Origin of the sequence: Clostridium sardiniense, from assembly GCF_050584765.1 — a bacterium.
GTDB classification, from domain to species: domain Bacteria; phylum Bacillota; class Clostridia; order Clostridiales; family Clostridiaceae; genus Clostridium; species Clostridium sardiniense_A.
On record NZ_JBNOOR010000004.1, the window covers coordinates 57,672 to 173,014 of the forward strand.

Sequence of the window (115,343 nt, forward strand, 5' to 3'; positions counted from 1 at the left end):
AATTTCTCATCAATTCATATAAACGCTCATCTTTAATAGTACCTATACCACTTAACTTATCTTCTATAACTTTACCAACGAATGCTGAAGGTCTACCTACCGCAAGTCCATCCGCATCAGTTTTTCCGCTTATTCCAAAATCTTGTACACATACTTCATCATGCTTTCCAGTTGCCATTCCAAGAAGCATACAACAAGCTTCTGTTGGCTCTGTAAAGAAGCAATGAACATTATCTCCGTATACTTCCTTTAATCCATAAGTTACTCCTCCTGGAGCTCCCCCAATTCCACATGGAATATATACAAATAATGGATGTTTATCATCTACTATTATATTTTTTTCTTCTAATTGTTTTTGTAGTCTTTCTCCTGCAACTGCATATCCTAAAAATAAACTTACTGAATTTTCATCATCAACAAAATAACTCATTGGGTCTAAATCAGAATTTTTTCTTCCATTTTCTACTGCTGCACAATAATCTGTAGGATATTCAATTACAGTTACTCCTTTGCTACGAAGTAAATCTTTTTTCCATTGCTTAGCATCTGAAGACATATGAACAATTACTTTAAAGCCTAATTTTGCACTCATAATTCCTATACTAAGTCCAAGATTTCCTGTTGATCCAACTTGAATAGTATATTGATTGAAAAATTCTTGGAATTTTTCTGTTGCTAAAATACTATAGTCATCTGACTCCTTAAGTATCCCCTCTTTAATTGCTAAATCCTCTGCATATTTTAAAACTTCATAAATTCCACCTCTTGCCTTAACTGATCCTGCAATAGGAAGATGACTATCCATCTTTAAAAATAATTTACCTTCAATATCTGATGAATATTTATCATTTAAATACTTTTTCATATTTTCTATTTCTTTTATTGGTGATTCAATAATTCCATTATTTGCTTTTGTCTCTGGAAAAACTGTCTCAATATATGAAGCAAATCTTTCTAACCTTCTTTTTGCATCTTCAATTTGTTCCTTAGTTACAACGCCTTTTTTTTGCTCTTCTTCAGGCTTTTTCTTATCATTTATCCATAATGTTTCTCTTAAATTTACAGCTTCTAAAATTGCTGGAGTTTTTTCTACATAATCTTTTATCTTCTTATCCATATTATAATCCCCTTTATATAATTATTTTTCTATAAATCCATTTTTAGGATCAAAGAATTCTTTTGTGAGCTTTCTTACTTTAGGTGAAAGTATAATCATAGCTATAACATTAGGAATAATCAATAATCCCAATGCACAATCTTGAATAGACCAAACTAAATTAACAGTAACCAAGCTTCCGTATATTATTAACATTGGAAATATTATTTTATATATATATGTTGATTTTTTTAATTTTAAATATTTTAAACTAACATGTCCAAAATACCACTGACTCATAAGTGATGTAGATGCAAATAAAATAAGACTAATTGAAACAACATATCCTAACTGTGGTATAACTGTTCCAAATGCAGAAGCTGCTAATGTTGCTGCACTGGCAGTATGTGTTTGATTAACTCCACTAATTAATACAACAAATCCAGTTGTACTACAAATTATCATAGTATCAACAAATACTTGAATAATACCATACAAACCTTGCCTAACTGGGTGATCAACATCTGCTGTTGAGTGTATTACTGCTGCTGATCCTTCTCCAGCTTCATTTGAATATAATCCACGAGCAACACCATATCTCATTGCTTCTTTAATAGTAATTCCATACACTCCACCTAAGCCTGCCTTTAATGTAAATGCACTTGAAAAAATTGATTTAATCATATCTGGAATCATACTCCAATAGCTTAATATAACAAACAGCCCTCCAACTACATATATTGTAGCCATTATAGGAACTACTGTTTCTGATACTTTAACTAACCTCTTTAATCCTCCACTAATTACACAAAACATTAAAATTGCTAAGATAATACCTGTTATGGCCTTAGGAATCATAAATGTTTCCTCCATAACTGATGAGACAGTATTTGCTTGAATCAAAGTACCACCTGCATTTTGAATAAATAGTAATATAGCTACCAGTGAACCAAGCCACGGCTTCTTAAGTCCTTTTTCTATATAGTACATAGGGCCACTTATATACATTCCATTTTCATCTTTTTCTCTATAGTATATCCCTAAAACAATTTCTCCAAATTTAGTAGCCATTCCAAAAAAAGCTGCAAACCACATCCAAAATAAAGCTCCAGGTCCTCCAGCTAAAATCGCAGTACTAACACCAACAATATTTCCACTTCCCACGCAACTTGCTAATGATGCCCATAATGCTTGAAAAGAAGATATTGAATTACCATTATCTTTACTTTCTTTTCTACTTTTAAATATAATACTTTTAAATATAAATGGTATTTTAGTAATTTGAACTCCATTAGTAATAATTGTGTAAAATACTCCTAAGCCAATTAATAAAATAAGAAGCCAGTTTCCCCATAATAAATCTGATAACCTAGAAAAAAATCCTTCAAGTATATTCATATTCTGCTCCTATTTATCTACAAAATATTTTTTCCTTCTGCTTGTGATAAAACAAATCCCATAATATTAGCAAGTGTTGGTGCGATATCTATTAAATTCATCTCACCTATATCTTGTTTTGATTTAATTCCTTTTCCTTCAATTAAGAATGAAGATTTCATTTCTTCAAAGTTTTCACTATATCCATGCTGTGCCTTTTGAGCAAGTTTTGTTGTACAATAATCTCCTAAAACGTTTTCTCGAATTTCATACCCTTTTTTTGCTACAAGTACAAACTCAGCAAGTGGGAAGCCACCTCTTTTTTTAGCTTCTTCTCTATCTAAAACTTCTAATATACCGCTTTCTTCATCAGAAGTCATTTTTTCAATAACTTTTTTAAGCTTGTCTATAGTTTCTGCATCTTCTGAATCTTTAACTCTTATTTCAGCTGTTCCCCCAGCCCTTTGAGCCCAAGCTTTCCATGAAATAATGTTTCCACATTCATCTACATCAATTAATCCAGCTTCTTTTAATAACATATTTGGATTAATATTGTATTCATTATCTAATGTTCCATGATCAGATACAACACAAACAACTACATTATCATTTGTTATTTCATGAACCTCTTTTATTAATATACCAAGCATTTTATCTATCTTTTCAAGTGCATGTGCTGCTTCTTTACTGTAGACACCGTTTACATGAGCCATCTCATCAAATGATGCAAAGTAAGAAGTCATAAAAAATGGTTTATCTTTAACTAACTCTTGAATTTTATTCTTAAGTACCCACATAGTTGCCTTGAATCTTTGCTCGTCCCCTTCTTCGGTAAGGTCTAATCCACCTGCATATCTTCCAATTTCTTTTTCCATTTTTGAAATAATTCCTTGTGGTTTTGAAAGAGCATTGATGAAATAACTATCAAATTCAGTTCCATCCCACCAAAATTCCGGTACTATAAAATCTCCTTCTGCACAAACTGATGTAGGAAATGCAACACTTGCAGAAACGTAACCGTTTTCTTTAGATGCCTTCCAAAGATTATCAACTTTTTCACTTGCAAACCAATGCCATGCTCCATTGTGAATTCCTTTTGGATCAAAAATGCCATTATTAAAAATACCATGCTTTGCTGGGTTTGTACCTGTTATAATACTTTGATGACATGGGTAAGTGAACGTAGGAAAAACGCTCCTTACACCACATCTTGAATAAGTTCCATTTTCAATAAAATATTTCTTTATGTTAGGAAGACTAATGCCAAGCCTTTCTTGTTCAAAAATAAACTCTGGTTTTAATGCGTCAATTGATACTAATAATACACTAGGTTTCTTGTCATTACTTATCATTTTCTTCTCTTCCCCTTTATACTAAATTTATTTTGTTGGTTTTACAATTTTAATTCCTTTATCTTTAAAAGGTTTTATTTGCTCATCTGTTGCATATGAATCAGTTATTATCATGCTAACCCTATTTACATCACACATTTTAACTAATGAATTAACACCAAGTTTACTATTGTCTGCAATAACAAAAATTTTATCTGATGCTTCCATCATTTTTTCTTGAATACTAATTTCATCCATACGCTGATAAGTTACACCTTTCTCAACAGATATTCCACATGTTGTAAGGAAAAAAGTTTGTATACTTAATTTTGAAAAGAAGCTCGCTGAAATATCAGATATAAATGCTGCTTCATCATCCTTATATACACCGCCTGTCAGTACAAGAGTTATTCCATTAACACCTGCAAGTTCATTTGCAATAATTAGTGAATTTGTAATAACAGTTAATAATTTAAATTTCCTTTTAATTGCACGAGCAAGTTCTAATGATGTAGTTCCTGAATCTAAGGCAACTAATTGTCCTTCTTCAATAAATTGTGTTGCTAATTCTGCAACCTCAATCTTACTTTCTATATTTTTACTTTCTCGTTGATTAAATGATGTATATAATAAATTATCTAAATTATCTTCTTTTATAAGAAGAGCTCCTCCATATGTCCTTTTTAATAGTCCTCGTGACTCCATATTTTCTAAGTCTCTTCTAATAGTCTCGGAAGATACATTTAAAACTTTTTTTAATGTTGATACCTTAACAGTTCCATCCCCTTGCATTAGGTTAAGTATTTTTAGGTATCGTTGTTCAACTAAAATCTTAATCACCTCTTCCAATTATTCTATATGTGTATTATAGCACTAACTTCCTCACAATTCAATATGTTATCGTCTACATAATCGTTTACTCACACATAAAAACAACTTTTTTGCACATAAAAACACATAAACACTTGAAATAACTTTTATTTGCATATATAATTATGGTGTAAACGGATTCATAAAATATTTAATAGGAGTTGACATTAATGGATACAAAGACAAAAATTTCAAAGAAATGGTTATCTTTCGGCACATTAATTTTAGGTGCTGGAACAATTTATAAACTTGGATTTCTTAAAGATGCATTTTATGTACCTATGCAGGAATTCATGGGATTATCTCATACAGAAATAGGTACTGCTATGAGCGTTGCTGGTATTATATCTACTTTTGGATTTTTAGCTTCCATGTACTTAACAGAGCGTGTTTCCAAAAAAATAATGATTCCTGCTGCATTAATAGGAACTGGGTTATTAGGATTTTGTTTGTATACGTTCCCATCATATCCTGTTTTTCTAATTATATATGCTTTATTAGCCGTATGTGCGGACATGCTATTCTGGCCTACAATGCTTAAGACAGTGCGTTTACTTGGAGATGAATCAGATCAAGGACGTATGTTTGGTATTTTAGAAGCTGGTAGAGGATTAATTGATACATTAGTTGCATTTGGTGCATTAGGAATATTTGCTGCATTTGGAAGTAATGCAGCTGGATTAAAAGCTGCTATACTTTTCTACTCTATTGTTCCTATTATTATAGGTTTAGTTTCATACTTCTTATTAGAACCAGATACAGTTGAAGTTAAGACTCATGATGGTAAAGAAGTTAATAAAGGTAAAGCTGCATTAGATGGTGTAATTGCAGCATTAAAGAATAAAAACATATGGTTAGTTTCATTTAACGTTTTTACAGTATATAGTATTTATTGTGGTTTAACATACTTTATTCCATTCTTAAAAGACGTTTATGCATTACCTGCTGTATTAGTTGGCGCATATGGAATTATAAATCAATATGCACTTAAAATGCTTGGCGGACCAATTGGTGGATATATTAGTGATAAAGTTCTTCATTCAGCTACTAAATATTTAAAATATGTCTTTGCTATAGTTGGTATTGCTCTTGCTATATTTGCATTCATGCCTCATGGTAATATGCATGTATACTTTGGAATGGCTATGACTTTAAGTATAGGTGCTTGCGTATTTAGTATGCGTGCTATCTTCTTTGCCCCAATGGCTGAAGTTAAGGTACCTAGAGAAATAACAGGTTCAGCAATGTCACTTGGTGCATTTATAGGATATTTACCTGGAGCATTCTTATATACAGTATACGGAAATGTATTAGATCGTAATCCTGGAATAGAGGGCTACAAAATTGTATTCCTAATCATGGCTGGTTTTGCTGTTGTTGGATTCTTCTTAAGTACTTACATTTTATCTACTATAAAAAAAGAAAAAGCCAATTCATAATATTTTATAAAATACTTATAAAAAAAGACCGATGGATACTCTCCACGGTCTTTTTGTAATTCTTTACTTTTCATATTTATAAACTAATGAACTTAGCTAAATTATTTTATAAATGAATAAAATTATATTACTTCATTATAGGATAACTAATTAATATCATCTTTATGAATACAGCTAATCCCTTATATCTTTTCTCTTTAATAAAATACATATATTTTATCTTATATGAAATGCATCTACCATACTACACCTACGCTTCCTACAAAAAGATTTAGCAGAAGTTAAACCTTCCCCAGTAGGACCAGCTATAGTAAATGTTGTATAGCCTTCTCCACCTACCCCTATTCCAGCATAAGATGGTGCATTTTTAACAAAAATTGTTGTTTCAAGAAGTCTAGCCATTTTTGTAAGTTTTTCAACATTCTTTGAATGCATTATAGCTGTATGTCTATTACCCTGTTCAGCAACATAAGCACATTCAATAGCTTCATCTACGTTACTAACTCTTACAACTGGTAGTATTGGCATCATCATTTCCTCTGAAACAAAATGGTGATTTCTATCAACTTCCATAATTATTACTTTTATATCCTCATTAACGCTTATTCCAAGTTTATTTAAAATATATTGAGCACTTTTACCTACAAATTCAACTTTGGGACCACCTTGTTCATTAGTAACTAATTGCAAAAGTTCTTCTATTAATTTTCTATCTTTTATTTCATAAGCACCATTTAATTTCATGTTATGAACTAAATAATCAAATACTTCATCAACTGCAAAAACTTCTTTTTCTGCAATACATGGAACATTATTATCAAAGCTACAGCCGTCTACTATATCCTTTGCTGCTTTTTCAATATCTGCAGTTTCATCAACAACTACTGGTGGATTACCAGCCCCTGCTCCAATTGCTTTCTTTCCAGTGGACATAACTTTTTTTACTATAGTAGGCCCTCCGGTAGCAACTAATACACGAACCTTAGGGTGCTCCATCATAATATTTGTATTCTCAATTGATGGCTCCTTAACGGTAGTAATAAGATTTTCTGGTGCTCCTGCTTCCTCTAAAGCTTTATTTATCATTGTAATTAATTTTATAGTAACATTTTTTGCTCTCGGATGAGGACTAAATACTACTGTGTTACCTCCAGCGATCATTGACATTGAATTACAAATAACTGTTTCTGTTGGATTTGTAGTAGGTGTAATAGCTCCAATCACTCCAAATGGACAATACTCAACTAAGGTAATTCCATTATCTCCTGTTATTGCTTCTGTTGTTAAATCCTCTATTCCTAAAGTTTTTTCTGCTGCAACTCTATTTTTAATTAGCTTATGTTCATACTTACCAATCTCAGTTTCTTCAACTGACATTCTAGAGATTAATTCTAGGTTTTCTCTTTTCAAAATAACAGCCTTTATTGTATCAACATATTTCTGTCTTTGGGCCATTGAAGACCTTAGTAACTGCTTTTGTGCAATATCAGAGGCTTCAACTGCGGAATCCATTGTATCAAAAATACCATAACTTTTTTCATTACTTAAATTATTAAACTCTACAATCCGCTCCTTTTTCACTTCTTCAATTGCTTGTCTAACTATTTTTTCTACTAGCATAGCATCTATACTCATTTTAACTTTCACCTCATCTCATTTTTTGCTCTCTATTACAATTCATTGCAATACCTAATGGTGTTACAAGTAAAGATTCATTAGTTTTTATTGTTTTTATACCAATTTCTTTTTCAAAGATATCATTAAACTCCTCAAAGCAGCATGCCCCACCAACAACATAAATTTGTGGTATATCGTGGCCTTCCAAGTGTTTTTTTACTATTGAAGCCATTTTTTCCACTACAGGCTTAATAATTGGAAAAATTTCTTTATCTTTTTTAGGATCTTTCTTTAAGTTTTCTGCCTCTTCAATAGAAATTCTATAATAACCTGCAATTACTAATGTCATATGACTTCCACCAGTCGCTTCATCAGCAGTTAATATAACCTTTCCATCCTTTAAAATACTAATTCCTGTTGTTCCTCCACCAACATCAACAACTGCTCCATCTTTAATTCCAAGTAAAGTAGCTGCTGCTGTAGGCTCATCCACAACATTTATCACATCAAATCCTGCTGCTTCTACGACATTTGATATACATTTAATATTTCCTTGAATTATTCCAGGTGGAACAGCTGTAGCCGCATACCGTAGTTCTCTTCCAATAGCTTCTTCAATGCTAGATTTCATTTTTTTTAAGATGTTTATTGCACCAATAAAATCTACAACAACCCCATCTTTAACAACTGTTGATGGAAATGTAGCACCTGCAATAGGAACATTATCTTCGTCAGTAACAGAGATAACTATATTCGCTGTACCTAAATCTACTCCTATTCTTAGTTCTCCATCGCATTTATTATACTGATTATTAGCAATTAATTCAGAAAACTTCCCTAAACTTTCATTGTATATTACCATTTTTGTATCTCCTTAAATTTTACGTAAGATTACAAAATCATTATTTTTTAAAGCACATGCATTAGCTTCGTCAATATCAATATGCATTTCAAGAGAAAACTTATCAGATATACGAACTAAGACATTCCCTAAAATACCTTCTCTTTCGCCTAAAGTTTCAACTTCAACTATTTCCTTATCTTTAACCCCTATTTTTTCAGCATATTCTGGCGGCATATGGATATGTCTTAAAGCCACAATTGTTCCCTGTTCAATTTTTACACTTCCATTAGGTCCTATTAATTCAACTCCTGGTGTATTTTCTAAATGTCCAGACTCTTTTATTGGAGCCTTAATACCTAAACGAAAGCTGTCTGTTAAAGAAATTTCAACCTGACTTCTTTCTCTAATAGGCCCAAGTATACGCACCTTTTTAAATTCACCTTTTTGACCCCTTATAGTTACAGTTTCATTAGCAGCGAATTGTCCTGGTTGCTTTAAATCACTTTTTTTAGTTAAGACATATCCTTTTCCAAATAACACTTCTAAATCAGCTTGACTAACATGAACGTGCCTATTAGATACACCTATTGGTATCTTATATTTTTCTAAATCACTTAATTTATCCATAACTAATTTAGTAACTAATTTTATTGTTTCTTCCGTCTGCATTACTCTCACTCACCTTCTAGCTATATTAAAGAAAAATATTATTTAAAACTTTCACAAATATATTGCATAGCCTCATCTTTCAAAACCTTAACCTTATCTAATTCTTCCCATCTAAAGTTCTCATCTTCTCTTCCAAAGTGTCCATAGGATGCACTCTTTAAAAATTGAGGCTTTCTTAAATCAAGTTCTTCTAAAATATCAGCAACAGAAAATGAAAATATCTTCTTTACTATTTCAGATATATATTCCTCTTTAATATTTGCCGTTCCAAATGTATTAATATTTATAGCTTCTGGTTCTTCAGATCCAATAACATAACATAAAGCAACCTCAGCTCTCTTAGCCAATTTAGCAGCTATAATATTTTTGGCAACATATCTTGCCATATAAGCTCCAGAACGATCTACCTTGGTTGGGTCCTTACCTGAAAATGCTCCTCCCCCATGCTTAGCTACTCCCCCATAGGTATCAACCATTATTTTTCTTCCTGTTAGACCTGTATCTCCAGCTGGTCCCCCTATTACAAATCTTCCAGTTGGATTTATATGAATTTTTGTATCATAATTTATCCACTTATCATCAATAACAGTCTTAATAACATCATAGTCAATAACACTTTTGATATAGTCACACTCAATATTGGCCTCATGTTGTGCTGAAATAACTATGCTACTAATACTAATGGGGCTCCCATTCCTATCATATTTCATAGTAACCTGTGCTTTTCCATCAGGAAGCAACCAAAAAGCACCTCTTTTTTTTCTAATTTCTGATAACTTCATCGTTAATTTATTTGCTAAATCACATGTTAATGGCATATAATTCTCACTCTCATCACAGGCATATCCATACATTATACCTTGGTCTCCAGCACCAATTATCTCTTTAGATCTTTTCTCATTTTCTGCTAATTTATCAACACCTAATGCAATATCTGCAGATTGTTCATTTATATTAGTAAGGATTAAACATGTCTTATAATCAAACCCAATAGATTCCTTTGTATATCCAATGTTTTTTACAATTTTTCTTGCTATATCTACAATATTCACCTTTGCTTTTGACCTAACTTCTCCAGCAATCATAATTGTATTTTTGGATACCATTGTTTCAATTGCTACCCTTGAATATTTGTCATATGCTAAATATGCATCTAAAATTCCATCTGATATTTGATCGCAAATCTTATCTGGATGTCCCTCCGTAACAGATTCTGATGTAATAAAATATTCATTCATATTTTTAATCACCTACTTCTAATTAAAAACCTTATAACATTTTTTTATATTGATGAATTGTTATATTTTCATACCTTTTAAATACTTTACTAAAATATCCACTTTCGTTATATCCAAGCTTAAATGCAATATCTGTAACATTTAAATCTGTAAAGGAAAAATAGTATTTTGCCATATATATTTTTCTCATATGTATATATTCCATAATACTTACATTAAATTGTCTCTTAAATATACGGCTTAAATATCCTTGACTTATTGTGCAATTTTTTATTACATCATTTAATCCTATTTCTTCCTCTATATTTTCTTCAATATAATCAAAAACGGTTTCTAGCAAACTATATTTTTTTATACTTTGCTCTTTAAAGATATAGTTCACAACATTAAATAACCACAATTCAAAAGCCTTTTTATTTGAAGTAAATAAATTATTAATTGGAAATAACTCATTAATATCGATAGTTTTATTTTTTAATATTTCTATTGGAGCAACTAATTTATTACCTAACTCATTAAAGTACTTTTGAAAGTATACTTCACCTACATCTTCTTTCTCATAAATTTTATTGATAAATTTAGGTATCTTGTAATATGCTCTTTTGAAGTCTTTTTCATTTATTATTTTAAAAAGTTCTTCAAGTTCATCCTCTTCATTAATAAAACTACTTTTATCTTCTTCCTTATTTTCAATTAAATAATCATCTAATAAATCTTTTATTTTTGAGAAAGAAATAGGTTTTGTAATATAAGCTTTAACTTTAATTTTCAAAGCTTCTATTGCAAAATCAAAGCTACTATATGACGACATTATATAAATTGTAGTTTTAGGATTATATAAATAAATTTTTTTACTAGATTCAATTCCTGACTCACCAGACAACATAATGTCTATAAACACTATATCAATTTTGTTATTTTTGCATAACTCTACTGCTTCTTCTCCTGATCCAACTGAAAAGGCAACTTCAAATCCTTCTACTTTTGATATTATTAAGTTAAGAGCTTGTCTCATAAGCGGATCATCATCTACAATCAATATACGATACATCTATCTAAACATTCCTTTCATCAAAATTTCTTGGATATCTAATTATGCTTGTTGTACCTTTTTCATGAATGTTTTCAATAAGAACATCGTATTCTTTCCCAAATAGCATTATAAGTTTTTCTCTTGCATTCCTAATGCCAACCTTTATAGAATACCCCTCATAATTATCTTTAAATATTTTAAATTTCTTTGATATCTCTTTATCAGTAAGCCCTAGCCCATTATCACGGATAGAAATAACAACATCATCCTTTTCATAATGTGCATCTATTTCTATTTTCCAATCTATAGTATTTGTTGTTATACCATAAAAAATAGCATTCTCAACAAATGGTATAATAATATCACAAGGAACCTTTTGTATACTAATTATTTCTGAAATATCAATTGTATAATTTAATAATTCACCATATTTAATTTTTTGCATCTTTAAATAAGTATTTATTCTATCAAATTCCTCATTTAAGCTTTTACAACTTTTTTCACTGCTGAAATTCTGTTTTAGGTACTCAGCGAAAAGTATAATCATATCATTAGTCCTTGGTGAATCTTCAATTATAGCTAAACTTGAAATTGAATTTAGTATATTAAGCAAAGAATATGGGTTGACTTTTGCCTTTAAATTAGAAATCTCAATATTTTTTAAATCATTCTCTAATTTTAGTTTCTTGTTATCATTATTAATTTCTTCTAATTCTTTTTTTAATGTATCATTTTTTATTATTTCATAAGCCCCTTTTTCACCCATTTGATTTATAATAAGTGAAATTAATTCAGCTACACTTACAAACTTTTCATATTTATATATAGGTATATCATCAAATAATTCTTTCATATAATTTTCTTTTTTATAATCATTTGAATCAGTAATTAGATTCTCTAGTCTACTTATATCCTTTGGTGTATCTATACACCTTACTTGTCCACCAATAAATGCTCCTAAATAATGCCCCCTCACTATAATTGGTATAGCTATCTCTAATAATCCACAAGGACAAAGATATACACAATTTTTTTGTGTTACTGCTGCTTGAATACCACCAAAAGCATCTGAAGCCTTACAATGACATGCAGTATCCATTCTATTTCTTCTTTCTAGACAAAATTTAGTAAACGATGTCATTTCAGTTATTGGCTCACCTTTAAAATCAACTGTAACAAAAGCAAGTCCTGTAGCCTTTGCTATTTTTTCTTGAATGCCTTCTAATGTCTTCTTACCAAATAAACTAGTGATATTAAATTTATTTATCAAGTTATCATCAATTATTTTAATACCATTATTTCCATGGAACTCACTCATTTATTCCACTCCTTTATATACTATAGAATACATTTCTTAATGTATTTTACCATATAAAGCACTTTATTGGTATATTTTCCCTATTAAATCCTCTAGTTCAAGTGTATTAACCTTTCTTGGATTTGATTTAGTGCACCCATCTTTCAATGCATTTTGTGCCATTAATGATTTTACTTTATGAAACTCATCCTTACCTATATTTAATTCTTTTAAGCTCATTGGCATTTTCATAATTTTCATTATTGAATTAATGTATTCTTTTAATACTTTTACTGCAAATTCATCGCCTTTTATTTTATCAACCATTCCAGTTTTATATAAAAGCTTTGCATATTTTTTAAGAGTACTAACATCCTGGCTATTATAATCAATTACATTAGTTAAAAGTAATCCATTGGCTAAACCATGTGGAATCTTAAATCTGCCACCTAACTGATGCGCAAGGCTATGATTTATGCCTAATCCAGAAATATTAAATGCTATACCAGCTAAGTTAGAAGCTTCATGCATCTTACTTCTTGCTTCAATATCTTTCCCGTTGTGATAGCACTTAACTAATGATTCTATAACAAGTTCAACTGCTTTTTCTGCTAAAGCATCTGAATAAGAGTTAGCTTTATTAGAAACATAAGCTTCCAATGCATGAGTTAAAACATCTATTCCTGTATTAGCAGTTATATCTGCTGGCACAGATAGAGTTAAATTAGAATCTAAAATTGCTTCATCTGGTAAAAGACTATCATCAAATATAGCATGTTTAATTTTAGTTTCTATATCGGTTATGATAGTTGCATTTGTAACCTCTGAACCTGTTCCACTTGTTGTTGGAATTGCAATAAAATTAACTTTATCAATTATATTTTTTTCTCTCGCAAAGTAAAGAATACCTTTTGCAGTATCAATTGCCGATCCCCCACCATATGCTATAACAACACTTGGGTTAATTTTTTTAATAATAGCAACACCACTTCCTATGACTGTTAACGGTGGATCAGGAATAACTTTATCAAAAATAGAAACATTATTGCTACTATCTATAAACTTTAATATCCCTTTAACTATTCCACTTCTAACAAGAAACCCATCACATATTATCCATATGTTTTCGTTTTTAAATTTCTCTAACCTACTTAATGAGTTTTCTCCAGAATAAATCTTTGTTTTTATATAAATTTCATGTAACAACTTTAACCTCCTTGTCGCACTAGCGAATTGAAAAACCACTTGTAAGTGAACAACGTCTTCTTCTAGTAAAGTGTCTTGCAGTAGTTGTTCCTTCTCCAGTTGCAGTAGCAATGGTAAAGCTAGTGTCTCCTTCCCCATTTACACCAATTCCAACTAATGAAGCACCATTTTTAACAAATACTGATGTCTGCATCTCTTTTGCTGCAATATTTAGTCTTTCAATTGATTGAGAGTGAATTATTGCTGTATGCTTAAATCCTTGTTCTATTTCTAAAGCTGTCTCTAAGGATTTTTCAAAATTCTCTACTCTTATTAAAGGTATTAAAGGCATAAGCATCTCCAGTGTTGCAAAAGGATGTTGCTTTATTGTATCAACTACAATAAGCTTAATCTTCCTATCACATTGGATTCCAGCTGCTGATAAAATCTCATTTGCACTTTTTCCTTCAAGTGCTTTATTTATTGTCATATCATTTGTTACCGTTGCAACTGTAAGTCTTAACATTTCTTCATCACTACTTACATAATAAACATCATTTTTAATAAGCTCCTCTATTAGCCTATCTGCTATTGATGATACTGCAACTATACTTTTCTCTGATATACACATAACATTATTATCAAAGGAAGCACCATTAACTATATCTCTTGCAGCTTTTTCAAGATTAGCTGTCTCATCAACGATTACTGTTGGATTTGCAGGTCCTGCGCCAATAACTTTCTTTCCTGAAATCATTGCACGTCTTAAAACGTTGATTCCTCCTGTTGTTACAATCATAGAAATATCAGGATGGCTCATAATTTCACTAGTAGAAGCCATTGAACTTTCATTTAGTGTTACAACTAAATTATCAATACCACATATTTCTACTATTGACCTACTAATTATTTCAGTGACATATTTTGATACCTCTATCGCTCTTGGATGTGGACAATGAACAATTGCATTTCCTGCTGCTAACATACCAATTGTATTGCTAATTAATGTTGCACATGGATTAGTACATGGATGAATAGCACAAATAACACCATAAGAAGATAATTCATATAATGTCATTCCATTATCACCTGTTTTTACTTCAGTAATTAAATCCTCAATTCCTGGAGTTTTATTTATAGCTAAAACAAGTTTTGTTATTTTATCATGTACATTTCCCATCCCAGTTTCTTCAACAACCATATTTGCAATTTCCTCAACATTTGCTAAAAGTCGTCTCTTTATAACTTCAATAACTTCTCTACGCTCATTTAAATTAAGTTTAGCATATTGATTATATGCACCTAATGCAGATAAAACTGCATCATTTACTGAAGGAAAAATACCGCTTTTTAACCTATAACCTTTGTTCATTCTCTCCTCCTTTCTTTATCTAGAAAAATACTAAGATATCCTTAAACATCAATAGTATCTATAATTCCGATAATAGCCATATCTATAGCAACATTCTTCTTTCTCTCTTCAACCCTAACAGCTGATCCTTTACATAATAAAACGTAGTCACCTATACCTGCTCCAGTATAGTCTGCTGCAACCTCTTCGTGTCCAATAAATTCATAGTTAGCATCTATTCGCCTTACAACCATTAATTTATATCCCACTAATGATTCATCTTTTCTTGTTGCTACAACATTCCCAATAACCTTAGCCATATACATCTTAATCACAGTCCTTTCTTAACTCTAATGGTTTCTTTAGATGTATTTATTCCTTTTTAGTTTCAACTTTTTTGCTATTTTTCCTTGCTTTCTTCTCCTTCGGCTTAGAATTATCTATCTCCAAATTTTTATCAATAACTTTATCATCTATATTATTTTTAATAACTTTTTTTATATTTTTTTCTTGTTTATGATTAGTTTCCTTTAAGTTTTCTAAAGGAGTATTTTCAATATTTTTTTCCTTTTCGCTTTTCTTAGTTAAACCATCTTTTTTCTCTTCACGAGGATAAAACGTTGACTCTACATCCTTGGAACATCTTGGAATAACCTTAACAGAAACAAGTGCATTATTTTCTATAGCAATTTGCTTTCCTGATTCAACTGCAGAATTTACTGCACCAACATCTCCACATACTTTTATTGTCATATATCCAAGTCCTTTTGTATTTTCAATATCTAATATTTTAATATTGGCTGTTTTAGCCATTGTATCTGCCACTAAAATAGCAGTCGTCAATCCACTCACTTCTATTAATCCTAATGATTCTCCCATCCTGTCACCTCACTTTGACTTTATAAAGTAAAATTTCAAAAAATCATAATAATTAATTGATATTAAAAGTAGTATATAAATTACATTTTTAATATAGAAATATTTAAACTACGTGCTCTATCTTTAGCTAATTCTGTTATAATATCTCCTTTATTTAAAATTATTTTTCTATCCTGTACATATTTTTCTATATCAATCTCCGTTATGACTTTTTTAGAAGTATGTTCTTTTTTTTCATTTACTTTATCTAATGGTTCATCAACACCTATAGATAAACTCTCTTTATTTATATCAACAATTTCATCAGATATTTCTATATTAAATTCTAACAATGTTCTGTAGTAACCTAATATCTTATTTACATAACTTGATGGCTCTTTCCCAGTCATTTTGACAAGACCTGATTTTAATAAAATAGTTCTTTCTCCTTTTTCCATATTTTTAAATATCCAGTTTGTCTCAAAAGTATCATCTATACATAATGCTACTTTAGCTACAAGGCTTCTTGATATTGTAGGCAATACAGTTATATAATTTTCTAAATCATCAAAATCTACATCTTTCTCCTCAATTATGCCTTTGCATACCTTAAATTTTTTTAGATTGTTAATATGAAGATTATTGGTTATACGAGATGGTATAACAGCATAAACATCATATTTATTTATTTTATTTAAGTTTTCAAAAAAGTCCCAATACTTACTGTTCCATTCTTCAGTAAAAATTACATAAAGCTTCTTCTTAGGAATAGATAAACTTTTCGTAGAGTTTTCTGACTGTATCAATTTTATAGCTTTAATTACTAATTCTCTAATTACCTTCTCATCTATCTCCACATTATCCCTCCTATTAAATTTTCAATGGGCTAGCACTCCATTAATTAACAAACCTCAAACTAACAAAAATAGCTTATTAATTATTATTTAAATTAACGGTGTACATCACCCATTGACTGCTTTTAATATCTTTTATACAAATTTAGGAAGAATCTTCTCTGTGTCTGTATGTGGACGTGGAATAACATGTATAGAAACAACATCTCCAACTTGTTTTGCTGAAGCGGCCCCTGCATCAGTTGCTGCCTTAACCGCACCAACATCACCTCTTACCATAACTGTAACAAGCCCTGAACCAATCTTCTCATATCCTATCAAATTAACATTTGCTGCCTTAACCATAGCATCTGCTGCCTCTATTGCAGCAACTAACCCTTTAGTTTCAATCATTCCTAACGCTTCTGAATTCATATTAAAAACCTCCTAATTTCTTATAATATTTTCATTTATACTTAAAATTCTAAATATAAGGTGTAGTCGTTGACTTAGGCTCATCACCTAATGCCCCTAATAATTTTGTACCAACTTCAATAGCTGATTTTACCGCTTGCCTAACAGCACCTGAATCTCCGCTAAATGTTAAAATCACTTCATTTGAGTGACTAGTCCCACTTCCTGGAGAAGCATAACTAACCACATTAACATTTGCTGCTTTTACAGCACTATCTGCTAATACTGTTCCAATTGCAGCAGGCCCTGCACAAACCATTCCAAAAGCTTTACCAAGTGGTGTTCCAAAAGCTTTTTCTAAGCAATAACTTGCTCTAGCTGTATATTGGAATTCTAAATGTCCTGCATCATTCCCATAAACATCTCCAAAATATTTTTCAACACTTGAAAGTGCAATTTCAACTGCACGCCTAGCATCAGATACATCATCAGCACCTATATAAATTAAACTTCCATGACCAGCTCCACCTTTAGTATCTCTAGGTAATTCAACTGAGATAATTTCTGTATTTGTAGCTTTAACAGCATCATCAACAGCCATTATTTGTGGACCTGCACCAGTTCTAGCACCAATAATACCAATTGAACGATATTTGCCTAGTTTCATAATTTCTGTAAGCATTGGATCTACACTTGCAATAACTAGTCCTATTGTATCTCCTATTGCAGTACCTACAAATTCAGTAACTCCTATAGTTTGTGTACAACTATCTTTACATTCACTTTTTTTATTTTGGCTTGAAATTCCTAATTCATTAGAAACTTGTCTCATTACTTTTTCAATTAATTCTTGATCCATTCTAAAACCTCCATTCTAATATCTAATTTTTTATCCACCAATAACACATTTAAGCCCTTGTCCTTGAACTATATCCTTTAAAGTATCAATTTCATCTTCACTTAATGATTGAGACTCTTTCATAGAATAATTTCTTCCAAGGAGTTCATATTTATTTTCACCGTAAGTATGGTATGGTAATAAATGAATTGTATCTATTCCATTTAAAGTTTTGGCAAACTTACTTATCTCTAAAATACTTTCTAGGCCAGAATTAAATCTAGGGATTACTGGTACCCTAACAACCATTTTGGTTATTTCAGAAATTCTTTTTGCATTTTTAAGAATAATTTCATTTGATACTCCTGTCCCTTCCTTATGACTATCTGAATTTATATTCTTTATATCCATAAGCACTAAATCAACATAAGGAAATACCTTCTCAATAACTTCTGGTCTTGCATAACCTGTAGTTTCAATTGCTGTATGCCAGCCTTGTGCTTTGCAAGCCTTAAAAATTTCCTGTGCAAATACAGACTGCACTAAGGGCTCTCCTCCTGATAAAGTTATCCCGCCTCCAGATCTTCTGTAATTAATTGCATCTTTTTTAAGCTCTTTTATAACTTGCTCGACAGTCATTTTCTTGCCTTTTAAAGTTAATGCACTAGCTAGACATACATTTACACATTCCCCACAGGCTGTACAAAGTTCTCTATTAATAAATCCCTTATTATTAGGATTGATAGCTCCCCTTTTACATGCAGAAATACATTTTCCGCAATGAATACAATTACTTTCTTGATACATTATAGATGGCTTTAGTTCTTGAGATTCAGGATTACTACACCATCTGCATGATAGAGGACATCCTTTTAAAAAAACTATTGTACGAATTCCTGGTCCATCATGTATAGAATATCTTTGTATATCAAATACAAGTCCCTCCATACCATAATTAATAGTATCCATCATCCATAACTCCCTACCTTCATTTATAATTATTAATGTAGTATGATTCTCATCAGAATATTAAAAACTACATTGAATGTTCAGTACGATCTATAATATTATCTTGTACTTCTTTTGCAAGAACAACGAATTGAGCACTATAACCAGCAACACGAACAACAAGATCTTTATACTCTTGTGGGTTTTTTTGCGCATTTATTAAGGTTTGCTTATCTATTACATTGAATTGGACATGCATACCTTTATGGTCAAAGTAACTTCTTACTACAGAAGCAAAATTTTGAAGTCCATTATCTCCTGCTACAGCAGATGGTAAGAATTTTTGATTATAAAGAGTTCCATTTGATGCTATAAAATGATCTAATTTAGCCACAGAATTTGCTGCAGCAGTCGGTCCATTAACATCTTTACCAGCTCTTGGCGAAACACCATCTGCAAGTGGTGTCTTAGCTAGTCTACCATCTGGTAGTGCTGAAACATCCTTACCAAATAAAACGTTTGCAGAAACTGGGTAAACACCGGCTTGGAATTGCCCTCCACGTGGATTAGTATACTTTTCTACTTCAAAACAATAAATTTGTGCACATTTACGAGCAACCATATCTACTTCATCAATATCATTACCAAAGGCTGGTGTGTTATCTAAAATCCTTCTTATGTTTTCAAAATCACCTGAAACTACTGTGCTATTAGATGGTTTTAATTCAGATACAATCTTATTTTGAATATCTGCAAGATCAATAGATCCTGAATTAATTAATATTTTCTTCACAGCTTCATAAATTTGCATTTCACTAATTTCTGAACTACTTGTGTTATCACAAGATATATTATTACCTTCTATAGAATGTCCAAAATTCGCATCTAATGCTTCTTTTAATTGTTTCATAGAAATTGTATTATCTTCGAATACATGTTTTTGTATTGCATATACTGAATCTCCTGTATCAGCAACACCAAAGGCTTGAGGTCCTGTAAAGTTATAAATTGCTCCACCCTCTTGAACTGATTTGCCTCTTCCAATACAATCATCAACTAAAGCTGATAAGAATGGAAGTGGTGCTCTCTCTGCATGAGCATAATCAACACAGTTATCTGCCTCAACAAGATATTGTACAAAATACTCCATCTGCTTCTTGAATGCATCATATAATTCATCTATAGATTTAAAAGTTGTTACATCTCCTGTAACAGGTCCTAATTGAATTCCATTCACTTTACCATTATTTAATGTAATTTCTAACACCTTTGCTACATTAAAGAATGCTGCATCATGCCACCCTTCTGTTTTATGAGGACATTGAGGTTCAACACAACCAATAATGCAATAATTACGAGCATCTCTAAGTGTAAGACCTCTGTTAATTAATGCTGGAATTATAACTTCATCATTATACATAGCTGGAACACCTAGCCCTAATCTTGCAAGCTCACATGCCCTTAATAAAAACTCATCTGGAGTTCCTTGCCATACACGAATTGAGAAAGAAGGTGCTGGTAGCTTAACATGTGCTGTTGCCTCCATACACATATATGAAACATCATTCGTAGCATCAATTCCCTCTTCATTTTGTCCTCCAACACAAAGATTTTGGAAAACAGCATATCCTGCAAAGGCTTGAGCTGATACCTCATCACGTGTTTTATTTATATCATTAAGTTTAATCCAAATACAATCTACTAACTCCTGAGCAAATTCTTTTGAAATTTTCTTATCATCTTTTAAGTAAGGATACATGTATTGGTCAAAACGTCCTGGAGATATTGAGTGTCCACTTGATTCAATTTGGACCATTATTTGAACAAACCAGAAAGCTTGACAAGCTTCATAAAAATTAGTAGCTCCACTTTCTGGAACTCTATCACAATTATCCGCAATTTGTAATAACTCTTCTTTTCTTATATTATTAGTTTCAACCTCCGCCATAGCTCTTGCCTTATTTGCATATCTATGTGCAAAGTTAATTGCAGCTGTATATGAAATAATTACAGAATTATAAAATTGTTGTTTCTTTATATAGTCTGGATCTTTCTTGTCCATTTTGCTCATAGCTTCAACAACTTCTGCAATAACTCCCTTAAATCCTTTTTTTAATATCTTTCCATAATCTACGCAAACATGTCCCACTCCACCGTAGAAATAATTTCCTACTGTAAAGACTCCATTTGCTATGCAATCCTTCGCTTCTTTGGACATATAAGAATCAGCAAGTGAACTTGTAGTTTTGCCTTCCCAATATTTAAAAGCTTCTTCTAATTCTTTTGCTGTTTCCTTTGGAATTTGAAATGGATCTGCTATTCTTGTTCCCATAGTCTCAAATTCTTTAGCAACCCAATCATAAGAGAATTCAGGACAAATTTCAGTAGAGCGAGGATTTTTAGTTATAGCTCCTACTATCAACTCATCTTCACGAATAGTTATAGGTAAATTATTAAATATTTTTTCTACAGCTTTAGCACGTCTTAGTATTGGAGATAAACCTTCTGTCTCTTTATATGATTCTGTTACAAGAACAGCTCTTTCTGATTCAACATATGGAGTTGCATCAACAATCATTCTTTTTAATCTTTTAACTCTTTCAGTTGGTTCTGAAAAACCTTTGGCTATCATTTTTATTCCCCCTTAAGAAATCGTTTAAATTTATTTGCTGTAGCTTTATTATAAATTAGCTATATAAATTTCTTATAATACTTTTCAAACTTAATTAAAGTAATATTAAAACCATACTGTGTTCCACAGTAAATGGATTTAAATAAAAAAGATATAAAAGTAATATTAAAACTGTAATTACTTTTATATCTAAAAAACTACGACCTTAATAATCCTTTGGAAAATTCTATTTCTACACAAATATTTTTTATATTAGACTGTATCTTTTACAAAAGGTAAAATTAAGACCTTTAAGCTGCCATTTTAATATTTTCTTGTAAAATCCAAACTTTATATAAAATACATTATATAAATTAATTTTACTCACACTTCTACTCTCCCAATACTATATATACTTAGAATCCATCCTCATCACTCACATATTGCAATGTTTAACATTTAATTAATATCAACTTTAAAGAAATTAATATCCATCTCACTATAGTCTTAAATTTACATAATAGCTAATTATAATTTACAAGTATTAAATAATATAAACTAATACACTATTTCTATATTATAAATTAATTTTTATTATCATAAGTTTAATGAGGTGATTAAAAATGATAGATGATGATATGGCTCATAAAATTACAGAAAATATAATAGAATCTTTGAAACATGACACTATTACTTTAAATAAAGCTAAGGAAATTCTTAAGAAAGCTGAAGATAAAGCTAAAGAAATGAGTATCTCTGTTACTATTGCAATAGTTGATGAAGGTGGAAATCTTATTGCTCAACACAGAATGGACAACGCTTTACTGATAAGTATCCCCGCCGCCCTAAATAAAGCCTATACTGCTATTGCCCTAAAAATGGATACAGAAAAAGTTCATGAGCTAGTACTTCCTGGGGGGCCATTTTATGGTTTAGATAATGTACATCCTGGCAAACTTTGTACTTTTGGTGGTGGAATACCAATAATGAATAATGATAAACTTATTGGCGCTATTGGTGTTAGTGGAGGTAACACAGATGAAGATATACTTATAGCTAAAACAGCTTTAAAATAATAAAAATATTTTAATTTAAAATATAGTCTGTGCTATCTTAATTGTGATAATTTATCATTTAATGAAGTTTGTGTAGGCTATTTTTATACGTTTATCTTCTGAATTAATCTTATATTAAAATATTTAATTAATTTCTTCATATCTATAATCAAACAAATCATCTAAATTTAAAACCACATATATTAATACAAAATTTTGTAAATATACCATTATGTTTATAAATTCTATGTAAGATTTATGTTCACTCTATGTTAAATCTTAATATATTATATTATTATCTATTGACTTTCTAACTTCGTCGATATATCCTTGTATTAACAACTAAATAGCTTAAGAGGGAGTAGTTTTAAATATAACGTCAACATTCTCGGCATGATTTCATGTCTGGTGTTATATACCCTAGTGGTTACGAGACTTTTAATATAGATTATGATTTTTTTTAATTCGTAGTTTATATTAAGAGTCTTTTTTATTAAAAAAATTAAGATATTAAAGTATGAAAGGGGTCCTATTTAAATGAAAAATTTCTTTAACAAAAATACTAACGATGTACTTCATAACTTTGGTACAACAAAAGAAGGTCTTAAAGATGCTGAAGTAGATTTATACAGAGAAAAGTATGGTGAAAATGTACTAAGTGAAAAGAAAAAACAAAGTACCATGCAAGTATTCTTTGAGCAATTTAAGGATTTATTAGTTATTATCCTTATTATCGCAGGTATTGTATCTATCGCTACTGGAAATGTTGAAAGTACAATAGTAATATTTGCAGTTATAATCTTAAATGCAATACTAGGTACTGTTCAACACGTTAAAGCTGAACAATCACTAAACAGCTTAAAGGCACTCTCTGCACCTAATGCTAAGGTTCTTAGAAACGGTGTCAAAATTGAAGTTCCTTCAAAGGATATTGTTCCTGGAGATATATTAGTTCTTGAAGCTGGTGACTTAGTTGTTGCTGATGGTAGAATTATCGAAAATTACTCTCTTCAAGTTAATGAAAGTGCATTAACTGGAGAATCTGAAAGTGTTACTAAAACTTCTGATGTTATATCTAAAGATGAAATAGCATTAGGCGATCAAAAGAATATGGTATTCTCTAGCTCTCTCGTTACTTATGGACGTGCTTTAGTTGTTGTCACTGCTACTGGTATGGATACTGAACTTGGTAAAATCGCTACACTTATGGAACAAACACAAGAAAAGAAAACTCCACTACAAATAAGTTTAGATGATTTTTCTAAAAAACTTGCTATAGTAATTCTAGTAATTTGTGCTATTGTATTTGGTTTAAGTGTTTATAGAAATACCCCAATACTTGATTCATTAATGTTTGCTGTTGCCCTTGCTGTTGCTGCTATTCCTGAAGCTTTAAGTTCTATTGTTACAATTGTTCTTGCTATTGGAACTCAAAAAATGGCAAAAGAACATGCCATAATAAAATCCCTTAAAGCTGTTGAAGGTTTAGGTTCTGTATCAATAATCTGTTCAGATAAAACTGGTACACTTACTCAAAACAAAATGACAACTAAGCAAATATACGTTGATGGAAAACTTATTGCTTCTGAAAAGTTAGATTTAACTAATGAAGCTGAACAGTACTTATTAAATAGTGCAGTTTTATGTAATGATTCAACTTCAATTGATGGACAAGAAATCGGTGATCCAACTGAAGTTGCTTTAGTAAATCTTGCTCATATTTATAATTTAAAAGAAAATGCCGTAAGAAAAGAATTTGAAAGATTAAAAGAAATTCCTTTTGATTCAGATAGAAAGCTTATGAGTACAGTTCATCAGCTTGATGGCAAAAACATAATGTTCACAAAAGGTGCTTTTGATGTACTTTTAAACAGAATTACTTCTATTAAAACTTCAAATGGTGTAAGACCGATAACTGAAGATGATAAACAAAAAATCATAGATACTAATATGGAACTTTCACAAAATGGTTTAAGAGTTTTAGCTTTTGCTTATAAAGAACTTCCAGAAATCCGTGATTTAACTTTAGAAGATGAAAGTGAATATACTTTCCTTGGATTAGTTTCAATGATTGACCCTCCAAGAGTTGAATCAGCTGAAGCTGTTAGAGATTGTATAACTGCTGGAATTAAACCAATAATGATTACTGGTGACCATAAAATCACTGCTTCTGCTATTGCTAAACAAATAGGTATTCTTCAAGATGGAGATATGGCTGTTACTGGCTTAGAGCTTGATAAAATGAGTGAAGAAGAACTTATGAGAAAACTTGATCATATATCAGTTTACGCTAGAGTTTCACCAGAACATAAAATTAGAATAGTAAGTGCATGGCAAAATAAAGGTAAGATTGTCGCTATGACTGGTGATGGTGTTAATGATGCTCCTGCACTTAAGCAAGCTGATATAGGTATAGCTATGGGTATCACTGGTACAGAGGTTTCAAAAGATGCTGCATCAATGATACTTACAGATGATAACTTTGCAACAATTGTTAAAGCTGTTACTAATGGAAGAAATGTTTATGCAAACATAAAGAACTCAATTAAATTCTTACTTTCAGGTAATACTTCTGGTATACTTGCTGTACTTTATGCTTCAATAATGGCACTACCTGTACCATTCATGCCTGTACACTTATTATTCATTAACCTTTTAACTGATAGTTTACCTGCTATAGCAATTGGTGTTGAAAATCCAACTAAAGACCTTTTAAAAGATAAGCCAAGAGATAGTAAGGAATCTATATTGACTAAAGACTTTATTTTCGATATTGCTCTTGAAGGTTTAATAATTGCAGTATTTACTTTAGTTGCTTTCCATATTGGACTTGAAACTAGTGCTGCTGTTGGTAGTACAATGGCATTCTCAACACTTTGTCTTGGAAGACTATTCCACGGATTTAACTGTCGTGGTAAAGCTTCAATATTTAAACTTGGTTTAGGATCTAACAAATATTCAATATATGCATTTTTAACTGGTACTATACTTCTAAATTTAGTTTTATTTGTACCACCATTACAAAAATTATTTGAAGTTGCTAAACTTTCAGGAATTCAAGTTGGCTTAATTTATCTACTAGCTTTCTTACCAACAGTTATAATACAAGGTATTAAAGTATTTAAAGAAGCATTCGTAAAAGATTCACAAGAAGAAGATAAAAAAGCTGCAATCTAATAAACTTTATTAAAAAGCCTCCCTATTTAGGGAGGCTTTTATAATTCTATTTCATAAATTTTTTTATTAATTTAATCTTATCTCCAAAAGGTGCAAACCTAAATGGGAATTCTACATATGTGCCTCTTTTAACAACAGGCTTTCTATGAGTAAATGTATCAAAGCTTGCTTTCCCATGATACTCTCCAATACCACTATTTCCAACTCCACCAAAAGGAAGATTTTTATATCCAGCTTGAAGCACAGTATCATTTATTGTAACTCCACCTGAGCTAGTATTTTCTAATACATATTCTATATTCTTCTTACTTTCTGAAAAATAATATAATGCTAGTGGTTTTGGTCTACTATTAACAAAATTTATTGCTTTATCTTTATCATCAAATTCCAATATAGGTAATATTGGCCCAAATATTTCATTTATCATAACTTCACTATTTACATCAACCTCTGTAAGTATAGTTGGCATCATGTATTTATCTTTAATATCATAGTCTCCACCAAAATATATATTACCATCATTTAAATAGGTACTTAATCTTTCTACATCACGTTCTCTAATTATTCTTGGGTATTCATCATTCTTTCTTATATCTTTTCCATATTGATCTTCAATCTCTTGAACTAATAATCTTAAAAACTCCTCTTTAACTTTCTTGTGCACCATTAAATAGTCTGGTGCCACGCAAGTTTGACCTGCATTTAAAAGTTTACCCCATACTATTCTTTTTGCACTTAATTTTAAGTTAGCATCTTCATCAATAATACAAGGACTCTTTCCACCGAGTTCTAAAGTCACAGGAATAAGTTTCTTAGATGCAGCTTCCATAACTATTTTTCCAACCATCACACTTCCTGTAAAGAAAATATAATCAAAATCTAATGTTAGTAACTCTGTTACAGACTCTCTGCCGCCCTCTGGTTCAACAACCTTAATATATCCCTCATCAAAATTGCTATTTATAATATCTTCTAATGTCTTTGAAGTATTTATTGAATACTCTGATGGTTTCATTACAGCACAATTTCCTGCCGCTATTGCTCCTATTAATGGTGCTACTACTAATTGAAATGGATAATTAAATGGTCCAATAATTAATGATACTCCATATGGTTCTTTATAAACATAACTTCTACTTGGAAAAAATATTATAGAACTAGATACACTTTCTTTTTTAGCCCATTTTCTTAAATGTTTTATTTGCATATTTATTTCTTCATATACAATCCCGACTTCCGTTGAATATCCTTCGAAATATGATTTATTTAAATCATCTTTAAGTGCCTCAAGTATTCTATCCTCATTCTTTTTTAATATATCCTTTAATTTCTTTAGATTGCTTATTCTAAAATCAATATCTTTAGTTTTTCTAGTAGCAAAGAACTCCTTTTGTTTCTTTAATACCTCTTCTAACTTCCCCATCCTCTATCACCTCTAAGTACTTTAATTCTCTACTTAGATTTTATCATATACAAGATTCCCATTAAACTTACTTAAAGGTATGTTAAACTCAGGTATTCCTGAGGCATATGGAGCTATTTCGTACTGGTCGTAATATATGACTAAATTTTCTCCCTTTATATAGAATTTAACATCATCTGTTATTCCTTTATATGTAGTTCCCTCATCAAAATACCTTTCTTTATCTGCACTTATTTGTTCTTTTATCTCTTTATCTATAACGGTTTTATAATTATATCCTTTTTTAAATAACTCCTTAACAGCTAACTTCTTACCAAGCTTTCTATCTATAACATAAGCTTTTCTTGTAGTACTTCCATGTGCACCACCAGTAAATTGATAATAGTCTATATAAAAGCTCAATATATCATTACTTTCCTTTGTTATATAGTAATTTGAGAATAACTGATATGGGGTATTACATATATATCCGCTCTTTTTATAATCCTCAAGTACATCTTCAACATCTTTAATCCAAGCATTTGTCCATGTAACTATTTCTTTATTTATATTTTCACTTTCCTTATCAGTTATTTTTGGATAATTAACGTTAATCTCAAGGCAATTATCCTTATGCTTTATCTCTACCGCTTCAGTAAGTCCACTTTTTTCCTGATACTCTTTTGTACTTATCCACACCCCATGTGCAAAACTTATGATTATAAAAGTTATCCCCAGCAGGCCTAAACCCTTTAAAATACTACTTCTTGCCATATTGTTTCCTACCTTTTCCAACATTTTTTCAAAAAATATATCATTTTTTAATAGTATTCTTCAAAATACAAGAAATTATCTACAGCTATATCAACAAGTTTATAACAAGTTATCCACAGGGACATGTGGATTATGTTAGTAATATTTCACATATTAGAAAAATATTTAATTTTATTTCTAATATGTATACATAAAAAAATGAGTATTCACAAATATAATCCATTTGCAAATACTCATTTTCTATTCATCAACTTCTTTTGTCTTCTTAGAACTTTGAATTAAATCATTTATCCCTACAAGTTCTTTTCTAGTTAAGTCTCTCCACTTACCTATCTTTAAATCTCCTAAATTAATATTCATTATTCTGATTCTTTTAAGTTTCTTAACCTCATATCCTAAAGCTTCGCTCATTCTTCTTATCTGTCTATTCATCCCCTGAGTTAAAATGATTCTAAATGTATAATCATCTTCCTTTTTAACAAAGCACTCTTTAGTAATAGTTCCAAGTATTCTAACTCCACTACTCATGCCCTTTATAAATTCATTAGTTATCTTTTTATCTACAGTTACAATATATTCTTTTTCATGATTATTTCCAGCTCTTAAAATCTTATTTACTATATCTCCATCATTAGTTAGTAATATTAATCCTTGAGAATCTTTATCTAATCTTCCTATTGGAAAGATTCTCTTGCTATGTCCTACAAAATCAACTATGTTTCCTCTTATCTTCTTTTCAGTAGTACATGTAATACCAACAGGCTTATTTAAAACTATATAAACTAACTCTTCCTCTTTAGATATATTTTTCCCATCTACTTTTACTACCTGCCCTTTAGATACTTTAGTTCCCATTGTAGCCTTCACTCCATTAATAGTAACCCTTCCAGACTCTATAAGTTTATCAGCCTCTCTTCTAGAACATATTCCTGTTTCACTAATATATTTATTTAGACGTATTTCATCGCCTCTATCTTCGTGATTAATTATGTTTCTATTATTATTTAATACTTCTTTCTTCTTTTTTCCCTTATCTAAATTAGGCTTTTTATAATCTTTATTACTTTTCTTTTTCTTGATATTTTTAAATCTATCATTTTCTCTATTTGAGTTTTTTTTCATTCTTATCTTCCTTTTAATTTCATCTTTTACTTATATAATTTTTGCTCATTTCCAGCATTATTTATTGTTAGCTTTATCTTATGACTTGCTGCAAATTCACCTGTTTTTTCTAAAGTTCCATACTCTAGAGGATCTCCAGTTACAGTAATTAATATATTGCCAGATGGTATCATTTCATTATTATTTGCATAATTTAATATCGCTTCTATACCTTTATCTAATTTCACATTATTTAAATTTAAACTCTTAACCATCTCTTCTCCCTTACTTGTTGGAGAATACGCATTTATTATATTATTAAATGAATTAACATCTACCTTTACTTGCGATGTTGTGTTAATTAATATAGTTCTATCTATGTCTGAATACTTATATAAAAATGCACCACAGGCCACTACAATTGCAATCACCGCAATTCCTATTTGAAGTTTATAATCTTTTATCCCTTTTTTCGCTATAGCTGTTACCTCTTCACCTACACTCATATCACCTTCTAGCTTTACTTTCTTAAATTCACCCCTGCTAGTTAGTATACATGCACTACGTTTAAAGGATTTTATTATCACTCCTCTTAACTCCGGTTTTGAATTCTTATTTATTGAAACCACATTTGATTCTTCTTCTTTATCATTTTCATCTACACTAATTTCTTCATTAGTTTTCTCTATTATTACTTTCTTAATCACAGTTTTATTAGATTGCTTCTTCTTTGGTACTTCCACCTCATCTTTTGACTCTTCAATCCTCATATAATCTTGTATAAGTTTATAATTAGGATTTGAAAATATAATAGTGTATGTAATTATATAATCATTCCATTCCTCTATAAACTTTCTTGGTTGCATAGTCTTCTTAGATAATATATTAGGTGGTAATTTTTTCTTATCTTGTATAAACTCTAATAATTCTACTTCTCCTATTATGTAAAAAGCTATATTTAATATTATATTTCTATCCCTATCACTTGGAGAGTAAGCAAATAAATCTTGTATTAGAATTTTATAAGAATAAAGTTCTTTCTCCATCAAAGATATCTGCTCTGCTCTAGCTTTATTTACCTCATCACTTATCTCTACTAAACTTGGTATATCTGAAAATTTATATTTATTTCTATCGAATATCTCCAAATCTATACGCTCCCCCCTACGTAGACATTATTTTTGTCAAATAATATCTATTCTTATATTTAATTATACCTAAATACCTGTTTTTTTTAAATGAAATTAGAAATTAATAATCATTTATTAACTACTTTTGTAATATATTATAAAAAGCACTAATTGTATCGGTGATTTTTTTATGAAATCGAATGTTATTTATGTTGATTTTAAGTATAGGCGTCGTGAGGTTAATACCGTTTACTTCTTTATACTATATTTTTATGTTAAACTTATAGAAGAAATATTAGAGAGGTGAAAGATATGCGTATTGGCTTAGGTTATGATGTACATCGTTTAGTTCAAGGTAGAGATTTGATTTTAGGTGGCGTTACAATCCCTTATGAACTTGGATTATTAGGTCACTCTGATGCCGATGTTCTTATTCATGCAATTATGGACTCACTACTTGGTGCTACAGCATTAGGTGATATAGGTACACATTTCCCTGATACTGACCCAAAGTATAAAGGAATATCAAGCATAGCTCTTCTTAAAGAAGTTGGAAATCTTTTAGAGATTCATGGCTATAAAATAGGTAATATAGATGCAACAATAATTGCACAAAAGCCAAAGATGGCTCCTTATATAGAGATAATGAGACGTAATATAGCAGCGGCATTAAACATAGAGTTTAATCAAATAAACGTTAAAGCTACGACAGAAGAAGGACTTGGATTTACTGGTGAAGGTCTTGGAATCTCATCACAATGCATATGCCTAGTAAACTAGATGTACTAAAATAAAAAAGCCCAAACTTGGGCTTTTTTATTTTACTCTATTTTCTTCTTTTCTTCTACTCCAGTAAAATATTATAGCAACTACCGCTGATATACCCATTAGATATGGATAGAAAAGATATTGCATTATTTCAATTGGTGATATTGCTGCAAGTCCTGCTGCCGATATAAGCTGAGCACCATAAGGTATTATCCCTTGGAATGCACATGCGAACATGTCCATAATACCTGCAACTCTCTTTGGTTCTAAATCAAATTCATTTGATATATCTTTAGCAATTGGTCCTACTGTAACTATTGCTATTGTATTATTTGCAGTACATATATCAACTAAGCTTGCTAACGCTCCAATTCCAAGTTCTGCACCCCTTCTAGTTTTAAAGTTTTTTAATCCCTTATGAAGTATAAAATCAATTCCTCCATTATATTTTATAATTGCAACCATACCGGCTATTAATAATGATATTATTATTAATTCACTCATACCATTAATACCTTCTGCCATGCTTTTAAAAAGTCCTATAACATCAAAACTTCCAGTTCCAATTCCGATAATCCCCGCTAAAATTATTCCAGATGCTAAAACAAATATAACATTTACTCCTGCAAGTGCTGCAACTAAAACACCTATGTATGGAACAATCTTTATTAAGCTATAATCATAACTACCTAAGCTAATGGCTTCCGTTCCACTAGTTATAACCATAAAAATAATTGCTGTAATTATTGCAGCTGGTAATACTATTTTAAAGTTCATTCTAAACTTATCTCTCATATCACAGCCCTGTGTTCTTGTTGCCGCTATTGTTGTATCAGATATAATTGATAAGTTGTCCCCAAACATTGCTCCACTTACAACAGCTCCAACTACTAAAGCTACAGCTATTCCAGTCTTTTCAGATACTCCAAGTGCTATTGGTACAAGAGCAACTATTGTTCCCATTGATGTTCCAACTGATAATGCTATAAAGCATGCAACTATAAATATTCCTGTTACCAAAAGATTTGGTGGCAATACTGAAAGCCCTAAGTTTACAGTTGAATCAACTGCCCCCATAGATTTAGCAACAGCTGCAAATGCTCCTGCTAATATAAATATTAAAATCATTAAAATTATATTAGTATCTCCTGCACCTTTGCAGAAAATCTGTAATTTTTCTTCAAATCCAACTTTAGTATTCATAACTAAAGCCACAACTGATGCAATTAAAAATGGTATTATCACAGAAACTGCATAAAAATCCTTTGCAATTATTGCAATTCCAACATATACAACTACAAACACTATTAATGGTAAAAGCGCCCACCAATTCCCTTTATTTTCTTTGTTCATTTTTTGCCCTCCCTAAAGTTCCTATACACAAAATAAAAAAGCTTCTGATAGAAATCAGAAGCTTTATATACACTCTATAAATACTACTTATCTATCAGTTTTCACTGCTGGATTTAGCACCACACTCTATAATTAGAAACGACAAACACTCAATGCATGTTATACATTGATTTTCTTACAGTCATTCCCACTTTAATTATTAGTAGGTTGCCGGGTTTCATAGGGCCAGTCCCTCCACCACTCTTGATAAGACTTTTTTAAATTTTGATTATGATTTATTGTAACAGTGTTAATAGACTATGTCAACATTTATAAGTTACTAATATTGCTAAATAATTTAAATTAATACTAATTTGAATATTAATTTAATAACAATAAGCAATTCATATACATAAATGAATTGCTTATTTACATTACCCTTATTAAAGTGTTTCTGATAATTTATTTAAAAGAATTTTTCTAAATATATTTGAGTATTCCTTATCTTCTCCAACCTTTAAGTATACTTCTCTCCATTCATCTAATGATAATCCTATTCCTTCTTTAAACTCTTCTTCCTTGTTTGTCATCCTTACTGAATCATCAATGAATTCTCCTAAGTCCTTTGCTGTTTTAAATACTTTTATATATAAGAATTGTTTGTTATCTCCAACCCAAACCTTATTAAACTCTTTTGCAAATTTCACTAGCTCCGTTATAATTTCACTATCATCTTTATCCCATAGATTACCTAAAAATGTATATTGTTCTTTCATTATTTTTGCTTCTTCTTTGGAGATTTTATTCTTTTTTAAAAGATTATTTATTAGGTCACAAGTTGGAATGGCTGGAATTTTCATTACTAGTCTTTCTGTTCCATATGCCCATTTATAGAATGCTTTTTGAAAAAATGAGTGTTGTATATAACCTAATAACACTCTTGGATTTGAAAAGTATGAATAAATATTTTCTATTCCATTTTTGTTAGAAAATATAAGTGCATGTATATATACTGATTTGCTTGTTGGCAATTCATTTGTAAAAGCATGCCCTCTTATTGCTTTGTGTTCGTTAACATTATTAGTCCAGAAATTAAATGAATTGTAGTTATCTCTCATAAATATCACCCTTTTTCATAAATCTCAATATAATATATTACATAGTATATTATACCATTTTTTATTGTTTTTACCCTTGATTTATACAATTTAATTTTTTATTTTATATGAATATTCTGTTAATTGATTTAGCTAATTTTTTTATCTATAATTATTAAATATAGATTAAGGAGGTTTATCATTGTATTTTTGTGAAATATGTAATAAAGAAGCTGATATTCATCACATTATTCATAAAAATGAAGGTGGATTTGATATAGAGTTAAATTATATGTATCTATGCGAAGATCACCATCGCGGAAGATCAGGACCCCATCACTCCCTTGAAACAGATATTTCTTATAAAATTAAATTACAAAAAAAGCTATATAAACTTCTCCCTAAAAGGTATTACTCTTTTAAGGAACTTTGTAATATATTAAACGCCTCTACCAATATAGTTAAGCGTTTGACAAAAGATATAAAATTATACAAAGAAGGCTATAAAAAAGAAGATATTATATTTATTTTAATGGGCAAATCTTACTATTCTGAAGAATTGCTCGAAAATATTAAACTCGAGAAACTTTATGAAAGCATTTATTGACATCTGAAATTTGTATGATTATAATATAAATTAACTTAAGAAGATAAACACATTGATGAGAAGAGTATGTTAAATCCTCATTTACAGAGAGAGAGTACATTAGCTGTAAGTACTTTTATATGAGCTTAACAGAAAACTAACTCGGAGTGACTCTAATCCAGTCCGTCATTGTCACGTTACGACATATTAAAGTGATTCTTAAGATTAACTCTTAAGGATAACTAGAGTGGAACCACGGATATACACTTCGTCTCTAAAATTTTTAGAGATGGAGTTTTTTTATTTTAGTAAATAATTTTTAGTTTTAATATAAAGAAAGAAAGGAGTTTTTTAAGATGATTAAAGTTACTTTAAAAGATGGATCAGTTAAAGAATTTGAAAAAGGTGTATCAGTTTTAGATATAGCAAAAGGTGTTAGCGAAGGATTAGCTAGAAATGCTTTTTGTGGATTAGTAAATGGAGAGGTTGTTGATTTACGTCACACAATAAACGAAGATTGCGAGGTTGGTATCTGTACTTTTGATTCAAAAGAAGGAAAAGATGCTTTAAGACACAGTGCTTCACACGTATTAGCTTATGCTGTTAAAAGATTATTCCCAGAAGTTAAGATTGCTATAGGACCTGCAATTGAAGATGGATTCTACTATGATTTTGATAAAGAAGGTGCATTTAGTACACAAGATTTAGAAAAAATCGAAGCTGAAATGAAAAAAATAGTTAAGGAAAATCCTCAAATTGAAAGATTTGAATTACCAAGAAATGAAGCTTTAGAGCTTATGAAAGATGAGCCTTACAAAGTTGAACTTATAAATGATTTAGGAGAAGATGAAGTTATTTCATTCTACAAAATGGGTGATTTTGTTGACCTATGCGCTGGACCTCACGTAATGTCACTTAAGCCAATGAAGGGTATCAAACTTTTAAGAACTGCCGGTGCTTACTGGAGAGGCGATGAAAAGAACAAGATGCTTGCTAGAATATACGGTACTGCATTCTTAAAGAATAAAGATTTAGAAGAACATTTAGAAGCTTTAGAAGAAGCTAAAAAGAGAGACCATAACAAATTAGGTAGAGAATTAAAATTATTCACTACTGATGAAAATGTAGGTCAAGGTCTTCCTTTAATAATGCCAAAAGGATCTAGAATAATCCAAACTCTTCAAAGATGGATTGAAGATGAAGAAGAAAGAAGAGGTTATGTTTTAACAAAAACTCCTTTAATGGCAAAGAGCGACCTTTACAAAATTTCAGGTCACTGGGATCACTATAAAGATGGAATGTTCGTTTTAGGTGATGAAGAAAAGGATGACGAAGTATTTGCCTTAAGACCTATGACTTGCCCATTCCAATATGCAATATACAACTCAGAACAACATAGCTACAGAGATCTTCCTGTAAGATTTGCTGAAACTTCTACTCTATTTAGAAATGAATCATCAGGAGAAATGCACGGACTTATAAGAGTTAGACAATTTACTCTAGCTGATGGTCACATAGTATGTACTCCAGAACAATTAGAGGAAGAATTTAAAGGTGTTGTTGATTTAATAAAATATGTAATGGCTACTTTAGGAATTGATGGAGATATCTCATACAGATTCTCAAAATGGGATCCAAACAATACTAAGAAGTACATTAATAATCCAGAAGCTTGGGAAAAGACTCAAGAAATAATGAAAACTATATTAGATCATTTAGAAATAGATTATGTAGAAGCTGATGATGAAGCTGCATTCTACGGACCAAAACTTGATATTCAATTTAAGAATGTTCATGGAAAAGAAGATACTATTATAACTGTTCAAATAGACTTTGCTCTAGCTGAAAGATTTAATATGACTTATATTGATAAAGATGGAGAAAAGAAACGTCCATACATTATCCATAGATCATCAATCGGATGTTATGAAAGAACACTTGCTATGCTTATTGAAAAGTATGCAGGAGCATTCCCAACTTGGCTTGCACCAGTTCAAGCAAAGGTTCTTCCATTATCAGATAAGTACAATGACTACACTGAAAAAATCGTTAGAGATTTAAGAAATAGTGGTGTAAGAGTTGAAGCTGATTACAGAACTGAAAAACTTGGATACAAGATAAGAGAAGCAAGACTTGAAAGAGTTCCTTACATCTTAGTTGTTGGTGAAAAAGAAATGAATGATAATGCTGTTTCAGTTAGAAGCAGAAAGAATGATGATGAAGGTTCAATGAACTTTGAAGAATTCAAAGCTAGATTACTTTCAGAAATAGCTAACAGAGAATTATAATATATTTATAAAGAGAAGCTTAAATTTTTAAGCTTCTCTTCTTTTATCTCATATTATTTATAATTAATTTTAATATCCATTGACCTAATTATTTAATTGTTTAACTATTTATCTATTTTATTCATTGCATTAATTATCTCTCTACTTTAAATGTATACTTTGTTGATTTAGAATAAATTTTTCCTGCACTTAGATAAGATTTTTCTTTAAAAGCTTCATTATACCCAATTGGTGGTGCTTGTGTTTCAAAGCATATACCAAGTCTTCTTTTTGGAGTCATACCACCATAAATAGTACAATCATTTATAAAGTTCATAGAATAAACAACAACGCTTTCTTGATCAGTTTGAATCTCTAATATCCTTCCACTTTCTTCATCTTTAAGCACGACTCTTCTATCTTCTTTATTTAGCATAAATGGATGGTCATAACCAAATCCAAGCTTTACTTGTGGATCATCACTATCTATTCTCTCTCCTATTTTATGAGGTTTCCTAAAATCAAATGGAGTATCTAAAACTTCATACTCTTCTCCTGTAACTCCTCCATTTTCATCTATATTTAATATCTTATCTGAATTAATATATAATTCTTCATTAAGTATATCTCTCTTATAATCTCCACTTAAATTAAAATAACTATGATTAGTCATGTTAACTAAAGTATCCTTATCTGAAATGGCCTTAATCTTAAATAAGAATTCATTATAATCATTTAATTCATATATAACTTTTACAGTAAGATTCCCTGGATAATTTTCTTCAAGATCATAAGATTCTGTTGAAAGTTCAAGTCTTGTAGTTTCATCGTCACTTATATCTTTAACGTCCCAGAATTTTTTATCAAATCCAACTTGTCCACCATGACCAGAGTTAACTCCATAATTTTTTGAAAGCTCATATACTTTATCATTTATAGTTATTTGGCCTTTATCAATTCTTCCTGCTGTTCTACCTATAATAGCTCCATAATAAGATGGATTAGTATAATAATCTTCTATATTCTCATAAGCTAGCACTATATTTTCAAGTTTTCCTTCTTTATTAGGTGTCATAATCTTTGTAATTATTCCACCTAAATTTAATATAGATACACTTACTCCATTACTATTTGTTAAAGTATATTCTATAACATCTTTTTCATTGTAAAATCCTCTTTTAACCTCTTTTATCATTTAATTCCCATCCCTCTCTATACACGTTTTATTAAAACCTTTACATAGATAATACAATTTATTTCTTATATTAAATTATATTATGTTCTACTATTTTACATTACATAAATATTAACATCAATACTATAATACTTATAAATTCATTTAACTTATATATTTAAATGAATTTATAAGTTATAGTTAAAAGTATTCTATATAAATTTATTACGAAGATAAATAGCCTCTCTCTTAATTATCCTCTCATGAAATTGCCCACTTTTTCTTTCTTTATTTATCACTTTTATTTTTTATATTTATTATCTGCTTTTCTGTTATTATTAAGTCTACCTTTATATCATGATCTTCAACTTCTAAATTTTCTAAAACTTGAAAGTCATATGCTAAGGCTATTTTTTTGCATTCAATTTGATTATATTCTAAGAACTTATCATAATAACCTCCTCCATATCCTAATCTGTTTCCTGCTTTATCAAAAGCAACCCCAGGCATAATTATAAGGTCTAACTTATTCACATCAAAATCACTTTTATCCCCAATTGGTTCTAATATTCCATAGCTACTTGTGACTAAATTTTCTAATGAATCTATTTTTATAAGAATCATATCCTTTTTAATTACCTTTGGTACATATACCTCTTTACCACTATTTAATGCTTCTTTAATTATTATTTTTGTGTTTATCTCTGACCCAAAACCAATATATATAAATATTCCTCTTGCACTTTTATAAGTTTCATTCATCATAAGTTTTTCTATTATATTATTATCCACAGCTTCCTTAACTGTTATATCTAATTCATCTCTTTTTTTAATAATATTTTTTCTAGTCTCTTTTTTAATAATTTTTTTATGCAATAACTTCTTCATTCCTTTCATTCCAAATCCTTATATAATAAAAAGCACTAGGGAATAAATCTCTAGTGCTTAAATTCACTATAATATACTCTCTTATCTATCAGTTTACCAAACTGCAGGATTTAGCACCACACTATTTATTTGCTTACGATATAGAGAATAAATATATAAAACATATTCTTTACAATTATCCTAAATCTAATCTTCATAGGTCGCTGGGCTTCATAGGGCCGATCCCCTCCACCGTTATAAATAAGATATAAATATTAAATTATCTTCCTATAATAAACTCAAGTTTTCTATTCTATAAAAGCCATCTTAATCTTAAACTTTTATTTTATAGCAAATAACTTACATTCAATTTATTATTATGAGGATTTACATATATATATGTATCTACTTCAAAAACCTCTTTAAACATTTTCTTAGTAAAGACCTCTTCTACAGTACCCTCTTTAACTATTTTACCACCTTTGACTACATATATATAATCACAAAAAGTAGCTGCTATATTCATATCATGAATAGTAGTGAAAATAGTAATATTTGAATCCTTTAACATATTCATTATTTGAATTTGATTTTTTATATCCAAGTGATTAGTTGGTTCATCTAATACTATAAAATCTGTATTTTGACAAAGAGCTAGTGCAATCATAACTCTTTGCTTCTCTCCTCCAGATAGGCTAAAAAAACTACTATCTTTATATTTTATTAATTCTACCTTTTCTAAAGATTCATCTATAATCTTTTCATCTTCACAGTTTATATCTGAAGAAAATTTACTTGTAGAAGAAAGCCTCCCCATAGATACAATTTCTTTTACAGTAAAATCAAATTCTAAATGATTTTCTTGCATAACAATAGCTATTAATTTAGAGAATTCCTTATTCTTAAGTCCATTTATATTTTTACCATCTATAAGTATACTTCCACTCTCAGACTCTAATGTTCTATAAATATTTTTTAATAATGTAGTTTTTCCACAACCATTTGGCCCTATTAGACCAACAAATTGTCCCTTTTTTACATTTAAATTTATATTAGACAGAAAGGGTAACTTTTTAATATTATAATTTAAATTTTTTATTTCTAGTTTCAATTATTTATTACCCCCAAAATCATAATTATTTAATCTTATTAAATATAAGAAAAATGGTGCTCCTAAAAGAGCTGTTACAATTCCAATAGGTATCTCTTCTGGAGATAATGCAGTTCTAGCAATAGTATCTGTAATAACCATCAGTATTGCTCCAATAACCATACTAAAAGGAATTAATCTCTTATGTTTAGAGCCTATACACTGCCTTGCTATATGTGGAACTATAAGTCCAACAAATCCAATAACCCCTGTAAATGCAACAATAATTCCAGTCAATAACGTTGATATAAATAATATATATCTAATTAAAATTTTTGTATTAACTCCTAGATTTCTTGCCATAACCTCTCCAAGAAGCAATGCATCTAAATCCTTATAAAAGATAGTAGTTACTAAGAAAGATAGTATAAGTGCTGCTGCTGAAAATTTCACTTGATTATAGTTTGCTCCTGCTAAGCTTCCCATGGACCAAAATACTGCATTTTTTACTAAGCTATCATTTTTAGCATATACTATCACTAAATTTGTAATAGCTGCAAATATAAACGAAACTGCAACACCAGTTAATATAAGTCTATTTTTTAAATATTTTTTTGTTACTCCTGATATTTTAAACACCATAATTGCTGAAAGCATTGCTCCTAAAAATGCTCCAGCTGTTATTCCAAAGCTTCCTAAGAAGGAAAACGCACCTAATACTATTGATATTGTTGCGCCGGTGCTTGCCCCAGAAGATATTCCGAGAATATATGGATCTGATAAAGAATTCCTTGTTAAGGTTTGCATTAAAGCTCCAATAAAAGATAATGCACTTCCAGCTATTATAGCTAGAAATATTCTTGGAAGTCTTAGTTTGAAAATGATAGACTCTATATTATTCTCCCAAGTCTTTGGATAAATCTCATCGTTAAATAGTTTATTTATAAATGCCTTAAAAATTATATCTACGTCTATTTTTACTGAACCAAAGGTTATACAAATCAAGCTTACTATTATTAACACCAATATTAGTACTATTAAGCATGTCTTAAAATTTTTTCTAATCATATCATTCATTGAATTTATCAGGATAGAAACCTTCAGCTAATTTTTTAACTGTTCCTGGAATTCTTTCTCCAGGATATAATTCAGCTAAATCTACTTTTATAAATCTATTATTTTTTACAGCATTTACATCCTTTAATGCAGGGTTTGATTTTAGTTCCTTCACCTTCTCTTCAAATGTTTTTCCTCCATTATCAGTAGAATATTCTAAAACCATTATTACATCTGGATTTCTCTTAACTATCTCTTCAATTGATACTTGAGGATAAGTTTTATCCATATCTCCAAATATATTTTCACCTTGAGCTAACTTAATAATATCATTACTTAATCCTGATCCTACAACAACAGCTTTATCAGTTCCTGAATCATATCCCAATACTTTTACTTTTTTATCAATATTACTTATCTTGCTAGTAGTTTCTTTTAGCTCTGATTTAATTTTATTTATTACTTCATCTGCCTTATCTTGTGTTTTGAAAATCACCCCAAGATTCCTAAAATCTTCGTATACTGAATCAATATTTGCATTAGAATCTGTAGATCTTGGTATGTAAGCTTTTATATTATTCTCTTTTAACCACTCAATACTTCCTACACCTTTATCAGTAAAGTCTCCACCCCATCCAATTATAAAATCAACATTGTTTGATAATATTTGTTCTTTTGATGGATACGTTTTACTCATTACTGGCACTTCATCATAGGCTTTCTTTAAAGGTGGCCATATATTATTTTCAGCATATGCTGTTCCTGCCATATCCTTTTGCAAATCAAGAGATAGCATCATCTCAATCATAGCATTTGTTATGGCTAATGCTTTTGTTGGTTTTGTATCATATGTCATTGAAAATTTATTTACGCTATCATCATGTCTATTAGTCTGAACAAAATCTAATGTGAGGGATTTAGAACTTTCATCCTTCTTACCGGTGTCCTTTGAACATCCTACTAAAAATATTAATGCACAACACATTAATGAAACATATACTAGGGATTTTTTTATATTATTCATAAATTTCTCCTTTAGGTTTAATTATATTTCCATATTCTAGCGCTGAATATCTAAAATTTTGTAATTTAATTAAATGATACCATGAATTTAGTCAAATTTCCCATATATATAAATTAACTTTTTATTAACTCATTCTATAGAATATTAATAAAAAAAGCTTATACACTCTCATATAAGAATGTATAAGCTTAATACTTTTTATTATTTAACTATATTCTCTAAGTCCTCAACAATCATGTTAATTACTTCTATCTTTGATTTTGCTGATTCATTATCAGGCATCCACTCTAATCCTGAGTTTAGGCTATTCCCAGTTTCCTTATACTCTCTGATTAATTTCAATAACTCTTCTCTCATAAAAAATCTCTCCTAACTCGTACAGGTAATATTTTACTTTATAGTCTATTATACCTCTAAATAGGAATTTTATTCAACTGTTACTGATTTTGCTAGATTTCTTGGCTTATCTATATCAAATCCTTTAAGACTTGCAACATAGTAAGCTAGTAATTGTAATTCAACAGCTGCAATAATTGGTGCAAACATATCTATAGTTTCAGGTATGAATAATACATTATCTAAAACACCTTGAGCTTTCTCGCTTTGTCTAAATGTTATTCCAAAATTAATTGCTCCTCTTGATTTTATTTCAACAACATTACTAATCATTTTATCTATTAAATTCTTTTGAGTAAGAACTGAAACAACCTTTGTACCTTTTTCTATTAAGGCAATTGGTCCATGTTTTAATTCTCCTCCAGCATAAGCTTCTGAATGGATATATGATATTTCTTTTAATTTTAATGATCCTTCTAAAGCAAGTGCAAAATCCATTCCTCTTCCTAAGAAGAATATATCATCTTCATCTTTAATTTCTTCTGCAACTTTCTTTACATTTTCTGTATCTTTTAATACTTCTTCTATCTTTTCAGGAATTAATAATAATTCCTTCTTTAAATTACTTAATTCTTCTTCACTTACAGTTTTTAAAAGTTCTCCAAAGTACATTGCAATTGTATGCATTATTACTACTTGAGTAGTATATGCCTTTGTTGATGCTACTGAAATTTCTGGTCCTGCCATAGTGTATATAACATGATCAGCTTCTCTTGAAATTGTACTTCCAACAACATTAGTAACAGCTAAAGTTTTAGCTCCAGCTTTATTGCAATCTCTTAATACTGCTAAAGTATCTGCTGTTTCACCTGATTGGCTTAATACAACAACTAATGATCTATCAGTAACTAATGGATCTCTATATCTAAATTCTGATGCAATATCAACTTCTACTGGTATTCTTGCAAGTTTTTCTATTGAGTATTTACCCATTAATCCTGCATGATATGCAGTTCCACAAGCTACCATATAAATTCTATCAATGTTTTCTAGTTCTTCTTTTGAGATGTTAAAATCATCAAAACAAACACTGTGCTCCATTGATATTCTAGAAGTCATAGTATCTCTAATTGCTTTTGGTTGTTCGTGAATTTCTTTTAACATGAATGAATCAAATCCGCCTTTTTCTGCTGCATCTGCATTCCATGTTACTTTAAATACTTCTTTATCTATCTTATTGCCGTTTTCATCAAGAAGTTTTACTCCTTCTTCTGTGATAACAACAAACTCATTATCTTCTAAAAGATATACATCTCTAGTGTAATTTAAAACTGCTGGTATATCTGAGGCAATAAAGTTTTCATCCCCTTCTAATCCTACGATTAATGGACTATCCTTTCTTACAGCTACAAGCTTATCAGGTTCTGCATTACAAACTGCTCCTATTGCAAAGCTTCCTTGTAGATCCTTTGATGCTCTAACTACTGCCTTAAATAAGTCTCCTTCGTAGTAGTATTCTATAAGGTTTGGTATAACCTCAGTATCTGTTTCTGAAACAAAGTTACATCCCTTGCTCTTTAAAAATTCTCTAAGTTCAATATAGTTTTCTATAATACCATTGTGAACAACAGCTACATCTCCTTTTGAACTTAAATGAGGATGTGAATTAACATCTGATGGCTCTCCGTGAGTTGCCCATCTAGTGTGTCCAATTCCGATACTTCCTTTCATAGGATTTTCCTTTAGGCTTTCTTCTAAATTAGCAAGACGTCCTTTTTGCTTTCTAACATCAATCTTGCCATCCTCTATAACAGCTACTCCAGCTGAGTCATATCCTCTATACTCAAGCTTTGATAATCCCTCTACTAAAAAATTAGTTGCTTGGCCTTTACCAACATATCCTACTATTCCGCACATAAAAATCTTCCTTCCTTTGTATCTAATATTATATTTAATTGTCATCTTCTTTATAGTCTTCTCCTAGCGTAAATAAAAATGGGTATAATAATCCTAGGACTACAAAAACCATAAAATTGAAGGTTTTAACACCAGATTGGATTTGTGCTATAGATTGCTCCATAGTTTTGCCAATCGTTAACGGTAGTGCGATACCGTGGGGCACCCGCCGAAAAGTTTCGATAACTCCCAACCTCGTCAACTTAAGTTGCTATTAAAATTTATATAATAAGCTTACCTAAGTTCTGGCGCTTTTTATCTATTTAAAAGTTTATTCCTATAACATTCACTTCCTTTTTACAAAATTTTATACCTTACCAAATCATTTTATCATATTTTTTTAGTTTGTCTATATGATTAACATATTTTATTATTCTCACATTTGCTACAAATTTCAATAATTTTATTTAAATTTTTTTGAAATTTTTTATCATTTTTAGTTTCTCTTCTCTACTCATTTTTTTGACCTCATATTCTCTTTTCATCGCTTTAATCTTTTCTTCAAATTCTTCAAAATATACAAGTTCTAGCGGCCCTCTCCCCTTTGTATATTTTGCTCCTTTTCCTTCTTGGTGCGCTCTAAATCTACGTTCTAGATTATTCGTCCATCCAGTATAAAGAGATTTATCTTTACATCTTATTATATAAACATAATTCATTTTATCACCTTATTTTTATTTATTTTTGTATATTAAATTATTAAATCACAAAGTATATATTTTATCGATAACGTTTTACTAAATCATTGTAATATTTTCTTAATTCTTTTACCATAATTTTTTAGAACTTATAGCTTGTTTTTTTTATAAAATGGTATTAAAATAAAAAACAGTTAGTCATCTAACTATTAGCCGACTAACTATTTCTAATGAAAGGAGTTCTATTATGAATTCAGAAGATAATTTTTCTTTTCATAAATTATTAGGTCAAGTAGTAAGATTACATTTTTGTTTGACTCATAAAACTTTAGAAAAAGAAGGTCTATATCCTGGGCAGCCCCCTCTTTTATATGCTTTATATGACGAAGATGGATTAAGCCAAAAGGAAATAGCTGAAAAATTACATTTAAAGCCTGCAACAATTACTGTAATGATTAAAAGATTAGAAAAAGCAGGATTTATAAAAAAAGTTGCGGATGAAAATGACCAAAGAATCTCTAGAATTCATTTAACTGAGAAAGGTATTTCATCTTGTGTTGACCTAAAAAGTATGGTTAAGCAGATTGATGATGTTTGCTTGCATAATTTTACTGATGATGATATAGATTCTTTAAAAATCTTATTAGAAAAAATAAAAACAAATTTAAAAGACCATAAAGAAAATACAGACAATAAAGAAAATATTACTTAAGGAGTGATAAAGAAATGTTAAAGCTGTTTAAGCATTTAAAGCCATATAGTAAGCAATTAATCTTTGTATTAATTTTACTATTCATTCAAACTATGACGCAGTTATACCTACCTACTCTATTATCTGAAATAGTAGATACAGGAATAATTAACGGTGATGTTAATTATATACTTAAAATTGGTGGGATTATGATTGGTGTAGCATTAATAGGTAGTATTTGTACTATTTTTGCTAGTTTCATTTCTTCTAAAGTTTCAATGGGCCTTGGTAGAGACTTAAGAAGAAAAATATTTACTAAAGCAGAAACTTTTTCTTTAAATGAAATTGATAAAGTTGGTACTGCATCACTTATTACTAGAACAACAAATGACGTTAACCAAGTACAACAAGTTGTTATTATGATATTAAGAATGATGGTTACTGCACCTCTTATGTGTATAGGTGGTATCATAATGGCAGTTTCTGTTAATAAAGATTTATCCTTAATACTTTTAGTTTCAATGCCAATTGTAATTATAGCAATCTTACTTATTGGTAAAACTGGTATGCCAATGTTTAAGGCAATGCAAGTAAAACTTGATAAAATAAATAGAGTTTTAAGAGAAAATCTTACTGGTATAAGAGTTATTAGAGCATTTAATAAGCAAAGCTTTGAAAAGAAAAGATTTGATGAAGCTAATGATGACTTTACTGATAACGCAATAAAAGTAAATAAAATAATTGCTTTATTAATGCCTATATTAATGCTTATATTAAACCTAACTTCTGTTGCAATACTTTGGTTTGGTGCAAATAGAATAGATGCCGGTACTATGGAAGTTGGTAACCTTATGGCATTCTTACAATATGTAATGCAAATAATGTTCTCACTTATAATGGTAAGTATGCTATTTATAATGATTCCTAGAGCTTCAGCTTCAGCTAGTAGAATAAATGAGGTGCTAGCTATAGAACCTGATATAGTAAATCCTAAAAATCCTATAAATGAAAGTGCTAAGAAAGGATTTGTTGAATTTAAAAATGTATCATACTTCTATCCTGGTGCAGAAAGTGCTGCATTAAATAATATTTCTTTTGAAACTAACCCTGGAGAAACTACTGCTATTATAGGTGGTACAGGCTCTGGTAAATCTACAATATTAAATCTTTTAACAAGATTCTATGATGCTTCAAAAGGAGAAATCCTAGTTGATGGAATTAATATAAAAGATATGTCTCAAGAAACTCTTAGAAGTAAAATTGGATTTGTTCCTCAAAAGGCTGTACTTTTCTCAGGAACAATTGCAGAAAACTTAAGATATGGTAAAGAAGATGCTACTATGGATGAATTAGTTCATGCCGCAAAGATAGCTCAATCATATAATTTTATTGAAGAAAAAGAAAATGGTTTTGACTCTATCGTTGAACAAGGTGGTAAAAACTTCTCAGGTGGTCAAAAGCAACGTCTTGCTATAGCTCGTGCTTTAGTTAGAAAACCTGAAGTTTACTTATTTGATGATAGCTTCTCAGCTCTTGACTTTAAAACTGATGCAAAACTTAGAGCTGCTCTTAAGAGTGAAACTAAAGAATCAGCTGTTATTATAGTCGCTCAAAGAGTAAGCACAATAATGGATGCTGATAGAATCTTAGTTTTAGAAGATGGTAACATCGTTGGAATGGGCACTCATAAAGAGTTACTAAAAAACTGTGCAATTTATCAAGAAATTGCCTCATCACAACTTTCAGAGGAGGAACTTTCAAATGAGCATAGATAAGAATAAACAAAAATCAGCTGCTCCTATGGGTGGAAATAAAGGTGCCCATGGCGTAGTCATGGGTGGTGAAAAGGCTAAAGACTTCAAAGGAACAGCAAAAAGACTTTTAAAATATTTAAATCCACATAAAACTAAACTTATCTCTGTAATTTTTATGGCTATAATAAGTACAGCATTTACTGTATTTAGCCCTAAATTACTTGGAGAAACTATTAACGTAATACTTGATGGTATGATGGCTAAATTTAAAGGAATACCTGGTGCTTCAATTGATTTCTCAAAATTAACTCATTACATTTTATTACTTTTATTCTTCTATATATTAAGTGCAGTCTTTATGTATCTTCAACAATATATAATGGCAGGAGTTGCTCAAAACACTGTTCGTGATATGAGAAAAGATGTTAATGAGAAGTTAAATAGACTTCCTATCAAGTACTTTGACGCTAACTCAAAAGGTGATATATTAAGTAGAGTTACAAATGACGTAGATAATATAAGTAGTACACTTCAACAAAGTTTAACTCAACTTATTACTGCTGTAATATCAATGATTGGTATTACTATAATGATGTTAACAATAAGCCCACTTTTAACTTTAATATGTGTGTTAACTCTTCCAATTTGTATTATTGCAACTAGACCTATAATAGGTAAATCACAAAAATTCTTTGCTACTCAACAAAAAGAGCTTGGTCAATTAAATGGTCATGTTGAAGAAGTTTATACAGGTCATACTGTTATAAAAGCTTTTGGTCATGAAAAGAAGGCTATTAAAGAATTTGATGATATAAATGATAAACTTTATGATTCAGCTTGGAAAGCACAATTCATGTCAGGTTTAATAATGCCTTTAATGAATTTTATAAATAATGTAGGTTATGTTATTATTGCTGTAGTTGGTGGTATATTAGTTACTAAGGATAAGCTAAGTGTCGGATATATCCAATCATTTATTCAATACTCAAGACAATTTACTCAAATGATTAATCAAACTGCTAATATAGCAAATATACTTCAATCAACAATGGCTTCTGCTGAAAGAGTATTTGAAATTTTAGATGAAGAAGAAGAAGTTAAAGACCCAGAACATCCAAAAACTTTAAAAGCCCCTAAAGGAAATGTTAATTTCAAAAATGTTAAATTTGGTTATACTCCAAATGAACTATTAATGAAGGATATGAATGTAACTGCAAAACAAGGTCAAACTATTGCAATAGTTGGTCCTACTGGTGCAGGTAAAACAACATTAATTAATCTTATGATGAGATTCTATGAGTTAAACGGTGGAGAAATTACATTCGATGGTGTAGATATAACAGACTTCAGCCGCGGATATTTAAGAAGCATGTTTGGTATGGTTCTTCAAGATACTTGGTTATTTAATGGTAGCATAAAAGATAATATAGCATACGGAAAAGAAGGTGCTACTTTTGAAGAAGTTGTAACTGCAGCAAAAGCAGCTCATGCTGATCACTTTATAAGAACATTACCTGATGGATATGATACTGTATTAAATGAAGAAGCTTCAAATATATCACAAGGACAAAAGCAACTATTAACAATTGCTAGAGCAATACTTGCTAATCCTAGGGTATTAATACTAGATGAAGCAACAAGCTCAGTAGATACAAGAACTGAAACTTATATCCAAAATGCTATGACAAGACTTATGGAAGGTAGAACAAACTTCGTAATTGCTCATAGACTATCAACAATAAAAGATGCAGATTTAATTTTAGTAATGAATCATGGTGACGTTATAGAACAAGGAAATCATGAAGAATTAATTGAAAAGAATGGCTTCTACGCAGATCTTTATAATAGCCAATTTGCTCATGAAGAAGAAGCTACTGCTTAAGATCTTTTAATTATAAATAAAAAAACTGCTGATAAATTATCAGTAGTTTTTTTAATTTAAATTCTATTTTATGCTATTCTAGTTATTGTGAAGTTAGATATATTTTTTCCATCTCCTATCGCTAATGTTAATTCACTATTTAAAGTAACTGATATTACTGCTGATTCAGGTAGAGTTACTATTCTATCAAATACAGAGTTCTGTCCTAATGTAATAGGTACACTAAGCCCATTTGCTACCCCTGTTATATTAACTCTCATATCTGAAAGACATACTCCTACTGGTACAAATATAAAGAAAGTTATCCTATAAACTCCTGCCTCTGCTACTATCAACTGATCTGCAGTGTGCGTAATCCCAACCTCTTCACTTACTATATCATCAAATAAATTCAAACGATTATTACTTAATACTGTTGCTGAAACATCAGTACGTCTAATATATGACCCATAAGCTACTGATGGAGTTATTCCAGTTGGGCCCGTTGGCCCTGTTGGCCCAATTTTCCCTTGCGCTCCGGTTACTCCATTTGCCCCTGTTGGTCCCATTAATCCTTGTATTCCAATTGGCCCTTGTGGCCCTATTGGCCCTTGTGGTCCAGCTGGTCCCATTGCTCCTGTTGGACCAGTCGCTCCTGTAGGCCCAGTTGCTCCTATTATTCCTATAGCTCCTGCTTGCCTAGTTGGTTCTGTTGCTCCTGTTGGCTTTGTTGACCCAGTTGGTTCTGCTTCTTCTATTGACTTTGTTGGAACATTACCTTCTTCTAAATATACAGAAGGTCTTTTCTTATTGCCATTTGAATTAAGTATGGCAATACCATTACTTTCAGCTGATATATTTATTGTTATCTCATCTATTCGCGATATATTTTCATCTTTAATAATATTAAATAAGTCTATATGAACGTATCTTCTTTCATCCATCATATTCATTACATCTGTTACTGTCTTATCTAAAACTATACCTGTAGTTTCATTATTAATAACTATATTAAATTTAATTAGAATACTTCTAGTAAATCTTAATTCACTTAAATAAAGTCTTAGCATAGCGTCTTTTATAGAATTCAAATCTTTATTTATATTAAATTTCAAAGAAATCCAACAAACATTTGAATCACTATTATAGCTTTTAGGTTCATTACAAATTAATAATCTATTATGAACCTCTGTAACTTCTCCATTTAAATACTGAATTTCTTCTGTAGGAGTTATTTTAACTTTCATTGTAACCCTCCTTTTCATACTAAATTATCTCCTATAAACAATATATTAGAAATCAGCTAGAAGGTTGACAAAAACAAAGTCAAGCTTAGCTTAAAATACTGCTAAACTTGACTTTATAAATTAAAATACTACGACTTCCATATCATTAATTGCTTTTTCTACTAATGAATCTACATCTAAAGGAGCCTCTGACTTTCTTATATTCTCTAATCTTGGCTTTGTTTTTGGATGTTTTGGAACAAATATAGTACAACAATCTTCATAAGGAAGTATTGATGTTTCATATGTTCCTATCTCTCTTGCAATATCCATTATATCTCCCTTATCCATAGCTATAAGAGGTCTAAATACTGGTCTATCAGCACAGTCTGTACTTACAACAAGTCCTTCCATTGTCTGACTTGCAACCTGCCCAATACTTTCTCCACTTGAAACTGATTGTATTCCTTCTCTTTCAGAAACTGCACATGCAACTCTCATCATAAATCTTCTCATTATTATTGTAAGTTCGTCTTGAGGACATTTATCTATAATATCCATTTGTATTTCCGTAAAAGGTACTATAAATAATCTAACCTTCTCAGTATAGTTACTTAATATTTTTGCTAAATCTTTTACCTTATCTTTTGCTCTTTCAGATGTATAAGGATGACTATGATAATATATACAGTTAAGTTCTACACCTCTTCTTGCCATAAGATACCCTGCAACTGGTGAATCAATTCCACCTGAAAGCATAAGCATTGTGCTTCCGTTCATTCCATATGGAAGACCACCTGCACCTTTTATTTTATCTGCACTAGTGTAAACATAAGCTCTTTCTCTTATCTCAACATTAACTAAGCATTCTGGATTTTTTACATCAACTGAAAGATCTCCTTGATAATTTTTTAATACATATGATCCTATTTCCATTGATGTTTCTATTGAAGTTTTAGGGAATTGTTTATTTGCTCTATTAGTTGCAATCTTAAAAGTAGAAGGTTTAATTTCTTGTACCTTCTTAAGAGCTTCTGCCTTTATAGCATCCATATCTCTATCCACTTCTGTTACAATACATACTTCTGCTACTCCAAATACTCTCTTTACTCTTTCTACACCTTGCTCTAAATCTTCAATTTTTATGAAGTATCTATTTTGGTCATTTATTATCTCAAAATCTAACCCTTTAAGTTTCTTCTTTATATTATCTCTTAATCTTTTTTCGAATTTATTTTTATTTAATCCTTTTAAAAATATCTCTGCTGCATATTTAACTAATATTAATTTTCTCATCTTTTTATCCTCCTTAAGAAAGTTAATGACTTCTTTAACTTATCTATTGTTTTATCTATCTCTTCTTTTGAGTTATCTTCACTAAAAGAAAATCTAATTGCACTTTCAGCGTCTTTATCACATAATCCTAAAGCCTTTATTACATAACTTCCACTCGCTATACTAGTTTTTGATGTACATGCTGATCCAGTTGATACATATATATCTGCATCCTCTAACATATGAAGTAATACTTCAGCCCTAACACCTATAAATGAAACATTTAAAATATAAGGTGAATGATTAATATCATCAATACTATTAATTCTTATATTATCAATTTCTTTTAATCCATCAATCATATATTTTTTAAGTTCTAATACTTTTGTATAGTTTTCACTTCTCTTTGTATTTGAAATTTCAGCGGCCTTTGTAAGTGCTATTATTCCTGAAACATTTTGAGTACCAGCTCTTAATCCACCTTCTTGGCTTCCTCCATGTATAAGTGATTTTGGTAATATACCTTTCTTTAAATATAAAAATCCTATTCCTTTAGGTCCATGAAATTTATGACCTGTAGTTGTAAGTATATCTATATTCATCTTCTCAACATCTATAGGAAGCTTTCCATAAGCTTGAACTGCATCAACATGGAACTTAGCCCTATTACTTTTTTCTTTTATAAGCTTTCCAATATTAGCTATATCTTGTATTGCACCCATCTCATTATTAACAAACATTATAGAAACTAAAACAGTATCTTTACATATAGCATTACTTAATTCATCTAGTGAAATCATTCCATTTTCATCTACATCTAAGTATGTTACTCGAGCTCCATTCTTTTCTATATCTTCAAAGGCTTTTAGAACTGAATGGTGTTCGAACTTTGTAGTAATTACATGATGTCCACTCTTTGGAATTCCTTTTATAATTAAATTATTTCCTTCACTTGCGCCTGATGTAAAATAAATTTCATCTTTTGATGCATTTATAGTACTAGCTATAAATTCTCTACTTTCATTTATCTTTTTTTCTGCTTTCATTCCTAACTTATGTAGAGAAGATGGATTCCCATAATATTCTCTCATTCCCTCTGCCATAACTTCTATTACCTCATCATAAGGTTTTGTAGTTGCAGCATTATCAAAATAAATATCCAAATTCTATCCCTCCTCTTTTTTAGTATTAACTTCATTAAAGGAGTTAATTCTAAAAAGAAATTTATCAAATTCCTAGTATTCTTATAGTCTTACTAAGGATTATTTGTATATTTATATATAATATCAATTTTTTTATTATTTTAAAAGTTTTATTTATAAATAATTTAAACTTATTTAATTATTTAGTTGACAAAGATACTTATTAGGAGTATAGTTAACCTACAAGCAAGAGAGATACAAACACAAAAAATAATATCGCGGGATGGAGCAGTTGGTAGCTCGTCGGGCTCATAACCCGAAGGTCGTAGGTTCAAGTCCTGCTCCCGCAACCATAAAAAGCTAGTCAATTTATTGACTAGCTTTTGTTATTCTATAAGTGCATATATTCTAGATGGTGCACCATCTGCATCCTTTAATTTTAAAGGGGATACTATAATTTTAAATCTTTTTTCTACATCACTAAGATTACATATATTCTCTATTATTATCTTACCTTTTGATAATAGATTTTTATGATTGTATAAATCTCCTTCTTCATTATCTACTGATATGCAATCTATTCCGATTCCATTTAAGTTTTCTAATTCACTTAAAAATTTAGACGCTTCATAAGATAATGTAGGATAATCCTTAAAGTACGTTTCTTTATTCCATTTACTTTCCCATCCAGTTCTTAATATTAAATACTCTGCGCTTCTTATTTCACCTTCATGCTTTAAGATTGTATCTAAATCTATTTCTTCCATATCACTGCAATCAATTAGATATGCATTACCTATGAATTTATTTATATCAAATTCATCCACAGTAATACCATCTTTAAATATATGATTCGGTGAATCAATATGAGTTCCAGTATGAGTTGATAGCTGAATTTTAAGTACATTATACCCATCATTATCTATTGTAGATAATTGCTTTATGCTTGCACTCTCTTCATCGCAATATGCAGTCATCCCCTCTTCTATGACATGAGCTAAATCAATGACTCTCATTTTCTTTTTCCTCCTTTTTAAATTTATATTTAAAAGTATACTACTATAAATTTATTTCTTCATTACGTAGCAAATAAAAGTCTGTAATAAACCTACTTATTTATTACAGACCTTTATACTTATATTAATACTTTAGCTTCAATATATTTTTCTCATTTAACATATCATATGGATCAATATTTCTAACCCTAACATATAAATTTCCTTTCTTTTTATCAATCCCTTCTATCTCTATCTTAATTTCTGTATCATAAATGCTTTCAACATCTACCTCAGCATCCTTTTTCTTAGTAGATATGAAACTAAATTTAGTATTCTCTTTTATACTAAGAGGATATTTTATTTTATCAATTGGTATTTTTTCATCACCTATTAGCAATGAAAAATCATAGTATTTCTTTAGTTCTTCTAAGTATTTACTTTCTATTTTATTTATATAAATATCTTTTTCTGCAATCCATATCATAGAGTCTTCATTACCATCGCCTGAATATCCGCTCTCTTTAACAGGTCTGTTTGCATTAGTATTAAATGGATTTAAAATTATTTCACCAAGATCTACATCATAGGTCTTTCCATCATAAGTATTTAATATAGCCCTTGTTAATTTAACTGGTCCATTTTTATCTATATAATCATATAATCCATCCTCTTTATCATGTTCATTTACACCTAATCTATATGTTAAATACTCATATTTATTTTTATATAAATTATATGAATATGAGGCCATATCATAGGATTTATTTATTTCCGGAAATTCTATATTCATAATATTACTTGTGATATTGCTTTCAAAAAAATCTTCTTCCTTTTCTTTTATGCTAGTATTATCTCTTATAAATTCTAAATTTATATTAGTATCATAAAATAGCTCCGAATACCTTTTTATAAATATAGGCTCATCTATCTTACTTATTTGAAAATAAATAAAATTAGCAATAACTATTACACCCGTAATAATTAACATTATTATTTGACCTTTACTTAATTTCATAAAACTCATCCCCCACTACATACAATAATCTTAATAACATAATTGCTATACATATTGTAAATGCAATTAAAAGTATTGAAGCTGTACCTAAAAGAATTCCTTGATTAAAATTAAATGTAATGGATGAGACTGACATTAAAATCATAGTCCTTATAAATTCTAATTCCCATATTATTTTTGCCCTGTCACTTATATGTTCTTTATTATATTTAATACCTTCATTCTCAATTCCTCTGCATATTGAATATATAACAAATAGCCATAAAGTAGATTCTATAATCATAAGTATGAATGCAGACATCGTTCCTACATTTATAACTACAAAAATCTTTAATATCTCCAATGCTGCTAAAATATAACTTGCATTAACTCCTTTCTTAAAAATCCCCTCAAGTCTAGAAAGATCGTATAATCCTTTACCAATCATAATATAACCTATAAAATCAGGCAAAATATCTATATTTATACCGGTCATCGAAAGATTAAAATCAAGTATTACTAATAAATACCCCCAAAATATTCTTTTATAATATTTCTCCATAACTCCCCCTAAATAGTACTGTTACTTATAATTATATACTATTTATTTCATTTATTACTTATTTTGTATTTTAAATAAAAAAGGATTTATTAGTTCTTATTTAAAACTAATAAATCCTTTATCTTAATTTCTTGTATTTAATTTATAATTTAATATTAAAATATTATTTAATAACTTATTTTCTTCCTTTTAATTTGACTAATACAATTTCTGGCCTATTAAGTATTCTAAATGGAAATCCACTATTACCAAGACCTCTACTAACTATCATTGTTGTATCATCTACTTTATGAGCACCCTCTGTATACTTTGGGAATAATCCTTGCCCAGGTGCTATGACCCCTCCAACTAATGGTATCCTAATCTGACCTCCATGTGCATGACCTGCAAATACCATATCTATTTTGTTTTCAGAATAGAATTTGATTGCCTCAGGTCTATGAACTATAAGCATTTTATAATTATTAGAGTTCTCCTTTTTTAATATATACTTAAGCTTATCGTTAAGCTCATCTATTTGTAAATCTTTAAGTCCAATTAAATCTATATACTCATCCTTTAGTTTTAAAGTGGTCAGCCTATCTTCTACAACATCAATACCTATTTTAGTAAATCTTTCTTTTAAATCCTCATAAACTCCAGCTCTAATTTCATGATTGCCAGCAACATAATATACCTTAGCAATTCTTATAAGTTTCTCTATAAGAATAATTGCAGGTTTTTCATTATATCTACGACTATCAATAATATCACCTGTTATTACTATGATATCTGGATTTAATTTTTTAATTTTATCCACTAATATTTCTTGGTTATCCCCAAACATCTTATTATGTAAATCACTTAAGTGGATAACTTTTAAATCTTCATCTAAATCTAAATTTGCATCATTAATATTTATCTTATTTATATGTAGCCAATTATTTTGTACATACAAGAACATACCTATTCCTACTATGACTATAATTATTAAAGCTATATGCATGTTACTCACCTTCAATCTATTATTATGTGTAGTATTTTATATTTAGTGTTTTATATATCATACTAGTATAATACCAATATTTCAATATAGCATTTTGTAATACAATATAGCATTTTGTAATACAATTTGTATTTTATTGACATTACATCAAATTAATATTAAAATAAACTTATTAATAAAATATATTTTTAACTGTGCTAGGGGTGCCAAATATTTGGCTGAGAGATGCATATGCATTAACCCTTAAACCTGATCTGGCTAATACCAGCGTAGGAAAGCAATTACGTTTTCATACGTCCTTCTAGCACAAGTATAGGAGGTTTTTTTTATGGAATTTTTTAAGGACTGGGGAGATAGATTTAGTGGTTTATACTCAGATCTTCCAGAAAAATTTAGGACAATCATAGAGAGTCCTATGACAATACTTACAATTGTAGCTTGCTTAGCTTTATTCTTCGCTTTATTTAAGTTTAGAAAAATTAAGTTTAATGCAAGGATAATTACTCATGTTGCAATAGCACTAGCGCTTTCAACAATACTTAATGTTTTTAGAATATATAGATTTCCTCAAGGTGGTAGTCTTACATTAGGTTGTATGGTTCCAATACTTATTATAGCTTTTGCTTATGGTAAAGAAATAGGATTTTTAACTGGATTCCTATATGGATTAATTAATTTACTTACTGACCCTTATATAATACATCCAATACAAATGTTATTTGATTATCCATTACCAGCAATGGCTATGGGATTTGCAGGATATTTTAGAGATAGAAGAATGCTCGGAGTATTTGTTGCATTCTTTATAAAATTCTTATGTCACTTTATATCAGGTGTTGTATTCTTTGGTGAATATGCTCCAGTAGGGATGGGAGCTGCTTTTTACTCAGCTGCAGTAAATCTACCTTTAGTTGGTGGTGAAATGATTATTTGTATGGTTATACTAAAACTTATGCCAGTAGAAAGAATCATTAAAATAATAAACCCAGATTATAGTCTTAGGCCAGTAAATGCTTAGATTATAATATATTATTAAGTAAAAAGAGAGAGTGCTAAAATATTTTAGCACTCTCTTTTTTGTATATATATTTTAGGGATGTCTAAAAAGACATTATCTGAATAGCTATTTATATATCAATTTTAATACTTTATTAAGCAATATAATATTTAATTGCCTTTATCTTATACTAAAATTTATTATTCCAGTATACCCTTAATTTTTTAATACTACCAATTTTAATTCTATGCTTTATAAAATAAAAAAGACCAAGAATAAATAATTAAATTATTTATTCTTGGTCTTTTACTTATTCTAAATATTAGCACTTAGCTAATATCATATCTGCTAAGTTATGAGCTAATTTATCAATTTCTTCTTGATTTTCACCCTCTAGCATAACTCTAACTAATGGTTCTGTACCTGAAGGTCTTATTAATACTCTTCCTTTACCATCCATTAATTTTTCCATTCTTTCTATTTCTGCTATTATTTCAGCATCTTTTAAGTAAATATCTTTTTTATCATTAGGAACCGTTGCATTTACAAGAACTTGTGGAAGTTCTCTCATTATTGAACATAATGAACTTAAAGATTCTTTGCTTCTCTTAATTATTGATGAAACTTGAAGAGCTGTAACTAATCCATCTCCTGTTGTATTACATTCTAAGAAGATTATGTGACCTGATTGCTCTCCACCTAAAACATAGCCATCACTTACCATTTCTTCTAATACATATCTGTCTCCAACTTTAGTTTTTAAAGTTTTTATTCCTAAGTTTTTACATGCAATATCTAATCCTAGATTACTCATTACAGTAACTACTAAAGTATCATCCTTTAATCTTCCAAGATCCTTAAGATGCTTTGCACATAATGCTAATATGAAGTCACCATTTATTAGATTTCCTTTTTCATCTACAGCTAGACATCTATCTGCATCTCCATCAAAAGCAAATCCAGCATCACAACCTTTTTTAACTACATATTCCATTAGTTCTTCTGGATGAGTTGAACCACAATTTTCATTAATATTAGTTCCATCTGGATTATCATTTATAACATAAACTTCAGCACCTAAATCTCTAAATGCTTCAACTGCTGCTTTATAAGATGCTCCATTTGCACAATCTAAAGCAATTTTCATTCCTTCAAGATTTGATGATATTGTATTTTTTGCAAATTCAATATAATCATCTAAAGCTGCAACTTCAACTTTTTCTCTTCCAAGTGAAACTCCTGTTGGACTTGGTACTCCTTCAAAGTTTGATTCGATTACTCTTTGTATTTCGTCTTCTAACTCATCTGAAAGTTTATATCCATTATTATTAAAGAATTTTATTCCATTATATTCTACTGGATTGTGTGATGCTGAAATCATTACTCCTGCATCTGCTCCATATTCTCTAGTTAAATGTGCTACAGCTGGTGTTGGTATTACTCCAAGCACTACAGCCTCTGCTCCAACTGATAATATCCCTGCAACTAATGCTGCTTCTAGCATATCCCCTGAAATTCTTGTATCCTTAGCAACTAATATCTTTGGTTTATGTGCCGCTTCTGTTAATACGTAAGCTCCTGCTCTTCCAAGATTATATGCAAGTTCTGCTGTAAGTTCAGTATTTGCAACTCCTCTTACTCCATCAGTTCCAAACATTCTACCCATAAAATTTTACCTCTTTCTTTTGATTTAAATTTACATTAACTTATTAACTTTTTTTACCTAATATATAGTATAGTATTTTATTTACTTATTGACAACTTTTTCATCATCTATTCTATCTAAGACCATGTTATATCCACCACTTCCATAGTTTAGACATCTATTAACTCTACTTATTGTTGCAGTACTTGCACCAGTAACCTCTGCAATTTCAGTATAAGTTCTTTTGGACTTTAAAAGTTTAGCAACATGTATTCTTTGAGCTAGTGCTTTAACTTCAGTTATCGTAGCAACATCCTCGAAAAAATTATAGCATTCTTCTATATTCTCTAGCTTTAAAATAGCTTCAAAAAAAAGGTCCATATCTTTACTCTGTATCTTTGAGTTCATTAAGCTCATAATATATTCCTCCATAGTTTTCTATTAATTATTATATCATTTTGCTTTATTAATTCATAACTTTATCATATGGAAGTAATATTTTTTTAATTATCATCAAATTCCTCTTCTTTAAAGTTACTTTTTAAATTTAGTTCTCTCATCTTATCATATACAACTTTAGTTGGTACAAGCCAAACATCCCCAGTTCCTCTATAAACATTAAGTAATCCTTCACCACTTGTTGCACTACCAATTAGAGATGTTGCTGACTTTTCTACCGAAAACTCTATATCACCACTTCTTAATATTGCAAAACTACCATCTATCTTTAAAGTATCATTATTTAGCTTGCATCTAAAAATTTCTTCTTCTGGAACCGGAAGTTCTAAAACAACAATTCCGTCTCCATGTATTCTTGTTTGAAAAATTCCTTCATTACCAAAAACCATTGATGAAATAGTCTTCTGACTAGTTGGTGATACATCTACTCCATCTTCACAAGCTAAAAAAAGTCCATCATCTACTATTATGTGATCATCCTCAAGTTCTATTAAAGCATAATGTTTGAAAGATGGCTCTAGAAATATTTCTCCTGTTCCGGAATAAACTGGTTTAAACATTTCTTCACCAGTTAGTTTACTTGAGATAAACTTCTTAGAAAGTCCTATAACACCTCCGGTTTTATTTATGATATCAATATCACCTTTCATATAACTTAAAGCACCAGATTCTATCCTAACTCTGCTCTCATCTAGCATTATTCTAATTTGCTTTAATTTAATACCTGATCTATTCATAATATTTAAATCAAATGCTGTGTCCACTTCTGTAGCACCCTTTAATTCATCATACTCTAATATTTGAAATCTTGAATCATTTGTCATTTGACTAATCATTGTTAATTTATTTTCAAATGCTAAGCTAGTCCTCATAAAAACCTCCGTATGTAATTGAATATTTTCTCTTCAATCTACAATTGTTATTATGTACCTAAAAAGAGATACATCTAAATTATAGACATATCTCTTTTACTTATTCAATGATTGTACTAATATTCTTTAGCTTCTTCTTCTCCGCTTAATACTCTGATTGCACCTTGTGCTAATGCAAGTAATTCATCCTCTCCTGGATAAGCTTTTATTTCTGAAATCCATCCTACTCTTTTCTTTATATCATTAACAACTTTCTCTGAGTAAGCTAATCCACCAGTTAATATTATTTTATCTACCTTTCCTTCTAAAACAGCTGACATAGCACCTATTTCTTTTGAAACTTGGTATATGAATGCATCATATATTAATTGAGCCTCTTCATTTCCTTCTTCAGACATTTTTATAACATCTCTAAAATCATTTGTATTAAGGTATGCCACGCATCCACCTTTACCTACAAGCTTACTAAAAATTTCAGATTCTGAATACTTTCCACTAAAGCACATCTTTATAAGGTCTCCAGCTGGAACTCCTCCTGCTCTTTCAGGTGAGAATGGACCATCTCCATCTAGTGCATTATTTACATCAATAACCTTACCTTTTTTGTGCGCTCCTACTGAAACACCACCACCCATATGAGTAACGATAAGATTTAAGTTTTCATATCCTAGTCCACTCTCTTTTCCATATCTTTTAGCTACTGCTTTTTGATTAAGTGCATGGAATTTACTCTTTCTTGGTAATTCTGGTATACCTGATATTCTAGCTACCGCTTCTAATTCATCTACAACAACTGGATCTACTATAAATGCTGGTATATTTAATTCATTTCCTATTTCATTTGATAATATTCCACCTAAGTTTGAAGCATGTTGTCCTTGTACACCATTTTTTAAATCTTCAATTAATTCTTCTGTAACTTTATAAGTTCCACCAGGAATTGGCTTAAGCATTCCACCTCTACCTACAACTGCATCTAATGTTCTTACATCAAAATTCTTTTCTTTTAATACATCTAAAATAACATCTTTTCTGAAGTTTAATTGATCAAATATTGTAGCATATTTTGCTATTTCATCAGATGAATGTCTTAACGTTTCTTCTAATATTTCTTTTTCGCCTTCATAAACTCCAATTTTAGTTGAAGTTGAACCTGGATTTATAATTAATAATTTATATGACATAGCTTTAACTTCCTCCTAATAATATATTATTTTAATGATTCAGCAACTAAAGCTGCTAATGCAATTGAATTTACTTTTGTTTCAAATGAGTCTGCTCTTGAAGTTAATATTACTGGTGCTGATGTTCCAACTAATAATCCACCATTTTTTGATCTTGATGTATAAGTCAAACATTTGTACATAACATTTGCTGTTTCTATATTTGGAAGCATTATTATATCTGCTTTTCCTGCAACTGGTCCTGTTATTCCCTTATGGTGTGCTGCTTCTTCTGATAATGCATTATCAAGTGCTAAAGGTCCATCAACGATACATCCTTTTATTTGTCCTCTGTCATTCATCTTTGATAATAATGAAGCATCTAAAGTAGCTGGCATGTCTGGATTTACAACTTCAACAGCGCAAACTGGAGCTACTTTGGGCATTTTAAGTCCACAAGCATGTGCTACTGCTACTGAATTTTCTATTATTTGTTTTTTAGCCTTTAAATCTGGATATGTGTTAAATGCTGCATCTGTTAAGTATATTAATCTATCTATTCCTTCTATTTCAAAAACAGCAACGTGTGACATAAGTTTTCCTGTTCTTAATCCAACTTCTTTGTTTAGTACACTTCTTAAGAAAGTTGCAGTATCAACTAATCCCTTCATAACCATATCTGCTTTTCCGCTTGAAACAAGTTGAACTGCAAAAAGTGCTGCCTTTTTAATATCTTTTTCGTGCATTACTTCGTATTCTGATAAATCCATTCCTATTTTATCAGCTATCTTTTTAATTTCATGTTTATCTCCAACTAGTATAGCATCTGCAATCCCTTTTTCTTTTGCTGATTTAACAGCTTCTAGTACAGGCTCATCTTGAGCTACTGCTACAGCTACTTTTTTTGATTCAATCTCTTTAACCTTTGATAATAAATCATCAAAATTTCTACTCATTTTCAACGCACCTCTTACTTTTATATTTTAAATTAATATCTTTTTGTATACTTTAATCATAAATGTAATTTTTTATCGTTAATTTTATAACAATATTAACATTTATATTGTATCAGATAATTTATATAAAATACGAATTGTCAGAAAATTTAGCACAAAAAAAAAGTGGCATAAAACCACTTTTTTAAATTAATCTATTTTATATTTTTTCATTATTATTTCTGCTACCTTTATTCCATCTACAGCTGCTGATATTATACCACCAGCAAAACCTGCACCTTCTCCTGTTGGATAGAATCCTTCTAAGTTTACACTTTCAAAACTCTCGCTTCTTGGCATTCTAACTGGTGCTGATGTTCTAGTTTCTATACCAGTTAAAACCCCATCCTCCATATCATACCCTTTTATTCTCTTACCAAACACCTGTATACCCTCTTTTATAGTATCTACTACAACTTCTGGTAAACATTCTTTTAGTTCTTTAAAAGCATATCCAGGCTCATATGTAGGCTTAACTCTGCCAAGCTTAGTTGATTGTCTATCATTTAAGAAATCACCTATAAGTTGAATTGGTGCTTTATAGTTTCCACCGCCTAATTTAAATGCAAGACTTTCATAATATCTTTGGAATTCCATACCTGCAAGCGGATGGTCTCCTTCAAAGTCTTCAGGACCAACTGTTACTACTAAAGCTGAATTTGCATTATCTAGATCTCTTGCATGATAACTCATTCCATTAGAAACAAGTCTTCCCTCTTCTGAGGCAGCACCAACTACAACACCTCCTGGGCACATACAGAATGAATATACTCCTCTATTATACTTTTCACTTTGATAAACTAATCTATAATCAGCAGCTTTAAGCTTTGGATGGTTTGCATACTTTCCATACTGACTTTCATTTATAATCTCTTGCGGGTGTTCTATTCTAACTCCTATAGCAAAGGCTTTTTGCTCCATTAAGACTCCTGAATCATATATCATTTCATAAGTATCTCTTGAGCTATGGCCAATGGCAAGTATTAAAGACTCGCAAGGTATTTCTTTGCCATTTACTACTATACTTTTTAGTTTTCCATTTTCTTTGTTTATTCCTTCAAGCTTTGAGTTAAAATTTACTTCTCCACCTAAACTTTTTATTTCTTCTCTTATATTTTTAACAACACCTTTTAATATATCCGTACCTACATGAGGTTTACCAACATACATTATTTCTTCTGGTGCTCCATTTTTAACGAGTTCCTCTAACACGAATGAGCATCTTTTATCTTTTATTCTAGTTGTAAGCTTTCCATCCGAGAACGCTCCAGCTCCACCTTCACCAAACTGAACATTAGAGTTTAAATTAAGTTTTCCACTTTTCCAAAACTCCTCTACAGTTTTTGTTCTGTTGTCTACATCTTCTCCTCTTTCAAAAACTATTGGTTTATATCCATGTTTTGCTAGAGTTAAACTTGCAAATATTCCAGCCGGCCCAAATCCAATTACAACTGGTCTAGAATTTAATTTTTTATCTCCGTAAATAAACTCTTCTGCAATTTCATCTTCTTCAAGTTTTATATTATTATCTTTAAGTCTATTTACTATATTCTTTTCATTTTTACATTTTATATCAACACAATAATTAAACTTAATTGCATCCTTCTTTCGTGCATCTATACTTTCTTTTATAATCTTAAATGACTCTATATCCTGCTCTTTTATCTTTAATTTTTTTGCTACCTTCTTCTTAAGAAGTGCATTATCTTCTTCTATACTTAGAATAATATTATTTATTCTTATCGCCATACCGTATTTCTCCTATACTGTTTTCTTACCATTCTCTTTATCTTTGTTTTCATCTGTTGTAGTTGAAGCTGATTTCTTCTTTAATGTAAATTTAACTTTATCAGCATTTGATATAGTTACATTTGGATTACTATTTGCCATAGTAACATTTGCATCTTCTTCAAATGATCCCTCATCTTTAAATTTACTTAAATCAAAATTGCACACAAAATCTGATGCTTTCATATTATTTATGTCTGCTTCATCTCCTTGTACAGTTACCTTAATTGTCTTAGTTTCATTAGACATCTCAAAATCACTATTAATTCCAGTATAATTTACTGGCACATCAAATACCTTAGTTATTTTATTGGAAGGTGTCTTATTATTACTATTTTCACTTTCAACAACAATATTTACAGTTATATAATTATCCCCACTAGCTAGACTAACCCCTTGAGGTAATATTATTTTAACTTTCTTCTCTGTATTGCTTGTTATATCTGATAAATCTACTTTTTCAGTTTGCACAGAATTTATAGATGATATAACATTTTCGTTTCCTACAATTTGAACTGAAGTTTTTGAAGGTGTTGTACTAACTAACTTATATCCCTTTGGCACTTGACCTGTATATTCAGTTTTTAAATCAACACTCTTACCATTATTAACGTCAATAGCAATCGTTCCTGTTTCTTTGCTTAAAGTAACTCCTTCAACTATATCTCCATCTGCATCTAATGCTTTAAGAGGAAATTCTTTAGTTAAACTTCCACTGACGTTATTAAGGTCACCAACTAAAGCTACACTTGCAACTTTGTCTACAGAACTTTGTGGGCCTGATACCTCAACTTTTTCTGAAGTAAATTGCTCTTTTTGCTTATATACACCTTGTGCATAACTTACTTTAACTTTCGATGTCGTGTTAAAATCTTTAGTTATTAATTTTTCCAATTTAACCTTAATTACTAAATTACCATTATTTTTTATATTTAATTCCTCTGGATAATTTACTACTTGAACTGGTATATTATTTATTCCAGTTTTTAAAGCATATTCTCCAAGGTCAGCTGTCAAAGAGAACTGATCTTTAGTTACCGAATAAATATCCTTTGCATCACCTTCAAGGCTTAAATCTACGGTAAAAGTTTGCTTTGGAGATATTGCCAATCCAAACTGCTTTAATGATTGAGTATTTAATAACTTAACTGGAACATCTTTTAAAGTATAAGTTCTAGTTGGGCTTTGAATATTCGTTATATAAAGCCATAGACCAAAGGATAGAAGTACGCATACTAATTTTATAACTAATGTTTGTTTTGTATTCCTTTTATCCATGATTTCACCCTCTCACCAGCTGATTTTACTTTTTTATTTTCTTTATCATGCATAATGCTTAATAAAGTTCTTTTTAATTTTTCTTTATCATAATTTCTAGTTAGTCTTCCACCTATAGCAAGGGAAATTACTCCTGTTTCCTCTGAAACAATTATAACTAATGCATCTGAGTTCTCTGAAAGACCAATACCAGCTCTATGTCTAGTACCTAGCTTTTTATTTATTCCAGTATTATTTGTTAATGGTAATACACAACCTGAAGCATAAATCCTATCCTGTTTTATTATTGTTGCCCCATCGTGAAGAGGTGTATTTACAACAAAAATATTTTCTAAAAGTGCTGAACTAACCTCAGCATCTATTATAGTTCCTGATCCAGTAACTTCTCCGAGTCCTGTTCCTTGTTCTATTGCAATTAATGCTCCTGTTTTTGTTTCTGCTAAATCTTCTACTGCTGTTACTATTTGATCTACTACTGCTTCTCTCTCTTTCACATCTCCGATATTATGCGTTTCATCAAAAGCACTTCTACCTAAATGTTCAAGTGCACGTCTAATTTCTGGTTGGAATATAATTACAAAAGAAAGAACTCCTATTGTCAATGTCTTACTTAATATGAAATATAACATATTTAATCTTAAAACATAACTTATTGGAATTAATGCAAGAATAAACAAAATTCCTTTTAAAAGCTGTTCTGCTCTTGTTTCCTTTATAAGCATATATCCTTTATAAAAAATATATGAAACAACTAAAATATCTACTATTGAAAAAATAGATATATGTTTAATTGAATTTATTGCTCCAATAAAAAAATCCTGCATCAGTTTCACCCCTTATTATTGTATCTTTTCTAAATTATACACCAAATACTCTAACCTTAGTATAACAGAGTCTTACTTTTTATTATTTTTAATAATATTTTAAAACCTTAAATAATATAATTTATAAGATTACTTTATTTATCTTATGAAAAGGAGGAATATTATGGAGATATGTAAAGAAAAGTTAAATAAATTTATTGATTATATTAAAACAAAAAAGACATTATTCTCTATTGCTTTGATAATTATTTTAATTCCATTAATACTACTTATTATAACCAAGATGACTCCATCTAGTAGAAATATTAGAGAAATTAATAAATTAGCTAAGGAGGTCTCATCTATAAATGCAACTTTAGAAAATTCAAATGACTCTGATAATGCAAATTCTGAAACTGCAAAAAATGATCTCTCAATTGCTATTGTTAATTTAAATAAAGTAAAAGGCTCACTAGATGCTCTTGAAGTATCAGAAACAGTTACTGAAACAAAGGCAAAATTTAATGAAACCCTAGACTATAACATAGCATTTTGTGAGCAAGCTCTATCTATGTATATGAGTCAATCAAGCCCTAGCCTTGATAATAAACTCAAAGATTATAAGGGCGCTTTAGATAGTTTTAAAGAAAGTAATAATTCTTTAACTAAACTTAGAATAGAAGGTCTTATGTCAGAAGATAGCTTAGAATTTTTTGATAAAACTTATAAGTATTTTGATACCTTAATTCAAATTAATATCATGAAAGATATAACTAAAGAAAAAAATTCATCTTACATGTTATCAGCTGATAAATTAATATCTAAATTTAAAGAAATTGATGATGATTTAAAGCCAGCTTTAGAAGATATTAAGGAAAATAAGAGAGATTTAAACGTTATTCTTACAGATATTACGAATAAAAAATCTATTTTTGAGAATATTAAAAATGATTTTTATACGCTAAGTGTACCTGAAGAAGCTATAGAACTTCATTCAAGTTTACTACAATCTATAAATACTTATGAATCTTATATAAATTTAATTGACGATACATTAGATTCTGATATCGCTTCTAAAGATAATCCAAAAGATTTAGATGAATATGAAGATTCTTTTTCAAAATATACAGAATTTATAGATTCATTAAATAAATCATGTAAGGATTTTGAATCTTTTAAAGAAAAATAGTATATAATTTCTCCTTTTGGCAATAATATTCTTTGACTGGGTTGTAAAAAGGAGGTTTTTTATGAAAAAGTTTGTAAGTCTTTTTTTACTTTCTATTATGTTAATGTCATCTATAGAAGCAAATGCTTCTATGCTTAGTTTATTTGATTATGTTTCTTTAAGTGAAGACAAATTAGATACTAATGACAAGAAGGAAGAAAATAAAGTTGCTCTTAAAAAGGAGACAGCTGTGAAAGCAACATCAGCCACTAAAAATGAAGTTTCTAAAAATGATATAGAAGTTTTTAATCAAAATGGCTCTCAGCTTAAAATAACAAAGGCTGATATTGATCTTATGGCTAAACTTGTTTATTGTGAAAGCAGAGGTGAACCTTTTGAAGGTAAGGTCGCTGTTGCATCTGTAGTTTTAAACAGAGTTATGAGCCCTAAGTTCCCAAATACTATATCTGATGTAATCTTCCAGAAGAATGCATTCTCATGTGTATTTGATGGAAAGATAGTTGCCCAGCCAAATGAATCTTGCTATGACGCAGTATATGAAGCAATTAGAGGAAAAGATCCAACTAATGAAGCTTTATTCTTCTATAATCCTACAATAGCAACTTGCTCTTGGATGAAGGAAACAGCAAAAAAAGATTCTAAAAAAATAGGAAATCACACATTTTTTAAGCAATAAAAAGGCTCCAATTTTTGGAGCCTCTTTTTTATTATTTTAAATTTATAACTGTAGCCTTTGGTCTTGACATTGCTTCTATTGAGTAAGCAACACCTTGTGTTCCCATACCTGATGATTTTACTCCTAAGAATGGGAAGTGATCTGGTCCTCTTTCAGTCTTATTATTTACTTGAACTGTTCCAACTTCTAATTTATTAGCTACATAGAATGCTTCATTTATGTCTCTAGTAAATACTGATGATTGAAGTCCATATTCTGATTCATTAGCAATTTTTATTGCTTCATCAATTGTTTTAACTCTTATTATTGGAAGAACTGGTCCGAAAGGTTCTTCCCAAGCTATTCTCATATCAACTGTTACATTATCAAATAATGTTGGCATTATTATATTTCCTTCTCTTGTTCCACCTAATAAAAGTTTAGCACCCTTTTTCTCTGCATCATTTATGATACCTTGAACAAAGTCACATGCCTTACTACTTATTAAAGGTCCAACTGTAAAGTCTCCATCTAATGGATTACCAACTGTTACTTTATCCATTTCTTTTAGTACTTTACTACTTAATTCATCTGCAACAGATTCCATAACAAGAACTCTCTTAACAGCTGTACATCTTTGTCCTGAATATGAGAATGCACCAGCCACTATATTTTTAGCTGCTAAATCTAAATCAGCATCTTCTAAAACTATAGCTGCATCTTTACCACCTAGTTCCATTAAAAGTGGTTTCATTTCAGTAATCTTAGATATTCTTCTTCCAACTTCACTACTTCCAGTAAAGTTAACAAAATCTATATCTTTATGTGTTACAACATAATCTCCAATTTCGCTTCCTTTACCAGTGATTGTATTTAAAACACCACTTGGTATTCCAGCTTCGTTAAATGCTTTTGCTAGGTATAATCCACATATACTACCTTGAGTTGCAGGTTTAAATACAACAGTATTACCAGCCATTAATGCAGGTGCTATTTTAGATCCCGCTAAATTCACTGGATAATTAAATGGTGAAATTGCAAGGACAACTCCAAGTGGTTCTCTTGTAACTATTGATATTTTATCATTTTTAAATCCAGGGAAAGAATCTCCCGGTATTGATTCACCTTTTATATTTTCTGCAGTATCTGCTGTAAATCTTATTAAATCAGCAGTTCTTTTTATTTCTGACATACAACTCTTTCTATCCTTAGATATTTCAAGAACCATAACATCAGCCATCTCTTCTATTCTTTCTTCTAATAAATCAGCTACATTGTGTAGTAATCTTGATTTCTGATTAGTTGGCACTTCTCTCCATTTCTTTTGAGCTTCTTTAGCTGCACTAATAGCTTCATCTACAGCTTCTTTGCTCATAGCTTCTACAAATCCTACTACTTGTTCATTTGCAGGTGATTTTATTTCTATTAATTTAGTACTATCTTTTACTATCCAATTACCATTTAATAAGTTTCCATATATAGAAACCCCATTTTTTTCTTCTTTAAACATATAATATGAATCCTCCTTATCTTGCTTCATTTCATTAAATTATTTATCCATTCTTCCACTATTTTATTCATCATATCTTTATCTTGGCATTCAAATCCTGAAATAGATTGAATTAATTTTTCTCTTAGTTTTTCTCTATTTAAATAATCAACACATTCATTACAAAATCCATTTGAGAATTCTTTATAAGCACGCTGTAAATTCATCTCTATATTCTCTTCTTTACAGTCATTAACTAAACTTTTTAATATATCCTCTAAGTCATCTAATTTATCATGTAGAGGATTATCCACGTTAGCTTCTTCAACCTCGTTTATAAGTTCATTCTCATAATCTTCTTTTTCAGCATCTATTAATGTATTGGTATAATCTTTATACTGCATTTTTGCCTTTTGTAATAGCGCTTTCATTCTTCTAACTGTATATTCTTTTGTTGTTTTGCATAATATTTTATTTAAGTTATCTTCCATAAACGTCATCTCCTAATAATTCTCTTTATGGATTCTTCTTTTGTAAGTAATTATTAAATAATCTAATTGAATTCACTTATCATTTATTTAATAATATCACTAAATAAACCTTTTATAAATAACTTTTATTAAATTTAATTCTTTGTTAACAAATAATTATTATCCGTTAACATATAAAAAAATTAGAAATTAATAAAATATTTTATTAATCTCTATAGTTAATTACTTTATCTTATTTCTTATCCCATCTCTAAGATATTCTAAGTATTCTGTATTTGCTCCATTTTCTTTTAATATTTTTATTCTTTCCGAAACTCTATTTATGCTCTCTCTAGCCTCTCTGAAATCTTTTTGTTTTATGCAAGTACTAGTATATTCTAAAAGATAGTCTACCTTCATTACATCTTTTGCAATATTTTCTTTATCTTTATTAACTAAGTCTAGTATTATATCGTAAACCTTTGGTGAGGTATTTTCTCTTGCTGTATATAATAGATCATTATTCTTACTTGTTTTCTTTGCCATCTTTATTCTCCTTATATTTTTATATTATCTGTATTTTAAAACAAAACTTTATAAAAAAAAAGTGGCTAAGCCACTTTTTTTATTATATTAAACTAAATATTTGTTTACTATATTTCTAAATTCTTCTTTATTTTCTACATACCAATCATTGAATTTAGCATTATCTTTTTCAAGTGCAGTATATAAATCATATACAAAATTCGGAATTTCTTCATCTAGTATATCACCATATACTTCTCCAAGCTTTGCTTCTCCAATTGCAAACTTTCCACCTACATGAAGTTCAAAGCATTTTCTTGGTGTATCATTTACTCTCTTTGATTTCCCTGTAAATCCAAGTTCACCAATCTCATGTACACCACATGAATTTGTACATCCTGATATATGCATTACAGGTAATAGGTCCTTCTCTACATTTTCATTTGAAAGTTTATCTAAAATACTCTTTAATAATCCTTGGCTGTTAGCTAGCCCCATTTGGCATATTGGTACCCCAATACATGATACAGATTGCATTACCTTTATTTCTCCACCACGACCTTGAGTTAACTCTAGCATCTTTTCAGCTTCTTTACCATTAAGGTTTCTTATATACATGCCTTCTTCCATAGTAAATCTGAAATCTACTGCTTCCATATCTTTTGTCGCATCAATAATACCTTTAAGATCTGACATATTTAATTTTCCACCAAATGGATGGAAGTAAACACTATAAAGTCCATCTTGTTTTTGCTCTACTAGTCTTGAATGTTTTACATCAGCTTTACATCCTTTTTTAGTAATTTCATATTCTTTAACATCTATTTTTAAATCTTTATTTTCAAATTGTTCTGCTAAATGTTTCTTATAACATTTTACAAACTCTTCTTCTCCCATTCTTTCAACAATATATCTTATACGAGCTTTATTTTTATTTGAATAATCTCCTTCTGCCATAAATAAATCTATCATAGCTTGAACATGATAGATTACATCTTCTGGTTTTATAAGCTCATCATATTCAACTGATAATCTTGGATTTCTTCCAAGTCCACCACCTAGATAAACTTTAAACATATTTTCTCCATTTTCTTTTACTGCTAAGAATCCTAAATCTGTTGCTGTACAGTGTGGTGCATCGGATGAATTATTAGCCATTGCTATCTTTATTTTTCTAGGTAGATTATAAGTATATACTCTTTGCATAATATACTCATTTACAGCTTCTGCATATGGAGTTACATCAAAAGCTTCTCCTTTTTCTACACCTGAAAGAGGTGATATTGCAACATTTCTTGGGAAGTTTCCACCTGATCCTCTTGTATATATTCCATAATCCATTGCTTCTTCCATTAAATCACATACATCATCTATTCCTAATCCATGTAATTGTATGGCTTCTCTTGTTGTTGGATGAATCCATTCTAAATTATATCTACTTGCCCACTCATATATCTTAGCAAGATCTTCTTTAGTTGCTCTTCCTGAAGGAGTTTTTAATCTTATCATGAACTCTTGTCCACCTCTATGTGCGTAAACACCCATTCCCCCAGACATTCCTTTAAATTGTCCTACATTGATCTCTTTGTTTAAAAACTTATGTCCATTTTCCCTAAACGTAATAATTTCTTCCTTTAATATTTTATTTAGTTCCTTATTTAAGTTATTCATTAACAATCACCTCTTCTATTTATTTTATCCTTTGCAATGTACATCGTAAACGAAGATTTTATTATGATAATCATAGGTAAATACCTATAATCTAAAAACTTTCTTAAATATTTTTTCTATCACCCATCTCTTTATATGCAAGAATTGTTAGTAATATAAAACATATTGATGTAATTATAATACTAAATACAACCACTCCATAATATCCATAATTTATTATATCTATAGGTTTAATATTTTCAAAAGGAGAAAATATCTTTAAAATTTCTAATTTATATGAAAGCCTTGAGACTACTCCTAAAATATATGTATAAACGACTACTACGAAAGAAATTACTATACTCATAACTTTATTCTTAGATACTAATGAGATGATAAATCCTATACTCATAAAGAATATACCTATTATAAATAGTCCTATTAGTAGGTTCACTTCCTCTAATAAGACATACTCTATTTTTCCATCTATAGGAGTAACAAGCACAATCATTATAAAGGTCGCCATTCCTATCATCAGCGTATATGCTAAAAATTTTTCTATATTTCCTAATATCTTAGAAAGTAAATAATCATTAGTACTTATATTATCTTCTTTTTTATCTAAAAATGCACAGGCTCCAAGAGCTCCTCCATAAATACCTGCAATTATATAGATGTAATCAAACATATATGCCATATAATTAACTATACTAGCATAGTTAACTACTGGTCTCATTTCACTAAACTTATTTATATTAATAATATCTGAATCTATAATTTTTTTTATATTGATTTCAATTAGTGGATATATTGATAAAAATAATATAATAATAATTGAAGTAAAGATACTAAACATAACTACAAACTTTATATCTTTGTTTATTTCTTCTCTTATAGCCTTCATACCCATCATCTCCTATCCATCTAATCATATTCTCCATTTTTCTTTGTATTATACTATTAATTAATAGATAATATTTTAAATCTACATAAATAATAAGTGAATTAAAATTAATTATTTCTATAAATAGCTTTACATATATAAAAGTACAGACTCCCTAATATTAGAGAGTCTGTACTTTTATATTTTAAATTCTAAAATCTTTTCTTTTATATATAATGATACTGCATGTGATACATATTATCATAATACAAATACTTCCTATAATATATGTTATATCAAGCCCATCTTTCACTATTTCACCGGGAATAAAATTTTCATAAGGAGAAACTACCTTTAACCAGTTTACATTCTCTTTTATCTTAGATATTATACCAATGAAATATGTTGCGAAAAACACTCCAAGAGATAGTGCTATAGCGCTCTTTGAACTTTTTATTATAGTTGAAATTAAAAATCCTATACTTAAAAATACTAATCCAACTACAGTAAATCCTATACATATATTTCTAGTATCTACTAATACATTTAATAAGTCTATTCCATCAGGTGCTAGAATCATAATAAGTATTATAGATACTATACTTATAATTATAGAAAATATTAAAAATATTAATAAATTTGATATTATCTTCATTCCTACTATCTTTGCTCTTGATACTGGCTTTGAATAAAGAAATTCTATAGTTCCATCACTTTCTTCACTTATTAATGAATTAACACCAAGTATGCCACCATATATTCCTGATACCATCAATATATATTGAAATGAATAAGCAAAGTATTCTATTATATTAGAAAAATTAGGTGTATCTTTCATATTGAACATTTCAAGCATTGCCTTTGGAAGAGCATCTATTTCTGCATTTATTATATCCACCATCCCACTATCTTTAAAAGATGGATAAAGAGACATAAATAAAATTAATATAAGAGAGGTCACAATGCTCCATGTTAATAGCGATCTAATACTTCTTTTTAATTCTACTTTTATAATATTCACTATTTATTCCTCCCCTTTATAGTAATTCATGAAAGTATCTACTAATTCTTCTTCGCCAATACTTATATCATCAATTTCATATGAAGCTACTAATTTTATCAATGTATTTATATCCCCATTATAAGAAAAATTAATTGAATTTTTTATCCTTTTTACTTTTTCTCCTCCAAGTATCCTAATATCTCTTTCTATATTTTCGTTAGTTAATATCGTTACTTTTTTCTTGCTAAAAGCCTTTATTGTAGACATATCTTTTATATCTACAATGTTTCCATCTCTAATTATTACCGCTCTATTACAATAGTTTTGAACCTCAGTAAGATTATGACTTGATAAAAATATTGTTGTACCTTTCTTTTTTTCTTCTAATAAAACTTCAAATAGCACATTCTGAACTAAAGGATCTAGCCCATTAGTTGGTTCATCTAAGATTATTAATTTAGGAGAGTTTATAAGAGCTTGTACTATAGCGACCTTCTTTTTGTTTCCAAGAGATAGTTCCCCCATTTTTTTATTTTCTTCTACCTCAAATCTTCTGCACAAATCTTTTACTTTATCTTTATCAATATCATCGTAAAAACTTTCTGCATAATTTAATATATCCTTTACCTTCATGTCATTATAAAATCTAACTTCACTAGGCACATATCCAACTAATTCTTTAACCCTTTTAGATTCTTTTTCACAATCTAAGCCAAAAATTTTGCAGCTTCCGCTAGTAGGATATATAAAATTTAGCATTGCTTTAATAGTTGTTGATTTACCTGCTCCATTTGGACCTATAAATCCAACTATTTCACCTTTATCAACATCAAAATTTATATTTTCTATAGCTCTTTTCCCATTATAATTTTTAGTTAATGATGAAACTTGTATAGCTTTCATAAATACTCTCTCCTCTATTGAATTATTAACAACTGGTATTAAACTATCCACAAAAACAATAAAATAATCCACTATAAGGCTATTATACTGTTGATATTCTTCTAATAATTTTAATTATACATATACTTTAGATTATGTATTAACTCCACTTTATAAATAATATGGTCATTAAATAGATTTCCTACTATCTAATGACCTATCACATCTAATTATACAATATCTTCCTTTTAATCAAAAGACTCTTTTATTGCCTTTTCAAAAGTTCCAGTTGCTATAGGCTCACCTTTATCTACCATTAACTTTCCCATAGCAATTACTTTATCAATTGCTAAGTCGGATTCATTAACTATTACTATATCTGCATCTTTTTCAGGCTCTATTCTCCCCTTACCTGTTAACTTAAGTGCATCAGAAACATTAGATGTTATTACCTTTAAAGCTTTCTCAATATCTATTCCCTCAGTTAATATAGCCTTCTTTACTTCTCCGTAAAGACTCTCAACACTACATATCCCAAGCCCTTTTAACTTACCAGATTCATCAAAAATTGGCATACTTCCATTTCCATCTGATGTAAAAGTTATTTTCTCTATTGGTAATCCCTTATCTAATAGATATTTTAATGCCTTAGATGCTATCATTTCTCCTTTTTCTAAATTATCTGGATCTGAACTAGTTGTTAAATCCATATATCCTCCTCTTTTTACCCACTCTACTCCTGCATCTAAAAGTTCTTTTGTTCTACTCATATGAGTAGGTACTACTTGAGTTGCCGGTATTTCGGATTCATCTAACATCTTAAATAAGAAATCCAATCTTCTAGCACCACCACCTAGATGAACATTTACAACTCCTGATTTATTTGATAAAAGTCCACCAACTCTAGACTCAGCAACTAAATTTATAAATTGATCTAATGTTGGTTGTGAACTTCTATTATCTGAAAGTGCAATCTCTCCAACTCCGATTATTTCATCTACAAGCATTAAGTCTCCTTTAATACTATCAGTCATAGTTTTTACTGGAACTTCATAGGACCCTGAATAGCAAGTAGCTGTTATCCCTTCTTCTTTAAGTGCTTTCACCTTTGCAATTAGTGCTCTCATATTTCTGCATACTCCATCTGTTCCTATACATCCGTTGACAGTTGTGATTCCAGCTCTTGTTATATTGCTTAATTGAAGTTCTGGTGTCCTTGTCTTAAAACCACCTTCACCTCCACCACCTATTAAATGGACATGTGCATCAATAAATCCTGGAAAAGCATATTTTCCTTTTCCATCAATAACTTCAATATTAATAAAATCTTCTGGAATTTTTATATTCTCATATATTCCTTCAATTTTGTCATTTACTATAACTATATTTTTTTCTCCTAGGTATTTTGGAGAATATATCTTTATGTTCTTAATAACTTTAATCATCTAAAAACTCACTCCTAAAATTATGATACTTTTATTTTCCCCCAAACTAACTCAATATTATTTATATACTTAAAATAAAAAAAGATTGCATTCTAATTTAGAATGCAATCTTTTTTAAATATATTTATTTATATTTATTTATTAAACTTTGATACTTCTAATTCATTTGAAATAGCTATATTGTATACATAAGCATTAGAAACTTCATTGATGAACTTTTCTTCAAAGTTCTTTTTAATATCTAATAAATTTAGCTTTTCATGATAATCCATAATGAATGATTTCATTCCTTCAGCCTCATCTAATGCTTCATATTTATAATAATTTAAAGCTTCATCTTTCATACCACATGATTCTTTAAGTACATTATATATAGTTCTTCCACCAAAAAGATCTGCTAAAAATCTAGTATAAGCATGTGCTACTAATAATTCAGGCTCTCTTTCGCTTAACTCATTAAGTCTTTGAACATAAGCTTTTGTTGATGCTAAAAGTTTCATTGAACTAAGTTTATTTCCAAATAAAACTCTCAAATCCTTATATATTGCCTCTGAACGATAAACTTCCATAGTTGTAAATTCTTTAACTATACGGTTTTTATCATGTTTTTGCAAATTAAATTCTAAAGTCTTATAAATTTCATATAAGTTAAATAGGTACTCTGAATAACTTTCTACTGAAGCAGTACCTTCCTTTAATTTCTTTAAAATACCTGTATTTTCAGCTACATCATGTAACGCATCGCTATTTTTTTTAATCTCCATCATTAAAGAATCCATATTAGAACTCATAAAAACACCTTCTTAAATATTTTATTCTAAGATTTTAAACACGTTATAACCTTGTTTATGGCTAAATAATAATCCTTTAGAAAAAAACATTCAAATACCTTATTTACTTAATTTCGGTTACAAGCACTCAAAAAAGGCCTTTACAAATAATATTCAGTTAGATTCCTCATATTTTCTCGACAATAATTGTCTATTAATAGTTCCTTTACACTATATTTAATAAGATGTTTTTATATTAAAAAACTCCATAAAATATGATCCCAAGTATTCCAGATATAACTATCCCTATTATAGGATGAACCTTTTTAGATATTAGTAGCCCACCTATTATAAGTGTTATTATTACAGATTTAATATCAATATAGGCATCCTTTGCTAAATCAAAAAACGCTTGTATTATTAAAGCTATAAGCACGGGCCTCATTCCAAGTAATGCACCTTTTAATACCTTTGATTCCTTAAATTTTTCCATGGCTTTTGATGCAATAGATACTAAAATAAAGGACATAGTTACCACCCCTAAAGTTGCAGCTATGCTCCCAAGCACTCCCGAAACTTTATATCCAACAAAAGTTGCCGAATTTATTGCTATAGGTCCAGGTGTCATCTGTGATATACCTATTATGTCCATAAATACATTATTATTTATCCATTGATGATTCTCTATTATTTCTCTTTGGATAAAGGGAATCATTGCGTATCCCCCACCAAAACTAAATGTTCCTATCTTTAAAAAAGTAAAGAATAGTTGTATTAATATACTCATCTACTCCACCTTCTTCCTTAAAAATACTGCTCCATATAAGGCTGCTACTACTATTACTATAATAGGGTTTATTTTAAAAATTATTAATGCAATTAAGGCTATAACTAGAGTTACTCCATTTCTAATATTCTTATTAACACCTTTTGCTAAGCTTATAACGCCCGTTAAAACTAGTATTGGTACAGCTGCTGATATTCCTTTAAATACAAGATTCACATAATAGTTATCTCTAAATTGCATAAAGAATGCAGCAATTATAAGGATTATTAAAAATGATGGTAGTGCAACTCCAAGTAGCGCAATAATTCCACCCATTACACCTGCTATTTTATAACCAATAAAAAGAGAACAATTTACGGCCATAGCACCAGGAAAGCTCTGAGATACTACAAGCATATCCATAAACTCTTCTTTAGTTACCCAACCTTGCTTATTTACAACCTCTTCTTCAATAATCGGGATCATGGCATAGCCACCACCAAATGTAAATGCACCTATCTTAAAAAATGAAATAAACATCTTTAAAACTTTATCCACAATATTCCCTCCATATTTACTTTTATATACACATATTTTATCACAAACCCACATATTTAATTTTAGAAATGCTTTTCTATATTACTTTTTAACGTATTGTTACTATATATGCTTATTAACTTTTTATAATCAGTAAACTTATTGAATACTCATAAATTAAATTTTATTTTATTTATAATCTATATTATATAATTTAAATTCATTCATAATATTTTAAATACACAATCCACATACTTATCTATATCTTTCTCATACCTTAACATATAAATTCAAAAAAAGCGTGGACTTAAGTCCACGCTGAGATTTTGGGTTTGTGTTATTTATAAAAAAATCTATTCTTGTTCTAAAATGATTTTTTTAGCAGTTAAAATTGATGAAGCACTCATTGAGAACTCATCTAGTCCGTATTCAACTAATGTTGGTATAGCAGCTTCGTCTCCTGCCATTTCTCCACACATTCCTACCCATTTGCCATGCTTATGGGCTCCATCTATAGTCATCTTTATTAATCTAAGTACAGCTGGGTGCATTGGATTATAAAGATATGATACCTTTTCACTCATTCTATCTGCTGCTAATGTATATTGAATTAAATCGTTAGTTCCGATTGAGAAGAAGTCAACTTCTTTAGCTAATTCATCAGCCATTACAGCTGCTGCTGGAATTTCTACCATGATACCCCATTGAGTTGTATCTGAGTATTCTTTTCCTTCAGCTCTAAGCTCAGCCTTACATTCTTCAACTACTTCTTTAGCAGCTCTGAATTCTTCTATTCCTGAAATCATTGGGAACATTACAGCAAGATTTCCATATACTGAAGCTCTAAGTAATGCTCTTAATTGAACCTTAAATATTTCTTTTCTATCTAAACAAAGTCTGATTGCTCTATATCCTAAGAATGGATTCATTTCTTCTGGTAATGGTAAGTATGGTAATGTCTTATCTCCACCAATATCAAGTGTTCTTATAACAACTTGGTTTCCATTCATATTTTCTAAAACATATTTATATGCTTCAAATTGTTCTTCTTCAGTTGGAGCGTTGTCTCTATCCATATATAAGAACTCAGTTCTAAATAGACCAACACCATCTCCTCCGTTAGCTATAACACTATCAACATCTTCTGCTTTTCCGATATTTCCGCAAACTTCTATTCTCTTACCTGATTTAGTTACAGTTTTAACTTCAATAAGCTTTTTAAGTTCTTCTTGTTCAGCTCTAAAAGCTTCTCTCTTAGCTTCGTATTTTTTAACTGTTTCTTCATCTGGATTGATTATAGCTATTCCTTCAATACCATCAACGATGATTGAATCTCCAGTTTTAACTGAAGTTGTTATATCTCCAAGACCAACTATTGCAGGAATTTCTAATGTTCTAGCCATTATAGCTGAATGTGAAGTTCTTCCTCCAATATTAGTTAAGAAAGCAACAACTTTACTTCTATCTAATTGTGCAGTATCTGATGGAGTTAAATCCTCAGCAACAACTATAGTATTTGCTTCTGTTATTGCGAAAGCATCTCCGCCTCTACCTGCTAAATTTGCTATTATTCTCTTTGAAACGTCTTTTATATCAGCTGCTCTTTCTCTCATGTAAGCATCTTCCATTGATTCGAAGATCATAACGAAAGTATTTGTTACATTTTCAACAGCTTTCATAGCGTTTAATTGATTATTTTCTATTTCCATAGCCATAGTTCCTGTGAATTCTGGGTCATCAAGTAAAGTTATGTGTGCTTCAAACACAGCAGCCTTTTCTTCTCCCATTTCTACAGCAGCTTTAGCTTTTATTTTCTCTAATTGTTCTCTTGATGCATCTAGAGCTTTTTGTAAATTTTCCTTTTCTAATGCTACATCTGTAATTTTCTCATCTGTTATAACTATTTCCTCATGCTCTTGTAAGAATACTTTTCCTATAGCGTATCCTTTTGAAGCAGCAATACCTTTTTTCATAATAAAATCCTCCTTAATTATGTTACCTTTTCCAAAAAAATAAGTACATAAATAAAACTGTTACAATTTAACAAGTTTTATGATAACTTTTACATATTAAGTACAACCCTTATCAATTATAACATAATTTTTTTCCTTGTTAATACCTTATAAGATATTTTTTGTCCAAAAATAATGGATTATTTATATATATTTTTGAATTTTTTACATATTTATTCTTTAAATTAACATCTATCCACAAAAATTTACATATATTATCATATATTGAAATTCGAAGAATATTTGTTTTTAAAAGTTTTTTTATATTTTATATTTATATATGTATTTTCTACAAATGGACTTAATTTAATGTGCTCTAAAAAATAAAAATAAGCCAGATTTAAAGTCCAGCTTATTTTTCAAACAATAATCTATATATAATTTAAGGGGTTTTAACTTTAATTATTAATTTATTATTTTGCTTCCATCATAGCAAGAGCAATTGCACCTAGAACCCCAGCCTGACCTTCTAATTTCGCTTTCTCTATCTTGCAATTATTTAATATAGTGCTTAGACATCTCTTTTTCATCTCTTCATTTATCTTGTCAAACACTACCTTTCCTCCTCCTGTAATTCCACCACCAATTACTATCATATCTGGATCAAATATGTTTGCATAATTAGATACTGCAGCACCTAAATAAGATAACGCTTCTGATAAAATTTCATTTGCTACTTTATCTCCCTTTTCTGCTTCTATAAATACTTCTTTTGCTGAAATATTTTCATATTCTCTTAATGATGTTTCAACTCGGCTTTCTAATGCTTCTATAGCAGCTTTTTTAATTGCAGTTCCTGAAGTCATAGCCTCAACACACCCTCTATTTCCACAACCACATCTTCTTCCAGTTGTACTTATAGTTGTATGTCCTACTTCTAAAGCATTTGCTGTACTTCCTCTGTATATTTTACCATTTAATATGGCTCCACCGCCTACTCCAGTACTGGCTGTAACATATATCATATTCTCTGTATTAACTCCAGCCCCAAACTTAAACTCTGCAAGTGTTGCTACATTTGCATCATTATCTAAATATACTGGTATATTAAACTCACCTTTAATTTCTTTTACTATATTATAATTTTTAAACGGTAAATTTGCAGGTTCTGCAATTAATCCATTTTTTATATCAAGTGGTCCTGGTGAACCTATACCTATAGCTTTTATATCATCTATATTTATATCTTCTAATACATTTCTTATGCTATTTTTTATCTTTTCTACAATTTGATCAGGTCCTTTGTTAGCTTCTGTCCCAACTATTATTTCCTTTAAAATAGTTCCAGTCTCATCTGCTAATGCTGTGTATATCTTAGTACCACCTAGATCGACCCCTACAAATAACTTCCCCATAAAGTGACTCCTCCCTTAACCTCATCTATTTTTTATTAGTTAAAGTAAATTTATAATTTTTAGAATACTGTGTATTGTTCCTCTTTATCAAATATATGAAGCTTATCTAAATCCATAACATATTCAACAGTTCCTTTTGTGTTTACATTATCAGCTGTTGCTGTTTTTATTATCATTGTTCTTCCTTCACTCTTAAGGTATAAGAAAGTTTCAGCTCCTAAGTTTTCTGATACATCTATTTCAGATTTAAATATTACAGCGCCTTCTTTTTCTACATCTTCTCTCTTACAGCTTATATTCTCTGGTCTTATTCCTACAATAACATCTGCATTTGCATGATTTGTTTCTCTAGCTATCTTAGCTTTATCTGCTGGAAGTTCAACTTCATTATCTAACATCTTAATAAATACTTTTCCATTCTTTTCATAAGTTGTTCCGTAGAAAGTATTCATTTGAGGACTTCCTATAAAGCTTGCAACAAACATATTAGCTGGATGATCATATATTTCTTTAGGTGATGCAACTTGTTGAATTATTCCATCTTTCATTACTACAATTCTTGTTCCAAGAGTCATAGCTTCTGTTTGGTCATGAGTTACATATACGAATGTTGTTTTTAATTGCTTATATAGTTTTGCTATTTCTGTTCTCATTTGAACTCTTAATTTAGCATCTAGATTTGAAAGAGGTTCATCCATTAAGAATACCTTTGGATGTCTAACAATAGCTCTTCCCATTGCAACTCTTTGTCTTTGTCCACCTGATAGAGCCTTTGGCTTTCTATCTAACAAATGCTCTATATCAAGAATTTTTGCAGCATCTCTCACCTTTTTATCTAACTCTTCCTTTGGAGTCTTTCTAAGCTTTAATGCAAATGCCATATTATCATATACAGTCATATGAGGATATAGCGCATAGTTTTGGAATACCATTGCAATATCTCTTTCCTTAGGTGCTACATCATTCATTAACTTATCCCCAATGTATAATTCTCCGTCTGAAATTTCTTCAAGTCCTGCTATCATTCTAAGGGTTGTTGATTTACCACATCCTGATGGTCCAACAAATACTATAAACTCTCTATCCTCTATTTCTAAATTAAAATTATTTACCGCCTTAAATCCGTTTTCATATCTTTTTTCAATATTTTTTAATACTAATCCTGCCATTTTTAATTGCCTCCCTAATTTATATTCCACTAAAATTCAATGGATTTATTCTCTTACACATTGATATTAATTTCTTATCCATAGCTACTTTAAAACCTATAAGTTGTGAATTCTTCTGTACAAATATTATTTGCTCTCTTAATCCACTCTCATCTACGCATGCTTTAACAAGTTTTGCTCCATTTTGATTTCCTTCTTCTACACCTTTTACATTTACTATGTTTTTAATATCTAAAGTTGTTATAACTTTTCTCTTTTTCTTATTCATTATCTTAGTTATTACTAGCTCATTTTCTGTTAATTCATATTCGTATTCTAAGAACATAGCTCTTGCTATAAGCCCTAATATTATATATCCAGCTATAAAAGCTATAACTCCGAATAATCCAACTATTACTGCTGCAATCATTGCAAGTACTACTAATGTATTTCTTGTAGTCTCAAATTTCTTTTGAAGCTTTCCATAATCTTTGGTCAAAAATTGCTCATAAAAATTATCCATTTATCTCCCTCTTTTATATATAAACTTATATCTAAACTTATTTTTTAGCTACATATAGAAGTTCCATCTCCTTTAGTAGACTATATAAACAATTATTTCTTTCAATTTTAGTAATTATATTCATAAATAAAATTTGCTAATGCACCTATAAGATTTGCATCTTTCTTATGGGTACATGTTGATATAGTAGGTCTAACCTTTGCTATTTCTATCTCTTTCATTAAGAAATCTATCTGCTCATTTATTCTCTCTATAAAATCTTCTCTCTCTGATATAGCTCCACCTAATAATATTAATTCTGGATCATAAACATATTGAAGATTAAATATTCCCTTTGCTAAATTTAAATAAAATGTATTTATCACATCAATACATAATTTATTGCCTTTATCGGCTTCATTAAATACTTTAACTCCATCCCATGAATCATCTTTATATTCTTCTCTCACTTTTCTTACAAATGACATTGTTGATGCTACTTCGCTAAAGTTTCTAAACTTTCCATCCTTCTCTTCCATTATCATATATCCAAACTCTCCACCATGAAGATGTTTGCCATGATGTATTTTCCCATCGTGGACTATAGCTCCACCTATTCCCGTTCCACAAACTATAAATAACATATCTGAAACATTAGCTCCAGATCCATTAAATGATTCTGCAAGCGCTGCACAGTTTGCATCATTTTCTATACTTACTGGTAAATTAAATTCTTGTCCTAATATTTCTTTCCAATTTGGTCCATGTATATAAGGTATCGCACTTGCACCACCTATAATTCCACTTTTTGTATCTACTGCCCCTGGAGCACTAATTGCTATACCTTCAATTTCAAATTCTTTTTTTGCTTCATATACCCAATTTAATAGTGTCTCTGTAAACTGTTCTAAATCTACTCCTACTTTTAATGAATTTCTATGATGTATATTTCCTTCTTTATCTAAGACTCCAACCTTTATTGCAGTTCCTCCAATATCTATACAAGCTATCATGCTATATAATCCTCCTTACACCTTTTAAAAATTCTTATTCTATCTGCAATTAGTATTACTTTTTGTTTACTGCTAATTCTTTTATGTAGTAAAATTCCTAATATTTTTATAGAAAGGGAGATATTATTTCATGTTAAATGAATAAATATCTCCCACTCCTAAAATTAATTACTGCTCTAAGCTATAAGTTTATTTATTATTAGTCTTTTTCCACTCATCAACTTGAGTTTGCATTTCTGTAATTATCTTATCGATCCCTTGTTCTTTTAGCTTAGCGTTTAATTTTCCTAGATATTCATCAACATCTACTGAACCACTATAAATAGTTGCCTTAAACTCTTCTAAAACATTATTTACGGCTGCGATTTCAGTACTTACTTTTGATGGATCAAATTTAAATCCTAATATTGGTGATACCTTTGCTGCATCATTAAATGCTTCAAATTCTTTCCACTTAGTTCCTGGCTCATCACCTACTGCATAAGTTTTGAATAGATTTCCCATCGCAAAGTATGGAACATCATATCTCTTTTCATCTGGATTTATTAGCTCGATTGTATTATCACCAGTTTTCTTATAATGAGTATCTTCAATTCCATAGTTAATTAAGTTTCTTAAATATTCGTCTGTATTTAAAAGATTTAAGAATTCAACAGCTTTTTCTGGATTCTTAGAGTTCTTTGATACTGCTATCATTGATCCTGTTGTTGAACCATTAGTAATCCAAGTATCAGTAATAGTTGAAGAAACAACTGGATATTTTAAATTTTTTGACCATATTGAATCTGCATAAGGTTGTCCATCAGCTTTAGTTACAAATCTCTTCTGAGCTTTATCATCTTGAGCTGTAGCTGAATCTGTATTTATATATCCTGCTTTGTAGTATTTTCTTAAAGTTTCTAAAGCTTTTTTCATTTCTGGAGTTTCAAACATATTCTGTATCTTTAAATCTTTGTCATTAAGATCTATTCCAACTGGATCAACTAATTGATCAAAGAATGTTGTAAATGAGAATCCTTTAGTTATATATAAAGGTGTTACATTTGGCTCTTTCTCCTTTATAAGTTTTAACCATGGTTCTAAATCCTCTAAAGTATGGATATCTTGGTATGGTATGTTATACTTGTCTACATATTCTTTAGTGAATACCCAGCTTGGAGCTACTCCTAATTCCTTTTGGTTAGGTATAGCGTATGTCTTTCCATCTATCTTTGCTCCATCCCAGAATCTTTGATCTATTTCTGCTTTCATCTCTTTACCTTGATTATCTAAGTAAGGATCTAATTCTAAGAATGCTCCCTTTCTAGCATTTCCTAGATAGTCACCAGCCCATGAACAAGTAAATGCTAAATCATAATCTTCTCCTGAATTTATTACAACTGACATCTTTTGGTTATAATCACCAAAATCTATAAATTTCATATCTAAGTTTACGTTGATTTTTTCTTCTAAGTACTCATTTGCTTTATCTTGAACCATCTTTAAGTCCTTTGGTTCTCCACCAATTGAATACCAAGTTAATGTAGTTACATCCCCATTTTTACCTGAAGTAGCAGTTGATTTTCCACAACCAGTTAATATTGTTGTAGTCGTTAGCACAGCACATGCAGCTAGTGCAACAATCTTTTTAAATTTCATTACTTTTTCCTCCCCTACCCTTATTAAACATCTTTAATAACGTTTACAATAAAATTATAATATATCCATTTATTGTTTTATAGTGTACATATTCAACATTTACTTAAAATAATCTCACTTTAAATATTAAATACATCTTAAATAATTTGCTATATATCTTATTACATCTCTAATTCTATATAATTCACTTTCTTTATTTCGTTTTCTCCATATAAATGAGTAGTCATAAAGCCAAAGTTCAAATTTTTCTGCTAGATCTTTTTCATTATTTTCCTTTATCTCATCTTTATTATTTTGCTTTTTAGACAGTAAAATAATAAAAAATTCATTTATTAAATTTATTCCTCTTGCAGATACCATAAACTCTTGAACATCATCTTTTTTATCTATATTTTTAGCTAATGATGTAAGTGCTTTCTCTATATCTTTTCCTTTTTCGTAATTTCCTTTTATCTCTTCTATATCTAATTTAAAAAGCTCCTCTCTCTCTTTAGGACGTTCTTTAAATCTCACAAGTTCTGACCAGCCTACTCTTTGACAATTTCCAAGCTCTTTTAATAATGAAATTAACTTAAGTGACTCATCCCCATACTCTAGTAAAGATATTGCTTTATATGCTTTTTCAAAATCTTTTTCTATATTTGGATTCCATGATAACGAAGCACCATAAGCCATTCCCGGAATTGAATTTGATAGTAAATTAATATGCCCATAATCTCCCCAATCAGTGTTTAATACTCCTGTAGCTCCATATTTCACTCCATAAGATACCATTCTATTTATATTTTCAAATCCATTCTCTATAAGATTCATTAAATGACTCCATCCACCTACTCCTGGGCAGACATACTGCTCTAATCCACTTTCAGATATTTTTTTCGTATCATCCTCCTTAACTTTATACCAATAGTTCCAATTTAGACATACAACATCTTTTGGTATATCACTCATTAATTCTGGATGATTTAAGATTACATCTCCCCAGAAAAATACCTTTTTATTATGTTTCTTAACTAAAGATATAACTTTATTTAAAAATGTAGTATACAGTTTTCCTACTCCAAGTTCTTCTCGAAGCTTGCTACTTTTCCCTTTACCTAAATCAAAAGTTTCATCACAACATATATTAAACTTATTTGAACTAAATAATGGAATAAATTGATTTATCATATTAGATACTAACTCAAAGCTCTTTTCATCGCTTACATTTAAAGTATGATGAGCCATTCTATCAATAAATGAATACTCTATATCCTTACTATTTTCCAATTCACATGAATCTCCATATGATTCTGTGCGAAGTACTTCATATAAATGTCCAAAAGTAGATAGTGATGGTATTAGTTCAACATGTCGTCTTCTGCAGTACTCATCCAATAATAATATCTCTTCTGCTGTTAGTGGGTCTTTATCTATCCATACTTCACTCATTCCTTCAAATGCAAAGGTATGCTCTATATATAATTGGATTTGATTTATTTTATAAAAAGAAGCCCTATCTACTAATTCTTTTAATGTATCTAAAGTTGGAACCTTCCCCCTTGTAACATCATGATAGTATCCACGATTTTTAAAATAGGGTTCATCCTCTATAAGTATTCCTGATATAGTAGCTCCCTCTTGTCTTATTAATTGTATTAATGTTTGCACCCCATAGAATATTCCTGATCCCTTAGCTCCTTTTATTTCAATACAATCATTTTCTACTAAAATCTCATATGCTTCATTTTTCAATGAATTTTTTCTAGTGAATCTTATAGTACCTTTTTTATAGCTTTCTTCAAAGCACTTGTTTATTGGTGTTTTAAAGCCAAATATATCTTCTATTTCTTTTTGTAATATAATAGCTGCTTCAAGTTCATTAAAGTCACAATTATAACCTATACTAATTTCTGTTCCTCTTTCTATATTAAATTTATTTGTTGTTTTTTTATAACTTTTAGGCGTTGGTATTAAATACATCTCTTCATCTCCTTGTCATTTATGAGGGTCACTTTGTGACCCTTATATATTTAATTAATATTATCTTCTCTTTTTAAGTAAGATTGATCCTACTAAAGTTAATAGCCCAGACATAGTAAAAATCCTAAGTGGTATAGTGACCCCTGTTGAAGGTAAATTTTCATTGGCTTGATCTTTATTTGGATCTTTATCAGGATTCTTGTTTGGTTTTTCATCTTGATTATTACCTTGGCCTTCATCCTTATCTCCACTCGGTTTACTATTACCGTCTCCTTGCCCCGGCTTATCTTCCCCTTGATCAGGTTTATTCTCTGTATCTTCTGTTATATTATTTAATGATAGTTTTTTAACCTCTTTATCAAATGCCTTCTCTATTTTAATTTCATATTTATTATCATCCTTCTCATATCCCTTTAAATTCCCTGTATATTTAATTATATAAGTTCCTGGATCTAATTTTATTGTCCCAACTCCATCATCATTTGTAGTTATTTCACCTACTACTTTATTATCTTTTAGAACTTCATATACAGCATCTTTTATTGCAGAAGTTCCTTTGCTATCTCCTACTTTGACTTCAACTTCACCTTTAGTTGAAGCTCTCTTATCACTTGTATATGCTAATTTAAATTTAGGAGTTGTTTTCATTCCGTTTCTACTAACTTCAAGGATTAAATCTCCTCCATCATTATTAAGCTTTATTCCTTCTAATATTGCTGTATCTACCTCCGCAGCTACACTAACCTTAGTTGGGAATATATCATCCAAATTCTCATAATAACTTACTATATCTCCAGGTTTTAAACCTCCAGCTTCTATAGTTCCGTAATATTTATTATCTAATGCCCTTGGTGCGACTTGATACTCATATATCTTAAACTCATCTGGTATAGGAGTAACCTCCCAATTTTCATTCTCATAAGCCGTACTAAGCTTTATACTAGTATCCTTTCCTTCAGCTTTAGTTGCAAAGAATACTCTACCTTCCTTTGCTCCAAAATCTAAATTATCAAATGTTACTATTCCATCTTCTGATGCAATCTTACTTGCAAAGGGTTTTGTATCATTAATATTTTTATATAAAGATACTTCTTGACCTACTGGAACATTCTTTGCAACAAATTTATCCTTTGCTCCTATATTGTTAAATGCCCTTACTGAATTTAAGAATATATTTTCAGTTTTTGGACTATGAGCTTCCTCAAACAGTTGGAATTCATACAATCTTATAGCATTCCAAGGTGACAGCCCTGGATGATCTATCATTATTCTAAAATATCTTCCCGTTACAGGTTCTTTTAGATTTCTATCCACAATCCCCTCTGCATTATCCACTACAGTATCCACATCTTTATAAGTTTTTCCACCATCATTAGAAACTTGAAGCCTGAAGTCTTTAGTATTGGTAAGCTTATCTTCTCCTCCAGCCTCTCCATGCATAGTAACCCATCTCTTAATTGTCTTTTCTTCTCCCAAATCTACTTCAAGCCATCCACCAAACATATCAGTAGTAGTACACCATTTACTATTATTATCAACAGTTCCATCTACAGCTTTATATGCTGGCTCACCTGCATTTTCAGAACTTGCTCTGACCTTTTTATTCAATGCAACGTTTACAGGAACTTCTTCATTTGGTACTTCTGTATCATTTTCTCCAATATTCCAATTGAATTTTAGTTGTTTTGCCTTTCCTCTATTATAATTTTTATCAACTGCAACTACTTCGAAATTAAATGATTTCTCATTGTCATATCTATTAAATGGTGCTATATAATAAGAGTCATTATAAGTTGATCCTACATATTCCCTCTCCCCATTTGGCTTAACTCTATATATTTCATAAAAATCTGCACCTTTTACATCATTCCAATAAATTTTAGCTTCAGCCTTTTTTGAATTATGAAGAAGTGATTTATCTAAAGTTATCTTACTTGTAGCTTCTAGGACCTTATCATTATTTTTTTCTTCTATAGATATGTTTCCTACATTTATTTTGTAATTATTAATATCTTCTGAACTATCAAATTTTAAAGAGATCGCAGATACCTTTTTCCCCACATAATTAGCTAAAGAAATTTTTGCAGTATTCCATTGACCTGCTTGTCCATCTTTAACATCAAAGAATACAAAGTTTTCATCATCATAACTATCTCCAAAGCATAAACCAATCTTCATATTATTTTCTTTTAAAGGTGTCTTATATACAAGAGATAGTTCTGTTGATGAATCTACTATATTTAAATTTGTGCTATACAGCTTTATATGATTTGGATTTTCACTCTCTAAATTTCCTTCTATCTTTAATGAGCTTCCCCCATTATAAGCATCAGTCCTATCAAAATCTGGCTTTAATTTTGATCCATTTGACTCAACTATCCATCTCCACGTTGGTAGATAATCTTGTATTGCCCTATTATTCCACTCTTTATCTCTTGATAATTTTCCATCTATATAATAATCTGCTCCATGTCCTAAATTAAAGTTGGTAACAAAGGGTAAGCTATTAATTGCTGATTTATCAGCTACGTAATTTGCAAGTCCAACCCATTTTTCGCTTGTATCAGTATTTGCTGGATCACCTGTAGGTCCAACCCAGAATTTTTGATCGTGTTTATAAAAATCATTAACATCCTTTGCCATAGAAAAAGTTGAGTTTGGACAATACATTGCTAGTGACATCTTTAATTTCCCATTTTCATCCAAAAGATGTTCTACTGGGAACTTGTCATTATATGCATTCTGTTGAACTTCGACTCCTGCATATACATCATATTGACTTCTCCCTACACTCTTTGCAGTATCAACACTCATATCAATTTTACTTTTCTCTGGAAAACTAGTTGATGGCATATCCCAATTATAATTTAGGAAAAACTCATCTGTTACCCTCTTGCCCTCATTTTGAAAAAATCCTACGTTTAATGGATTCAAAGAATCTTGATATTTAACTGGACCCTCTGTTGTCATGGAATCATACCATCCAATCCTTATATCTGGTGCTGTTTCTTTCATATAGGTAAAGAACTCAACCATAAGATCGGCATCTTCTTTACTACATCCATAACTTTCTTGATTTATAAACCATCCGTCAAATCCATAAAACCTTGCCATCTCTATCATTTTATCGGCAACTTTGAATTTTCCATCTTTATCTTTAGCTAAAAATTCTCTTATTTGTTCAACATGTCCTTCCCCAGGCCCCCATGGAAAACCTACTGTTCCAAGTACTGGCACTCCATTTTTATGACCTGAATCTATTACATCAGCTGTTGGCACTAAGAATATCCCCTTACTTGTACCACCCCAATACACATAAGAATCAACATATTGCCAATATGAAAAAGCATATGCATTTTCTGTATCTCCACCCTGAGATGGCGCATTATCTGACTGCGGATTTGTTAGTGCACAATTCATAATTTTTGCATCTTTGTTAGCATTCTTATTTACTACAGGACCTGTAAATCTGTCCTGTAATTTTATACTTCCTCTGTTGTATCTTGCATTCTCATCACTTTCTGGAGTCCATTCAAGTAAAGTCTTTATACTGTATCCATTCCCTGTAGGCTGTAGTGTATTATCTACTTTTTCTTGAGCTGATTTTTGATACATTCCTTTCACATACTTAGTAGTTTCTTTTGCAACAGCATCAAGACTTGGAGCCATTGATGCTGTAATTGCAAGTGCTAATGCACAAGCTAATGGTCTTTTTGATACGAAGCTTTTCTTAAAACCTCTAGTTTTATTTTTGTTTGCTTTGATGGACATTATTATTTTCCCCCTCTGCTCTTTAAAAAAATTTATACTATTGTCACTTGATCTACGAACATAAAGGCTGGCCCTTCTCCTGCCATTATGCTCCAATCTGGACATAGATCTTCATTCTTTGCAAATATTCTTATATAACGTATATTTGCTACACTGTTTGTAGATATATTTTTAACTCCTACTTCTATTCTAGGAGAAGAGTTTTCATTATATATGCGATCTATTTTTTTAAAAGCTTTTCCATCAACTGATACCTCAAAATCCACATACCTTGGATAGTATATCCAAGCTCTAGTGTCCTGTAAGAAACCAACTGTTATACTATTTATCTTTTTAATCTCACCTAAATCAACAGTAACGTCCATATCTTCATAATATCCAAGCCAATTACCATCTGTATAATCTGAAGTTCCCTTATTACCATCTATAAGATCATATATACCTTTTTTATTAAATTTATCAATATCTACTGGTTTTGTATTACCTATGATATCTTTTATAGATATTGTTTTATAAAGTCTTCCCTCTACAACTTCACTTTCTTTAAATCCATCTTTAAAAGCGATAGCTTTTATAGTTAATTCTTTATCTAAAATTATAGGTTTTTCATAAACAGGAGATTCTATATCTGGGGTACTTCCATCTAATGTATAATGAATCTCTCCATTCTCCTCATTGTTTTCTATTTTAAATATTTGGGCATCATTATTTTTACTAAGTATTACATTTGGAATTATATTAGGCTTTAAAGCTCTAAGCTTCATCTTTGAGTTTTTAGTAACTCTTCTATTTATAGGAATATATTTATCTATAGATTCTATATTTTCGATAAACTCTTTATTTAGGAATTCATCTGATTCATTAGGTATATTATTTTTAGAAAGAACTATAGTAATCTCATTTTTTTCACTAATTATTAGGATACTTCCATCATTTTGCAATTTAAAATCACCATCATCTAATGAAATTCTATATTCAAATCCATTATGATTACAGATTAACATCTTTCTATTTAAATCTTTCAAAATTGGCAATTTATTAATATGAATAGCTAATTTCTTATCATTGCTAGAAATGCTCTTCATAGCTATCTTTATCTTACTTTCATTACAGTTTATTATGACAAAATTATAATTTTCACATTTCCATTCTATATTGTAAATAGATTCTCCATTTGTTGAAAACCTAGGTTCTTTTCCCTTTAAACTTTGAATTTTATTGTCACTATCTAAAGTTATAAAATCTATTGATGCACGAGACTCATCATCACTCCACTTATGAGCATTTAACACAGGCAATGCATCAAATATACTTTCATTATCATCTAAAGTATCATCATAATATCTCGATTTATAATTTTCATTAAACAGATGTAAATCTCTTATAGAAAGTTTATTATCCTCCCAAAGAAAACTTACTCTATAAAACCTACTATTGTACCAAACTGTTCTTAAATTCTCCTCCTTATTCCAATCCTCTGATGCAACAAAAGTTGTTGGAGGAGTTAAATTATATCTTTTCTTATACCACTTACCTGTTTCCTCTAAGGTCTGAACTCTTACCTCTCCTATTCTTTCAAGTTCTGCTATATAAGGAATCTGAAGTTCATATCCTTTTCTCATTGTATTCCATAAAAATGTATTTTCTTGGCCTGCTTGAACATAGGAAAATCCTAAGACTTCTTCCTTTGTAAATCTATCAAGCAGCCACTTTACCCATTCTTCCGTTTGTCCAATTACGGAAGCTGGTTCTAAAGTATGTACTCCAGTAACCGATTTTCTTAAGCCATCTTCAAAGCTATATATAGGATCTGGTCCAAGCATTCTAAATATAGGTGTATCTATTTGCATTTCTGTGCTTTGCGCTGGAATGTACTCATTAAATTTACTTGGATAATATCCTTGGCTAAAATACCCTCCCCATAGTGTAAATCCATCTGTTCCAATTTGATCTCTACATAAAGCCGCCGCTACTACTCCATATTTTTCTTTAAAGTAATTAAGTGTAATTATATCTATTACCCATGATCCAACGGTCTTTGGATAATATCCAAATATGTCCTTAAAATCCTCCATATAAACATCAACCATTTTTATTCTATCTTCAGGTTTATATCCTAATGAATATCCTATATTAACATGGTCATCTACTGGAGTTTTTCCCTTCCACTCTACATTAGCCTTTTTTGCAAGTGTCTCATCAATCTCCCACCACACTGCAACTTCATCATAATCATCTATATTTTCTTTGATAAGATTAGAATATCTGTCATCCATAAGCGCATCATATTTTAATGCATATGTTGCCGGTAAATTATATCGTTTTAATGTTTCCATTTGATATAAAACTGTATCAAAATCATCCTTTACAAACTCTCCACTAGGATAAACTGTTTTTCTTATAAAATTATAAATATTTACTATCGTAGGAGCTCTATCTCTTGGCTTCATAATTCTGCCTCCTGCTAATATCACTATACTAGTCTCATTAATTTTTTTAGATATATAAATAGAAGTATCTACTCATTTTATTTATTCGTAGATACTTCTATAATTTCTTCTATATGCCTTCTTAATCTACTACTTTAATTTAAATTTGAATGTCTTTATTTCAAATGGTTTAATTGTGAAGTTAACTTTATTTTCATCTGCATTAAGCACTTCTAAATCTCTTTCCATTAGGTTACATTCACATATTTCTTCTATATCTTTAAAGAACTCTAAAGTAGCATTTGTTCTCTTGTTGTGGAACTCATACATTCTTACTATTAAGTGGTCTGTATCTTCAGCCTTCTTAATAACTTCAATCATGATGTTTTCCTTATTTACCTTAACTAAGCTTAATTCATCTTCTAATTCTCCATTGTGTGCTTCTTCAACTTTTGCATATAGCGGAGTATTTAACTTATAAGCTTCATTAGCTGTTTTTGCCTTCTTCCAATCACCTTCATGGCTGTAGATTGAATATGTGAAGAAGTGTTCTTCTTTATCTGCATCTGGATTTGGATCACAAGATGATTTTAATAGAGTTAATCTCATATTTCCATCTTTGATGTCATGTCCATACTTTGAGTTATTAAGTAATGATACCCCAAAGTCTCCTTCTGATAAGTCTGCCCACTTATGTCCACAAACTTCAAAGCTTGCAACATCCCATGAAGTATTGTTATGTGTAGGTCTTGTAACATTTCCATATTGAATTTCGTAAGTTGCTTCTTTAGTATTTATATCAATTGGGAATGCTGCTTTAACAACTACATCTCTTTCTTTCCAATCTACATATGTGTCAAAGTCAACTCTTTCTAAATCATTGTATACATATACCTTTTGTACTATTGTTGATTCTAAGAACTTTCTTTCTATCTTTAATGTACTTCTTACTGGTCCTCTTTCTATTACTTCAATGTTTTGAATATCATCTATCTTCCACATTTTTTCTTTGTAGTAGATATCTATATCCCAGTTATCAAAGCACATTGGCTTATCTTCAAATGCTTGTATTTCATTTCCTATAGCACCATCTTTTAAGATTTCTCTGTTGGCTGCTTTGTTTATGAATGATACAATTTGTCCCTTATCATCAAGCTCAATCTTAAAGAATTTATTTTCTGCTCCATTTTCAGAAACTTCTACAATATCATTAGATACTTTAGTTGCTTCTACTATCTTAAATGACTTATGTCCATTAGCTGGAATATTTTCTGCAAAGAATATTGCTTTGTTTCCATCTATCTTTTGGCATATTAGTTCTTCACCATTATTATCTAAAACAGCAGGATTAGTTATATCTTCTGGAATATCAAATGTAGCTATATCACTTCTTTCAAATCCTAAAGTATTTGATACAACAACACTTCTATCCTTTAAGTTAATGTTTGAAGTAATATTTGATAAACCTTCTCCTATTAACTCTTTACCATTTTGTATTAATGCCTTGTATTCAACATCTGTTACATCATAAACTTCCTTTATTGATGAACCTGGTATAATATCGTGGAATTGATTTAATAATACTGTTTCCCATGAATCAGTTATACTTCTGTATGGATAGTTATTTCCAAGTAACATTGACATTGAGTTTAACTTCTCTGCTGCTGTGTACATATTTTCGCAGATTCTGTTATCTCTCTTATTTCTAGCCATTGAAGTATATGTTCCTCTATGGTATTCAAGATATAATTCTCCAACCCACTTTGGTAATTTCTTATTTCCTGAAACTTGTTCTTCAAGTCTCTTGAAGTAGTCTAATGATGTACCCATCTTAACTCTTGGAGCTCCTGGTATACCTTTAGCTAGTCTTCTTCCATTTTCAAGCATTTCTAGAGTGGCACCACCACCACCATCTCCCCATCCAAAGGAAACTAGAACATCATTATTTATATTCTTATTTTGGTATCTTCTCCATGAACCCATTATTGCATCTGGTTGAATATGTCCATTATAAGTTGTAAAGTGTGATTCTCTTTCTTGTCCTGGTCCAGTTGTTGTTATAAAGTGTGTTAATACTTCAGATCCATCTATTCCTTCCCACATGAAAGTATCATTTGGAATTTTATTAAATTGATTCCATGCAATCTTAGTTGTCATAAAGTAATCAACATCTGATTTCTTTAAAATTTGAGGAATAGCAGCTGAGTATCCAAATACATCTGGAAGCCATAATATCTTGTTATCAACATTAAATTCTTCTTTAAAGAATCTCTTTCCGTGTAATATTTGTCTTACTAATGATTCTCCTGATGTTACATTACAGTCAGCTTCAAGCCACATAGCGCCTTCTGGTTCCCAAACACCTTCTTCAATCTTTTCCTTAACTCTTGCATAAATTCCTGGGTGATCTTCCTTTAGGAATTTATATAGTTGAGGTTGACTTGACATGAATATATATTCTGGATATTCTTCCATAAGCTTTAATACTGTTGAGAAACTTCTTGCAACTTTTTCTCTAGTTTGAGCAACTGTCCAAAGCCATGCAACGTCTATATGAGTATGTCCAACACATGTTGCAATTACATCTTCATGTCCACATAATTCTCCATAGAACTTATCATTTAAGAATTCATTTGCCTTCTTTACACTCTCATCATATAATTCTGTCTTTGGTCTTCTTAAATCAATTAAGTTAACTGCATCATTTAAAACTGTTATCATATCTATTCTGTTTTTATCTTCTTTATCTAGCTCTTTACAAACATCTGCTGGTACTTTTAAATTCCAGTATAATTCTCTTGCAGCCATATCAATTACTACTAATTTACCATGTAATGTAGCTTTTTTATCAGCAAGCATTCCTGCATATGCGTGTAAGTCTATTTCATACTTTTGACCTGCAACTGCATCATGAGTTAATATAATTTCTCTATGATTTATATCAACACCTTGAATTTGTTCTCCATTAACATATAGGATAAATTGAGGATTTGTTGCATCCCAACCTTCTTCGAATGTATGGAAGTTTAAAGCTATAGTTTGTCCAGCAAAACTTTCTGGAACTTCAACTGAACACTTAAACCACCCGTGGCAATCTTTTCCGCCCCATAGATCTCCTGTTTTAAATTCTCTCCAGCCATCTTCTGGAGCTTCTTTTATTAAATCAATATTATGATAGTTTCCATCTATATACATATAGTTCTCAAGATTAATTTGATCTCTATATACGTGCTTTGAAATTTCTCCACAAATTTTATCAATTCTTTCTAATAAATAATACATAATATATCCCTCTCTAACTTCTATACTCTATTGTTTTTTATGATTAATTTATATTTATTAATTTAGTTTTTACTCTTTTACTGCTCCAACTGTAAGTCCACTTACGAAATACTTTTGGAAGAATGGATATGCAAATATTATAGGAAGTGTAGTTATAACAACTATCGCCATCTTCGCTGTATCCTTTGGCATACTTGCAGCAGCTTCTACTGCATTTGTTCCAAGGGCAGCCGAGTTATTTGCCAAGAATTCCATTGAGGTTTCCAATCTAATAAGTAAGTACTGTAATGGCACTAAACTATTTTTATCAATATAAAGCATTGCGTTAAACCAATCATTCCAGAATCCAAGTGTTAAAAATAATGCTATAGTTGCTATTGCTGGAAGTGATATTGGAAGAACTATCTTTAAGAATAATTTCCATTCTGATGCACCGTCTATTTTAGCTGATTCTACAACTGCATCTGGTACTGTTGTCTTAAAGAATGTTCTAAGTATTATAATGTGGAATGAACTTACACATATGGGAAGTATCAATGCAAGTAAGTTGTTCTTAAGTCCTAAGAACTGTGTTACAACCATATATGATGCAACCATACCACCTGAGAATAACATTGGTATAAATATTAGTTTTGTAAAGAACTTTTTATATGCAAAGTTTTTTCTTGATAGTGCATATGCATAAGTTGTCATAATTACAAGCCCTAATAATGTACCAGCTATAGTTATAAATATAGTTATTCCATATGATCTCATTATTTCTCCGCCTGAGAATATGAATTTATATGCTTCTAAACTCCACTCTTCTGGCCAAAATCTATATCCGTTCATTTGAAGTGATTGTTCACTAGTAAATGATATAATTACAACGAATATAAATGGTATTATACAAAGTGCCGCTAATATAGCAAAGAATATATTAAACGCAATATTTGTAGGTTTTGATATAGAGTTAAACTTATTTACTCCATCTACTTCTTCTTTATCTTTACTGAATATTTTATTTTTTATCTTATCTATCATAATCTACACCACCTTTTCTCCTAGAAGAATGCATTTTCGTTATCTACTTTTCTAACGATTCCATTTGTAACTAATATTAATATTAATCCTACAAATGATTGATATAATGCTGCTGCTGAACTCATTCCTATATTTCCAAGGTTAGTAAGTCCTCTATAAACATAAGTATCTATAACATTTGTTACTGAGTATAATGCACCTGAATTCTTTGGTAATTGATAGAATAATCCAAAGTCAGCTCTAAACATTCCTCCAACTGCTGTTATAAACATGATAATTAATACTGGTTTTAATAATGGAAGTGTAATATATTTTATTTGTTGCCACTTGCTAGCTCCATCTATCATTGCTGCTTCAAAGTATGATTTATCTATACCACATATTGATGCTAGATAAACAACTGTTCCATAACCTACACCTTTCCATTGACTCATGAAAATTATTATGAATGTCCAATATCTAGGTTCTGTATACCAAGATACACTATCCATTCCAAGCATATTTAAAATTCCATTTACATATCCTTTTTCTGGGCTTAAGAATGCGAATAAACAGTAACTTACTATAACCCATGATAAGAAATATGGTAAAAACATTGAACTTTGATAGAACTTTGATAATTTCTTATTTAAAAGTTCTTTTAAAAGTATTGCAAAAGTTACTGGAAGAACTATTCCAAGGATTATAAACACCAAATTATACAAGACTGTATTTCTTGTTATTAACCAGGCATCACTACTTTGGAACAGGAACTCGAAGTTTTTAAGTCCAACCCATTCACTCTTAAATAGACTTTCAAGGAATCCACCATGTATTTTCCAATCCTTAAAGGCTATTATAATTCCAAACATAGGTAAGTATGCAAATACTAAAAACCATATACTTCCTGGTACAGTTAAAAGTAATAATTCTTTATTAGCCTTTAATTTTTTAAACATTGATTCTTTTTTCTTTTTAGCTAACTTGTCTACCTTTTTTACCTCTTCAACTTTATTTACTTTTTCTATTTTTTCTACTTTTTTTACTTCGTCTACCTTATGTGTTTTTTCTACTTTATTTACTTTGTCTATTTTTTGTTTTTCTTCTATTTTTTCTAGATTTCCTACTTTAGACATTTACCCCTCTCCCTTCCGTTCTTGTAAACGTTCCCTAAGTTACTTAAAATATATCATATTTAATATTTACCTTTAAAGTTGAAATAATCTAGATTTAGTGTAGAAATTAGATTTATCTATTTTCAACTAATTTTATTGCATAAAAAGATCCCCTAATTGACCATAATTTTATAATTTAGATCAATTAGAGGATTAATTTTCTCTATTAATAATTCTTCATTTCTCTCAATGTTGATGGACAAACTCCATAATATTTTTTAAACTTTCTATAGAAATAACTAGTATCTGTATATCCTATAGCCTTAGCAATATCATTTATTTTCATATTAGTTTCTAATATAAGATCTTTAGCTTTGATATTCTTTGTCTTATTTAGATACTCTGAAAATGATATTCCAACTTCCTTAGAGAATATTCTTCCAAGGTATGAACTATTTATATTATATTGTTGAGCAAGTGTCTTTAAGCTCAACTCTTCATAATATCTATCATTTATATTATTTATAATTTGTTGTACTATAGGACTATACTTTATAGTATTTGAGCACATAGCATTTATAACTTCTTCAACTTCACTAATTATAAATGCTTTTACACTATCTCTTGTACTTTCATTACATAATTCTACTATAGTTGAACTTAAGCTATCTCTTACATACTTTTTATCTAACTTAAACTCATCAGAAATATTATCAAGAAGTATTATTATTTTTACTGATAAATCATATATATTTCTCGGAGTTAATTTACTATTATCAAATATTTCTGTTAAATAATCCTTAGTTTTATTTATATTCTTTTCTATTATAAGCTTATTTAGCTTGTCTATTTCTGATGAAAAATTCATTCTATATTCTTCTATATCAGAAACTTTCTCTTTGTACAAGCACATGTTAGTTCCTTCTGTAAGCATGTATTTTTTAAATATACATGCTACTCTGTAACTGTCTTTTAGTTTATCTATAGAATCTACTGTATCACCTATTGCAATAAATACATCTACATTTAGAGTATCTATTAATTTATCTTTTATACGATTGTAATATTCTATAATTTCTTCTCTACTACATCCTTCATTCCATTGATTAACTAATATAGTTTGACCATCAAATTTATGAATTATTTCATAATTTCCAAGTGTATTTTCTTCTATGGCTTCATCTATATTTATATACTTACCATCTTCATTTCGTCTACTTATGGTTATTGTTGCTACTGTATAATATTTTTCATTAAAATCTAAGTTTATATCTTCTTTTATTTTATATATCTCTTCTTTATTTATTTTCCCATTTATAAATTCAATTAGCTTTCTATTTTTATCTAATATATTATTTTTATTTTTCTTCTCTAACTCAATAGACTTTACTATATTTATTAAAGATTCTTCAAGTTCTTCTTCGTTAATAGGTTTTAGTATATAACTTTCAACTCCATATGCTATTGCTTTTTTTGCATATGAAAATTCATCATATCCACTTAATATTATAAAATTAACACTTTCATCTATAGCTTTAATCTCTTTTATTAAATCAAGCCCACTCATTTTTGGCATATTTATATCTGTTACCACTATATTGACAGGACTTTCTTTAAACTTTTCAAGAGCCTCTTCCCCATTCTGGGCTGTATCTACAACTTCTAAATTTAAATTTTCCCATTCAACTAAATTTAATAATCCTTGCGTAATAAGCTTTTCGTCATCGACCAACATAACTTTATACATAAAATTACCCCTCTCTACATGGAAGTTTTATAACAACCATTACTCCCCTATCATCATTTAGTTCTAATCCAATACCATAATCATCACCATATGCAATTACAATTCTCTCATGAGCATTAGTAATACCTATGGATTTTCCTTCATAATCCCTATTTTTCAGACTATTATTTATACTATTTATCTTTTCTTTAGTTGTCCCATTACCATTGTCTTTAACCATTATTATTATATCTGTTCCATCTTTTATTATATTTATCTCTAGGTAATTATCAAAATCATCAAGTCTTATACCATGAACAAAATAATTCTCAATTATAGGTTGTAACGTGAATTTTATTATTTCTTTATCTAATAAGCTCTCATCACAATTAATCTTAAAATTAAACTTCTCATCATATCTAAACTTAAATATTTCTATATATTTAGTGCAATATTCCAGTTCATCGCCTATAGTTATTACATCTTTATCCTTAACTTGCTTTCTAAATAAAAATGCTAATGTATATAACATTTTACCTACTTCTTTGTCCCCATTACAAATAGCAGTCATTCTTATACACTCTAATGTATTGTATAAAAAATGTGGATTTATCTGATTTTGAAGTGCTATCATTTCTGCTTTCTTTTGATCTAATTCTGCTAAATAACTCTTTTCAATATATTTATTTAAATCTCTGCACATATCATTAAAGTTTTCTGATATATATCTAATCTCATCATTCTCATCTTTTTTCTCATCTATAGGTATTGAAACATTTAAATCACCATTTTTAACTTTTTCCATAGCAATTAATATATTATCTGTTCTATCACTAAATTTTTTAAGCTTAATAATTAGAATCCCTAAAGCTATTATAAATAATATTATATCTACAGCTATCAAAGAATTTAAAAATCCTTTTGGTAAACTACGTATGCTATTTTTATTGAACTTAGCTACTGTTGTTAAATTAGATTTACTAGTTATTTTATAAACATAGTACTCTTGATTATCTAACTTTACTATATCTTGTCCATTTTCTAACTTTGGAAAATCATCATAATACTTATACTCAAAGTCTTTATTAGAATCATAAACCACGAATTCATTTTCATCTAAAACCATAACTTCATATTCGTCATTATATTTTTTTACAATATTTGAAATATTATTTAAATCATATGTAAGCACTATAAGACCTTCACTTTTTAAGCTAGTTGGATTTCTAATTTCTTTAACAAAGCTTACAGTGTTTTTTTCACATATAACATTAGAAAAGTTATTATTGTTAAATACATATGATTTGTTTATTTTTTTGACTGCTATTTGATTAGTTCTATTAAATGATCTAGTTTCCATTCTATCATAGCCAATAAATGATATATCTATTAAGCTATTATTTGAAATATATGAGTTTCTAGTAAAATGTTCTACTCCCCTATAGAAGTATTCATTACTTTCAGAAAATTTATTTAGTTTATTTTTCAGATATGTAACACTATCTGTATTTAAAAAATGTATTATATCATCTACTACATAAGAATCATTATACATAGTTTCAATTATTGAGTTGCTAGAATTTGTTATTTCATTTAGGACATCGTTTACATCATAGGCAACCTTCTCATTTACATATACATTGTTATCAATATTCTCTTTATGTACCCTATTAATAAAGTAGATATCTAATGCTGTTATTAAAAGAAGTATTACAGATATATAAACAATAAATAATCTTTTATATATCATTGATTTTCTGGCACGCATATTTAACACCCCTAAATTTTACTTACCCATAACTATATTTAACCATAATAATTATTTCATTAAAAGATTTTTTTATGTAATATATTATATTTTTAGTGTATTTTTTCTAGTTTTTTGTATAAAAAATACATAATAAATTGAATCTACTCATTGATTAAATTATACTATAGCTATCAAAAGTAAACATTTTCAAAGGAGAGTTCATTATGCAAGAAATTTTTAATTTAGACAAAATATTCGATACCTTCAATTATATTTTTTGGTTCTTTTTGTTAAATATCTTCTTTATGATATTTAATATTCCGGTTATTTTGTTCTTTTTATTTGTTGGTATAAGTAATGTTTTCACATACTTTCCACTATTCTTAGTATGTTTAATTCCTACAGTACCTGCTTTCACTGTACTTTTATATTGCATGGGAAAGCTTATACGTACTAAAAGTTTAGATATAGTTAAAGATTTCATTAAAGGAGTTAAATTAAATTTCCTTCAAGCTTTATCAATGTGGATTCCAGAACTTCTTATAATATTAGCCTTATATTCTAATGTTAAGTTCTTCTCTACAGTTAATTATAATTTGATTTTGACTTGTTTATTTGTAGCACTACTTATACTTATTGCTGCGGTAACACCACATTTATATATATTAATGAGTAGATTCTCAATGAAGAATTTCGATCTTTTAAAGACTTCTTTTATATTGACTTTTACAAGACCAATAATAACTATAACTAACTTATTAATTCTAATTGTTTCACTTGTAGTTTTTGAGGTTGCACCTGGAACAATGGTACTATTTATAGCTAGTTTACTTGCTTTCTCACTTGTATTTACAAATAAAGCACTATTACTAGAACTTGAACAAGCATCAAAAAATAATTCTTAATTATAAATATTTTGGAGGAAATTTTATGAACACTATTACAATTAATAAACTAGATATTATTAAAAATACTGTACGAGAAATAGGAGCTGACTTATCAAATAAAATATCTGATGAAAATTTAAAAGCTTTATTTTATAACTGTTTTATAAACACAATAGAAACTACTGTTGACGTATCAGAAAATGATACCTTTGTAATAACAGGTGATATACCAGCTATGTGGCTTAGAGATTCAACATCACAGATAGAACACTATTTACCATTTGTTAAAGAGAATGAATGCTTAAAAGATATATTTACTGGTCTTATTAAAAGACAAATGAAATGTATTTTAATAGATCCTTATGCTAATGCTTTTAATAAAGAAGCTAATGGACAAAAGTGGGACAATGATATAACTAAAGATAGCCCTTGGGTATGGGAAAGAAAATATGAGATAGATTCTCTTTGTTATCCTATACGTTTAATGTATAAATACTTTAAAGAAACTGGCGATACATCTTTCTTTGATGAAGAAATAAGAAATGTATTTAATATAATAATTGATTTATGGAGAACAGAACAACATCACTTTGAAAAGTCAGATTACTCTTTCCAAAGATTAAACTGTTCACCTACAGATACTTTATGTAATGATGGTCTTGGAAATCCAGTAGGATTTACAGGTATGACTTGGTCAGGATTTAGACCTAGTGATGATGCTTGTCAATATGGATACTTAGTTCCTGCTAATATGTTTGCAAGTGTAGCTTTAGGTTATATTGAAGAAATTGCTGAAACTATATATAAAGATAATGAACTTAAAGAAAAAGCAAGTAGTCTAAGATCAGAAATAGAATCTGGCATAGAAAAGTTTGGTATAGTTCATGATGAAGAATTTGGCGATATATATGCTTATGAAGTAGATGGACTTGGAAATCATAACTTTATGGATGATGCAAATGTTCCTAGTCTTCTATCAATACCTTATCTTGAGTTTAGAGGAATTGACGATGAAATATATCAAAATACAAGAAGATTTATACTAAGCAAAAACAATCCATTCTACTACGCCGGAACTGAAGCTTGTGGTATAGGAAGCCCTCATACTCCACCTGAGTATATATGGCATATAGCACTTTCAATGCAAGGACTTACTACTAATAATACAGATGAAATTAAAGACTTAATAAAAACTTTAACTTCAACTGATGCTGGTACAGGCTTTATGCATGAAGGATTCTATTGTAATGATTCGAAGCAATTTACTAGAGATTGGTTTGCTTGGTCAAATTCTTTATTTGCACATTTTATATACGAAACAATTATTATGAAAAATATTAAATTGTAATACTATTTGAATCCTTAATTATTATTATAATGAGAAAAGATAGATATAAAACTTATATCTATCTTTTCTTTATTTTATAAATAATTAAATTAATTTATTGAATTATTTATAAAATAACTTGGATTTTTAGTTTGGTACCAAACTAAACCTGGTCCAAAAAATTTCATTATATTTCCTTCTCCGCTTTCAATGGATATCTTTTCATCTCCAAATTTTCTTATTGAATGTTTTATATTACTTTCTTTTAAAACTACATGATTCTGATCTATTATTAGACTTTCGCCTTCTTTTAATTGTTTTTTTATTATTTTTCCAGTAGCACAAATAGCTATTGTACCCTTACCACTAGCTTCCACTACAAAAATGCCATCGCCTTCTGTGATCCCTTCTCTTCCTTCTTTTTTAACTTCTAGATTTATATTTTCTGTTGATGCTAAAAATGCTCTTTTACTAAGTGCGTAGTTACTGTTTCCATCCATATTTAAAAATTCAATATCACCTAAAAACCTTTGTGATAAAACAAGCTTCCCATCACTTAAAGCATGATAATCAACTAGTACAATAGGCTCTCCAGCAAAAAATTTACTAAAAAATTTATTCATACAACCCGAAGTTATTTTAACATCAAAAGTATCAGTCATGGAAATCATAGAATCTGAGGCAACTTTTATAACATCACCCTTTTCGGCACTAACTTCTATAGCGGTACTAATACTATCAAATAACTTTTCAAATTTAATCATTTGTATACACCCCTCTATTGTAAAATAATTTATTATAGAAAATATAGGTAAAAAGCCTTTTCAAAAGAAAAATTACCAATATCAGTATAGTTCTAATATTGGTAATTGTCTAATTATGCATTTTTAAATAATATTAAATATAAAAAGAATTATATAATTCTTTTGCATTTAATAAATTAACTAATACTCAAATTAATTATAACGAAATAATGCATAATTTTATTTAATTAATCAATTCTATAATTTATAAATCCTATATTTATACTTTTATTTTTTTCTATTAATTCTTCAATATTTAAAACACTACCTGACCAACTCATAGAATAATTTAATTCTATAAATCCCCCTAAAGATGCTTTAAAGTTAGTTTCCCAAATATTATTCATAACCCATGAATATAACTCATACTCATTATGCTTTGTATATTCTTCATGAAATAATTTTTTAGAGTTCTCATATTGAAGCTTTGATGTATATATTAATGATGTGTCTGGCATTGATATACTAACTCCATAATTATTCTCCTTTAAAGCAATTCCATCTTGTACTAAATAAAAATCACAATTAGTTCCAGGTAATTGATCTTTTCTTGCTTGTATTGTACAGCCAGTTTTTTCACAATATAAATCCATTTTTTTATTATTAAATGCAAAAGGCATTGCAATGTATAAACTTTCTGGATCCCATACACTATCTTTATTAACTATTACATTTATATCTGCTCTCTTATTATCATTGTAAACTTTAATTATTACTTCTAATAAGCTTGTTCCTTTAAGGCTTAATTTCAAATGTATTTTACCAAATATTTTCCCAACTTCAGTTACTTCTATTGATTCTATAGTTGGATAATAAACTTTTGCATTCTTTCCTCTCATGTTACGTCCCAATACTTGTCTAACTTTATATTGAGCCTCTGTAGTTTGTCCTTCACCCTTAGTTAATTCATATATAGGCATGAATGCTCCTGTTTTTGCATTACTATCTATTAGCTCTACATTGTTTATCTTATCAAACCAACTTATTATCCCTCTATCGTAATTCCACTCTATTTTTAAATGATTATTTTCATAAATTTGACCATACTTTTTAATATTAGTCTCTTCTCCGTAAACATATATATCATCTATTCCTTGACAACACATATGCTCATTTTTTATTTTTACATATGGATCCTTATTCTCTAACCTTTTAATTACTAAAGTTCTCTCTTCTTTAGGGTTTAAGGTAATTGTAAAATTAATGTACTTTCCTCTTGGATGTTGCTCACTTTGAGTTAAGTATTTATTACCTAAATCATCCTCTATAATCTCTTCTAAATCTGATGTTTCCCAATAATCTAATGATAGCTTAACACACTCAGTTAATTTTATATTATGAGGATTAATTATTTTAAATTTTGGTTCTCTATTAGGCTTTAAACTACTCATTCCCTTATTTTCTAATATAAAGTTATAATTTCTTATTGCAGCTTCATGAGCATTTATAGCATATGATGCATTTTTATAATCTAGAAGATTTACAAAGCTGTTCCATGGATTTGTTATTGATGAAGAATGTCCCCAAGTATGCTCTGCATAAAGCGCTAGCATATCCTCACACCTATTTACAAGTTCTTTATTACTTAAACTTAAATCTTCATCTAATAATTTAGTAGTTTTTAATAATCTTTGTGATTCTTTAAATATTTTATTTACATTTGGAGTACTTCCTACCCCAAATGCCCACCAATCTGGCCAATCCCCTTTATAGGTAGGTATCGTAACATTAGTTTTTTCTAAATTTTTAAAGAAATCATCTAATGTTGTCATCTTTACAGTTACTTCTTCTCCAAACTCTTCATTCCACCAATTAATAAATTCTAATACTTCTGTATTAGGAGAACCATTGTCCGTTGGTAATCCATGAATAGTAATTGGAACAAAATTATATTCATAATCTTGCTTTTCAAGGCCTTTTAAATATCTAAACATTCTAATTGTTCCATACTCTTTTAATTTATCCCTAGTAAATGTTGCTCCTAATTCATCCTTGTTTATATATGAGCCTGTAGCAGTACCTACTATTCCAAATTCATTTCCAAAATGATAATGCTCTCCATTCCATACTAATATCCTATTTCCTTTTGGAGTTTCCCAATAAAATGGAGTTTGTTTTTTAAATAGTGGATACATTCCATGATGTGTATGAACACAAGAAAATAAATTTTTTATTCCACAATCATATAGTGCATCTGAATACCCCCAGCTATATCCATTAATATCAGCCGTCATTGCGCTATTTATATCTCTGCCTATGCTCTTACAGTAATTAACTCCTTTTAAGATTTGATTTTTCAAATTATCGTAATCTATAAGCTCATTAAAATTCAGATAGTTACCTGTAATTTCTATCCCACCATTTTTAACACAAGTTTCAAAACGATGCTTCCATTCATTATCTACATATTTTAAGAAGCTCTCAACACCCCAAAAGCTTTCGCATGTCCAAATGAACTCCCCTTCTTTTCCTACTTTCCTTAACTCTTCACTTATCTCAATAGCTTGTTTAATAAAATTTATATGATATAACTCTATAGTTTCTTGGCTTTGTGTGTATCCTATATCTGTATGTGAATGATGTATAAGTAATACTTCCCATTTTCTATTTAAGTTTACTGGCTTCATATATATTCCTCACTTCAAATTATTTTATAAATTCAATTTTTCTTTTTATATATTTTATTTCGCCTTTTCATATTCAAATTAAACTTTCCATAAATTACACTTACTATTTTAAATTACATAGATTTATTATCTTAATAATGAGCTAAATTATATTTCTAGCTATAAATTTTATAATCCTATCCTTTTAATTTATCTCAAGCTCTGCAATTACCGGATAATGATCTGATGGGTATCCATTATATATTGTTCTATCATCTATATATAATTTGTTACAAGTGATCCCACTCGCTATTAGTATAAAGTCTATTATTCCGCCATCATACCCTCCTTTAAAATCATGGAAAGTACCTTTTATACTATGGCTTACTTCATCATAGACATTTCTTAAGTAAGAATCACCTATCTTAAACTCCTTTATAATATCAAAAACTTCATCACCTAAATAACAATTAAAATCTCCCATTATAATAAATGGTACTTTACTAGATTTAAATTCTAATCTAGCAAAATGTAATATTATTTTTATTCCCTCCTCTCTAGCTAGTTTACTTTCATGGTCTAGGTGAGTATTATAAATTATAAATTCTTTTCCCGATTTCTTTTCCTTAAATTTTGCCCATGTACAAATTCTTGTGCATGCACTATTAAAGCTTTTACTTCCTTTTACTAATGGTGTTTCAGATAACCAAAATTGCTTCCATTTAATTAGTTCTAATTCATCTTTTTTATAAAATATTGCACTATATTCTCCTTTATCAAAGCCATCACGACCTTCTCCAACAAAAGAATATTCTTCTAATTCATTACTCATATCATTAAGCATATGAATAAGCCCTTCTTGAGTTCCGATACATAGAGGATTATTATCTTTTATTATTTTACTTATCCTTTTTAACCTAATCTCCCAATCATTTGTTCCATCATCTATAAAATCATACTTTAAGTTAAAGGTCATAAAATTATTTCTCATAGCTTCTCCTTATTTTCTATATTATTTTATAAAAATAAACCCAACTTCCTCTTCTTCTATACTGTGATGTATATAGTCTATACTTGTACATTCTTTGCTGCATTTTACTTTAGATAAATTATATTTGCCTTCTTTATATTCCATAGTGTTTCCATCATCAAAGTAATGTAATGTACTAGCTTCTTCGCCATATACTTTAAATGTAACCTTATCTGGTCTATTCTCTACATTCATGTAGCTCTCTGTGTAAGTAGGTATTATACTTCCTTCTTTTACAAACACTAATATATCTTCTAATTCACAATCTAATTTGTATCTTTTATTTCCTTCATATTTTTTATTTGTATGATAGTTGTACCAATTTCCCTCTGGTAAGTATACGACCTTACTTCTTTCGCCTTCGCAAAGTACTGGAGCAATTAACATTTTATCTCCAAGCATAAATTCTTCTTTCATGTTTTGAACATTCTTATCCTTTGGAAATTCCATAACTAGTGGTCTAAATACAGGTAGTCCACTATTATGTGATTCATAGAACAAATCATATATATATGGTAATAATTCATATCTCAGCTTTATTGCAGCCTTTGATATATCTTCTGTTTTTTCTCCAAATGCCCAAGGTTCTTGTCTTCTTGTATACATATTTGAGTGATTTCTAAATATAGGCAAGAATGTTCCAAGTTGCATCCATCTTATAAATAGCTCTTCTGTTACATCTAATCCAAATCCACCTACATCATTTCCTACAAATGAGAATCCACTTATACCTAAATTAGCATTCATTGATATAGACATTCTCATTTGACTCCAAAGACTCATATTATCTCCTGTCCATACTGAAGAATATCTTTGCCCACCTGCATATGTTGCTCTTGTCATTGAGAATTCTCTTTTATTTTTATCTAATTCCTTTTGTGCCTCATGAGAACATCTACTCATTTCAAGTCCATATCTATTATGGAATCCTTTATGTTCAATTGTGCCATAATCACTGTTATGAATACATGACTCTAACATAGTCTTATGATCATTATTGAATACACAAGGCTCATTCATATCATTCCATATACCATCTATATTATATTTAGATATAAATGACTTTAACTCTGATTTCCACCACTTTCTACATTCCTCATTAGAGAAATCAGGAAAAGCACTATCCCCTGGCCATACTGCACCAACAAATACCTCACCATCTAACTTTTTAGTAAAGTGCCCTAATTCTTTTCCTCTTTTATATACTTCGTAATCTTCATCTACCTTAACTCCTGGATCTAATATTGTTATAGTCTTTATTCCTTTTTCTTTTAGTCTATTTATAAGTCCAGCCGCATCATCAAAATGTGGTGTTTTAAATGTCATTACCCTAAAGCCATCCATATAATCTATATCTAAATAAACTACATCTAGTGGTATCTCCTTTTCTTCAAAGGTCTTTACTAGTTCATCAACTTCCTCTTGAGTGAAATAACTAAATCTATTTTGCTGATATCCAAGACTCCATAGCGGAGGCATTTCCATTTTCCCTGTCAAGTTTGAATACTCTTGTACAACTTCCTTTATATCATCACCTAAGATAAAGTAATATTGAATTTGTCCACCATTTGCTCCAAAGAATATTCTATCTCCATATTGCTTTCCCATATCAAAGAAGCTTCTAAAACTATTATCAAAGAATAATCCATAACAGCTCTCTTCCTTTAAGCCAACGTAAAAAGGTATTGTCTTATAATACATTGTTGAATTATCATCAGTTTCAGGATCATCTGTATTATAATTTTCTGTATAGCTTCCCTTCTTATTTAAATCTCCACCTTTTTCTCCGAGTCCATAGTAGGCATGACAATCATTTATCTTTGATATATATATAGTTCCTTCATCATCTTTAAAAGAAGGCTCAAAATCCTCACAAACAACATTTCCTTCTATATCTTCAAATCTAACTTCACTAGTTAATTTATTTATTATAGTAACTATCCTTCTACCCTTTATTACAATATCATTTCCCACTTCTTCTACATCTAAGTTAATACTAGTATTATTGGAGTTTAGTATAACTGCATTAGTTTCTATTGATTTCTCATTTTTCTCCCCTAAGAAAACCTTTACTATAGAATCATTAAAATAGATTATCTCCAGCTTAATTGATGAGAAATACACTTCCACACTATTATCACTTACAATATAATCTCTATATGCTCTAAGTCCACCTTTATAACTTTTAAATTCTTTGCTTAAAGTCTCCCTATAATTTAATTGACTCATATTCTCTTACTCCTTTTTATAAATGATATATTTTTCATTTTAATAATTTTATCATTTTAAAATTGTAATTTCACTGTTTTGAAATAAGAGTATCTATTTACATATACTTTTTACACGATATATATAATAAGTACATCTTTATAATAAAAAATACTTTGCTTTAATAAAAAAATACACATAATAAGCTTAACTATTATGTGTATTTTACTTATTTATATTTCTATAAAGAAACTATTTTGAGATAGTTCTCTTAATTCTTATAAATCATCTATTAATGTTGCTGCTTTTGCATATGCAGTTGATTTAGCTTCAAAGAAGTCTGTCTTAACTGAATTTGCATTCGCTTGTCTATCAACCCATTCCGCTGGATTAGTATCATATCCGTCATATAAAGGATCTAGTCCTATAGCTTTTAATCTCATATTACCTAAGTACTTTATATAATCTTCAATAAGTTTTTTATTTATTCCTTGTATACTATCGCCTATTACATAGTGGCCCCATGCAATTTCGTTTTCTACTCCAGTTTTCATCATTTCTATTAATTCAGTCTTTAGCTCTTCAGTAAACATTTCAGGTTCTTCTTTTTGAAGTTCTCTTATTATACTTCTAAATAACCAAAGATGAGTATTTTCATCTCTATTTATATATCTTATTTCTTGTGCTGAACCTGGCATCTTACCATTTCTCTCTAAGTTATAGAAGAACATAAATCCTGAATAGAAGTAGATTCCTTCTAGTATATAATTAGCCATTATTGTTTTCATTAAGTTATGTCTTGTTGGCTCATTTACAAATGTATTATATTGATCACCTATAAACTTATTTCTTTCAAGAAGTATTTTGTCATCCTTCCATTGATAAAGAATTTCGTTTCTTTTCTCTGGTGAACATATTGTATCTAGCATATAACTATAACTTTGTGAATGAACAGCTTCTTGGAATGCTTGTATTGTTAAGCAAAGATTAACTTCACTTGCTGTTATATAATTGTTTATATTCCCAAGATTAGCAGTTTGTATTGAATCTAAGAATATTAAGAATGAAAGAATCTTATCGTAAGCTGTTCTTTCTTCTTCCGTTAATTTCTTATAATCCTTTAAGTCTTGTGCTAAATTTATTTCTTCTGGTATCCAGAAATTATTCATACCTTGTCTGTACCAATCTGATACCCAAGTATACTTCATATTATTAAAATCATTAAGATTTGTAGTATTCCCATTTATCATTCTTTTTTTTGAAGTTTCTGTATCTCCAAACTCATTAAAAAGTGGTTTTTTATTTATATCAAACATGTAGTAATACCTCCCAAATTCTAAGCAGAACAGCTCTCACAATCACCAACTTCAAGTGATTTACTTCTAACATAATATATTGATTTTACACCTGATTTGCATGCTTCTATATAAAGATTCATTATTGCTCTCATTGTATAATTTGTTGTTATATAAAGATTGAATGATTGACCTTGATCAATATGTCTCTGTCTTACTCCATTCATCTTTATACACCATTCTTGGTCTATATTATAAGCAGAATTATAATACCAATATGTTTCTTCTGAAAGATTAGGAGCAGTCTTTGGAACTATACTTCCCTTCTTTTCTTCAAGCCAGAATCTTGATATTACAGGGTCTACCCCTTCTGAAGTTCCAGCTAGAGTTGCAGTTGATCCATTTGGTGCAATTGCCATAAGATATCCGTTTCTCATTCCATACTTTTTAACTTCAGCTTGAAGTTCATTCCATCTATCTGAGTTATACTCTCTTATCTTAAAATAATCTCCATTTTCCCAATCTGATCCTTCAAATACACTATAACTTCCCTTTTCTTTTGCAATTTTCATACTTGCTTTTATTGCATAATAGTTTATATTCTCATATACTTTATCTGCAAATTCTTTATGTTCTTCTGCTGTAAAGTGAACTCTATTATTTGCAAGCATATGGTGATATCCAGATGTTCCAAGACCTACACCTCTATACTTCTTGTTAGTTACTTCTGCATATGGTACTGAATAGTAATTTAAATCAATAACATTATCCATAGCTCTTATTTGAGTTTCAACTACATATTCAATCTCTTCTTCTCTTGTAACATCAACATTTCCAAGAACAACTGATGAAAGGTTACATACAACAAAATCTCCAGCCTTAGTCTTTTCAACAACAACCTTTTCTCCATCTTCATCTATTATCTCTGACTTTTGTATATTCATAGGACTCATATTTTGCATTATCTCTGTACAAAGATTTGATGAATATATAGTTCCAGTATGTTTATTAGGATTCATTTTGTTTGCAGCATCTCTATAAAATGCAAATGGTGTTCCAGTTTCAGCTGCGCTCTTAATTATAAGACGTACTATATCTTTTATTTTCATAACACGCTTATCAATTCTTTCATCATTTACGCAGTCATAATATCTTTTTTCCCATTCATCCCCGTAGAAATCTTCTAATGAATATCCTTTAACCTGTCTTATCTCATGTGGGCACATCATATACCAGTTACCATCTATATCTTCTTCTGCCATCTTCCAGAAAAGATTTGGATAGCATAACCCTGGGAATACATCATGAGCTTTCTTTCTATCATCCCCATTGTTTGTCCTTACTTGAAGGAACTCTGGGATATCTTTATGCCATGCATCAAGCCATATGGCAACTGATCCATTTCTTACACCTAATTGATCTACTGCTATAGCTGTATCATTAAATAATTTAACCCATGGTATTACTCCACCTGAAGCTCCCTTAAATCCTCTTATTGGTGATCCAAGTGCTCTTATCTTACCTATATATATGCCCATTCCGCCACCAAATTTTGATACCTCTGAGAAGTTATCAAGTGATTTATATATTCCCTTTAAACTATCATTTACTGTATCTATAAAACATGAACTCAGTTGATAGAAAGGCTTTCTTGCATTAGCCATTGTAGGAGTTGCCATTGTTGCTTTAAGTGAACTTAAAACATCATAAAATCTCTTTGCCCAGTATATTCTTCTCTCTGGCTTTTCAGGTATAGCTAAATGCATCGCTATTCCCATAAACATTTGCTGTGGTAACTCTAAGACTTTTCTGTTGAAATTTTCAACTAGATATCTTCCACTTAATAATTTTATTCCGCTATATGTGAATAGAAAATCTCTTTCTGGTTTTAATTCTCTTTCTAATTCATATACATCCTCTTTTGAGTAATTTTCTAATATATATTCTCCGTATAACTTTTGTTCTGTTAAGCTTTCTATAAATCCATATAAATCATTATATGGATTCTCTTCATTCCCTAGGCCCCTATTTTTTCTTACTTCATCGTAAAG

94 protein-coding genes, 1 tRNA gene, 3 riboswitches and 1 other annotated feature (2 of these 99 cut by a window edge) are annotated in these 115,343 nt (G+C 29.7%); of the genes, 15 read left to right on the forward strand and 80 right to left on the reverse strand.

Annotated elements, in window-relative coordinates:
* The 4 genes in view from ACQPUW_RS15105 to ACQPUW_RS15120 are tightly spaced (at most 27 nt apart) and all read right to left on the reverse strand, a layout consistent with a single transcriptional unit that may run on beyond the window.
* Positions 1-1,117: the 5' portion of a D-serine ammonia-lyase gene (locus tag ACQPUW_RS15105; protein ID WP_430838321.1), read on the reverse strand. Its footprint begins 209 nt before the window's first position; 1,117 of the gene's 1,326 nt are visible here — the first part of the coding sequence; it begins with the start codon at positions 1,115-1,117; the stop codon falls past the left edge of the window.
* 21 nt (positions 1,118-1,138) lie between these two features.
* Positions 1,139-2,494, reverse strand: a complete 1,356-nt coding sequence (locus ACQPUW_RS15110; protein ID WP_430838322.1) for an alanine/glycine:cation symporter family protein — start codon at positions 2,492-2,494, stop codon at positions 1,139-1,141.
* Positions 2,495-2,511: 17 nt separating this feature from the next.
* The gene (locus ACQPUW_RS15115; protein WP_430838323.1) at positions 2,512-3,825 is read right to left on the reverse strand and encodes an alkaline phosphatase family protein; all 1,314 of its coding nucleotides are present in this window, start codon (positions 3,823-3,825) and stop codon (positions 2,512-2,514) included.
* A gap of 27 nt (positions 3,826-3,852) precedes the next feature.
* Positions 3,853-4,644, reverse strand: a complete 792-nt coding sequence (locus ACQPUW_RS15120; protein WP_430838435.1) for a DeoR/GlpR family DNA-binding transcription regulator — start codon at positions 4,642-4,644, stop codon at positions 3,853-3,855.
* Between the two features lie 200 nt (positions 4,645-4,844).
* Here ACQPUW_RS15120 and ACQPUW_RS15125 point away from each other — a divergent pair, with 200 nt between their 5' ends.
* A complete protein-coding gene (locus ACQPUW_RS15125; protein ID WP_430838324.1) occupies positions 4,845-6,113 on the forward strand; it encodes an MFS transporter in 1,269 nt (422 codons plus the stop codon).
* Positions 6,114-6,329: 216 nt separating this feature from the next.
* On the opposite strand, the gene ACQPUW_RS15130 is transcribed toward ACQPUW_RS15125, so the two are convergent.
* From ACQPUW_RS15130 to ACQPUW_RS15200, 15 genes are all read right to left on the reverse strand, one after another.
* Positions 6,330-7,748, reverse strand: a complete 1,419-nt coding sequence (locus ACQPUW_RS15130) for an aldehyde dehydrogenase family protein (protein WP_430838325.1) — start codon at positions 7,746-7,748, stop codon at positions 6,330-6,332.
* Between the two features lie 13 nt (positions 7,749-7,761).
* Positions 7,762-8,592, reverse strand: a complete 831-nt coding sequence (gene eutJ / locus ACQPUW_RS15135) for an ethanolamine utilization protein EutJ (protein WP_430838326.1) — start codon at positions 8,590-8,592, stop codon at positions 7,762-7,764.
* Between the two features lie 12 nt (positions 8,593-8,604).
* Entirely contained in the window at positions 8,605-9,243 is a 639-nt protein-coding gene (locus ACQPUW_RS15140) for a phosphate propanoyltransferase (RefSeq protein ID WP_430838327.1), read from the reverse strand.
* Between the two features lie 38 nt (positions 9,244-9,281).
* Positions 9,282-10,481, reverse strand: a complete 1,200-nt coding sequence (gene metK / locus ACQPUW_RS15145) for a methionine adenosyltransferase (RefSeq protein WP_430838328.1) — start codon at positions 10,479-10,481, stop codon at positions 9,282-9,284.
* Between the two features lie 31 nt (positions 10,482-10,512).
* A complete protein-coding gene (locus ACQPUW_RS15150; protein ID WP_430838329.1) occupies positions 10,513-11,532 on the reverse strand; it encodes a response regulator in 1,020 nt (339 codons plus the stop codon).
* Positions 11,533-11,536: 4 nt separating this feature from the next.
* A complete protein-coding gene (locus tag ACQPUW_RS15155) occupies positions 11,537-12,832 on the reverse strand; it encodes a sensor histidine kinase (RefSeq protein ID WP_430838330.1) in 1,296 nt (431 codons plus the stop codon).
* A 63-nt stretch (positions 12,833-12,895) separates the two neighbouring features.
* On the reverse strand, positions 12,896-14,017 hold the full coding sequence (locus tag ACQPUW_RS15160) for a 1-propanol dehydrogenase PduQ (protein WP_430838331.1): 1,122 nt from the start codon (positions 14,015-14,017) through the stop codon (positions 12,896-12,898).
* A 19-nt stretch (positions 14,018-14,036) separates the two neighbouring features.
* Positions 14,037-15,368 (reverse strand): aldehyde dehydrogenase family protein, encoded by a 1,332-nt coding sequence (locus ACQPUW_RS15165; RefSeq protein ID WP_430838332.1) that lies wholly within the window; start codon positions 15,366-15,368, stop codon positions 14,037-14,039.
* Between the two features lie 41 nt (positions 15,369-15,409).
* A complete protein-coding gene (locus ACQPUW_RS15170; RefSeq protein WP_221859665.1) occupies positions 15,410-15,673 on the reverse strand; it encodes a EutN/CcmL family microcompartment protein in 264 nt (87 codons plus the stop codon).
* Positions 15,674-15,719: 46 nt separating this feature from the next.
* Positions 15,720-16,226: a BMC domain-containing protein gene (locus ACQPUW_RS15175; RefSeq protein ID WP_430838333.1), complete on the reverse strand. Its 507-nt coding sequence runs from the start codon at positions 16,224-16,226 to the stop codon at positions 15,720-15,722.
* Positions 16,227-16,306: 80 nt separating this feature from the next.
* Entirely contained in the window at positions 16,307-17,062 is a 756-nt protein-coding gene (locus ACQPUW_RS15180) for a hypothetical protein (RefSeq protein ID WP_430838334.1), read from the reverse strand.
* A 132-nt stretch (positions 17,063-17,194) separates the two neighbouring features.
* Complete coding sequence (gene pduA, locus ACQPUW_RS15185; protein WP_204595783.1) at positions 17,195-17,473, reverse strand: BMC domain-containing protein; 279 nt, start codon at positions 17,471-17,473, stop codon at positions 17,195-17,197.
* A gap of 49 nt (positions 17,474-17,522) precedes the next feature.
* On the reverse strand, positions 17,523-18,311 hold the full coding sequence (gene pduB, locus ACQPUW_RS15190; protein WP_430838335.1) for a propanediol utilization microcompartment protein PduB: 789 nt from the start codon (positions 18,309-18,311) through the stop codon (positions 17,523-17,525).
* A gap of 30 nt (positions 18,312-18,341) precedes the next feature.
* Positions 18,342-19,262, reverse strand: coding sequence for a glycyl-radical enzyme activating protein (locus ACQPUW_RS15195; RefSeq protein ID WP_430838336.1), 921 nt, complete (start codon positions 19,260-19,262; stop codon positions 18,342-18,344).
* A gap of 64 nt (positions 19,263-19,326) precedes the next feature.
* Positions 19,327-21,870, reverse strand: coding sequence for a glycyl radical protein (locus tag ACQPUW_RS15200; protein WP_430838337.1), 2,544 nt, complete (start codon positions 21,868-21,870; stop codon positions 19,327-19,329).
* A gap of 602 nt (positions 21,871-22,472) precedes the next feature.
* Between ACQPUW_RS15200 and ACQPUW_RS15205 the strand changes: the two genes are divergently transcribed.
* Both ACQPUW_RS15205 and ACQPUW_RS15210 read left to right on the forward strand, forming a co-directional pair.
* Positions 22,473-22,925: a GlcG/HbpS family heme-binding protein gene (locus ACQPUW_RS15205; protein ID WP_430838338.1), complete on the forward strand. Its 453-nt coding sequence runs from the start codon at positions 22,473-22,475 to the stop codon at positions 22,923-22,925.
* Between the two features lie 516 nt (positions 22,926-23,441).
* Positions 23,442-26,081: a cation-translocating P-type ATPase gene (locus ACQPUW_RS15210; RefSeq protein WP_430838339.1), complete on the forward strand. Its 2,640-nt coding sequence runs from the start codon at positions 23,442-23,444 to the stop codon at positions 26,079-26,081.
* Positions 26,082-26,127: 46 nt separating this feature from the next.
* Here the strand turns inward: ACQPUW_RS15210 and ACQPUW_RS15215 are convergent, their stop codons facing one another.
* From ACQPUW_RS15215 to ACQPUW_RS15230, 4 genes are all read right to left on the reverse strand, one after another.
* Entirely contained in the window at positions 26,128-27,504 is a 1,377-nt protein-coding gene (locus ACQPUW_RS15215; protein WP_430838340.1) for an aldehyde dehydrogenase, read from the reverse strand.
* Between the two features lie 33 nt (positions 27,505-27,537).
* Positions 27,538-28,257, reverse strand: a complete 720-nt coding sequence (locus tag ACQPUW_RS15220; RefSeq protein WP_430838341.1) for a DUF3298 and DUF4163 domain-containing protein — start codon at positions 28,255-28,257, stop codon at positions 27,538-27,540.
* Positions 28,258-28,497: 240 nt separating this feature from the next.
* Positions 28,498-29,379 carry a 23S rRNA pseudouridine(2604) synthase RluF gene (rluF, locus tag ACQPUW_RS15225; protein ID WP_430838342.1) on the reverse strand — a complete coding sequence of 294 codons (882 nt, stop codon included), beginning with the start codon at positions 29,377-29,379 and terminating at the stop codon, positions 28,498-28,500.
* A gap of 26 nt (positions 29,380-29,405) precedes the next feature.
* Positions 29,406-30,506, reverse strand: a complete 1,101-nt coding sequence (locus ACQPUW_RS15230; protein WP_430838343.1) for an anti-sigma factor domain-containing protein — start codon at positions 30,504-30,506, stop codon at positions 29,406-29,408.
* Between the two features lie 294 nt (positions 30,507-30,800).
* Between ACQPUW_RS15230 and ispF the strand changes: the two genes are divergently transcribed.
* Positions 30,801-31,268, forward strand: a complete 468-nt coding sequence (gene ispF, locus ACQPUW_RS15235) for a 2-C-methyl-D-erythritol 2,4-cyclodiphosphate synthase (protein ID WP_430838344.1) — start codon at positions 30,801-30,803, stop codon at positions 31,266-31,268.
* Between the two features lie 36 nt (positions 31,269-31,304).
* Here the strand turns inward: ispF and ACQPUW_RS15240 are convergent, their stop codons facing one another.
* Positions 31,305-32,609 (reverse strand): Na+/H+ antiporter NhaC family protein, encoded by a 1,305-nt coding sequence (locus ACQPUW_RS15240; RefSeq protein ID WP_430838345.1) that lies wholly within the window; start codon positions 32,607-32,609, stop codon positions 31,305-31,307.
* 84 nt (positions 32,610-32,693) lie between these two features.
* Positions 32,694-32,862, reverse strand: a riboswitch (SAM riboswitch).
* Between the two features lie 169 nt (positions 32,863-33,031).
* The gene (locus ACQPUW_RS15245; RefSeq protein ID WP_430838346.1) at positions 33,032-33,706 is read right to left on the reverse strand and encodes a hypothetical protein; all 675 of its coding nucleotides are present in this window, start codon (positions 33,704-33,706) and stop codon (positions 33,032-33,034) included.
* Positions 33,707-33,887: 181 nt separating this feature from the next.
* Here ACQPUW_RS15245 and ACQPUW_RS15250 point away from each other — a divergent pair, with 181 nt between their 5' ends.
* A complete protein-coding gene (locus ACQPUW_RS15250) occupies positions 33,888-34,292 on the forward strand; it encodes an HNH endonuclease signature motif containing protein (RefSeq protein ID WP_430838347.1) in 405 nt (134 codons plus the stop codon).
* 43 nt (positions 34,293-34,335) lie between these two features.
* Positions 34,336-34,550, forward strand: a binding site (T-box leader).
* A 77-nt stretch (positions 34,551-34,627) separates the two neighbouring features.
* On the forward strand, positions 34,628-36,559 hold the full coding sequence (thrS, locus tag ACQPUW_RS15255) for a threonine--tRNA ligase (protein WP_430838348.1): 1,932 nt from the start codon (positions 34,628-34,630) through the stop codon (positions 36,557-36,559).
* A 133-nt stretch (positions 36,560-36,692) separates the two neighbouring features.
* Here thrS and ACQPUW_RS15260 read toward each other — a convergent pair whose 3' ends face one another.
* From ACQPUW_RS15260 to ACQPUW_RS15300, 9 genes are all read right to left on the reverse strand, one after another.
* Positions 36,693-37,733 (reverse strand): aldose epimerase family protein, encoded by a 1,041-nt coding sequence (locus ACQPUW_RS15260; protein WP_430838349.1) that lies wholly within the window; start codon positions 37,731-37,733, stop codon positions 36,693-36,695.
* Between the two features lie 267 nt (positions 37,734-38,000).
* On the reverse strand, positions 38,001-38,600 hold the full coding sequence (locus tag ACQPUW_RS15265; RefSeq protein ID WP_430838350.1) for a 5-formyltetrahydrofolate cyclo-ligase: 600 nt from the start codon (positions 38,598-38,600) through the stop codon (positions 38,001-38,003).
* Positions 38,601-38,678: 78 nt separating this feature from the next.
* Positions 38,679-38,847, reverse strand: a riboswitch (SAM riboswitch).
* Positions 38,848-38,925: 78 nt separating this feature from the next.
* Positions 38,926-39,690 (reverse strand): ABC transporter ATP-binding protein, encoded by a 765-nt coding sequence (locus ACQPUW_RS15270; RefSeq protein WP_430838351.1) that lies wholly within the window; start codon positions 39,688-39,690, stop codon positions 38,926-38,928.
* Positions 39,691-40,746: a FecCD family ABC transporter permease gene (locus tag ACQPUW_RS15275; RefSeq protein WP_430838352.1), complete on the reverse strand. Its 1,056-nt coding sequence runs from the start codon at positions 40,744-40,746 to the stop codon at positions 39,691-39,693.
* A complete protein-coding gene (locus ACQPUW_RS15280; RefSeq protein WP_430838436.1) occupies positions 40,739-41,710 on the reverse strand; it encodes an ABC transporter substrate-binding protein in 972 nt (323 codons plus the stop codon). The genes ACQPUW_RS15275 and ACQPUW_RS15280 overlap by 8 nt, the downstream gene beginning before the upstream one ends.
* Positions 41,711-41,950: 240 nt before the next feature.
* Positions 41,951-42,106 carry a hypothetical protein gene (locus ACQPUW_RS15285; RefSeq protein WP_204596593.1) on the reverse strand — a complete coding sequence of 52 codons (156 nt, stop codon included), beginning with the start codon at positions 42,104-42,106 and terminating at the stop codon, positions 41,951-41,953.
* A gap of 69 nt (positions 42,107-42,175) precedes the next feature.
* Positions 42,176-44,002, reverse strand: coding sequence for a glutamine--fructose-6-phosphate transaminase (isomerizing) (gene glmS, locus ACQPUW_RS15290; protein WP_430838353.1), 1,827 nt, complete (start codon positions 44,000-44,002; stop codon positions 42,176-42,178).
* Between the two features lie 34 nt (positions 44,003-44,036).
* Positions 44,037-44,165, reverse strand: a complete 129-nt coding sequence (locus ACQPUW_RS15295) for a hypothetical protein (RefSeq protein ID WP_430838354.1) — start codon at positions 44,163-44,165, stop codon at positions 44,037-44,039.
* A gap of 283 nt (positions 44,166-44,448) precedes the next feature.
* A complete protein-coding gene (locus ACQPUW_RS15300) occupies positions 44,449-44,700 on the reverse strand; it encodes a GIY-YIG nuclease family protein (protein ID WP_430838355.1) in 252 nt (83 codons plus the stop codon).
* Between the two features lie 226 nt (positions 44,701-44,926).
* Between ACQPUW_RS15300 and ACQPUW_RS15305 the strand changes: the two genes are divergently transcribed.
* The 3 genes from ACQPUW_RS15305 to ACQPUW_RS15315 are packed head-to-tail and all read left to right on the forward strand — an operon-like array spanning position 44,927 to position 49,006.
* On the forward strand, positions 44,927-45,391 hold the full coding sequence (locus ACQPUW_RS15305; protein WP_430838356.1) for a MarR family winged helix-turn-helix transcriptional regulator: 465 nt from the start codon (positions 44,927-44,929) through the stop codon (positions 45,389-45,391).
* Positions 45,392-45,405: 14 nt separating this feature from the next.
* A complete protein-coding gene (locus ACQPUW_RS15310; protein ID WP_430838357.1) occupies positions 45,406-47,145 on the forward strand; it encodes an ABC transporter ATP-binding protein in 1,740 nt (579 codons plus the stop codon).
* Positions 47,132-49,006, forward strand: coding sequence for an ABC transporter ATP-binding protein (locus tag ACQPUW_RS15315; RefSeq protein WP_430838358.1), 1,875 nt, complete (start codon positions 47,132-47,134; stop codon positions 49,004-49,006). The genes ACQPUW_RS15310 and ACQPUW_RS15315 overlap by 14 nt, the downstream gene beginning before the upstream one ends.
* A 68-nt stretch (positions 49,007-49,074) precedes the next feature.
* Here ACQPUW_RS15315 and ACQPUW_RS15320 read toward each other — a convergent pair whose 3' ends face one another.
* The 3 genes from ACQPUW_RS15320 to ACQPUW_RS15330 all read right to left on the reverse strand — a co-directional run bounded on the left by ACQPUW_RS15320 (position 49,075) and on the right by ACQPUW_RS15330 (position 52,649).
* The gene (locus tag ACQPUW_RS15320) at positions 49,075-50,232 is read right to left on the reverse strand and encodes a hypothetical protein (RefSeq protein WP_430838359.1); all 1,158 of its coding nucleotides are present in this window, start codon (positions 50,230-50,232) and stop codon (positions 49,075-49,077) included.
* Between the two features lie 120 nt (positions 50,233-50,352).
* Positions 50,353-51,507: a tRNA uracil 4-sulfurtransferase ThiI gene (thiI, locus tag ACQPUW_RS15325; protein ID WP_430838360.1), complete on the reverse strand. Its 1,155-nt coding sequence runs from the start codon at positions 51,505-51,507 to the stop codon at positions 50,353-50,355.
* A complete protein-coding gene (locus ACQPUW_RS15330) occupies positions 51,504-52,649 on the reverse strand; it encodes a cysteine desulfurase family protein (protein ID WP_430838361.1) in 1,146 nt (381 codons plus the stop codon). Before ACQPUW_RS15330 ends, thiI begins: the two co-directional genes overlap by 4 nt.
* A 256-nt stretch (positions 52,650-52,905) precedes the next feature.
* On the opposite strand from ACQPUW_RS15330, the gene ACQPUW_RS15335 reads away from it, so the two are divergent.
* Positions 52,906-52,981 (forward strand) — tRNA-Met (locus ACQPUW_RS15335).
* Between the two features lie 33 nt (positions 52,982-53,014).
* Here ACQPUW_RS15335 and ACQPUW_RS15340 read toward each other — a convergent pair.
* From ACQPUW_RS15340 to ACQPUW_RS15355, 4 genes are all read right to left on the reverse strand, one after another.
* Positions 53,015-53,644 carry a cyclase family protein gene (locus tag ACQPUW_RS15340; RefSeq protein ID WP_430838362.1) on the reverse strand — a complete coding sequence of 210 codons (630 nt, stop codon included), beginning with the start codon at positions 53,642-53,644 and terminating at the stop codon, positions 53,015-53,017.
* 124 nt (positions 53,645-53,768) lie between these two features.
* Positions 53,769-54,641 (reverse strand): hypothetical protein, encoded by an 873-nt coding sequence (locus ACQPUW_RS15345; protein ID WP_430838363.1) that lies wholly within the window; start codon positions 54,639-54,641, stop codon positions 53,769-53,771.
* Entirely contained in the window at positions 54,628-55,182 is a 555-nt protein-coding gene (locus tag ACQPUW_RS15350; protein ID WP_430838364.1) for a hypothetical protein, read from the reverse strand. Before ACQPUW_RS15350 ends, ACQPUW_RS15345 begins: the two co-directional genes overlap by 14 nt.
* A gap of 175 nt (positions 55,183-55,357) precedes the next feature.
* Positions 55,358-56,167 (reverse strand): metallophosphoesterase, encoded by an 810-nt coding sequence (locus tag ACQPUW_RS15355; protein ID WP_430838365.1) that lies wholly within the window; start codon positions 56,165-56,167, stop codon positions 55,358-55,360.
* Between the two features lie 189 nt (positions 56,168-56,356).
* A riboswitch (TPP riboswitch) is annotated at positions 56,357-56,460 on the forward strand.
* A gap of 35 nt (positions 56,461-56,495) precedes the next feature.
* Between ACQPUW_RS15355 and thiT the strand changes: the two genes are divergently transcribed.
* Entirely contained in the window at positions 56,496-57,185 is a 690-nt protein-coding gene (gene thiT, locus ACQPUW_RS15360) for an energy-coupled thiamine transporter ThiT (RefSeq protein ID WP_430838366.1), read from the forward strand.
* 301 nt (positions 57,186-57,486) lie between these two features.
* Here the strand turns inward: thiT and glmM are convergent, their stop codons facing one another.
* The 8 genes from glmM to cdaA form a co-directional block, all read right to left on the reverse strand.
* Positions 57,487-58,830, reverse strand: a complete 1,344-nt coding sequence (gene glmM / locus ACQPUW_RS15365) for a phosphoglucosamine mutase (protein ID WP_430838367.1) — start codon at positions 58,828-58,830, stop codon at positions 57,487-57,489.
* 81 nt (positions 58,831-58,911) lie between these two features.
* Positions 58,912-59,226: a YerC/YecD family TrpR-related protein gene (locus ACQPUW_RS15370; RefSeq protein ID WP_430838368.1), complete on the reverse strand. Its 315-nt coding sequence runs from the start codon at positions 59,224-59,226 to the stop codon at positions 58,912-58,914.
* 86 nt (positions 59,227-59,312) lie between these two features.
* Positions 59,313-60,140, reverse strand: coding sequence for an AIM24 family protein (locus tag ACQPUW_RS15375; protein WP_430838369.1), 828 nt, complete (start codon positions 60,138-60,140; stop codon positions 59,313-59,315).
* A 116-nt stretch (positions 60,141-60,256) separates the two neighbouring features.
* Entirely contained in the window at positions 60,257-61,324 is a 1,068-nt protein-coding gene (buk, locus tag ACQPUW_RS15380) for a butyrate kinase (protein ID WP_430838370.1), read from the reverse strand.
* Positions 61,325-61,350: 26 nt separating this feature from the next.
* Complete coding sequence (gene ptb, locus ACQPUW_RS15385) at positions 61,351-62,259, reverse strand: phosphate butyryltransferase (protein ID WP_430838371.1); 909 nt, start codon at positions 62,257-62,259, stop codon at positions 61,351-61,353.
* 189 nt (positions 62,260-62,448) lie between these two features.
* Positions 62,449-64,047 (reverse strand): NAD(P)/FAD-dependent oxidoreductase, encoded by a 1,599-nt coding sequence (locus tag ACQPUW_RS15390; protein WP_430838372.1) that lies wholly within the window; start codon positions 64,045-64,047, stop codon positions 62,449-62,451.
* Positions 64,048-64,059: 12 nt separating this feature from the next.
* Positions 64,060-65,364 carry a CdaR family protein gene (locus ACQPUW_RS15395; RefSeq protein WP_430838373.1) on the reverse strand — a complete coding sequence of 435 codons (1,305 nt, stop codon included), beginning with the start codon at positions 65,362-65,364 and terminating at the stop codon, positions 64,060-64,062.
* Complete coding sequence (cdaA, locus tag ACQPUW_RS15400) at positions 65,334-66,188, reverse strand: diadenylate cyclase CdaA (protein ID WP_430838374.1); 855 nt, start codon at positions 66,186-66,188, stop codon at positions 65,334-65,336. Before cdaA ends, ACQPUW_RS15395 begins: the two co-directional genes overlap by 31 nt.
* A 163-nt stretch (positions 66,189-66,351) precedes the next feature.
* Between cdaA and ACQPUW_RS15405 the strand changes: the two genes are divergently transcribed.
* Both ACQPUW_RS15405 and ACQPUW_RS15410 read left to right on the forward strand, forming a co-directional pair.
* Positions 66,352-67,356 carry a hypothetical protein gene (locus tag ACQPUW_RS15405; protein ID WP_430838375.1) on the forward strand — a complete coding sequence of 335 codons (1,005 nt, stop codon included), beginning with the start codon at positions 66,352-66,354 and terminating at the stop codon, positions 67,354-67,356.
* 61 nt (positions 67,357-67,417) lie between these two features.
* Positions 67,418-68,032 (forward strand): cell wall hydrolase, encoded by a 615-nt coding sequence (locus ACQPUW_RS15410; RefSeq protein ID WP_430838376.1) that lies wholly within the window; start codon positions 67,418-67,420, stop codon positions 68,030-68,032.
* Between the two features lie 31 nt (positions 68,033-68,063).
* Here ACQPUW_RS15410 and ACQPUW_RS15415 read toward each other — a convergent pair whose 3' ends face one another.
* From ACQPUW_RS15415 to ACQPUW_RS15535, 25 genes are all read right to left on the reverse strand, one after another.
* Positions 68,064-69,521: an NADP-dependent glyceraldehyde-3-phosphate dehydrogenase gene (locus ACQPUW_RS15415; protein WP_430838377.1), complete on the reverse strand. Its 1,458-nt coding sequence runs from the start codon at positions 69,519-69,521 to the stop codon at positions 68,064-68,066.
* A 26-nt stretch (positions 69,522-69,547) separates the two neighbouring features.
* Positions 69,548-69,991, reverse strand: a complete 444-nt coding sequence (locus ACQPUW_RS15420; RefSeq protein ID WP_430838378.1) for a hypothetical protein — start codon at positions 69,989-69,991, stop codon at positions 69,548-69,550.
* 222 nt (positions 69,992-70,213) lie between these two features.
* Positions 70,214-70,516: a hypothetical protein gene (locus ACQPUW_RS15425; protein WP_430838379.1), complete on the reverse strand. Its 303-nt coding sequence runs from the start codon at positions 70,514-70,516 to the stop codon at positions 70,214-70,216.
* 87 nt (positions 70,517-70,603) lie between these two features.
* Complete coding sequence (locus ACQPUW_RS15430) at positions 70,604-72,166, reverse strand: nitrite/sulfite reductase (protein WP_430838380.1); 1,563 nt, start codon at positions 72,164-72,166, stop codon at positions 70,604-70,606.
* 103 nt (positions 72,167-72,269) lie between these two features.
* Positions 72,270-73,049, reverse strand: a complete 780-nt coding sequence (locus tag ACQPUW_RS15435) for a hypothetical protein (RefSeq protein ID WP_430838381.1) — start codon at positions 73,047-73,049, stop codon at positions 72,270-72,272.
* A gap of 184 nt (positions 73,050-73,233) precedes the next feature.
* Complete coding sequence (locus ACQPUW_RS15440; protein ID WP_430838382.1) at positions 73,234-74,049, reverse strand: ABC transporter permease subunit; 816 nt, start codon at positions 74,047-74,049, stop codon at positions 73,234-73,236.
* Between the two features lie 3 nt (positions 74,050-74,052).
* Positions 74,053-74,934 carry an ABC transporter ATP-binding protein gene (locus ACQPUW_RS15445; protein ID WP_430838383.1) on the reverse strand — a complete coding sequence of 294 codons (882 nt, stop codon included), beginning with the start codon at positions 74,932-74,934 and terminating at the stop codon, positions 74,053-74,055.
* A gap of 227 nt (positions 74,935-75,161) precedes the next feature.
* Positions 75,162-76,358 carry a beta-aspartyl-peptidase gene (gene iadA, locus ACQPUW_RS15450; RefSeq protein WP_430838384.1) on the reverse strand — a complete coding sequence of 399 codons (1,197 nt, stop codon included), beginning with the start codon at positions 76,356-76,358 and terminating at the stop codon, positions 75,162-75,164.
* A gap of 134 nt (positions 76,359-76,492) precedes the next feature.
* On the reverse strand, positions 76,493-77,149 hold the full coding sequence (locus ACQPUW_RS15455; protein ID WP_430838385.1) for a heme oxygenase (biliverdin-producing): 657 nt from the start codon (positions 77,147-77,149) through the stop codon (positions 76,493-76,495).
* A gap of 235 nt (positions 77,150-77,384) precedes the next feature.
* Positions 77,385-77,915 (reverse strand): chromate transporter, encoded by a 531-nt coding sequence (locus ACQPUW_RS15460; protein ID WP_430838386.1) that lies wholly within the window; start codon positions 77,913-77,915, stop codon positions 77,385-77,387.
* Positions 77,916-78,452, reverse strand: coding sequence for a chromate transporter (locus ACQPUW_RS15465; protein WP_430838387.1), 537 nt, complete (start codon positions 78,450-78,452; stop codon positions 77,916-77,918).
* 332 nt (positions 78,453-78,784) lie between these two features.
* Positions 78,785-80,404 carry a phosphoenolpyruvate--protein phosphotransferase gene (ptsP, locus tag ACQPUW_RS15470; protein ID WP_430838388.1) on the reverse strand — a complete coding sequence of 540 codons (1,620 nt, stop codon included), beginning with the start codon at positions 80,402-80,404 and terminating at the stop codon, positions 78,785-78,787.
* 452 nt (positions 80,405-80,856) lie between these two features.
* Positions 80,857-81,798, reverse strand: coding sequence for an ROK family protein (locus ACQPUW_RS15475; protein ID WP_430838389.1), 942 nt, complete (start codon positions 81,796-81,798; stop codon positions 80,857-80,859).
* Between the two features lie 59 nt (positions 81,799-81,857).
* Positions 81,858-82,967: an ABC transporter ATP-binding protein gene (locus ACQPUW_RS15480; protein ID WP_430838390.1), complete on the reverse strand. Its 1,110-nt coding sequence runs from the start codon at positions 82,965-82,967 to the stop codon at positions 81,858-81,860.
* Positions 82,968-82,986: 19 nt separating this feature from the next.
* Positions 82,987-83,469, reverse strand: a complete 483-nt coding sequence (locus ACQPUW_RS15485) for a hypothetical protein (RefSeq protein WP_430838391.1) — start codon at positions 83,467-83,469, stop codon at positions 82,987-82,989.
* A 107-nt stretch (positions 83,470-83,576) separates the two neighbouring features.
* The gene (locus tag ACQPUW_RS15490) at positions 83,577-84,461 is read right to left on the reverse strand and encodes an ROK family protein (protein ID WP_430838392.1); all 885 of its coding nucleotides are present in this window, start codon (positions 84,459-84,461) and stop codon (positions 83,577-83,579) included.
* Between the two features lie 189 nt (positions 84,462-84,650).
* Positions 84,651-86,099, reverse strand: a complete 1,449-nt coding sequence (locus tag ACQPUW_RS15495) for an ABC transporter substrate-binding protein (RefSeq protein WP_430838393.1) — start codon at positions 86,097-86,099, stop codon at positions 84,651-84,653.
* 126 nt (positions 86,100-86,225) lie between these two features.
* Positions 86,226-88,061, reverse strand: coding sequence for a beta-N-acetylhexosaminidase (locus ACQPUW_RS15500; protein WP_430838394.1), 1,836 nt, complete (start codon positions 88,059-88,061; stop codon positions 86,226-86,228).
* 60 nt (positions 88,062-88,121) lie between these two features.
* The gene (locus tag ACQPUW_RS15505; RefSeq protein ID WP_430838395.1) at positions 88,122-91,832 is read right to left on the reverse strand and encodes an endo-beta-N-acetylglucosaminidase; all 3,711 of its coding nucleotides are present in this window, start codon (positions 91,830-91,832) and stop codon (positions 88,122-88,124) included.
* Between the two features lie 32 nt (positions 91,833-91,864).
* Positions 91,865-94,282 (reverse strand): FN3 associated domain-containing protein, encoded by a 2,418-nt coding sequence (locus tag ACQPUW_RS15510; protein WP_430838396.1) that lies wholly within the window; start codon positions 94,280-94,282, stop codon positions 91,865-91,867.
* Positions 94,283-94,411: 129 nt separating this feature from the next.
* On the reverse strand, positions 94,412-97,543 hold the full coding sequence (locus ACQPUW_RS15515; protein WP_430838397.1) for an alpha-mannosidase: 3,132 nt from the start codon (positions 97,541-97,543) through the stop codon (positions 94,412-94,414).
* Positions 97,544-97,612: 69 nt separating this feature from the next.
* Positions 97,613-98,566, reverse strand: coding sequence for a carbohydrate ABC transporter permease (locus ACQPUW_RS15520; protein ID WP_430838398.1), 954 nt, complete (start codon positions 98,564-98,566; stop codon positions 97,613-97,615).
* Positions 98,567-98,586: 20 nt separating this feature from the next.
* Positions 98,587-99,504 carry an ABC transporter permease gene (locus ACQPUW_RS15525; protein ID WP_430838437.1) on the reverse strand — a complete coding sequence of 306 codons (918 nt, stop codon included), beginning with the start codon at positions 99,502-99,504 and terminating at the stop codon, positions 98,587-98,589.
* Positions 99,505-99,886: 382 nt separating this feature from the next.
* A complete protein-coding gene (locus tag ACQPUW_RS15530; RefSeq protein WP_430838399.1) occupies positions 99,887-101,407 on the reverse strand; it encodes a response regulator in 1,521 nt (506 codons plus the stop codon).
* A gap of 4 nt (positions 101,408-101,411) precedes the next feature.
* The gene (locus ACQPUW_RS15535) at positions 101,412-103,154 is read right to left on the reverse strand and encodes a sensor histidine kinase (RefSeq protein WP_430838400.1); all 1,743 of its coding nucleotides are present in this window, start codon (positions 103,152-103,154) and stop codon (positions 101,412-101,414) included.
* A 206-nt stretch (positions 103,155-103,360) separates the two neighbouring features.
* Here ACQPUW_RS15535 and ACQPUW_RS15540 point away from each other — a divergent pair, with 206 nt between their 5' ends.
* Together ACQPUW_RS15540 and ACQPUW_RS15545 are read left to right on the forward strand one after the other, a co-directional pair.
* Positions 103,361-104,041 (forward strand): DUF624 domain-containing protein, encoded by a 681-nt coding sequence (locus ACQPUW_RS15540; protein WP_430838401.1) that lies wholly within the window; start codon positions 103,361-103,363, stop codon positions 104,039-104,041.
* Positions 104,042-104,066: 25 nt separating this feature from the next.
* Positions 104,067-105,371: a glycoside hydrolase family 125 protein gene (locus tag ACQPUW_RS15545; RefSeq protein ID WP_430838402.1), complete on the forward strand. Its 1,305-nt coding sequence runs from the start codon at positions 104,067-104,069 to the stop codon at positions 105,369-105,371.
* 89 nt (positions 105,372-105,460) lie between these two features.
* On the opposite strand, the gene ACQPUW_RS15550 is transcribed toward ACQPUW_RS15545, so the two are convergent.
* From ACQPUW_RS15550 to ACQPUW_RS15575, 6 genes are all read right to left on the reverse strand, one after another.
* Positions 105,461-106,114, reverse strand: coding sequence for an AIM24 family protein (locus tag ACQPUW_RS15550; protein ID WP_430838403.1), 654 nt, complete (start codon positions 106,112-106,114; stop codon positions 105,461-105,463).
* A 227-nt stretch (positions 106,115-106,341) separates the two neighbouring features.
* Positions 106,342-108,780 carry a glycoside hydrolase family 38 C-terminal domain-containing protein gene (locus tag ACQPUW_RS15555; protein ID WP_430838404.1) on the reverse strand — a complete coding sequence of 813 codons (2,439 nt, stop codon included), beginning with the start codon at positions 108,778-108,780 and terminating at the stop codon, positions 106,342-106,344.
* A 184-nt stretch (positions 108,781-108,964) separates the two neighbouring features.
* Positions 108,965-109,750, reverse strand: coding sequence for an endonuclease/exonuclease/phosphatase family protein (locus ACQPUW_RS15560; RefSeq protein ID WP_430838405.1), 786 nt, complete (start codon positions 109,748-109,750; stop codon positions 108,965-108,967).
* 21 nt (positions 109,751-109,771) lie between these two features.
* Positions 109,772-112,018: a TIM-barrel domain-containing protein gene (locus ACQPUW_RS15565; protein ID WP_430838406.1), complete on the reverse strand. Its 2,247-nt coding sequence runs from the start codon at positions 112,016-112,018 to the stop codon at positions 109,772-109,774.
* Positions 112,019-112,275: 257 nt separating this feature from the next.
* Entirely contained in the window at positions 112,276-113,313 is a 1,038-nt protein-coding gene (locus ACQPUW_RS15570; RefSeq protein WP_430838407.1) for a ribonucleotide-diphosphate reductase subunit beta, read from the reverse strand.
* Positions 113,314-113,333: 20 nt separating this feature from the next.
* On the reverse strand, positions 113,334-115,343 hold the 3' portion of the coding sequence (locus tag ACQPUW_RS15575; RefSeq protein WP_430838438.1) for a ribonucleoside-diphosphate reductase subunit alpha. The gene runs 210 nt beyond the window's last position; only the last 2,010 of its 2,220 coding nucleotides appear in the window; the start codon falls outside the window, past its right edge — the gene reads right to left on this strand; the stop codon is at positions 113,334-113,336.

Bases quoted from the DNA above. Each gene is read 5' to 3' on its own strand.
- cdaA (WP_430838374.1), bottom strand. From the start codon at position 66,188: ATGCAGGATTTTTTTATTGGAGCAATAAATTCAATTAAACATATATCT.
- ACQPUW_RS15265 (WP_430838350.1), bottom strand. From the start codon at position 38,600: ATGAAGAAGTTATTGCATAAAAAAATTATTAAAAAAGAGACTAGAAAA.
- ACQPUW_RS15545 (WP_430838402.1), top strand. From the start codon at position 104,067: ATGAACACTATTACAATTAATAAACTAGATATTATTAAAAATACTGTA.
- ACQPUW_RS15140 (WP_430838327.1), bottom strand. From the start codon at position 9,243: ATGCAGACGGAAGAAACAATAAAATTAGTTACTAAATTAGTTATGGAT.
- pduB (WP_430838335.1), bottom strand. From the start codon at position 18,311: ATGGATCAAGAATTAATTGAAAAAGTAATGAGACAAGTTTCTAATGAA.
- ACQPUW_RS15200 (WP_430838337.1), bottom strand. From the start codon at position 21,870: ATGATAGCCAAAGGTTTTTCAGAACCAACTGAAAGAGTTAAAAGATTA.
- ACQPUW_RS15505 (WP_430838395.1), bottom strand. From the start codon at position 91,832: ATGTCCATCAAAGCAAACAAAAATAAAACTAGAGGTTTTAAGAAAAGC.
- ACQPUW_RS15490 (WP_430838392.1), bottom strand. From the start codon at position 84,461: ATGATAGCTTGTATAGATATTGGAGGAACTGCAATAAAGGTTGGAGTC.
- ACQPUW_RS15455 (WP_430838385.1), bottom strand. From the start codon at position 77,149: ATGAGTTCTAATATGGATTCTTTAATGATGGAGATTAAAAAAAATAGC.
- ACQPUW_RS15405 (WP_430838375.1), top strand. From the start codon at position 66,352: ATGGAGATATGTAAAGAAAAGTTAAATAAATTTATTGATTATATTAAA.
- ACQPUW_RS15125 (WP_430838324.1), top strand. From the start codon at position 4,845: ATGGATACAAAGACAAAAATTTCAAAGAAATGGTTATCTTTCGGCACA.
- ACQPUW_RS15315 (WP_430838358.1), top strand. From the start codon at position 47,132: ATGAGCATAGATAAGAATAAACAAAAATCAGCTGCTCCTATGGGTGGA.
- ACQPUW_RS15195 (WP_430838336.1), bottom strand. From the start codon at position 19,262: ATGATGGATACTATTAATTATGGTATGGAGGGACTTGTATTTGATATA.
- ACQPUW_RS15165 (WP_430838332.1), bottom strand. From the start codon at position 15,368: ATGAACAAAGGTTATAGGTTAAAAAGCGGTATTTTTCCTTCAGTAAAT.
- ispF (WP_430838344.1), top strand. From the start codon at position 30,801: ATGCGTATTGGCTTAGGTTATGATGTACATCGTTTAGTTCAAGGTAGA.
- ACQPUW_RS15240 (WP_430838345.1), bottom strand. From the start codon at position 32,609: ATGAACAAAGAAAATAAAGGGAATTGGTGGGCGCTTTTACCATTAATA.
- ACQPUW_RS15520 (WP_430838398.1), bottom strand. From the start codon at position 98,566: ATGATAGATAAGATAAAAAATAAAATATTCAGTAAAGATAAAGAAGAA.
- ACQPUW_RS15430 (WP_430838380.1), bottom strand. From the start codon at position 72,166: ATGAATAACTTAAATAAGGAACTAAATAAAATATTAAAGGAAGAAATT.
- ACQPUW_RS15435 (WP_430838381.1), bottom strand. From the start codon at position 73,049: ATGAAGGCTATAAGAGAAGAAATAAACAAAGATATAAAGTTTGTAGTT.
- eutJ (WP_430838326.1), bottom strand. From the start codon at position 8,592: ATGGTAATATACAATGAAAGTTTAGGGAAGTTTTCTGAATTAATTGCT.
- glmM (WP_430838367.1), bottom strand. From the start codon at position 58,830: ATGGGTAGAATGTTTGGAACTGATGGAGTAAGAGGAGTTGCAAATACT.
- ACQPUW_RS15530 (WP_430838399.1), bottom strand. From the start codon at position 101,407: ATGTATAAAGTTATGTTGGTCGATGACGAAAAGCTTATTACGCAAGGA.
- ACQPUW_RS15260 (WP_430838349.1), bottom strand. From the start codon at position 37,733: ATGATAAAAGAGGTTAAAAGAGGATTTTACAATGAAAAAGATGTTATA.
- thiI (WP_430838360.1), bottom strand. From the start codon at position 51,507: ATGAGAAAATTAATATTAGTTAAATATGCAGCAGAGATATTTTTAAAA.
- ACQPUW_RS15205 (WP_430838338.1), top strand. From the start codon at position 22,473: ATGATAGATGATGATATGGCTCATAAAATTACAGAAAATATAATAGAA.
- ACQPUW_RS15355 (WP_430838365.1), bottom strand. From the start codon at position 56,167: ATGCATATAGCTTTAATAATTATAGTCATAGTAGGAATAGGTATGTTC.
- ptb (WP_430838371.1), bottom strand. From the start codon at position 62,259: ATGAGTAGAAATTTTGATGATTTATTATCAAAGGTTAAAGAGATTGAA.
- ACQPUW_RS15390 (WP_430838372.1), bottom strand. From the start codon at position 64,047: ATGGCGATAAGAATAAATAATATTATTCTAAGTATAGAAGAAGATAAT.
- ACQPUW_RS15540 (WP_430838401.1), top strand. From the start codon at position 103,361: ATGCAAGAAATTTTTAATTTAGACAAAATATTCGATACCTTCAATTAT.
- ACQPUW_RS15480 (WP_430838390.1), bottom strand. From the start codon at position 82,967: ATGGCAGGATTAGTATTAAAAAATATTGAAAAAAGATATGAAAACGGA.
- ACQPUW_RS15500 (WP_430838394.1), bottom strand. From the start codon at position 88,061: ATGTATTTAATACCAACGCCTAAAAGTTATAAAAAAACAACAAATAAA.
- ACQPUW_RS15130 (WP_430838325.1), bottom strand. From the start codon at position 7,748: ATGAGTATAGATGCTATGCTAGTAGAAAAAATAGTTAGACAAGCAATT.
- ACQPUW_RS15155 (WP_430838330.1), bottom strand. From the start codon at position 12,832: ATGAGTGAGTTCCATGGAAATAATGGTATTAAAATAATTGATGATAAC.
- ACQPUW_RS15215 (WP_430838340.1), bottom strand. From the start codon at position 27,504: ATGGGGAAGTTAGAAGAGGTATTAAAGAAACAAAAGGAGTTCTTTGCT.
- ACQPUW_RS15320 (WP_430838359.1), bottom strand. From the start codon at position 50,232: ATGAAAGTTAAAATAACTCCTACAGAAGAAATTCAGTATTTAAATGGA.
- ACQPUW_RS15410 (WP_430838376.1), top strand. From the start codon at position 67,418: ATGAAAAAGTTTGTAAGTCTTTTTTTACTTTCTATTATGTTAATGTCA.
- thiT (WP_430838366.1), top strand. From the start codon at position 56,496: ATGGAATTTTTTAAGGACTGGGGAGATAGATTTAGTGGTTTATACTCA.
- ACQPUW_RS15300 (WP_430838355.1), bottom strand. From the start codon at position 44,700: ATGAATTATGTTTATATAATAAGATGTAAAGATAAATCTCTTTATACT.
- ACQPUW_RS15415 (WP_430838377.1), bottom strand. From the start codon at position 69,521: ATGTTTAAAGAAGAAAAAAATGGGGTTTCTATATATGGAAACTTATTA.
- ACQPUW_RS15460 (WP_430838386.1), bottom strand. From the start codon at position 77,915: ATGAGTATATTAATACAACTATTCTTTACTTTTTTAAAGATAGGAACA.
- ACQPUW_RS15175 (WP_430838333.1), bottom strand. From the start codon at position 16,226: ATGGGAGAATCATTAGGATTAATAGAAGTGAGTGGATTGACGACTGCT.
- ACQPUW_RS15420 (WP_430838378.1), bottom strand. From the start codon at position 69,991: ATGGAAGATAACTTAAATAAAATATTATGCAAAACAACAAAAGAATAT.
- ACQPUW_RS15220 (WP_430838341.1), bottom strand. From the start codon at position 28,257: ATGGCAAGAAGTAGTATTTTAAAGGGTTTAGGCCTGCTGGGGATAACT.
- ACQPUW_RS15550 (WP_430838403.1), bottom strand. From the start codon at position 106,114: ATGATTAAATTTGAAAAGTTATTTGATAGTATTAGTACCGCTATAGAA.
- ACQPUW_RS15275 (WP_430838352.1), bottom strand. From the start codon at position 40,746: ATGAATGATATGATTAGAAAAAATTTTAAGACATGCTTAATAGTACTA.
- ACQPUW_RS15485 (WP_430838391.1), bottom strand. From the start codon at position 83,469: ATGGATAATTTTTATGAGCAATTTTTGACCAAAGATTATGGAAAGCTT.
- ACQPUW_RS15340 (WP_430838362.1), bottom strand. From the start codon at position 53,644: ATGAGAGTCATTGATTTAGCTCATGTCATAGAAGAGGGGATGACTGCA.
- ACQPUW_RS15245 (WP_430838346.1), bottom strand. From the start codon at position 33,706: ATGAGAGATAACTACAATTCATTTAATTTCTGGACTAATAATGTTAAC.
- ACQPUW_RS15510 (WP_430838396.1), bottom strand. From the start codon at position 94,282: ATGAAGCCAAGAGATAGAGCTCCTACGATAGTAAATATTTATAATTTT.
- ACQPUW_RS15350 (WP_430838364.1), bottom strand. From the start codon at position 55,182: ATGGAGAAATATTATAAAAGAATATTTTGGGGGTATTTATTAGTAATA.
- ACQPUW_RS15560 (WP_430838405.1), bottom strand. From the start codon at position 109,750: ATGAGAAATAATTTTATGACCTTTAACTTAAAGTATGATTTTATAGAT.
- ACQPUW_RS15495 (WP_430838393.1), bottom strand. From the start codon at position 86,099: ATGAAATTTAAAAAGATTGTTGCACTAGCTGCATGTGCTGTGCTAACG.
- pduA (WP_204595783.1), bottom strand. From the start codon at position 17,473: ATGAATTCAGAAGCGTTAGGAATGATTGAAACTAAAGGGTTAGTTGCT.
- ACQPUW_RS15285 (WP_204596593.1), bottom strand. From the start codon at position 42,106: ATGAGAGAAGAGTTATTGAAATTAATCAGAGAGTATAAGGAAACTGGG.
- ptsP (WP_430838388.1), bottom strand. From the start codon at position 80,404: ATGAAAAAAGGTATTGCTGCTTCAAAAGGATACGCTATAGGAAAAGTA.
- ACQPUW_RS15305 (WP_430838356.1), top strand. From the start codon at position 44,927: ATGAATTCAGAAGATAATTTTTCTTTTCATAAATTATTAGGTCAAGTA.
- ACQPUW_RS15570 (WP_430838407.1), bottom strand. From the start codon at position 113,313: ATGTTTGATATAAATAAAAAACCACTTTTTAATGAGTTTGGAGATACA.
- ACQPUW_RS15535 (WP_430838400.1), bottom strand. From the start codon at position 103,154: ATGCGTGCCAGAAAATCAATGATATATAAAAGATTATTTATTGTTTAT.
- ACQPUW_RS15515 (WP_430838397.1), bottom strand. From the start codon at position 97,543: ATGTATTATTTATTAGAAAGAATTGATAAAATTTGTGGAGAAATTTCA.
- ACQPUW_RS15555 (WP_430838404.1), bottom strand. From the start codon at position 108,780: ATGAAGCCAGTAAACTTAAATAGAAAATGGGAAGTATTACTTATACAT.
- ACQPUW_RS15525 (WP_430838437.1), bottom strand. From the start codon at position 99,504: ATGTTTAAAAAATTAAAGGCTAATAAAGAATTATTACTTTTAACTGTA.
- ACQPUW_RS15565 (WP_430838406.1), bottom strand. From the start codon at position 112,018: ATGAGTCAATTAAATTATAGGGAGACTTTAAGCAAAGAATTTAAAAGT.
- ACQPUW_RS15395 (WP_430838373.1), bottom strand. From the start codon at position 65,364: ATGGATAAAAGGAATACAAAACAAACATTAGTTATAAAATTAGTATGC.
- ACQPUW_RS15375 (WP_430838369.1), bottom strand. From the start codon at position 60,140: ATGAGGACTAGCTTAGCATTTGAAAATAAATTAACAATGATTAGTCAA.
- ACQPUW_RS15110 (WP_430838322.1), bottom strand. From the start codon at position 2,494: ATGAATATACTTGAAGGATTTTTTTCTAGGTTATCAGATTTATTATGG.
- ACQPUW_RS15170 (WP_221859665.1), bottom strand. From the start codon at position 15,673: ATGTATATGGCTAAGGTTATTGGGAATGTTGTAGCAACAAGAAAAGAT.
- ACQPUW_RS15310 (WP_430838357.1), top strand. From the start codon at position 45,406: ATGTTAAAGCTGTTTAAGCATTTAAAGCCATATAGTAAGCAATTAATC.
- ACQPUW_RS15445 (WP_430838383.1), bottom strand. From the start codon at position 74,934: ATGAAAGCTATACAAGTTTCATCATTAACTAAAAATTATAATGGGAAA.
- ACQPUW_RS15425 (WP_430838379.1), bottom strand. From the start codon at position 70,516: ATGGCAAAGAAAACAAGTAAGAATAATGATCTATTATATACAGCAAGA.
- ACQPUW_RS15280 (WP_430838436.1), bottom strand. From the start codon at position 41,710: ATGTGTTGTGCATTAATATTTTTAGTAGGATGTTCAAAGGACACCGGT.
- glmS (WP_430838353.1), bottom strand. From the start codon at position 44,002: ATGTGCGGAATAGTAGGATATGTTGGTAAAGGCCAAGCAACTAATTTT.
- rluF (WP_430838342.1), bottom strand. From the start codon at position 29,379: ATGAAAAAAAACTCAAATAGAGAAAATGATAGATTTAAAAATATCAAG.
- buk (WP_430838370.1), bottom strand. From the start codon at position 61,324: ATGTCATATAAATTATTAATTATAAATCCAGGTTCAACTTCAACTAAA.
- ACQPUW_RS15475 (WP_430838389.1), bottom strand. From the start codon at position 81,798: ATGGGGAAGTTATTTGTAGGGGTCGATCTAGGTGGTACTAAGATATAC.
- ACQPUW_RS15150 (WP_430838329.1), bottom strand. From the start codon at position 11,532: ATGTATCGTATATTGATTGTAGATGATGATCCGCTTATGAGACAAGCT.
- metK (WP_430838328.1), bottom strand. From the start codon at position 10,481: ATGAATGAATATTTTATTACATCAGAATCTGTTACGGAGGGACATCCA.
- thrS (WP_430838348.1), top strand. From the start codon at position 34,628: ATGATTAAAGTTACTTTAAAAGATGGATCAGTTAAAGAATTTGAAAAA.
- ACQPUW_RS15115 (WP_430838323.1), bottom strand. From the start codon at position 3,825: ATGATAAGTAATGACAAGAAACCTAGTGTATTATTAGTATCAATTGAC.
- ACQPUW_RS15295 (WP_430838354.1), bottom strand. From the start codon at position 44,165: ATGGAGCAATCTATAGCACAAATCCAATCTGGTGTTAAAACCTTCAAT.
- ACQPUW_RS15370 (WP_430838368.1), bottom strand. From the start codon at position 59,226: ATGAGCTTAATGAACTCAAAGATACAGAGTAAAGATATGGACCTTTTT.
- ACQPUW_RS15345 (WP_430838363.1), bottom strand. From the start codon at position 54,641: ATGAAATTAAGTAAAGGTCAAATAATAATGTTAATTATTACGGGTGTA.
- ACQPUW_RS15210 (WP_430838339.1), top strand. From the start codon at position 23,442: ATGAAAAATTTCTTTAACAAAAATACTAACGATGTACTTCATAACTTT.
- iadA (WP_430838384.1), bottom strand. From the start codon at position 76,358: ATGATTAAAGTTATTAAGAACATAAAGATATATTCTCCAAAATACCTA.